Below are 115,343 nucleotides of genomic sequence, written 5' to 3'. Positions count from 1 at the left end.
ATCGAAAATCTGTCGTCGACCGAATGATCTGGGTCGCCTCTCTCTTCGCAATCGAAAGATAGATCCATGTCGCAGATCGACTTCACCAGCCCGCGCGAGGCCGCGCGCGCCTGCACCTCGCAACTGGCCGCCTTCGTCGAGGATCCGCCTTATGCACATGTCTGGAACGATCCAGCCCTTTCGAAGCGCGACCGCAGCCTGGTCACGCTCGCCGCGCTCATCACGCTCCATGCCGAACACGAGTTACCCGCGTATCTGCGGCGGGCACGGGACAATGGCGTCACTGATGCGGAACTGGCCGTGTTGATCACCCACCCGGCCTTCTACGCCGGTTTTCCCGCCGCCATCACCGCCTCGGCCGCCGCCGCCGCAACCTTGGCCTCCAAGAGCGGAGCCGATCAGTGAAGGCGATCCAGTTCAACCGGTTCGGCGATGCCCACGTCCTTCGGATGCGGGATGTGGCAGACCCGGTCCTGCGTGCCGCCGATATCCTCATCAGGGTCGCGGGCTCCGGCGTGAACCGCGCCGATATCGGCTTTCGCAACGGCCATGGTGATCTTCACTGCGTCCGCCGATCGTATCGACAAGGTCATGGTGATCGACAGCATTATCCTCTGGAAGAGGCGCCTGAAGTCCACCGTCGCATGGAAATCGGCGCCAGCTTCGGCAAGATTATCCTGCGAACGGATTGAGCGGTTGCTGTAGGGAAGGTCGTGCCTAAGGGCGTGTCCTTCCCCACAGTGCAACTTTTCACTGATCTGCGTTCCCGCATTGTCGCTGGCGTTCGCAGCACGCCCCTAGTGAAAAAAACCGACGGTCTGCACTGGAGAATTGAAAGGGAAGCGTAAGAGCGTCTCAAATGGATCGGTCTGCCGATCTATATTCCGCGTCTTGGCTAAGCCTGAAGTTTCGACTAGGGCATCCTCGATGCTCCAGTTCGCGCTGGGGCATTGCATAACTGACGCCGGTGTTCCGCAAGGAACTTAATCGGGAATACGGTGCGGGGGCCTTGCCCCTTATTCCGTGGCTGTCCCTGCAACTGTAAGCGGATAGCGCGATGCACGAGCCCATGAGGGCAGCCACTGGACAGAGCGTCCGGGAAGGCGTGCATCCCGCAACGACCCGCGAGCCAGGAGACCTGCCGGCGTTTCGGTCGCTCTTGTCCTGACCCAGGGGTTGGTCATGGCACGGTCTCTCTTCCGTCTGGGCGGCGAAGCGTGTGGCTGGGGCTGCACGGCCGCGTGGTGTCGGGCGCCTGTCGCGCCTGCCTGCCGCCTCGCGCCGACCGGCGATGCCGGCAAGCCCCGCCTGGTTGCGTCCCGGCGCGCGGAGGATTTGCCTGTGAGCCAGACCGGCGCGGGCAGGGATAGGGCGACCGCGAACCATGCGGTGGCCCACGGGCCGGCCGTTCGGGGCTGGTGTCCCGACGCCTGGCGCCCAATGGCGGCGGGCGACGGGCTGATCGTGCGCGTGAAGCCGCGCCTCGGCCGTCTTTCGGCCGACGACATGGGCGCGCTGTGCGAGGCGGCGATCGCCCATGGCAACGGCCTGATCGACATGACCCGGCGCGCGAACCTCCAGATCCGCGGCGTGCGCGACGAAAGCTGGCGCCCCTTGCTCGACCGGCTGCTCGACCTTGGCCTGGTGGACCGCGATGCCCGGCGCGAGGGCGCGCGCATGATGATGATCGCGCCGGACTGGCGCGAAGGGGACGATAGCCATCGCATCGCCAGCCAGTTGCTTGATCGCTTGGACGAACTGCCGGACTTGCCGGGCAAGATGGGCTTTGTGATCGATGCCGGCGTCGCGCCGGTCCTGTCCGATGAAGCGGGGGATTTCCGCATCGAGCGGGCGCGGGATGCTGGCCTGATCTTGCGCGCGGAGGGGCGGGCACAAGGCATGCCGGTGGATCGCGGCGGCGAAGTGGATGCGCTGCTCGCGCTCGCCCGGTGGTTCGTGGAGAGCGATGGGCCGCGCGCGGGGCGCATGGCCCGGCATGATGCCTTCTTGCCGGATTGGGCAACGGGCACGGCAGAGGCGGCGTCGCCACGCCCGCGGCTGACCCCCGGCGCATGGCATGGCGGCATGGCCTATGGTCTTCCCTTCGGCAGGATCGACGCGCGGCATCTTCTCGACGTGCCGGCGATGCGGTTGACCCCGTGGCGCATGTTGCTGGCCGAAGGGCAGCTGCCCGGCCTGTCCGCCGACGCTGTCGACCCGCTGCTCCATGTGGAAGCCTGTCCCGGCGCACCTGCCTGTCCGCAAGCGAGCGTGGAGACCCGCGACCTCGCCCGCCGGCTGGCGCCCCATGTCGCGGGCCGCCTTCATGTCTCCGGCTGCGCCAAGGGTTGCGCCTGTTCGATGCTGGCCGATGTCGTGCTGACGGGACGGGACGGGCGCTACGACCTCGCCTTCCATGCCCGCGCAGGATCGGCGCCCGTCCGTCCTGACCTCTCTGCCACCGACCTTCTTGCCCATTTCGGAGCCTGTTGATGCCCCATGATTATGAGAGGGACGGCGCGGCGATCTATCGCCAGTCCTTCGCCACCATCCGCGCCGAAGCCGACCTTGGGCGCTTTGCTGCCGAGGAAGAGCCGGTCGCCGTGCGCATGATCCATGCCGCAGGCATGGTGGACCTCGCGGCCCATATCCGCTTTTCGCCGGGCTTTGCAGCGGTGGCGCGGCAGGCCCTGGCCACAGGCGCGCCGGTGCTGTGCGATGCGCGCATGGTGTCGGAAGGGGTCACGCGGGCGCGCCTGCCCGCCGACAATGCCGTGCTCTGCACCCTGCACGACACCGCTGTGCCGGACATGGCGCGGGCGATGGGAAATACCCGGTCCGCCGCGGCGCTGGAACTGTGGCGGCCGCATCTTGCCGGGGCGCTGGTTGCCATCGGCAATGCGCCCACGGCGCTGTTCCACCTGCTCGACATGCTGGAAGATCCGGCCTGTCCACGCCCGGCGGCGATCATCGGCTGCCCGGTCGGCTTCGTCGGCGCGGCGGAATCCAAGGCCGCTTTATGGGCAGCGCAGCCGGTCCCCTGCTGCGTCGTCGACGGCCGGCTGGGCGGCAGCGCGATCACGGTCGCGGCGATCAATGCGCTGGCGAGCCGCGCGGAATGAGCGGCACCGTCTATGGCGTGGGCCTTGGCCCCGGCGCGCAGGACTTGCTGAGTGTGCGCGCTGACCGGCTGGTGCGGGGCGGACGGCATGTCGCCTATTTCCGCAAGGCCGGCCGACCGGGGCAGGCGCGCCGCATCGCGGAGGGCATGTTGCGGGACGATGCGATCGAACTGGCGATGGAATATCCGGTGACGACCGAAATTCCGCTCACCGATCCGCGCTACAATGACTGCCTTGCCGCCTTCTATGCCGACTGCACCGGCCGGCTGCTGGCGATCGCCGAGGCGGGCGCGGATGTGGTCGTATTGTGCGAGGGCGATCCCTTTTTCTACGGCTCGTTCATGCATCTGCACAGCCGGCTGTCGGGGCTGGTCCCGGTCGAAGTGGTCCCCGGCATCATGGGCATGTCGGGCGCCTGGAATGCGACCGGCCTGCCGATCACCTGGGGCGACGATGTGCTGACTGTCGCAATGGCAACCCTGCCGGAAGAGGAACTGGTTCGCCGCATTCGCGATACCGACGCGCTGGTGGTGATGAAGATTGGCCGCCACCTTGCCAAGCTGCGCCGTGCTGTGGCGGCGGCCGGGCGCAGCGATGAAGCATGGCTGGTCGAACATGCCGCCATGCCGGAACAGCGCGTGACCCGGCTGGCCGATGTCGACAGGGTGACGCCCTATTTCTCTATCCTGCTGATCCACGGCCAGGGGCGCCGGCCATGAGTCTTGCGGCGGCAGAGGGCGGCTGGATCGCGATCGCGGGGCTTGGGCCGGGGGACGAAGCGCTGGTGACGCCGGAGGTCGATGCTGCGCTGGCTGCCGCGACCGATGTGGTGGGCTATATCCCCTATGTCGTGCGGGTTGCGCCGCGCGCGGGGCTGATGCTGCATCCTTCGGACAATCGGGTGGAACTGGACCGGGCTGCCCATGCGCTGGAGCTGGCGGCGCAGGGACGGCGGGTCGTCGTCGTCTCCTCGGGCGATCCGGGCGTCTTTGCCATGGCGTCTGCGCTGTTCGAGGCGCTGGAGGCCGGGCCGGTCGGCTGGCGCGACATCGACATACGCGTGCTGCCCGGCATCACCGCGATGCTCGCGGCCGCCGCGCGGGCGGGCGCGCCGCTCGGCCATGATTTCTGTGCGATCAACCTGTCGGACAATCTCAAGCCCTGGTCCGTGATCGAAAAGCGGCTGCGGCTGGCGGCGGAGGCGGATTTCGCCATGGCCTTCTACAATCCCCGCTCGGCGTCCCGGCCGGAGGGTTTTGTCCGCACGCTGTCCCTGTTGCGCGCGCTTTGTGGCGATGCGCGGCCTATCCTCTTCGCCCGTGCCGTGACCACCGCGCAGGAGACACTGCATATCGTGTCGCTGGGGCAGGCGCGGGCGGACATGGCGGACATGCGCACCATGGTGATCGTCGGATCGAGCCGGACCCGTATCATCGAGCGGGCACGCGGGCCGATCCTCTATACGCCGCGCGGCATCCCTGACGAGGCGACCGGATGAGCGATCCAGTCGAGAATATCCTCGGGCCGGTGAAATTCCTGCCGATCCGGCACCGGGGGACGGTCGATCATCAGCACGCGCAGGCCCAGCGCGCGCGCGGCGTCCAGCTTGGCGACCGCGCCATAGCCGCCTGCATTCTTGGCGACGATCAGGTCGATGCGATGGTCCTGCAGCAGGCGGGTGTCGTCCGCCACCGTGAACGGGCCACGATCCACGATCAGGGCATGATCGGGCAGGGACGGCGCCGCGTCCGGCGCATCCACGAAGCGCAGCAGATAATGATGCTGGGGCAGGGCGGCGAAGTCCTCCACATGCATGCGCCCCAGGGCAAGCATGATCCGCTGAGGCGGGCCGTCGAGCGCGGCTACCGCCGCTGCCATGTCCGGCACCGCGGTCCAGCGATCGCCGGCGACGGGCGTCCAGGGCGCGCGGGTCAGCGCGGCATGGGCGATCCCCGCCCCATGCGCGGCCGCCACCGCATGGGCGCTCATCGTCGCGGCAAAGGGGTGGGTGGCGTCGACCAGATGGGTGATGCCTTCCGCGCGCAGATGCGCGAGCAGTCCCGCCACCCCGCCAAAGCCGCCGACCCGCACGGGCAGGGGTTGTGCCCGTGGGCTGGCGGTACGACCGGCATAGCTGAAGGTCGCGCGGATGCCGCGCGCGGCAAGCAGGACCGCCAGCGCGCTTGCCTCCGTCGTGCCGCCCAGCAGCAGGATATTCGGCATGGATGACATGAACTCTCCACCCTGGTTGACGATCGTCGGCATCGGTGAGGACGGGATGGACGGCCTATGTGCGGCAAGCCGCACGGCGCTGGCGACGGCGGCCCTGGTCATGGGGCCGGCCCGGCACCTTGCGCTGCTGGGCGGGATTAGCGCGCCGATCGTCGAATGGCCAGTGCCCTTCGCGGACGGGATCGCGCGGCTGCTGGCGCATCGTGGGCGGCCGGTGGTGGTGGTGGTGTCGGGCGACCCCTTCTGGTTCGGCGCGGGCAGCAGCATCGCGCGCCATCTGGCGGCCCATGAATGGCGCGCGCATCCCGCTCCCTCCACCTTCGGGCTGGCGGCGGCGCGGCTGGGCTGGGGGATACAGGATGTCGCGTGCCTGGGCCTGCATGCCGCGCCGCTGGAACGGCTGCGTCCGCACCTCGCGCCGGGCGCGCGGGCGCTGGTGCTGCTGCGCGACGGGGCGGCGGTGGCGGGGCTTGGCGCCTGGCTGTCGACCAGGGGATTTGGCGCGTCGCGCCTGCATGTGCTGGAAAGCCTCGGCGGCCCGCGCGAGCGGATCCGCTCGATCGAGGCCGGGGCGACGATGCCGGCCGACATCGCCCATCCCGTGGCGGTCGGGCTGGAGGTCGCCGGTGACGGTCCCGTCCTGCCGGTCGCCAGCGGTCGTCCCGACGCGATGTTCGACCATGACGGACAGATCACCAAGGCGCCGGTGCGCGCCCTGACCCTGTCGGCGCTGGCGCCCCGACCGGGGGACTATCTGTGGGACATCGGCGCCGGGTCGGGGTCGATCGCGATCGAATGGCTGCTTGCTCATCCCGCCAATCGCGCCTGCGCGGTGGAGGCCGATCCGGCCCGTGCGGATCGCGCCCGCGCCAATGCCCGTGCGCTGGGCGTGGATCGGCTGGAGCTGATGGTCGGTCGCGCGCCGGATCTGCTGCCCGATGGTCCGATGCCGCAGGCCGTCTTCATCGGTGGCGGCCTGTCGCAGGCGCTGCTGGAACGACTGGAGACGTTGCTGCCACCCGGCACGCGGCTGGTCGCCAATGCCGTGACATTGGAGTCGGAGGCGTTGCTGGCGCTCTGGCACGGGCGGCGGGGCGGCAGCCTGCTGCGCATCGAACTGGCCGACGCCGCGCCGCTCGGCAATCGCCATGGCTGGCGGTCACGCTATCCGGTGGTGCAGTGGAGCGTCACGCTATGATCGTCGCGGGCTTCGGTTTCCGTGCCGGCGCGACCACTGCGTCGCTGCGCGCGGCGCTGGCGGCGACCGGCGGCGGGCAGGACATCACCCATCTCGCCACGCCGGCGGACAAGGCGCCGGCACTGGCCGAACTGGCCGCGCAACTGGCGCTGCCGCTCATCCCCATTGCGGCAGACCGCCTCGCGTCCTTGCCCACCATCACCCGGTCGCCGGCGTCGCTGGCCGCGCGGGGCATAGGCAGCGTCGCCGAAGCCTGTGCCCTGGCCGGCGCGGGGAAAGGCGCCCGCCTGCGTGCCGCCCGCAGCCTTTCCCCCGATCGCATGGCGACCTGCGCCATCGCTCAAGGAGTATCATCATGACCGTCCATTTCATCGGCGCCGGCCCTGGCGCGCCCGACCTGCTGACCCTGCGCGGCCGCGATCTGATCGCGGCCAGCCCGATATGCCTCTATGCCGGGTCGCTGGTCCCGGCGGAGCTGCTGGGTCATTGCCCGCCCGGCGCGCGCATCGTCAACACCGCGCCCCTGGACCTGGACGCCATCATGGCGGAGATCGCCACCGCCCACGCCGCCGGGCAGGATGTGGCGCGGCTCCATTCCGGCGACCTGTCGGTCTGGTCGGCCATGGGCGAGCAGATCCGCCGCCTCCGGGCGCTGGACATTCCCTTCACCGTGACGCCCGGCGTGCCGGCCTTCGCCGCGGCTGCCGCTGCGCTGGAGGTGGAGCTGACGCTGCCCGAACTCGCCCAGTCGCTGGTCCTGACGCGCACGCCGGGCCGCGCCAGCACCATGCCGCCGGCCGAGAGCCTGACCAATTTCGCCGTAACGGGCGCGACCCTGGCCGTCCATCTGTCGATCCACAATCTGGCGCAGGTGGTGGCGGATCTCATGCCTGCCTATGGCGCGGACTGCGCGGTTGCGGTGGTGTGGCGCGCAAGCTGGCCCGACCAGCGGATCGTGCGGGCGACCCTCTCCTCGATCGAGGCGGCGGTCGCGGGCAGCATGGAACGCACTGCCCTGATCCTGGTCGGCCCGGCGCTGGACGCGGCGGATTTTGCCGAAAGCAGCCTTTATGCGCAGGGCTATGACCGGCGTTTCCGGCCCCAGCATGCCGGATCGCGCTACGCCGGGTCGTCCGAGTGACGGTGCCGGGTCTGCTCGTTTCGGCGCCCGCATCGGGCACCGGCAAGACGACCGTCACGCTTGGCCTGCTGCGGGCGTTGCGCGAGGCGGCGCTGACGGTGCAGCCGTTCAAATGCGGGCCGGACTATATCGACCCGGCCTTCCATCGCGCTGCCTGTGGCCGGCCGTCCTTCAACCTGGACAGCTGGGCGATGGACGGCGCGCTGCTCGACCGGGTGGCGGCCGAGGCGGGGGATGCAGACATGGTGCTGGCCGAAGGGGCGATGGGCCTGTTCGACGGGGTGGCGAGCCGGGGCGCTACCGGCCACGGCACCGCCGCCGACGTGGCGCGCCGCATGGGCTGGCCGGTGCTGCTGGTGCTCGACATATCCGGACAGGCGCAATCCTGTGCGGCGACGGCGCTGGGCTTCGCCCGCTTCGATCCTGATGTGACCATTGCGGGAGTCATCCTCAATCGCGTAGCCAGCCCCCGGCACGAACGGCTGGCGCGCGCGGGGCTGGCGGCGGCGGGCATCACGGTGTTCGGCGCCTTGCCCCGGCACGCCGACCTTAGCCTGCCCGAACGGCATCTGGGGTTGGTGCAGGCCGGCGAGCAGGAGGGGCTCGATCAGGCGCTGGATCGCTATGGCGCGCTGATGCGGGAGCGGATCGATCTTGCTGCGGTTCGGGATGCCGCGCGGTCGCACGGCATCAGGGCCGGCGGGCGCTTGGCCGATCCCCCGGCGCAGCGGATCGCGGTGGCGCAGGACGTGGCTTTCTCCTTCCTCTATCCGCATCTTCTGGAAGGCTGGCGACAGGCCGGGGCACAAATCATGCCCTTTTCCCCGCTGGCCGATGAGGCGCCAGCGGACGATGCCGACCTGATCTGGTTGCCGGGCGGCTATCCCGAACTGCACGCCGGGACCATCGCGGGCGCGCAGCACTTCCTGACGGGCTTGCGCCGCCATGCCGAGGATCGGCCGGTCCATGGCGAATGCGGCGGCTATATGGTGCTGGGCGATGCGCTGATTGGCCGGGACGGCACCGCCCATCGCATGGCCGGGCTGCTCGGCCTTGTCACCAGCCATGCGGATCGCCGCCTGCATCTGGGCTATCGGCGGGCGGAGCTTCTGGCGCCTGTCGCGGGACTGCGCGCCGGCACCATGCTGCGGGGCCATGAGTTCCATTATTCGACCATCGTGGCGCAGGGCGACCCGCCGCTGATGCGGGTGACCGACGCCGATGGCGCCGCCGTCGCGGAGACGGGATCGCGGCGCGGCTGGGTCAGCGGTTCCTTCTTCCACATGATTGCGAGCGCATGATGATCGACCTGGACCTCATCGGCATCGGCACCGGCAATCCCGATCATCTGACCGCCCAGGCGGTGCGGGCGATGAACAGCGCAGACCTCATCCTGCTGCCGCGCAAGGGCAACGCCAAATCCGACCTTGTCGACCTGCGCCGCACCATCTGCGCGGCCGTGCTGACGCGGGCGGTGCGCGTGGTGGAGTTCGACCTGCCCGTGCGCGATGCGCGCGGCGACTATATCGGCGGCGTCCAGGACTGGCACGATGCCATCGCGCAGGCCTGGGCCGGACAGATCGCGCGCCACCTGCCCGATGGCGGTCGCCTTGCTCTGCTCGTCTGGGGCGACCCCTCCCTTTATGACAGCAGCCTGCGTATCGCGGATCGGCTGGCGGGGAGGGGGCTGGCGATCCGGGTGAGCGTGGTGCCGGGCATTACCAGCCTGCAGGCGCTGACCGCCGCGCACGCAATCCCCCTCAACCGGCTGGGCGCGCCGGTGGTCATCACGACCGGGCGCCGGCTGCGCGACGATGGCTGGCCGGCGGACGGAGACAGCGTCGCCGTGATGCTGGACGAGGGCTGTGCCTTCGACACGCTCGATCCCGCCGGCATCCATATCTGGTGGGGGGCCTATCTCGGCATGGCGCATCAGTTGCTGGTCGAAGGGCCGCTGGCGGTCGTGCGGAGCAAGATCGCGGCGCTCCGCGCGCAGGAACGGGCACGGCATGGCTGGATCATGGACATCTATCTGATGCGCAAGGGCGCATGACTGATATCTGTTTCCAGACCGTTGGCGCTGATTGACCTTCCCGTCTATTAGAGCAGCATAGCTGCACTGACTGCGTGGCTGATCACCCAATTGGAAGGATGCTCTCTTGCTCGATGGCCCCCGCCTTGCCCCGCTGTCAGGCGCGCAGCCAGACGCTCTGGTCATATTGATCCACGGTTACGGCTCGAATGGCGAGGATCTGATCTCGCTGGCCGCGATGATGCAGCCCTCGCTGCCGTCCGCGGCATTTGTAGCGCCGAACGCGCCGTCGTCGCTCCCCCACATGGCAGCGGCCTATCAGTGGTGGCCGATCGAAACCTTCTCCATGGCCGAACGCACTGCGGGCGCGGCGGCGGCAGGGCCGGCCCTTGATGCATTTATCTCGGAGGAACTGGAGAAGGCGGGGCTGACCAGCGACCGTCTGCTACTGGTGGGATTCAGCCAGGGGACGATGATGGCGCTGCATGTCGGCCTTCGCCGGCCCTCGGCCATTGCAGGCATCGTCGGCATTTCGGGCATGCTGGTCGCGCCCGACCAGTTGGAGGCGGATATCGGCAACCGTCCTTCGGTTTTGCTTATCCACGGCACCGAAGACGAAATCGTCCCGTTCCATTCGCTGGAATTGGCATCCTCGGCACTGGCTGCCGTTGGCGTGCCCGTAGAGACCCATGCGTCGCCGGGCCTTGGCCACAGCATCGGATCGGACGGTCTGGCCGCTGCCACCGCGTTCGCACGTCGCCTCCTCCTCTGAACTCGCAGGTGAAGCCTCTCATGCCATCGGTCGTTTCCTCCCCCATGTTCGTCTTCCTGGACTTCGAGGCCTCGTCCCTCGCCAAGCTTAGCTATCCGATCGAGGTTGCCTGGGTCTTCGAGGACGGCAGGAGCGAGGCGCATCTGATCCGCCCCGCGCCGCAGTGGACGGACTGGGATGCGGAGGCCGAGGCTGTTCATCACATTTCCCGCGACATGCTGGAGCGCGATGGCACGCCGCACGATGTCGTGGCGCGACGCATGGTCGAACAACTTTCGGGCCATAGCCTCTTCGCCAGCGCGCCGTCCTGGGACGGGAAGTGGCTGAGCGCATTATTGCGTGCCGCCAAGCTTCCGCGCCACGCCTTGCGCCTTCGTGACACCGAGGAAGCTCGTGTGGAAGGCGCCAGGCGAAAGCTCGCCCCGGTCGTTCCGGCCGAGCGCCTGCACATCGAGATCGACGATCTGCTGACCCTTGTCGAGGTCGGACGCAAAGAAGGAGAACGGGTACATCGTGCGCTCGCAGATGCGCAGGAAGAGCATCGTCATTGGCTGGAGGTCGTTACCCAAGCCGAAGCCATCGCCCGGAAAGACGGGCATGACTGAAGATGCACCGAGGGAGTCCGGCGGGCGCTATCAAGCGCTGTTTGGAGCGTGCGACGATCGTCGCGACGGATGAGGACGAGGCCATCCCTCTGGTCCCAGCCACTTCGCCTAGCGACGATCTGTCCCGCGTCCGAAGCTGGGCCGTTCCGTGGCATATTTCTCTGCCTCCTCGTCCGCCCGCTTTTCCGCCGCTGCGTTTATGAAGAGCATCACCAGGTGCAGACCATTTTTCTTCGCGAGCACCTGCATCACGACTTTGGGGCTGCGCATATCTCGTGACAGGATCAGCCAGTCCCGCGCCTCGACGGCGATCCAGGCTGTGGGCTGGTCGATCTTGTCGCTCAGGACCGAAGACGGCGCCGCATCGCCCCGATGGATCGCCATCGCTGGGAATGCCCGCGATGGACGCGCATAGTGGACGACGCCATTTTTGATGAACAGGATCGCGCACGCTGAAGGCGTGACGTCGAGGTAGCGGTTCGCCGCCGCCTCGATAGTGACGCCGTAGCTGGCGGCAAGCTTGGCCACATGGGCAATGGCTGGCTTGCCGAGGCTGTCGAGCGACGCAGCCATCAGGGGCTTTGGCATCAACAGTCCGGCGGCAAAGCGATTGGCTTGCGCTTCCTGCTTGCGATGAGGTGTGTCTCGCCGGTTCTCGCTGAGGTCGCGTGCGGCACAAGGCCCGTCTTCGCGCTGGGTTCCGAGCAGAAAATGCCCCAGTTGATGCGCGATAGCAAAGCGCCGACGCGGGGAAGATAGCGCCACTGAGCACGAGATGATGCCCGTCGCACCGGCCCCATCGACCAGGAGGCTACTGCTGCCCCCTTCCTCTGCCAGGTCGCGAATATCCGTGATGCCGACGCGCCGAGCGATGTCCTCGACAGGGACAGGGGCACTGATATCGGGATGATGCTTCAGAATTGCCGCAAGCAATGTCTCTGCGGAGCCGCCGCTTACCAATTCCGTCAAAAGTAGGTCTTTCGCCATGGCGGCGTCCTAGCTTAGGGAACGGGGATAAGCGAGGTTTCGCCGTCATCCCCCAATTCGGGAAACAGCTCCTCGATCGCCGCCTTGAGATCGTTTGTTTCGGGGAGCAGCCCGAAATGCGCAAGCATCCGCTTTATCAGCTGTACGCGATAGGGACCGATGGCGGGCAAGGTCTCCAGCCCGGGCAGGTCGGGGTCTGCCAGTCGCTGCTCAAGATCTCCCAGCGTGTGAAAGCCGGCGGCGTTCAAGCGCTTTCGCAGGTCAGGAGGCAAGATGGACTGGCCAATGGACAGGTCGCGCACTGTCGCATCCGGCCTATTCTTGCGCATCCGTGTTTGCGCCGCCTTCGCCCGTTTCAGGGTGCGTCGGATCAGGGCGATCTGGCTGGCGGTGAGGCCAAGCTTCTGCCGGATCTGGGCATAGGAATGACCGGCCGTGCGTAGGTCACGCGCGTCTTCGAGATTGAGTGTTGCCTGCTCAGGCCTGCTCAACATGGATCGGACAGTCATGGTCAACGGCCGGTGGGGAACGGAATGGACAGCGTGAGTGATTCGTAAACCTATTGTAAAACAATATATTGCGGCTGAATCGGCGTGATTGATATTCGTAAATTAAATTTTGAAAATCAGATGCTTACCATGCGCTATGAGAGGGATCCATTGATCGAGCCAGAAGATGACGGCGGCGGCGATACAAAGCGTGGACATGAAGCTATGGGCGCATCGTGCCATCGCAAGCCGTTCCTGATCACGAAGGTGATGCGCTGATGATCCGACGGTCATCCACCCGTGGCATGCCGTGCGACCACGGAAAATAAGGTTCGATCCGGCGCTTTCGCACCGGCCCACACCCCCACCCGGCTGCCCGGACATACCCTGATGCGTGGCCGGGTGGGGGCCGGTGCCGCTCTTAAAAATGCGCTCTTTCGCGCATTTCAAAACAGCTTCTAAGTGGCGGCGATTTTCTAAATATCACGCAAGATGTTCTACAAGAAAATCGACGAACACGCGCAGCCGTGCCGGCACGTTGGTGCCGCCCAGGAACACGGCATGGATCGTCTCGATATCGCCGGGATTATAGTCTTCCAGTAACGGCACCAGATCGCCCGACGCCAGTTCGGGCTGGACGCTGAACCGGCCGACCCGCGTGATGCCGACGCCATCGGCCGCCAACTGTCCCAGCGTTTCGCCATTATTCGCCTCGATCATGCCGCGCACGCTCAGCGCATAATCGCGCCCGTCCTTGCGGAACGGCCAGACCGGTTCGGCCCGCCGGAAATTGAAATTCAGGCAATTGTGATCGTGCAGATCCTCCGGCACGACCGGCGTGCCATGCCGGGCAAGATAGGCGGGGGAGGCGACGATGACGCGGCCATTCTCGCCCAGCTTGCGGGCGGTCAGCGGACTGTCGGCCAGCGGCCCGAAGCGGATCGCGACATCGGCCTGCCCGCCGGCAATGTCGACCAGCCGGTCGCTCAGGCTGATGTCGACCAATATGTGCGGATAGAGCTGCGCAAATTCGCCGAGCAGCGGCACGATGCACAACCGGCCATGGGAATGAGCGGCGCTGACCCGCAGTCGCCCACGCGGCGCGCCGCGATCGGCGATCGTCTGTTCCGCCTCGTCCAGATCGGCCAGGATGCGACGCGCGCTGGCCAGATAGGCCTGGCCCTCCGCCGTCAGCGTCAGCGCGCGGGTGGAGCGCAGCAATAGTCGCACCCCCAGCCGATCCTCGATCCGGTCGACCGCGCGGCTGACGGCGGAGGGGGTGAGGCCCAGCAATCGCCCGGCGGCCGAAAAACTGCCTTCGGCCACCACGGTCGCAAAGGTTTCCAGCGCCCGTGCCCGATCGGCATGAAAGGGTATCTTTTCATCCATTGCAAAGATCCTTCGCCTTGCGGCCCTCTAAACGCCGGAAGTCCTGCCTTCCATTTATGCGTCCATCACGGAATGGAAAGGGATGATGATGGAATATCGGCAATTGGGGGCATCGGGCCTGCGCGTGCCGGCGCTCAGTTTCGGCACCGGCACCTTCGGCGGCTCAGGGCCTTTGTTCGGCGCCTGGGGCCATAGCGACGCGCAGGAGGCCCGCCGTCTGCTCGACATCTGCCTCGACGCCGGCATCACCCTGTTCGACACCGCCGACGTCTATTCGAACGGCGCATCGGAAGAGGTGCTGGGCGCGGCGATCAAGGGGCGGCGCGATCGGGTTCTGATCTCCACCAAGCTCGGCCTGCCGACCGGCGATGGTCCCAATGACTGGGGCGTGTCGCGCGACCGGCTGATCGGCGGCGTGGAAGCGGCGCTCCGGCGCCTTGGCACCGACCATATCGACCTGCTGCAACTTCACGCCTTCGACGCCTCGACCCCGGTCGAGGAACTGCTGGTGACGCTTGACGGACTGGTCCGCGCCGGCAAGCTGCGCCATGTCGGCGTGTCCAACTATCCCGGCTGGCAGCTGATGAAGGCGCTCGACGTGGCGGATCGCCATGGCTGGCCGCGCTTCGTCGCCCACCAGGTCTATTATTCGCTGATCGGCCGCGCCTATGAGGCGGAGCTGATGCCGCTCGCCGCCGACCAGGGCGTGGGGGCACTGGTGTGGAGCCCGCTCGGCTGGGGACGCCTCACCGGCAAGATCCGCCGCAGCAGCCCGATCCCGGAGGGCAGCCGCCTGCACCAGACCGCCGCCTTCGCGCCGCCGGTGGAGGACGAACATCTCTATCGCGTGGTCGATGTGCTGGACGAGATCGCGGCGGAAACCGGCAAGACCGTGCCGCAGGTCGCGCTCAACTGGCTGTTGCAGCGGCCGACCATATCGTCGGTCATCATCGGCGCGCGTAACGAGGAACAGTTGCGGCAGAATCTGGGTGCGGTCGGCTGGTCGCTGACCCTCGATCAGGTCGCCCGGCTCGACCGGGCCAGCTACCAGATGCCGGCCTATCCGCACGCCCCCTATCATCAACAGGCCGGTTTCGCCCGGCTGAACCCGCCGCTTGTCTGACGGGAGGAGCATCATGAAGATCAATCCACCGCTGCTCGCGCTGGCGGCCGGTGCCTTCGGCATCGGCGTCACCGAATTTGCGCCGATGGGCCTGTTGCCCGTCATCGCCACCGATCTGGGCGTCTCCATCCCCGCCGCCGGCCTGCTCATCAGCGCCTATGCGATCGGCGTGATGCTGGGCGCGCCGCTGATGACGCTGACCACCGGCCGGTTGCCGCGTCGCACCCTGCTGATCGGCCTGGCCGCCATCTTCACGGTCGGCAATCTGATCGCGGCGCTCTCCAGCAGCTATTCCATGCTGTTGTTCGCGCGGATCATCACCTCGCTCAACCATGGCGCCTTCTTCGGCGTCGGATCGATCGTCGCCGCCAGCCTGGTCCCGCCCCAGCGGCAGGCGGGCGCGGTCGCCGCCATGTTCATGGGACTGACCATCGCCAATGTCGTCGGCGTGCCGCTGGCGACCTGGGCGGGTGAAGTCAAGGGCTGGCGCTCGGCCTTCTGGGGCATTGCGGCGCTGGGCGTGCTCATCATCGCGGCGCTGCGCCTGACCCTGCCCGACATGCCGGCCCCGACCGAGGGCGATGCGCGTTCCGAATTGCGGGTGCTGATGCGCGGGCCGGTGCTGGCCGCACTCGGCCTCACCGTGGTCGGCGCCAGCGCGATGTTCACCGTCTTCACCTATATCACGCCGATCCTGCGCGATCAGACCCATGGCTCGATCGGCTTCGTGACCGCAATGCTGGTGCTCTATGGCGTGGGCCTTACCATCGGCAACTGGCTGGGCGGGCGCTTCGCCGACCGCTCGGTGGACAGGACGCTGATCGTGACGCTCGCTGCGCTGACGGCGATCCTCATCGCCTTCGCCTTTGCCATGCCCTTTGCCGGGCCGACGGCGGTGCTGATCTTCCTGTGGGGCATTGCCAGCTTTGCGCTGGTGCCGCCGCTGCAGGTGCGGGTGATGAGCGCCGCGGCCGACGCGCCCAACCTTGCATCTTCGATGAACATCGGCGCCTTCAACCTGGGCAATGCGATCGGCGCAGCCCTGGGCGGCGCGGTGATCGCCGCCGGCCTCAGCCTGCCGTTCGTCGCGATCGCCGGGGCATTTGCATCCGGCGCAGGTTTGCTGGCCATCCTGCTCAGCCCTCGGGCGGCTGCGGCTCGCGCGGCAAATCTGCAAAGCCTTTAGCAATGCGCGGTGGCTGAGTGGTTCGGAGCGGCAAGCCAGTCGCTCCGAACCCATATCGAAAAACAGCAAGGCGCGCGGTTTGACGCCCGAACGCGGCGCGGCTACCGCCCGCAGCTATGATCGTTCTGCTTTCTCCCGCCAAGACCCTCGACTTCGAGCGCGCCTTGCCGCCGCTTGCCGTCACGACCCCGCATTTCGCCGAGGAAGCGCACGGTCTTGCCAAATCGGCCGCCAATCTCTCGCAAAAGCGTCTCGCCGAGCTGATGCATATCTCGCCCCGCCTGGCAAAGCTCAATGCCGACCGTTTCCGCGATTTCGCCGACCTGCCCGAAAGGCAGGCGCTCTACGCCTTTGCCGGTGACGTCTATACCGGGTTCGAGGTGGATACGCTCGACGAGGCGGCCGTCGCCTTTGCGCAGGATCATGTCCGCATGCTGTCGGGCCTTTATGGCCTGCTTCGCCCCCTGGATGCCATCCGTCCCTATCGCTTGGAAATGGGCACGCGTTGGGCGCCGCGGCACAAGAAGCTGACAGACTGGTGGGGCGATCGCATCGCCGCGCTGCTGCGCGCCCAGACCGAGGAAGAAGGATCGGGGGTGGTCCTCAATCTCGCCAGCCAGGAATATTTCGCGGCCGTCGAGAACAGGCTGGAGGGGCTACGCGTGATCCATGTCGATTTCCGCGAACCGGGACCGAACGGCCCGCGGTTCGTAAGCTTCAACGCCAAAAGGGCGCGCGGCATGATGGCGCGCTGGATGTGCGAACATCATGTCGCAGATGTCGACGCGATGCAGGGTTTTGACAGCGACGGATATCGTTTCGATCCGAGCGAGAGCGACGCTGACCATTGGCGCTTCACGCGGTCATAGGCCCTGCCAAAGGGGGAGGGCCTGCGATCCTCGCCTGCGACGGTTTCGTCTTGTCTGGCACCCCCACGCAGGCCAAGTGACGCATGAGATGAAGGTAAAGCCTGGACAGGGCATGTATCGCCTGTGTGGCGATATTCATCCATCCAGCCCGCGCAGTTTCCGCAGGTCGATGCCGAGCCGGCGGACCCGATAATAGAAGGTCTTGCGCGCCAGGCCGAGACGCTCGATCGCCTGGCCCATGTCGCCGCCCGTGGCCTGGATCGCCTCGATGATCGCCATGCGCTCGAACGCATCCATGCGTGCGTCGAGCGGCAGTGTCGCGCCATCGGTGGCGGGTTCCTGTTCCAGTCCCAGCGCCAGCCGTTCGGCCAGCCGCCCCAGTTCATGGACATTGCCGGGCCAGTCATGGTCGAGCAGATGGGCCAGCACTGCCCGGCTGACCGGCGGCACCGCGCGGCGGAAGCGGCGGGCGGCGGCGTCGAGCAGATGGGCGAAGATCAGCGGAATATCCTCGCGCCGTTCGCGCAACGGCGGAATGTGCAGCCGCACCGCCGCCAGCCGATAGAGCAAGGCCGGCTGGATCGCCGCCACCTGGCCCTGCTGCGTCATGCAGCCGATCACGCGCAGATCCACCGGCTGCGGTTCGCGCGCGCCGACCGGGCGGACCAGCCGATCCTCGAGAAACTGGATCAGATGCGCCTGCAGCGCCGGCCCCGACTGGTCGACATCGTCCAGGAACAATGTGCCCTGATGCGCGCGGGCCAATCGGCCTTCGAGCGGCGCGCGCCCGGCCAGACTCTCGCCATGCAGGCTGGTCTCGGCGATCGCATCGGGCACGGCGGCGCAGGCGATGCTGACGAACTGGGCGCTGGCGCGGCGGCTGCGCTGGTGGATCATGCGCGCGACCAGTTCCTTGCCGGTGCCGGTCTCGCCGTCGACCAATATGTCGATATTGGTGTCGGCCAAGGTCGCCACCATGTCACGCAGCCGCTCGATCGCCGGGGAATGGCCGATCAGCGGGGAGGGGACGGCGGTATCGACCATCGCGCGCAGGCGGCGATTCTCGATCACCAGCAGCCTATTCTCGCTCGCCCGTGCGACCGAAGCCAGCAGGGCATCGGGATCAAAGGGCTTGGTGAGGAAGTCCCACGCGCCGGTCTTCAGCGCATCTACCGCCATCGGCACATCGCCATGGCCAGTGACCAGGATGACCGGCAGTTCCGCGTCGCGGGCGTTGAGCGCCCGGAACAGGTCGATGCCCGACATGTGCGGCATCCGCACGTCGCTGACCACCACGCCGGGAAAGTCCGCGTCGATCGCCGCCAGCGCGTCGGCGGCGCGGGCGAAGGCGCGGACATCATGGCCCGCCAGCATCAGCGTCTGCGCCATGGCGGCGCGCAGGTCATCATCATCGTCGACCAGGGCGATCGGACGCGGGGCCATGTCGGTCATGCGCGTTGCAAACTCAGCTGGAAATGGGTGCCGGCCTCGCCGGGCAGCAGGCGCAGCGACCCGCCCATATCGGCCATGATGTCGCTGGCGATGACGAGGCCGAGCCCGAGGCCCGATGGGCGGCTGGTGACGAAGGGGGTGAAGAGCTGGCCCTGCACCGATGGATCGATGCCCGGCCCATTGTCGATCACCGACAACAGCACCGTCTCCGCATCGAGCGCGACCGACAGGCGAATGGTCGGCGCCGCCACGCCCTCCAGCGCTTCGAGTGCATTTTGCAGCAGGTTGACCAGCACCTGTTCCAGCCGGATCGTGTCGGCCATGACGCGCAGCCCATCAGGCAGGTGGGGCAGGTGCAGGTCGACCCGCGCCAGTCGCGATTTCAGGATCAGCACACTGCCTTCGATCGGTCCGGCCAGCGGGATGGCGGTGATCGCGCCGGTCGCCTTGCGGGAGAAACCGCGCAGTTCGGCTGTCACCTTGCCGATCCGGTCGGTCAGCCGCTCGATCGCTGCCATATTCTCGGCCGCCGCCTCGGCATCGCCGCGCTCGATCAGCAGCCGGCCATTGGCGGCATAGCTGCGGATTGCGGCGACCGGCTGGGCGGTTTCATGGGCGATGCCGGCGGTGATCTGGCCGAGCGATGCCAGGCGATTGGCCTGGCGCAACCCTTCGCGCAGCGTGTCGGCGCGCGTCTCGCTGGCGGCGCGCTCCTCCATCTCGCGGCGAAGTTCCTGCGTGCGGGCGGTAACCATCGCCTCCAGCTCGGTCGTCCGGGCGGCGGCCATGGCGGCCCGTTCGGCGCGGCGATGGGCGCGCTCGCGCAGGATCCAGATGCCGCCCGCCAACAGCAGCAGCAGCAGCAGGGTCGCCAGCCGTACCGTGCGCACGAAGCTCTCCACGCCCTGTAGCGGGGTCAGCAGGTTGAGCTGCCAGCCCGGTTCGCCCGCCGCGACCGATTGCCACAGCAGGCGGCGGCGTGGCTCGTCCGCGGGGCTGACGATCTGCCGGCCATCGGCGTCGCCCATGCCCTTGAGCGGCACCGGCAGCAGCGATCCGCCACCGGACTGCAATTCGGCGCGGAAGCGCTGCTTGGCCTGGGCCGACAGCGGATGAATGGTGGTGAAGCGCCAGTCGGGGCGGCTGGTGATGAGGATGATGCCTTCGCGACTGGTGATGAAGGTGATTTCGCCGAGCCGCGCCCATTGCTGCTCGATCCTGTCAAATTCCAGCTTCACCACGACATAGCCGCCGCCGCGCGATCGCCGCGACAGATACATGCCGGGCCGTTCGCTGATCGTGCCGAGCGCGAATTGCGCGCCCGATCCATGGGCGGCGGCCAGCTTGAAATAATTACGGAACGAATAGTCCTGCCCGACGAAGCTGCGTTCGCTGCCCCAGTTGCTCGATGCGACGGTGCGCCCCGATGCGTCGAGGATATAGATTTGCGCCGCGCCGGTGGTGCGGGCCAGCGCCTGCAGCTTGCGGTCGAGCGCGCGCAGCGCGGCCTGCGATCCGGTGAGGCCCGCGACCAGGTCGCTGTCGTCGGACAGGGCAACAGGCAGCAACCGGAACCGCTCGATCTCGCTCTTGAGATAGGCCTGACGCAATATGGCGGCGCCGCGCATTTCCGCGCTCAGCCGGGCGATGGCATTACGCTCGGCGACCTCGCCCGACAGCCAGAGCAGGCCGCCGGCCATGCCCAGAAACAGGGCGATCCAGAATAAGCGAGTCGGGAAGCGGGCGCCGATCATACCCCAGCATATCCCGCCGTTATGCGATGTGCAAATTTCTGCACATGATGCGAATATGGTGGGCAAATATATGCACTAGCGCACTCTCTTGTTATCATTATAATCGAGTTAATATATTGAATCATAACAATATAATCTCATTCCTTCTACAATTTGTCGCGCATGGCTGACGGCTCGATACTGGTCGCCTCAATTCCCGACCCGCCCAATCAAGAAGGCGGGAAGGCTTTTGGCGAGGGCCAGAAAGATAGCTGTCATGCAGATTTCCCATTTCCCCGACACGCCGGTCGCCCGGCATCCCTGGTATCTTCATCTCTATGTGCAGGTGCTGCTGGCGATCATCGCCGGCGTGACGCTCGGCCATTTCGCGCCGCATCTGGGGGAGGCGATGAAGCCGGTCGGCGATGCCTTCATCAAGGCGGTGAAGATGGTCATCGCCCCGGTCATTTTCCTGACGATCGTCACCGGCATCGCCGGCATGCGCGACATCGCCAGCGTCGGCCGGGTCGCGGGCAAGGCCTTTGCCTATTTCCTCTTCTTCTCCACTCTGGCGCTGGTCGTCGGCATGATCGTCGCCAATGTGGTGCGACCGGGCGCGGGCCTCGACATCGATCCCGCCACGCTCGACGCCAGCAAGGTCAGCGAATTTGCGGAGAAGGCGCATGACAGCACGCTGACCGGCTTCCTGACCGGCATCATCCCCGACAGTTTCCTGTCCGCCTTCGTCAGCGGCAATATCCTTCAGGTGCTGTTCGTCGCGATCCTGTTCGGGGTCGCGCTGGCGCTGATCGGGGATCGCGGCGCGCGCGTGCTCGACCTGCTCGAAGATGTCTCGACCGCCGTGTTCAAGCTGGTCGCGATCGTCATGAAAGCGGCCCCCATCGGCGCGTTCGGCGCCATGGCCTTCACCATCGGCAAATATGGCGTCGGCACGCTCGCCAATCTCGCCTTCCTGGTCGGCACCTTCTACCTCACCTCGGCGCTGTTCGTGGTTGTGATCCTGGGACTGGTTGCCCGTGCCGCCGGTTTCTCGATATTCGGCCTGATCCGTTACCTGAAGACCGAATTGCTGCTGGTGCTGGGCACCTCCTCGTCGGAAAGCGCGCTGCCGGCCCTCATCGAGAAGATGGAGCGGGCGGGGTGCCCCAAGTCGATCGTCGGGCTGGTCGTGCCGACCGGCTACAGCTTCAACCTCGACGGCACCAATATCTACATGACGCTGGCCGCGCTGTTCATCGCGCAGGCCACCGGCGTCGACCTGTCGATCGGCGACCAGATCCTGTTGCTGGGCGTCGCCATGCTATCGTCCAAGGGCGCGGCGGGTGTGACCGGGGCGGGCTTCATCACGCTGGCGGCGACCCTCTCCATCGTCCCGTCCGTGCCTGTCGCTGGCATGGCCCTGATCCTGGGCGTCGACCGCTTCATGAGCGAATGCCGCAGCCTCACCAACTTCATCGGCAATGCGGTGGCGACGATCGTGGTGTCGCGCTGGGAAGGGAAGCTCGACCGGACGCAATTGCAGGCGGCGATGCGGGGCGAGGGCGGGGCACCATCCCCGGCCGAGCCGGCGCTCGCCAACGCCGTCCCGGCGGAATGAGGCGCAGCCACCATGGTTCGTTTGTCCTGCGCGGTCCCGCGCCACCCCATCGCCGTCTCCGCTCTCACTTTGGCCACCCTGTTCGCTCGCCCCGCATGGGCCGACGATATGCCCGCTGAGCCCGCCAGCCTCTATCCCGCCGATGCCGTCGGCGAAGGATCATTGTCGGGCGGCTACGCCCTGTCGCGCTGGGCCGAGGACTGGCGCAGCAAGGCCGATCCGCAGCAGCGCGATGACCTGTTCGATCGCCTCAAATATCTGCCGCTCGACGATGATGGCGACATCTATCTGACGCTCAGCGGTGAGGCGCGGGTGCGGGTCAATTACACGACCAACCTCAACCTGCGGAACGCCGGCAGCCAGCGGCAGGACATCAACCGGTTGGTCGGCGGCGCCGACCTGCATGTCGGGCCGCATCTGCGCTTCTATGGCGAAATCGCCCATGGCGGCATGTCCGGCGACAATATCGGCACGCCGTCGGGATCGCTGCGCAACGATCTGGTGCTGCTCCAGTCCTTCGCCGAACTGAAGGGGCGGGTTGCGGGCATGGACCTGGGCCTGCGTTATGGGCGCCAGGAATTTACCGACGGTCCCAATCTGCTGACGTCGCAGCGCGACAATAATACGATCCGCTATGCGTTGAACGGCGTGCGGGCCTGGGCACGGACGGGATCGCTGCGCATCGACGCCTTCGATTTCAAGCCGACCGCGCTGGGCAATGGCGGCATTGACGATGACAAGGTCGAGCAGGGGCGGCGCTTTTCCGGCTTCACGGCAGGCATCCGCATTCCCGAAAAGGCGCTGGGCGGGTCGGAGCTCTATCTCGATCCCTTCTTCTGGCGATTGCGCACCAGCGAAGCGCTGTGGGGCGGCGTGACCGGCCGGGTCGAGCGCTTCTATGCCGGCGCGCGCCTGTGGGGAGAAGTTGGCCCGGTCAATCTCGACTGGACCGTCAACCACCAGTTCGGCGACTTCGACGGTCGCGCCATCAGCGCCTGGCAGCTTTTTTTCAATCAGAGTTACAAGCTGCCCGGCGACCTGCCGATGGCGCCGCGCGTCGGTTTCCATGCCGATTATGCGAGCGGCGGCGGCACGTTTGAGGGCGGCACACTGAAGGCCGCCTACGCCCCCTTCGGCAACAATATCTATTACAGCTACCAGTTGTGCATGACGCCGACCAACCTCAAGACGCTGGCGCCCAGCCTGACCCTGTCGCCGCTCAAGGGGGTGAAGGCGACGATGGAATATCAGTTCGCCTGGCGCGCCGATGAAAATGATGCCGTCTATCGCGCCAACAAGTCGATCTTCGCCGGCACCCAATCGGTGCCGGGGCACAAGATCGGCGAATCGATCCGCGCCCAGATCACCTGGTCGATCACGCCGCGCTTGTCCTTTGTCGGCCGTTACGAGCATCTGGATGCAGGGCCGGTGCTCAGCCGCGCCGGCTATGGCAACAGCGATTATCTGGCCGGCTGGCTGAGCTTCCGATTCTGATGGGGTGGTGCGCATGACCTGACGGACAAGATTGGCGAACGCGCATCCGGCCGCCCGGCCCCTTTCCACGCAGATTTGGAATCCACGATCATGACATCCTCCTCCAGTCCGGCGGCACCGCGCCGCCGGCCCCTGTTCAAGAAGATCCTCCTTACCCTTGCCATCCTCCTCCTGGTGCTGGCGATCGCCGCCACCGCCTTCCTGTTCCGTCCGATGGCCTCGCCCGCCGGCAAGGCGGCCGCCAATGACCAGCCGGTCGACGTGCTGGTGATCGGCGGCGGTATCATGGGGGTGACGCTGGCCACCTATCTCCAGGAAATGGAGCCGGACTGGCGGATCGACATCTATGAGCGGATGGACAAGGTCGCGCAGGAAAGCTCCAACGGCTGGAACAATGCGGGCACCGGCCATTCGGGTTTTGCCGAGCTAAACTATACGCCGGAAAAGGACGACGGATCGATCGCGACCGAAAAGGCCGTGGACATTGCCGAGCAGTTCGAGATTTCGCGCCAGTTCTGGTCGCACGAGGTCAGGCAGGGCCGTCTGCCCAAACCGACCGACTTCATCAACCCGACGCCGCATATGAGCTTCGTCTGGGGTGACGACAATATCGCCTATCTGCACAAGCGCCGCGATGCGCTGGTCAAGAACCCGCTCTTCTACGGCATGCAATATTCGCAGGATCCGGCACAAATCCGTAGCTGGGCGCCGCTGGTGATGGAGGGGCGCGACCCCCGGCAGAAAGTGGCGGCGACGTTCATGCCGCTCGGCACCGATGTCAATTTCGGCGTCATCACGACCCAGTTGACCAACGCGCTGACCCGCAACCCCAATTTCACCCTACGGCTTGGCCATGAGGTGCGCGGCCTGCATCAGAATGCGGACAAGAGTTGGAACGTCACCGTCCATGACCTCAAGCAGAACAGCGATGCCGTGGTGAAGGCCAAGTTCGTCTTCATCGGCGCGGGCGGTGCCTCGCTCAAGCTGCTGCAGATGTCGGGCATTCCGGAATCCAAAAATTATGCCGGCTTCCCGGTCGGTGGCCAGTTCCTGGCGTTCGAGGGGCCGGCCGCGACCAGCCGCCACAATGTGAAGGTCTATGGCAAGGCGGAGGCTGGATCGCCGCCCATGTCGGTGCCGCATCTCGACGCGCGCAAGCTTGACGGCAAGTCGGTGACCCTGTTCGGTCCGTTCGCGCTCCAGAGCACGAAGTTCCTCAAAAATGGCTCGCCGCTCGATCTGTTCGCCTCCGTCTACAAGAATAATGTCGGCGGCATGATGAAGGTCGGCGCGGAAAATCTGGATCTGGTCCGCTATCTGGCGCAGCAGGCGACGCTGACCGACGCCCAGCGTCAGGCCGAACTGGTCAAATATTATCCCAACGCCAAGCGCGGCGACTGGAAGCTGATTACCGCAGGCCAGCGCGTGCAGGTGATCAAATATGATCCAAAGAAGGGCACGGTGCTGCAGTTCGGGACCGAAATCGTGACCGACAAGGACGCCAGCATTGCCGCGCTGCTGGGCGCCTCGCCCGGCGCCTCGACTTCCCCGGCGATCATGCTGGAAGTGATGCGCCGCGCCTTCCCGCAGCAGATGGCGACCAGTTGGAAGCCCAAGGTGGCGGCGATGGTGCCCTCCTATGGGCAGCAGCTCAACGCCAGCCCGGACCTCACCAACCGCATCCGTCGCATGACCAGCCAGACGCTCGGCCTGCCTTATATCGAGGTGCCGGCAACCCTGAACGGTGCGACGCCCGATGCCGGCGCCAGGGCGCCGGCGAAGCGCAACCTCAATTCGGAACAGCAGGCGCTCTGATCTTGAGCCGATCGGGATCGGCACGCCGTTCAGTCGGCACACCGATCCCGATAAGTGGCTGAGCCCCCTCTCTTATCTTTCCATACGCGGGTCGCGGCGGCGCGTTCTTGCAAATCGGCCAGTTGTGTACTAAATGGTACATAGCGCCGGAATAGCGGCGATCCGGTGACTGAGCGTCTCGCCCATTGCGGAACTTCATTCTCCGACGACCATAAGAGATGAAGGAGGTGCCGCGTGTCAGGCACGAAAATGCACGGCCAGCCGCTCGTTCGCGGTTGGCTGCTTCTGTTGGGGGCGGTGATCCTTGCCGCTGGCCTCTTTTTCGCCATCGGCGGCGGCAAGCTCGTCAGCCTGGGCGGCAGTCCCTATTTCCTGATCGCCGGCATCGCGCTGGTCCTTGCGGGCGGCCTCATCGCCCTGCGCAAGACCAGCGGTGGCCTGCTCTTCGGCGCAACCTTCCTGTTGACCATCTTCTGGGCGCTGTGGGAGGTCGGCTTCAGCTTCTGGCCGCTCATTTCCCGCCTGCTGGCAATCGGCGTCGGCGCGACCGTGGTCGCCTTGTCCTACCCGTTGCTGCGGCGCCGGGATGGTTCGGCACCCGCCTGGCGGCCGGCGCTGCTGGTGGCGGCGCTGGTCGGCCTCGGCTCGGCCGCCGGCGCGGCCGGCATGTTCATGGTCCATCCGACCGTGCCCTTCGCCGGGCAGGTGGCATCGCTGGTGCCGGTCGATCCGGCAGGCGAGCAGAAGGACTGGACCGCCTATGGCAACACGCCAGGCGGCAGCCGCTTCGTCGCGCTTGACCAGATCACCCGCGACAATGTCGACAGGTTGAAGGTCGCCTGGACCTATCGCACCGGCGACGTGGCGCAGAGCGATGGCAATGGCGCCGAGGACCAGAATACCCCGCTTCAGGTCGGCGACACGCTGTTCATCTGTACTCCGCACAACAATGTTATCGCCCTCGACGCCGATACCGGGCGCGAGAAGTGGAAGGCGCTGATCAATGCCAAGGCATCGGTCTGGATGCGCTGCCGGGGCCTTGCCTATTTCGACGCCCATGCGCCGATCCAGCAGCCCGGCCTGCCCGGTGCGACGCCGGTAACGGTGGCGACGGTGCCGACCGGCGCTGCCTGCCAGCGCCGCATCCTGATGAACACGATCAATGCCGAACTGATTGCGCTAGATGCCGACACCGGCAAATATTGCGCCGATTTCGGCACCAATGGCCGGGTCGACCTGAAGGCCGGGCTCGGCGATGCGCCCGATCCCCAATATCAGCTCACCTCCGCGCCGACGCTGGCCGGCACGACCGTCGTGGTCGGCGGCCGCGTCGCCGACAATGTCCAGGTCGACATGCCGGGCGGCGTGATGCGCGGCTTCGACGTCATCACGGGCAAGCTGCGCTGGGCCTTCGATCCGGGCAATCCGACGATCACCGGCACCCCGCCGGCGGGCAAGACCTATGCCCGCTCGACCCCCAATGTCTGGGCCGCCATGTCCTATGATCCGGCATCGAACACCGTGTTCATGCCGGTCGGCAGCGCCTCGGTCGATCTCTATGGCGTCACCCGCAGCGCGCTCGATCATACATATGGCGCGTCGATGCTGGCGCTCGACGCCACCACCGGCCGCGAAAAATGGCATTTCCAGACGGTCCATAACGACCTGTGGGACTTCGACCTGCCGATGCAGCCGAGCTTCGTCGACTTCCCCGTCGATACAGCCCGCAAGGTGCCCGCGCTCGTCTTCGGCACCAAGGCGGGGCAGGTCTATGTGCTCGACCGTGCCACCGGCAAGCCGCTCACCAACGTCAAGGAAGTGCCGGTCAAGCCGGCGAACATTCCGGGCGAGCCCTATTCGCTGACCCAGCCCAGGTCGCTGGGCATGCCGCAGATCGGCGTCGGTCCGCTGGCCGAGGCGGACATGTGGGGCGCCACTCCGTTCGACCAGCTGCTCTGCCGCATCGCCTTCAAGGGCATGCGCTATGAAGGGCTCTACACCGCGCCGGGCACCGACAAGTCGTTGAGCTTCCCCGGATCGCTGGGTGGGATGAACTGGGGCGGCATCTCGACCGACCCGACCAGCGGCACCATCTTCATCAACGACATGCGCCTTGGCCTGTGGGTGCAGATGTTCCCGCAGACGACGGCGCAAAAGGGGCAGTCGGGCAGCGCGGGCGAAGCGGTCAATACCGGCATGGGCAGCGTTCCGCTGAAGGGCACGCCCTATTCGGTGGTGAAGGACCGCTTCCTGTCGGCACTGGGCATTCCCTGCCAGGCGCCGCCTTATGGCACGCTCACTGCGATCGACCTCAAGAGTCGCGCCATCAAATGGCAGGTGCCGGTGGGCACGGTGCGCGACACCGGGCCGATGGGCATCCGCATGGGCCTGCCGATCCCGATCGGCATGCCGACGCTGGGCGGTACGCTGGCAACGCAGGGCGGCCTGGTCTTCATCGCGGGAACGCAGGACTTCTACCTGCGCGCCTTCAATGCGGCGACCGGCGCGGAAGTCTGGAAGGCCCGTCTGCCGGTCGGCAGCCAGGGCGGGCCGATGAGCTACAAGTCGCCCAAAAGCGGCAAGCAATATGTCGTCGTGACGGCGGGTGGCGCGCGCCAGTCGCCTGACCGGGGCGATTATGTGATCGCCTACACGCTGCGCTGAACCATGGGCGGAGCGGCCCGGTGCCGCTCCGCCTGTCTGTCGTCATCCATCATGTCACCGCGCGCAGCCTTGCCGCGCGGAAGGGAGGGGCTTTGGCCCACTATCTTCACCTCCATGCCCGCCTGACCCTGGCGACATTGCTGATCCTGCTGCCGGTCGCGGGTGCCCATGCGCAGGAAGTCGCGCCCGAAAAGAAGGTGTCGGCGGCCCCGCGCGAGACGCTGACCGGCGACTGGGGCGGGTTGCGCACGCGGCTGAAGCAGGCGGGCGTCACCGTGCGCGCGGACTATGTCGGCGAAGCCTTCGCTGCGGTCGATGGCGGCCAGCGGCAGGGCAGCGCCTATACCCAGCAATTGCGCGCCAGCCTCGATTTCGACATGGACCGGATCGCCGGCCTGTCCGGCGGCATCGTGCATGTCACTATCAACGATCGGCGCGGTGTCGGCCTCTCCTCCGACATCGTCGGCAATCGCCTGCCGATCCAGGAGGCGGCCGGCGGCAATTATACCCGTCTGTCGGAACTCAGCTACGAACAGAATATCGCCAATGGCCGGCTCAACCTGAGGCTGGGTTATTTCGCCATGGGCAATGATCTGGGCGGGATGATCCTGGGCTGTAATTTCGTCAATGCGGCCTTCTGCGCCCATCCGCTGTCGGAATCGGGCAATAGCGGCTGGTATAATTATCCCAATGCCCGCTGGGGCGCGGCGGTGCGCTATCGCATCCGGCCGGATCTGGCGCTGCGCACTGGCGTCTATCAGGTCAATCCCCGCCTCAACGATCCCGACAATGCCTTCCGGCCCTTTGCCGGCGGCACGACCGGCGTGCTGCTGCCGCTGGAACTGGAATATGATCCCGGCATCGCACCGGGCAGCCATGTGCTGCCGGGCCATTACAAGATCGGCGCCTATTATGACACGTCACGCGCCGCCCGGCGCGGGGAGCAGGGCATGTTGCGTGGCCGCTATGGCGTCTATGCGCTGGCGGACCAGATGATCCTGCGCGAAGGGACGGGCAATCGCGGCCTTTCCGTCTTCGCCCAGTTCACTGCCAATCCGCAGGCTTCGGCCCAGATCACCCACTGGTATGCCGCCGGTCTGGTCAAGACGGGCACCTTTGCCGGCCGGGACGCCGACAGCATCTCGATCGGTATCGTCCATGCGCAGGTCAATCCGCGACTGCGTCGCGTGGCCGCCGATGCGCAGGATATCCCCGGCGGCTATGCCGCGCTGCCGGTGGGGGAGACCGCGATCGAGATGAGCTATGGCATCCAGTTGCGCCGCTGGCTCAGCATCCGGCCGGACGTGCAATATATTCTCGATCCCGGTGCCTTTTCCTACCGCCGCACCAATGATGCGCTGGCGCTGGGCGGCCAGGTCAAGATGCAGTTCTGATCCGGTCCATGTCCTTGCCTCACCCCTCAGGGATCGGCCCGGCAGTAGCGCAGCACATTGTCGATCACCTGCGCGCGGCGCCGCTCGGCCGCCGCCTCGCTGGTCATGTCGACGCCGAAGATCGCGTGGAAACTGTGGCGGTTGGACACGAAGTAGAAGGCGAGGGCGCTGATCGTCATGTGCAGGTCGACCGCGTCCAGCCCGGCGCGGAAGCTGCCATCGGCCATGCCGCGATCGATCAGCGCCTGGGTCTTGGGCAGGACGATCTCGTTATGTCCTTCGGAAATCTCGCCGACATGCGGGCCGCCCCGGATATTCTCGTCCATCACCAGCCGCACCAGTTCGGGATGGTTGAAATGATAGTCGAAGGTAAGGGCGGTCAGCCGCTCCAACGCGGCAAGCGGCGGCAGGTCGCCCAGTTCGGCCTCCAGTTCGGCCGATCTGATGCCGCGATAGGCTTCGGTCAGGACCGCGCGATAGAGCCCGTCCTTGCTGCCGAAATGATAGTAGATCATCCGCTTGGAGGTCGCGGTGGCGGCGGCGATCTCGTCCACCCGCGCGCCGGCATAGCCTTTTTCCGCGAAATGCCGGGTGGCGATCGCGACGATGTCGCGCCGGTTGCGCTCGGTGAAATTCTGCTTGTCCACGCCTCGCTTTGCGACGCCGGGCCGCCTATTGCAATGCACAACCGGCGCGCCGCAGCGCGATCCGCCGGCGAGCCGATCGAGGAGGAATGCGCTTGATCCCCGACAAGAAGACCCAGATCGTCATCGTCGGCGGCGGTGCCGCCGGCCTCGAACTCGCGCGCAAGCTGGGCGCCCGCTATGGCCGCAAGCGGCATGACATCATCCTGATCGATCGCAACCGCACCCACATCTGGAAACCGCTGCTGCACGAGGTCGCGACCGGATCGCTCGACGCCAGTCTGGACGAGGTCGGCTATCGCAGCCACTGCCACCGCTGGGGCTATCGCTATCTCTATGGCACGCTGCAGGGCATCGACCGGGCAGCGCGGCGGGTCCATGTCGCGCCGGTGTTCGATCCCAAGGGGCGCGAGGTGGTGAGCGCCCATTCGGTCCGCTACGACTATCTGGTGCTGGCCTATGGATCGGTCACCAATGATTTCGGAACGCCGGGCGTCGCCGACAATTGCCTGTTCCTCGACAGCCGGGCGCAGGCCGACAGCTTTCGCGACCAGTTGCTCGACCATTGCCTGCGCGTGTCGCGCGCCATGTCGGCCGATCCCGCGTCGGACGCGCGGGTGCGGATCGCGATCGTCGGCGGTGGCGCCACCGGGGTCGAACTGGCGGCCGAACTCTATAATGCTGCCGATGCGCTGGGCTATTATGGGCTGGAGGTGTTCGATCGCCAGCGGCTCGACGTCACCTTGCTGGAGGCCGGGCCGCGCATCCTGCCGGCCTTGCCCGACCGGCTGGCCGACGCCGCGCGGGAGGAACTGGAGGTGTTGGGCGTCAAGGTGCGCGCCGACGTCGCCGTCACCGCCTCCACGCCGCAGGGGATGGAAACGAAGGATGGCGGCTTCATTCCCGCCGATCTTCAGGTCTGGGCCGCCGGGGTCAAGGCGGCGGCAATCCGCGATGGCCTTGATGGGCTGGAACTCTCCCGTGCCGGGCAGGTGATCGTGCGCCCGACGCTCCAGAGCCTGGCCGACGACCGCGTCTTCGCGATGGGCGATTGCGCCTCCTACACGCCACAGGGCGCCGATCGGCCGATCCCGCCGCGCGCGCAGGCCGCGCATCAGATGGCCGACACGGTGTTCGCCAATCTCGGCCGGCTGATGGCCGATCGCCCGCTCAAGACCTTTGTCTACAAGGATCATGGCTCGCTGGTGTCGCTCAGCCGCTATTCGACGGTCGGATCGCTGATGGGCAAGCTGGTCGGCGGGCGCATGGCGGTGGAGGGGCGGCTTGCCCGCTTCGTCTACATGTCGCTCTATCGCATGCATCTGCTCGCCGTTCACGGCAAGATACGCGGCCCGGCGCTGATCCTGGTCAGCCATATCAACCGCTTCGTGCGCCCGCGCCTCAAGCTGCATTGAGGCCGGGTTTCAGCTATTCCAGCCCGGCGACCAGCCCGTCGATCGCGCCCTGGAGGATGTAGCTGGCGGCGAGTTTGTCGACCAGTTCGTCGCGACGGGCGCGGCTGGCGTCGGCCTCCAGCAGGGTGCGGGTGACCGCCTGGGTCGACCAGCGCTCGTCCCAGAGCAGCACCGGCAGGCCGATGTCCGCGACATTATGGGCAAAGGCGCGACTGGCCTGGCTGCGCGGGCTGTTGGTGCCGTCGAGATTGAGCGGCAGGCCGATGACGATGCCCTTGACCTGCTGCTGCGCCATGAAGGCTTCGAGCGCCGGCTTGTCCTTGCTGAACTTGCCGCGATTGACGGTGTAGGCCGGGCTGGCGATCGACCATTCGGCATCGCACAGGGCCAGGCCGATCGTCTTGGTGCCCACATCCATGCCGATCAGGCGGCCGCCCTCGGGCAGGGCTGCGCGAAATTGCGCGCGGTCGGTCGTGACAAGTTTCATGTGTCCCCTGAACCTGATCGTTTGAGGTGGAAGCGCGTTGCGCTTCCGCCGATAACGTGAATCAGGTTCTCTTCCTTGTTTCTAGACCTTGATTCACGCTTCAAGCCGGTTCGGCTTGCAGCGATCAAGGTTTAGTGCGTCTTGGTAAAGGCCGCCAGTCGCTGGCGGGCGTCATCGCGCACATTGCCCCAGAACAGGCTGTAATCATAGACGTGATAATTATTGCCGGGCAGCGTGTACGGCCCCATGTCGACCGGCTCGCCGATCATCAGCACGCCGCTGGTGTCGCAGCGGGCAGGCACGATACCGGCGACCAGATGGGCCGGCTTGTCGGCGGCGCGGGCGTCGAGCGTGCCGATATTGGCGCTGGCGGGGGCATTGCCGTTGAAGGTGCCGGTAATCGGATTGGTGCAGAGCATGTGCGTGCCCTTGCGCGGCTGGCCATTGAGGCCCTGCTTGCGCTCGAAGCTTTCGACCACGGCGGACGGATCGGCCGGCTCGGCATAGCTTTGCCAGCTGACGATGCAGTGCGACTGGTCGCGCCTGGCGCAGGCGGGGAAGCCCAATGCGGGCAGGTCTGCCTCGACCGAGATCGGCCAGCCCACGGCATAGATGGCCGCGACCCGGTCGGCGACCGGCTTGCCCGCTACCTGTTCGCGCACCAGTTGTAGCAGGTGGCGTGACCCCTGGCTGTGGCCGGCCAGGATCAGCGGGCCGGTGGGATTGGCCTTGAGGAAGGCGGCGAAAGCCTGCACCACGTCGCGATAGGCGGCGGTGAGCGCCTGGTCGCCCTCCGCTCCGGTGGTGAGGAAGGCGCCATAATTGGCCTGGCGATAGCGCGGTGCCCAGACATTGCCGGCGGCGCTGAAGGCGCTGGCCTGGCTCAGCACGAAGCGGCGCGCGGTCGCATTGCTTTCCGCATCGTCCAGCGGCGCATTCCAATGGGCATTGCCGAGCGGTGTCACATAGCTGGTCGGATGGATGAAGAAGATGGCCGCCGTCTGTTCCAGTGGGGCGAGCTTTGCCGCGCCCTGCGGCGTCCAGAGCGCGGGATTGTCCTTGGTCAGGTCGGGGCGGGCGATCCACATTTTTGGATCGTCATAGGCGTTGGCGGGCAGGGGCTGGAGCGGCTGGAACGCCTCGCGCGGGACCATCACCGCACGGATCAGCTGACTGCCCCAGACGCGGTAGGCGAGCAGCATCGCAAGTACCAGCACGATAAGGCCAGCGACGACATAGAGGAATTTGCGGGCCACTTGCTCTCGTCTCCATCCCTGTGCGGGGATCGCCCCGCCTTCGTGCGGCCTGTCTGGCCCATGCGCAGCGGTCATGCAAGATGGGGGCATGCAAGATGGCGGATGGTGCAGCAGGACACTTGAAGCGGACTGGTGCGGGTGCTAGCGGCTTGGCCCATGTCGATAGACCTTCAGACCGTGAAAAAGATCGCCAGCCTCTCGCGCATTTCGGTGACCGACGCCGAAGCCGAAGCCATGGTGCCCGAACTCAACAATATCCTTGGCTGGGTGGAGCAGCTGGGCGAGGTGGACGTGACCGGCGTAGAGCCGATGACGGCCGTCATCCCCAACCATCAACGGCTGCGCGATGACGTCATTACGGACGGCAATGTGCGTGACAAGGTATTGGCCAACGCGCCGCAGGCCGAACATGGCTTCTTTGCGGTGCCCAAGGTGATCGAATAATGACCAATTTGACTGATCTGACGGTCGCGGAAATCCGCGACGGCTTCCGCGCGGGCGATTTTTCGGCGCGCGAAGTGGCCGAGGGCTTCAACGCCAATGTCGCTGCCGCCAAGGCGCTGAACGCCTTCATCGTAGAAACGCCCGAAAAGGCGCTGGCAGCGGCTGATGCCGCCGACAAGGCCAAGGCCACCGGCGAGACGCTGGGCGCGCTGGCCGGCGTGCCGATCGGCATGAAGGACCTGTTCTGCACCGAAGGCACGCAGACCACCGCAGCGTCGCACATGCTGGAAGGCTTCGTGCCGACCTATGAATCGACCGTGTCCGGCAAGCTGTGGGCCGCCGGCGCCGGTATGCTGGGCAAGCTCAACCTCGACCAGTTCGCCATGGGATCGTCCAACGAGACCAGCTATTATGGCAGTGTGATCTCGCCCTGGCGCCGCAATGATGGCGGTAATGCCGCGCTGGCGCCCGGTGGCTCGTCGGGTGGCTCGTCCTCGGCCATTTCCGCGCGGCTCTGCCCGGCGGCGACCGGCACCGACACCGGCGGCTCGATCCGCCAGCCCGCCGCCTTCACCGGCATCAGCGGCATCAAGCCGACCTATGGGCGCTGCTCGCGCTTCGGCATCGTCGCCTTCGCCAGTTCGCTGGACCAGGCCGGGCCGATGGCGCGCACCGTGCGCGACAATGCGATCCTGCTGGAAACCATGTCGGGCTTTGACCCCAAGGATTCGACCAGCCTCGATCTGGCCGTGCCCCAGTGGGAAGCCAATCTGTCGAGCGACCTGAAAGGCAAGAAGGTCGGTATTCCCAAGGAATATCGCCCCGATGGCCTGAACGCAGAAATCTCCGCCATGTGGGATCGCGGCATCGAATGGCTCAAGGACGCCGGCGCCGAGGTGGTGGAAGTGTCGCTGCCGCATACCCAATATGCGCTGCCGACCTATTATATCATTGCGCCGGCCGAAGCCTCGTCGAACCTCGCCCGCTATGACGGCGTGCGTTACGGCCAGCGCGACCTGCCCGATGGCGCAGGGCTGCAGGACATGTATGCCGCGACCCGCGCCGCGGGCTTTGGCCCGGAAGTGAAGCGCCGCATCATGATCGGCACCTATGTGCTGTCGGCCGGCTTCTATGACGCCTATTATACCCAGGCGCAGAAGGTGCGGGCGCTGATCGCGCGCGATTTCGAACTGGCGTTCGAGAAGTGCGACCTGCTGCTGACGCCGACAGCGCCGAGCGCGTCCTTCGCGCTGGGTGAGAAGCAGGCCGATCCGCTGGCCATGTATCTGAACGACGTCTTCACCGTGCCGGCCTCGCTGGCGGGGCTGCCGGCGATGGCGATTCCGGGCGGGCTGGATGCGGCCGGCCTGCCGATCGGCCTGCAGGTGATCGGCAAGGCGCTGGACGAGCAAACCGTGCTGAACGCCAGCCTCGCCATCGAGGAAAGGGCCGGCTTCACCGCGCGGCCGGACAAGTGGTGGTAATGGCCTGATCGAAGTGTTACCTTGGTAACACTGGAGATATGACGATGAACGCGCCGCGCAAGATCGAAACCGGAACCATGACCAGCAAGGGGCAGATACTGATCCCCAAGGCCATGCGGGACGCGGCCGGTCTTGTTCCGGGGCAGCCCTATAAGGTGCTTGTCAATGAAGCCGGGCAGGTGGTGGTCGCTCCTCTGGGTTTCAGCCCGGAAGAATCCGCCGAACGGGTACGGCGCGTGCGCGAGGCTATTAACGCAATCGCGGGAAAATATCCCAACCCGGACGGGATGAGCACGGACGAATATATGCGGGAGATACGGGGTAATTACGAGCCGTGATCCTCATCGATTCCAATGTGCTTATCGATGTTCTGGATCGAGATCCAAAATGGTTTGAATGGTCTGCCAGCAATATCGATCGAGCCGCTTTTGGTGCTTATCTGTTCGTCAACCCCGTTGTGGTTGGCGAAATGGCGTCAAGGTTTGAATTGCTGGATGATTTGCGCGTGATATTGGCTGCGATGCTCATCAGTGTCGAACCATTGATGCCGGAAAGCGCATTTCTGGCGGGGCGGGCATTTGATGTCCATCGCCGTAGAAAGCAGCCGGGCGCCGCCAAATCTATCCTGGCCGATTTCTTCATTGGCGGTCATGCCCAAGCCGCCGGCGCCACAATCCTGACGCGTGACCCGCGTTTCTACAAAAGCTATTTTCCCGGCGTGCCGTTGATCACGCCTTCAAAGGACGACTGATGACTGAATCAACCTATCGCATCCAGGGCGCAACCGGCGAGTGGGAGGTCGTGATCGGCCTGGAAGTCCATGCGCAGGTGACGTCGAACGCGAAGCTGTTTTCCGGCGCCGCGACGGCGTTCGGCGCGGAACCCAACACGCAGGTCAGCCTGATCGACGCGGCCATGCCCGGCATGCTGCCCGTGCCCAACCGCGAGTGCATCCGCCAGGCGGTGCGCACCGGCATGGCGATCGACGCGCAGATCAACAAATGGTCGCGCTTCGACCGCAAGAATTATTTCTATGCGGATCTGCCGCAGGGCTATCAGATCAGTCAGCTCTATCACCCGATCGTGGGCGAGGGGCAGATCGAGATCGTCCTGGATGAGAAGAACCCCGAGGCGAGCACCAAGGTGATCGGCGTCGAGCGCATCCATGTCGAGCAGGATGCCGGCAAGCTGATGCACGACCAGCATCCCACCAGCTCCTATGTCGACCTCAACCGGTCGGGCGTGGCGCTGATGGAAATCGTGTCGAAGCCGGACATGCGTTCGCCTGCCGAAGCAGGGGCTTATCTCTCGAAGCTGCGAACGATCCTGCGCTATGTCGGGTCATGCGACGGCAATATGGATCAGGGCTCGATGCGCGCCGACGTCAATGTCTCCGTGCGTCGTCCGGGCGAAGAGTTCGGCACCCGCACCGAGACCAAGAATGTGAACTCGGTCCGCTTCGTCATGGCCGTGGTCGAGCATGAGGCGAACCGCCAGGTCGACGTGCTGGAAGCCGGCGGCAAGATTGTGCAGGAAACGCGCCTTTACGATCCGGATCGCAACGAGACCCGCTCGATGCGGTCGAAGGAAGATGCGCACGACTATCGCTACTTCCCTGATCCCGACCTGTTGCCGCTGGAACTGGACGACGCTTTCCTGGAAGCATGCCGCCAGTCGCTGCCCGAACTGCCGGACGCGAAGCTGCGCCGCTATGCGCAGGATCTGGGCCTGTCCGCCTATAATGCCGCGACCCTGACCGCCGACGCCGACACGGCGCGCTGGTTCGAGGCGCTGCTGGCCGAAGGCGCGCGCATCCAGAAGAAGAGCGAGGGCGAGGTCGCCAAGGCATCGGCCAACTGGCTGCTGTCGGAGTTGTATGGCGCGCTCAACCGCATTGGCAAGAGCCTTGAAGAAAGCCCGGTAAGCCCCGAGGAAGGTGCTGAATTGCTGGCGCTCGTAGCCGATGGCACGATCAGCGGCACGATCGCCAAGCAGGTGTTCGAGATCATGCTGGAAACGGGCGACAAGCCGGGCAAGATCGTCGAGGAAAAGGGCCTGAAGCAGACCTCAGACACAGGCGCGATCGAAGCCGCGGTGGCCGATGTCCTCGCCAAGAATGGCGACAAGGTCGAGCAATATCGCAGCGGCAAGGAAGCCTTGTTCGGCTTCTTCGTCGGCCAGACGATGAAGGCGATGCAGGGCAAGGCCAATCCCCAGGTCGTCAACGAACTGGTGAAGAAGGCGCTCGCCGGCTGAGGCCGATTCTCCATGGCCTTTCGTGATTGAGGGGGAGCGGCCTGATGGCCGCTCCCCCTTTTCGATCAGGCCTTCTTCTTCAATGCCATGGATTTGCGGGCATTGTTGGCATATTCCTCGAAATTCTTCTTGAAGACGCCAACCAGTTCGTCCAGCGCGGCCACGGCGTCCTCGCCTTCCTTTGCGGGGAAGAGCGACAGGCCATTCCCGCCCCAGGCCTTATATTCGAAGTCGATCTTCTGGTCGTTGCCGAAGTCCCGAACCATGAACAATGTCTTGAGCGAGCGGCCATAGATCGCCGCCTTGTGATACAACACATCTGCGGTGATGAGTTCGGAGTAGCAGGCGGCGGTGGAATCGGACCGGCGCGTCTTCACCTTGTTCATGGTCTTGCGTTCAAGCGGCGCTTCATGCCGGATGATGACCGTTCCCGGCTTCAGTTCCAGCAACGTAGCCAGGTCCAGCGACTGGAGCGCATCAACCTGGCTGGGGCTGTCGAGCGCACTGGCCATCTGTGCCTTGTTGCTGGCATCCTTGCCGGCGTGCAGGGCGGCGTCGAGCAAGCCGCCGCCAAGCAGGCCGGTTGTCACGGAGGCCATGCGTTCGGCCGGCCATATGTGCAATTCGCAGGCTGGCGACGGAGCCTCGGCCGTCTGGGCCTGGGCGGCACCGGCAAGCGTCAGCGATGCCAGACCAACCCAAATGGTCTTCAACATAATCATTTCCCCCAATTGTCGTGATAAAAGCTGTTTAGTTACGTGTCCTTACCGGGCGACGCAGATATTCCCCGAATTTCTCGACATCCTGTTGGAACGCCGATTTGAGGTCCGTCAGGGCTGCATCCTCTGCCTCCGCCGTTTGCGGCGGAAACAGGGTGAGCCTGGCCATCGTCCAGGTGCCGAAGCTGCGTCTGGCGATTTGCTCCGATCCGAAATCGCGGAACCGGAACAATATCTTGAGATAGCGGCCGGTGACGACATCCTCCTGAAAGATCAGGTCGTCGATCATGAATTCGGCGTAGCAGATCGATCCGTCCGGCCGGATGCGGCCAGCGGTCGAGCGCATCGTCCGGCTGTCCAGCGATTCATCATGCAGGACCAGTCGATGGTCAGGCAGGCCAAGCCATGACGCCAGCGGTAGCGAAGCGAGCAATGTACGTTGTTCGGCCGTCGCAAGCGGATTGGCATTCATGGGCTTGTAGCCCTCGCGTCCCTGGACGGCACCATTGACGATGCCGCCATGCAACCAGCCATGATAGACCGATCCCAGCCCGCTTCCCGGCCAGACATGCAGTTCGCATGGCTGTTGACGATCTGTATCCGCCGGTGCGGTTTCGGTCTGCGCATGAGCCAGCGACATTGCTGGAAGCCATATGCCGACAAAAGTCGCGCATAGGCGAAAGATTCCCCCCATTCATCCCCCGTTTAGGCCCAAGAGCCTGATTCCCCGCTACTTATTCAGCACGGGGGGATGCTGCCCGCAAGATGTCAATGAAAGGAAGGCGAGCAGAATTTCGCAAAAAAAGGGGCGCCGCTCGGGTGAAACCCATGCGACGCCCCTCTTTTTTGCCTTGGCGTCCCTTGGGGAGGAACATCATGCCGTGGCGCAACTGGCGGACCGGGAGGGTCTGTGGGGTGTGGCCCGCCAATTCCTTATTCAGACGTCACAGGACGAAGTTAACCGTCGCCCGGAATGAGATTGCGACGTGATTTTGTTGTTCTTCCGCACCGAATTCACCGCCGACGCGGAACGTGTCGGTGCCGCCATAGAGGCGAGCCCGGCCGGTCCAGCCGCTGGTGCGCTTGTCGGCGACCAGGATGAAATCATCGCCATCCTTGAAATGGGCGACCGTGTCGCCGAGCGAGCCGCCGATCAGCTGGCGGCGACCGCCTTCCAGTTCGAACCGCGCCCAGCCATCCTCGCGATTGAGGCTGCCGAAATCATAGCCGGCGGCGATCGTGCCGTTGGCGGTCATTTCGTCGCTGGTACGGCCGTCGACCGTCAGGTTGAACGCGTCGCCACCGCCGCTTTCGCTATAGCCGCCTTCCTTCAGGCGATAATAGTCGATACCCACGCCCGGACGCAGGCTGAAGCGGTTGAACTGGAGCTGGTAGGAAGCTCCGGCCGTGGCCGAATAGAGCTTGCCCGACCAGTCGCCGGTCGCCTTGCGCACGACATCGTCCAGGGTGAAGTTGCGGGTGCCGTCAAAGTCGATATGTGCCGCCGAAACGCGCGCGAAGGCCTGGAGCGGACCCCAGCTGCCGCGCCAGTGGGCGGCCAGTTCGAACTGGTCGGAATCCGCCGAGCTGTTGGAGCTGTCGCTGGTGTCCCGGCCATGGATATAGGCGAAGGAGCCACCGAAGGCGCCAAGATCGGTCAGATATTCGACGCCGCCGCCCGCGCCCCAGCCGTTGATGTCGTAGGAGGCGGTGTCACCGATGCTCTTGGAACTGCCGAACGCCACCTGCTGCAGCCAGAAGCCGAGCTTGCCGTCCTTGGTGCGATAGATGCCGTTGGGATCGGACAGGATGCGCGCGGTCGCCCGCGAGCCGGCGGTGACGGCTTCGAAGGTGCTGCCGGAATGTTCGGGCAGCATCTGACGCAGCGCGCCGTTCAGCGTCTTGCCGTCGGTCACGTCCAGATAGGCCGACGCCATCGAGCTGTCATTGTCGAGCGCGTTGAAGATCGCCGAATAGGCCCTTGAAAGCGAACCGGTCAGGCCCAGTTCCGACGTGGTCTTCGCGGCGATCGACAGGGTCACGTCGCCAGTCGTCGTGTCACTGGCGACGCTGCCCTTGAACATATAGGGCAGCAGGGTCGCGCTATCGAGCGCCGGGGTGCCGGACAGCGAAGCGGCGCGGACGATGACATAGTCGCCTTCCGATCCGCCGACCTGGGTCAGCGCGACCTTCACCTTGGAGCCGCTGGCGAAGCTGGCGGCGCCGGCCACGTCATAGACGGTGTTGGAGCCGTCGGCGCCGTTGATGGTGACGCCCAGGGTCGAGCCCGACGACGCGCTGAGCGAGGCGAGCGCGACCGAACCGGTGTTGCTGGCAGCCAGCGTGCCGCCGTTCAGCACCAGCGCCATGTTGCCGCTGTTGCTGATCGCGCCCGTATAGCTGGACGTGCCGTTCAGCGTCATCGTGCCGCTGGCGCCGCCAAAGTCGAGCGCGCCGGTGACGCTGGCGGTATCGGCCAGGGTCAGGGTGGCGCCGGTGCCGGCATAGCTGAGATCGCCGGTCAGGGTCGAGCTGCCCGAGAGCGACAGGCTGTTATTGCCCGCGCCCAGGCTGACATCGCCCACGATCCGCCCAGCCGACACCGTCATGACGTCATTGCCCGAGCCGAGCTTGACGTCGCCGATGATGCTGGGCGCGGTCGCGGTCGAGGAGGCGAGCGCCTGGGTCAGCGTCACGCCGCTGCTGTTGGCGCTGAGGTCGATGGCGGTGTTGGTCAGGCCCCCGGTCGCCGAGATGGTGCCGGTGTTGCCGAGGCTGGAGACGGTGCCCGAGGAATCCAGGATCGCGATCGCGCGGCCCTTTTCATCATCGGCGGCGACCGCGGCGACGGTGCCGCTGACCTTGACCGAATTCACCTGTGCCCCGGCATCGATGACCAGGCCGCGCGACGTGGTGTTGGCGAGCGCGGCGCCCGAAGCGGCGACGGTGCCCGAAATCTCGATCGCGTCGCTGGTGGCGCCCGAACCCAGGCGCAGGGCGGTGGCGTTGCTGTCATAGGAGATCGCAGTGATCGATCCGGCGACCAGCACGCCCTTGGATATGTCGACATCGCCGCCCAGGCCGCCGATCACCATCGCATTGGCGTCGACGCCGTCATAAATGCCATAGCCAGCGATCGCGCCGCGCACGACCACGCCATAGCCCGAACTGTCGCCCTGAACCACGCCGATGCTGGTGTCGGCCGTGGCCGATCCGATCTGGACCGCGGCCGCCGAGCCATAGTTGATGACCGTGGCGGTGGTTTCGGTGCTGTCGAGCAGGCCGTCATCATCGATGTCGGTGTCATCGTCGTCGTCATCATCGCTGGCGGTCGGCGCAACGTCGAACACGATGCCGCCGCTGACATTGCCGGCGATGACAAGGGCGGGGCCGCCCTGCAGCAGGTCGTCGGCGTCGAGCTTGGTCACATCGCTGGGCCGGGTGGTGGAGCGATAGCCGGTGCTGACGATCGTGCCCTGGATCTTCACCGCGCCATCGACATCGCCGAGCAGGGCGACGGCGGTGCTGTTCGCGCCCTTGGTGCTGATCGCGCCGCGGATCGTGGCATTGCCGTCGATATCGTTGGCGACCACGCCATAGCTGTTGTCGCCGGTCACGGCGATCGTGCCATAGGTCGACAGATTGCCGATCAGGGTCGAGTTGACGCGGATGCCGGCGCTGTTGTTGCCTTCGATCGAGATCGTGCCGGTGGTGTCGATATTGCCGGTGTGGGCCGCGCCGGATTCGACCAGGATGCCATTGCGGTTCGTCCCTTTGGCGAACGTGCCGTCAATGTCGCCGTCACTGTCCGTGTCGGTGGCGGTATAATCCTCTGTCAGCGTGATCGTGCCGCTGTTGGTGATGTTGCCGGTGGTGCCGGCCTTGACCAGGATGCCGGTCGCGTTGTCGGCGTCGTTGATGGTCAGGCCGCCAGCATTGCTGACAGCATTGTTGCTGTCCATCGTGATCGCAGTGCCGCTGGTCAGCGTGATGCTGCCCGCCGAACTGACCGTGATCGCGTCGGCCGCGCCCGAGGCGATAGTGGAGGTCTTGACGGCGGTGGTGGTGGATGAACCGATCGTGGTTTCCGCCGCGGCGTTGGTCGCGCTTAGCGCCACCAGAACCGGGGCGATGGCCGTGCAGGCCAGCAAATGTCGCATGATATCTCCTCTGAATGCCGCGCCGTTTGATGGGCGCGTACATGCGGGAGGGACGCCGCCGCCGTGCCGGTCCCGTCAGGGAAAATGCGACGCAGGAGATTTAGAAGGCGAAATCCAGGCCGATGCGCACGGTGCGCGGACGCAGCGGCGTATAATAATCGGTGCGCAGGTCGAACGGCGTGCCGAGCGAGAAGCGATTGCCATCGCTGTCGAGGATGTTGGTCAGTGACAGCGACAGTTCGACCGGTCCGCGCGTCACGGCGGCGGACAGGGTCGTGTCGACATAATCGCCCTGTTCCCGGCCCAGTATCGGCCCGACACCCAGGCGCGACTTGCCGACATAGCGGGCCGAGGCGGACAAATGCAGGCGCATGGCGTCGCCCAGCAGTGCGCGATAGTCGGCGGCGATGCGGCCGCCCAGATTGGCGACATTGGGCAGGGTCAGCGATCGGCCATCAAAGGAAAGGGCGCGCACGAACTGGGTCGGTTGCGTCAGGCGGCTGTCATTATAGATGATCGAGCCGTCCAGCGTCAGCGGGGCGATCGGGCGGACGACGATCCGGCCCTCGACCGTATAGATGCGCCCGTCGCCGATATTGGCGGTGGTCGGCAGGCCGATGCGGTCGGTGACGTCGGCCTGGATGTCGCGCCAGTCGGTATAGGCGATATTGCCGCTGAGCGCGACCGTGTCGCGGCCCGGCACGCCCTTGCGAAAGCCCAGTTCCATGGTCGAGATGCGATCGTTGCGGAAGCTGCGCGCGCGCTGGTCATCGACCGCCAGCCCGCCGGGGCGGAAGCCCTGTTCGAACCGGGCATAAAGGGTGAGCCCCTTCACCGCGTCGCTGAGCAGCGAGAAGGAGGGGAGGAAGATGGTTTCGGAGCGATCGGCCTGCGCCTCGGCACGGGCAAGGTCGGCCACGGCTGAGAGCATCGCCACCGGATCGATCGCCTCGCCGGTGAGGCGGCTGTTGGTCAGGCGCCCGCCGACGGTGGCGACCAGCCCCTGGAGTGGTTCGAACGAGGCTTCGCCAAACAGCGTCGCTTCCTTGATCCGATTGCGCACGCCGGTCGCGGTTGCCGCCTGGCCGCGGCCATAGATGGGAACGCCGGGCAGGATCTCGATTGCCGGCGCGCTCATCGGGCCATAGCCGGTCAGCGACCGCTGGATGGTCGAGCTGCTTTCCAGATAGGAAACACCCAGCAGCCAGCCCAGGCCATTGTCGAGGTCGCGGACCAGCCGGTTCTCGGTCGAGAAAAGTTCGATCTTGTTGCGCTGGCGGAACAGGGCTGGGGCGCCGCCCGGCTGGGTCGCATCATAGCTTTCGGCCAGCACGTTGCGGACATAGCCGGTCGAGGAGACGAGGCGCAGGTCGTCCCATTGATGCTCGATCCGGGCATTGGCCAGGACATAGTCGGAATGATAGGGCTGGGCGACGCTGGACGCGCGCTCCAGGCGGCCGACGTCATGGCTGGCATATTGGGCATCGTCGCCCTCGATATGCTGGTAGGCGGTGCTGAGATCGATCGTCCAGTCGTCCGCTGGCGCGATCCGCAGCATGGCGCGGCCGCCATAGGTGCGGGTGCGATTGACGTCATCCTTGTCGCGCAGGACATCGTCGATATAGCCGCCTTCCTGCACGCCATAGCCGACGACGCGCAGCGCCACCTTTTCGGCCACGATCGGCAGGTTGAGGATGGCCGACAGGTCGCCGCCCGGATCGCCATGCTGGGTCGCCGACACGCCGGTCGAGATCTGGCCGCCGAACTGCGCGAGATTGGGGGCGTTGGGGCCGATGCGGATGATGCCGCCCAGCGAACCCGCGCCATAGAGCGTGCCCTGCGGCCCTTCCAGCACCTCCACCCCGCCGATATCATAGAGGCGCAGGTCCGGGTCGGGCGCGGCATAGTTGAGGCGCATGTCGCCCAGATATTGGCCGGTTGTCGCCTGGGTCGGCCCGGCCACGCCGGAATCGGCGATGGCGCGGATGAACAGCTTGTTGCGGCCGGCGCCGGCATGGGTGGAACTGAGGCTGGCAACGCGCGAGAGGAGGGCGGCCGTGCCCTGCGCCGCATCGGCGGTTTCGAACAGGCCGCCGGTCACGGTTTCGACCATGCCGGCATAGCGGGGCAGGGGAATGTCGCGCTTGGACGCGGTGACGATGATGTCGGCCGGCGGTTCCTGCGCAACGGGCGCTAGCTGCACGGCGGCGGCTGGCGTGGGCGATGGAGGCGAGGCGCTCTTGCGGGCGCGCACGATGCGCCAGGTACTGGCATCAATCTGCTTGGCCTTGGCGCCGCTGCCGCGCAGCAACTGGGAAAGGGCGCCCGCGGTCGACAGGCGGCCCTTGATCGCGGGGGTGGCGATGCCGGCCAGCGACTGGTCCGACATGCCGATGCTGGCGCCGGTTTGACGGCCGAGCGCCACCACCGCCTCGCCCAGGCGTCCCGGGGCGAGGTCGATCGATTGTCTGTCCGCCGCTCGCGCGGGCGATGCGGCCGCTATGGCGAAGGCGGTGACGAAAAGGACGTCAGTTCTGCGACCCATCCCCTTCCTTCAGCAGCCATCCATTCCCCTGTCGGATGGCAGACAGCCCCATCAGGGGCGCGGCAGCAGCGAAGAAGCGGGACGGATCCCGTTCCAGCCGGATCGTGCCGGTAAAGCGCATGGCGCGAGCACCGGGCGTCGCGGCCAGAGTTACGCCCAGCGAGCGGGCGATGTCCTGCGTCACGTCGCCGACGGGCGCGTTGGCGTAGATAAGCTGGCCCTGGCGCCAACTGGCGACGGCCTGCGGCGCGACGTCCATCACGCGCAGCCCTTCGGCGCCGTCGCTCAGCGCACGGCCGGCGGGCAGCGCGATGGCTTCGGCCTGCGGATTGTAGATCACCTTGCCCTCGGACACGCCGATGCGCGTCGCATCGCCGCTATGGACGATGTTGAAGACGGTGCCGGCATCCTCGAACACGGCGTCGCCGACGGTCACGCGGAACGGATTGGCGGCGTCATGGCGCACGGTGAAGGCGGCTTCGCCGGCGTCGAGCGCGGCAAAGCGCGCATTCTTGCGGTCGAGGCGCAGGCTGGTGCCGCCGTTCAGTTCGATCCTGGTGCCGTCGTCCAGTGCGATGCTGCGGGTTTCGCCGGGGCGGGTGGTGATGCTGTAGATATCGCTGCGGCTGAGCAGGCCGACCGAGACCGCGGCAACCAGCGCCGCGGCGATCGCGCCGCCGCCGATCCAGCGCAGCGGGCGACGAACGCCCGGGTCATTGGCGGCGACAGGCATGACGACGGGCTCTGCCGGAACCATGTCCGCCAGGTCCGCGTCCGCCGCCATCAGCACATCATAGGCGGCCGCGCGCTCGGGATCGCCCTCCAGCCAGATGGTGAAGGCGTCCCAGTCGTCAAATTCGGGATCGCGCGTGCGGATGACCCACCCGAGCGCCTCCTCGTTCATCATGGCCTGTGCCCTGTTCATTTCTTGCCCCTTGAAGAGCCAGACGCCGCCGATCCGCTCATTCCGTATCCAGACTTTGCTTGAGCGCAAGCATCGCGCGATAGGCCTTTTGCAGATCCTTCTCGACCGTGGTCAGGCTGACCCCCAATTCCTCCGCGATCAGCCGCTGGCCGACCCCCTCTATGCGGAAGCGGCGGAACACCAGTTCGACGCGCGGGCCAAGATCGGCCAATATGCCCCGCGCCTGTTCCAGCCGCTGATTGAGGATCATGCGTTCGTCCACCGCCAGATCGTCATTCGGGTCGGCCATCACCCCGCCGGCCCCTTCGGCCCAGTCCTGCTCGCGCCGTTCGCGCCGGGTGGCGGAGCGATAGCGGTCGAGCATGAGGTTGTTGGCCATGCGGTAGAGATAGGGCAGGGGATCGGCGACCGGTCCCAGATCCTTGGCCTCCAGCTTCATCCACATGTCCTGCAGCAGATCTTCTGCATCCTCGCCCGCACCGCGCGCGCGCAGGAAGCGCAGCAGAGCAGCGCGATTCTGGAAGAAGATAGCAGAAAGGCCCGTGGCCATGCCTGTGGTGCGTCCGGTATTGGCGATCAGGCGGGTTGCCATAGAGGCAGGGGTGGGGTCTTGGCAATGGCAAGGCACCGATGGACCGGTCATGGCCTGAAATCATTTACCTGACGCGCGGCTTGCTCTAGCCCGGTTCGCCTATGGCAGGAGCGGACATGGCGATAGCGAAGGTGACGGATGCGGCGGCGGCACAGGCGGCGGGAATGGATTCCGACCGGCTGGATGCGCTGATCGATCATCTGGACCGGACCTATGTGCAGAGCGGCAAATTGCCGCACATGCAGATGCTGGTGTCGCGCGACGAGGTGCCGTTGCTGTCGGTCAGCCGTGGGCAGGCGCGGGCGACCGGCGAGCCGTTGCAGGCCGATGCGCTGTTCCGCATCGCATCCATGACCAAGCCGGTCACCAGCGTCGCCTTCATGCGGCTAGTCGAGCAGGGCCAGGTGGCGCTGGACGATCCGGTGACCGATGTGCTGCCCGAATTTGCCGATCTGCGGGTCGGTGCGGACGGGCGTGGACGGATGACGCGCCCGATGCGGATGATCGACCTGCTGCGCCATACATCTGGCCTGACCTATGGGCTGCAACGCCAGACGCCGATCGATGCACGCTATCGCGAACTGGGACTGGACGAGTTTCAGCAGAAGCGGTCGTCGGACGCGTTCATCGCTGACCTCGCAAGCTTGCCGCTGGAGTTCTCACCGGGGGATCGGTGGAATTACGGCGTGTCCACCGATGTGCTGGGCGTGATCGTCGAGCGTCTGTCGGGGCAGGATCTGGAGCGCCATTATCGCGAGCATATCTTTGCGCCGCTTGGCATGGAGGACACATTCTTCACCATCCCGCCGGACCGGATCGACCGTCTGACCGACGCCTGGCGACTGGAGGATGACCGGCTGAAGCTCAAGGATCGCGGCGCGCGCACCAGTTGGCGGCGCAAGCTGCGCTTCCGTTCGGGCGGGGGCGGGCTGATTTCCTCCACCGCCGACTATCATCGCTTTGCCCGGATGCTGCTGCGCGGCGGCGAACTGGATGGCACGCGGCTGTTGCTGCCCGAAACGGTGGCGCAGATGCGGACCAATCATCTGCCCGGCGGCGGCGATCTTGCCAGCATGTCGCAGGCGATGTTCAGCGAAGCGGATTATGCCGGCGTCGGTTTCGGCCTGGGTTTCGCGATGACGCTGGCGAACCAGCAATTTTACTGGGGCGGGGTGTTTTCGACCTATTTCTTCATCGACCCGGTCGAGCGGCTGATCGGCCTGTTCATGACCCAGCATCTGCCGTCCAGCACCCATCCGGTGCGGGCCGAACTGCGGGCCGGGATCGGGGCGGCGATCGTCACGCGACGCCGTCAGGGCTGAGGCAGGCCAAGCCCGCAGAAAGAAGCGGGAAAAGTCCATGCTGCGCTGCAAAAAAATGGATTGGCATGGCGAAGCGCGCTGTGCCATCATCCCCCGTGACTCATAAAGGGGAACCCGGCCATGAATCTCAAGGGCGAGACGCAGCTTCCCAAGCCGGCACCCCGGCAGGTTGATCCGCAGATTCTGGCCCATGAGATTGTCGAGCGATTGACCTATCGCATCGGCAAGGATGCCAAGGCGGCCAAGCCGCATGACTGGTTGCACGCCGTCATCCTTTCGATCCGCGACCGGGTGATCGACGCATGGATCGAGTCCACCCACAAGACCTATGAGGAGCAGGGACGCCGGGTCTATTATCTGAGCCTGGAGTTCCTGATCGGCCGGCTGATGCGCGACGCGGCATCGAATATGGAAATGCTGGACGATTTGCAGGCGGCGCTCGACTCGCTCGGCGTCGACCTCGACCTGATCGCCGCGCTGGAGCCCGATGCGGCGCTGGGCAATGGTGGCCTCGGGCGCCTCGCCGCCTGCTTCATGGAGAGCATGGCGACGGTCGACATCCCGGCCTATGGCTATGGCATTCGCTATGTGAACGGCATGTTCCGGCAGGAGATCAGCGACGGCTGGCAGGTGGAACTGCCGGAAAATTGGCTGGCGCATGGCAATCCCTGGGAGTTCGAGCGGCGCGAGGCGAGTTACGAGGTCGGTTTTGGCGGGCGCGTCGATCCGGCCGAGTGCGAGGATTGTGGGCCGCACCAGATGAACTGGCGCCCGGCCGAACGGGTGATCGCCACCCCCTATGACACGCCGATCGCCGGCTGGCGCGGCAGGCGGGTCAACACGCTGCGCCTGTGGGAAGCACAGCCGATCGACCCGATCCTGCTCGACAAGTTCAATGCCGGCGACCATCTGGGTGCGCTGTCCGAAAGCAACCGGGCCGAGGCGCTGACCCGCGTCCTCTATCCCGCCGACTCTTCGCCGGCGGGGCAGGAATTGCGGCTGCGGCAGGAATATTTCTTCTCCTCCGCCTCGCTGCAGGACATCGTCCGCCGGCATATCCAATATTTCGGCAGCATCCAGACGCTGCCCGACAAGGCGGCGATCCAGCTCAACGACACCCATCCGGCGGTGGCGGTGGCGGAACTGATGCGCATCCTGCTCGACGAGCATGGGCTGGATTTCGACGAGGGCTGGGACATTACCCGCCGGACCTTCAGCTACACCAATCACACTTTGCTGCCCGAGGCGCTGGAAAGCTGGCCGGTCCCCCTGTTCGAGCGATTGCTGCCCCGGCACATGCAGATCGTCTATGCCGTCAACAGCCGGCTGCTCGCCGAGGCGCGCAAGTCGGCCCAGTTCGACGATCATGCGATCGGCACCATCTCGCTGATCGACGAGGGGGGTGAGCGGAGGGTGCGGATGGGCAACCTTGCTTTCGCTGGGTCGCACAGCGTCAATGGCGTGTCGGCGCTGCATACCGACCTGATGAAGGTCACGGTCTTTGCCGATCTGCACAAGCTCTATCCGGCGCGGATCAACAACAAGACCAATGGCGTCACCTTCCGCCGCTGGCTGATGCAGTGCAATCATGGACTGTTCGAACTGATCCGCGAGGCGATCGGCGACCGTTTCATGGACGATGCCGAGGCGCTGCGCGAGCTTGACAATTTCGCCGACGACACTGCCTTCCAGGAGCGGTTCCTGGCGGTGAAGCGCTTCAACAAGGTCGCGCTGGCCGATTTGCTGCGCAAGCGGATCAATGCGCGGATCGACGCCGACGCGCTGTTCGACATCCAGATCAAGCGCATTCATGAATATAAGCGGCAACTGCTCAACATCATCGAGGCGGTGGCGCTCTATGACCAGATCCGCTCGCATCCGGAAAAGGACTGGGTGCCACGGGTGAAGCTGTTCGGCGGCAAGGCGGCGCCCAGCTATCATAATGCCAAGCTGATCATAAAGCTGGCGGGCGATGTCGCTCGCGCGATCAATCATGATCCGTCGGTGCAAGGGCTGCTGAAGGTGCAGTTCGTGCCGAACTATAATGTCTCCATGGCCGAGATGATGATCCCGGCGGCGGACCTCAGCGAACAGATATCGACCGCCGGCATGGAAGCGTCGGGCACCGGCAACATGAAATTTGCGGTCAATGGTGCGTTGACCATCGGTACGCTGGACGGCGCCAATGTCGAAATGCGCGACCATGTCGGCGAGGACAATATCATGATCTTCGGCCTGACCGCTGCCGAGGTGAACCAGCGCCGCGCCGAGGGCTATGATCCGCGCGCGGCGATCGAGCAGAGCCGGGAACTGAGCCAGGCGCTCAATGCCATTGCCAGCGGCGTCTTTTCACCCGACGACCCCAATCGCTACAAGGATCTGATCCAGGGCATCTACGACCATGACTGGTTCATGGTGGCGGCCGATTTCGACAGCTATGCCGCTGCGCAGCGCCGGGTCGATGGCATCTGGCAGGATCAGGCATTGTGGGCGAAGAAGGCGATCCACAATGTCGCGCGCATGGGCTGGTTCTCGTCCGACCGGACGATCCGCGAATATGCCGCCGACATCTGGAAGATGGGATGATAATGATGGCCGTAGTCGGCGGAGACGGGAGATAGGAGCGTGCTGACGCCGGAGCAGATCGACCGGCTGGTCGAAGGGCGGGATGCCGATCCCTTCGCGACGCTTGGCGTGCATCCGGCCGATCCCGGCAGCGACAAGGCTGGTTTTACCACCTGCGTATTGTTGCCCGATGCCGTGGGCGTCCATGCGCAGACGCTGGATGGCAAGCCGGTCGGCGAACTGGCGCTGATCCACCCGGCCGGGCTGTTCGAGGGCAAGGTCAAGATCCGCAAGCGCCAGCCCCTGCGCTACGAGGCGCAATATGCCGATGGCGGCACCTATGCGACGATCGACCCCTATGGCTTTGGCCCGGTGCTTGGGCCGATGGACGATTATTATTTTGCCGAAGGATCGCACAAGCGCCTGTTCGAAAAGCTGGGCGCGCATCCGATGGAGCATGAGGGCGTGGCGGGCACCCATTTCGCGGTCTGGGCGCCCAATGCCCGGCGCGTGTCGGTGGTTGGCGACTTCAACCGCTGGGACGGACGGCGCGCGGCGATGCGGCACCGGCAGGATGCGGGTGTGTGGGAAATCTTCCTGCCCGAAGTCGGCATCGGCCACCCCTACAAGTTCGAGATTGTCGGGCCGGACGGCGTGGTGCTGCCGCTCAAGGCCGATCCCTTCGCCTTCCGATCGGAACTGCGCCCGTCGACCGCGTCGATCGTCAACGGCCCGCCGGCGCATGTGTGGGGCGATGCACGACACCGCGATTATTGGCAGAAGGCCGATGCGCGGCGCCAGCCCATTTCCATCTATGAGGTGCATGCCGGGTCATGGCAGCGCGACGAAAATGGCGAGTTCCTGCATTGGGATGCGCTGGCCGAGCGGCTGATCCCCTATGTCGTGGGCATGGGCTTTACCCATATCGAATTGCTGCCGATCAGCGAATTTCCCTATGACCCAAGCTGGGGCTATCAGACGCTGGGCCTCTATGCGCCGACAGCGCGTTTTGGCGATCCGGCGGGGTTCGCCCGCTTTGTCGACGGCGCGCACCGGGCTGGGATCGGCGTCCTCCTCGATTGGGTGCCGGCGCATTTCCCGACCGACGAGCATGGCCTGGCCCGGTTCGACGGCACCGCGCTTTATGAACATGCCGATCCGCGCAGGGGGTTCCAGCCGGACTGGAACACGGCGATCTATAATTTCGGCCGGCGCGAGGTGGCGGAATATCTGACCAACAACGCGCTCTTCTGGGCCGAACGCTATCATGTCGACGGGCTGCGGGTCGATGCGGTCGCCTCGATGCTCTACCTCGATTATTCGCGAAAGCCCGGCGAATGGATCCCCAACGACCATGGCGGGCGGGAGAATGTGGAGGCGGTCGCCTTCCTGCAGGGGATGAACAAGGCGCTCTATGCGGCCTCTCCCGGCGTGATGACGATCGCCGAGGAATCGACCAGCTGGCCGCAAGTGTCGGCGCCGGTGCATCAGGGCGGGCTGGGCTTCGGCTTCAAATGGAATATGGGCTTCATGCACGACACGCTGCGCTATCTGGCGCGCGAGCCGGTGCATCGTCAGCATCATCATGACGACATCACCTTCGGCCTGCTCTACGCCTTCACCGAGAATTTCGTGCTGGCGCTGAGCCATGACGAGGTGGTGCATGGCAAATCGTCGCTGCTGCACAAGATGGCGGGTGACGACTGGCAGAAATTCGCGACATTGCGGGCTTATTATGCCTTCATGTGGGGCTATCCCGGCAAGAAGCTGCTGTTCATGGGGCAGGAGTTCGCCCAGCGTGGCGAGTGGAGCGAGGGACGGGCACTCGACTGGCACTTGGTCGACCATGCCCCCCATCATGGGGTGCAGTTGCTGGTGGGCGATCTTAACCAGCTCTACCGATCGCGACCGGCGCTGCATGCGCGCGACTGCGAGGCGGAAGGGTTCGAATGGGTGCTGGTCGATGGCGCTGCGGACTCCGTCTTCGCCTGGCAACGGCGGGCGCCCGGTTTCGCGCCGATCGTCGTCATCAGCCATTTCACCCCGGTGCTGCGTCATGGCTATCGCATGCGGTTGCCGGCCGGCGGCCGCTGGCGCGAGATACTGAATACCGATGCGGGCGAATATGGCGGCAGCGGTGCCGGCAATATGGGTGTGGTCGAGGCCGATGGAGAAGGATGGGCGAACATAACCATTCCCCCCTTCGGAACCTTGATGCTGGAACTGGACTATTGATACCGACGGACGCGTGCAGGCGGTCGCGGGCACGAGAGAGGAGCCCTAATGCAACAACGCAATCAGCCGATCGCGCGCGACGCCATGGCCTATGTGCTGGCCGGCGGGCGCGGCAGTCGCCTCGCCGAGTTGACCGACCGGCGGGCCAAGCCGGCGGTGCATTTCGGCGGCAAGGCGCGGATCATCGACTTTGCGCTGTCCAACGCGCTCAACAGCGGCATTCGCCGCATCGGCGTGGCGACCCAGTATAAGGCCCATTCGCTGATCCGCCATTTGCAGCGCGGCTGGAACTTCCTGCGGCCCGAGCGCAACGAGAGCTTCGATATCCTGCCCGCCAGCCAGCGTATTTCCGAAAGCCAATGGTATGAGGGCACGGCCGACGCGGTGTTCCAGAATATCGACATCATCGAAAGCTATGCGCCGGAATATATGGTCATCCTGGCCGGCGACCATGTCTACAAGATGGACTATGAGCTGATGCTGCAGCAGCATGTCGACAGTGGCGCGGATGTCACCGTCGGCTGCCTGGAGGTGCCACGCAAGGAAGCGGTCGGCTTTGGCGTGATGCATGTCGACGAAGCCGACGTGATCACCGCCTTTGTTGAAAAGCCCAAGGATCCGCCCGCTATTCCCGGCCAGCCCGACATGGCATTGGCGTCGATGGGCATCTATGTCTTTCGCACCCGATTCCTGATCGAGCAACTGTGGCGCGACGCCGACGACAAGACCAGCAAGCGCGATTTCGGTGGCGACATCATCCCCTATATCGTCAAGCATGGGAAGGCGGTGGCGCATCGCTTTTCCAGCAGTTGCGTGCGCGCGGAAAGCGAACTGGTGCCCTATTGGCGCGATGTCGGTACGATCGACGCCTATTGGCAGGCCAATATCGACCTGACCGACGTGGTGCCGAGCCTTGACCTCTATGACCGGAGCTGGCCGCTCTGGACATATTCGGAAGTCACGCCGCCCGCCAAGTTCGTCCATAATGAGGAAGGGCGGCGCGGATCCGCGACCAGTTCGTTGGTGGCGGGCGGTTGCATCGTGTCGGGTTCCTCGCTGCATCGCAGCCTGCTTTTCTCGGGCGTGCGCACGCACAGCTTCTCTTCGGTAACGGAGAGCATCATCATGCCCGATTGCGAGATCGGGCGTGGCGCGCGGCTGCACAAATGCGTGGTCGATTCCGGTATCAGCATCCCGCCTGGCCTGATCATCGGCGAAGATCCGGCCTTCGACGCGCAGCATTTCCGTCGGAGCGACAGTGGCGTGTGCCTGGTGACGCAGCCGATGATCGATCGGCTGGTGGCCTGAAACGAAGGATGACGATGAAGCTTCTGTCGGTTGCGTCCGAAATCTATCCGTTGATCAAGACCGGGGGGCTGGCCGATGTGGTCGGCGCGCTGCCCGCTGCGCTGGCCGGCCATGATGTCGAGACCCGGACGCTGGTGCCGGGCTATCCATCTGTGCTGTCGAAGCTGGGCAAGGCCAAGGCTGTTCGGCGGTATGACGGGCTGTTCGGCGCCTCGGCGACGGTGCTGGCCGGCAAAGTCGGCGACCTTGACCTGCTGGTGCTGGATGCGCCCGATTATTTCGCGCGCGAAGGTGGTCCCTATGGCGACCATGGCGGCAATGACTGGGGCGATAACTGGCGGCGCTTTGCCGCGCTGTCGCGCGCCGGCGCGGACATTGCGGCGGAGGGGGTGAAGGGCTGGGTGCCCGATATCGTCCATGTCCATGACTGGCAGGCGGCGATGACCGCGGCCTATATGCGCTTTGGCCCGGCCCATGCCGTGCCGCGCGTCGTCACCATCCATAATCTTGCCTTTCAGGGGCGGTTCGGGCCGGAAATCTTTGCCCAGCTGGGCCTGCCGGCCGAGGCCTGGGGCATGGACGGTGTCGAATATTATGGCGGCACCGGCTTCCTCAAGGCGGGGCTGGTGTCGGCCGATGCGATCACAACGGTCAGCCCGACCTATGCCGATGAAATCCGCTCGCCGGTCCATGGCATGGGGCTGGATGGCTTGATCAATGGACGCAGTGACAAGCTGCACGGCATTTTGAACGGCGTCGATACCGACATCTGGAACCCGGCCGAGGATGCGCTGATCGCGCGGCGTTACAGTGCGCGCGGCCTTGGCGGGCGCAGCGCCAATCGCCGGGCGCTGGAAAAACGGTTCGGTTTGCAGCGCGACGATGCGCCGATCTTCGTCATCATCAGCCGCCTGACCTGGCAAAAGGGCATGGACCTGATGATGAACGCGATCGACCATCTGGTCGGGCTGGGCGCGAAGCTGGCGGTGCTGGGATCGGGCGATCATGCGCTGGAGGGCGGTTTCCTGGCCGCGGCGGACCGGCATCGCGGCCGGGTGGGCGTGCAGATCGGCTATGACGAGCCGCTGTCGCACCTGTTGCAGGCGGGCGGCGACGCGATCCTGATCCCGTCGCGGTTCGAGCCGTGCGGCCTGACCCAGCTTTATGGCCTGCGCTATGGCTGCGTGCCGGTGGTAGCGCGGGTCGGCGGCCTGGCCGACACGGTGATCGACGCCAATGAGGCGGCGGTGAGCGCGGGCGTGGCGACCGGTATCCTGTTTGCCGGCGATGATCCGCTGGCGCTGCACGGCGCGATCGCGCGGTCGGTGCGCCTGCATGGCGAGCCGGAGGCCTGGCAGGCGATGCAGCGCGCGGGGATGCGCGCCGATTTCAGCTGGACCCACAGCGCGGCGCGCTATGCGGCCCTCTATCGCAGCCTGCTGGGGCGCGAAGCCGCATGAGCGCGGGCGGGTTCGGGCCGGTGATCGATGCCGGCGGAACCCGCTTTGCCGTCTGGGCGCCGGAGGCGACGCAGCTCTGGCTCTGCCTGTTCGATCAGGACGACCGGGAAACCCGCCTGTCGATGGCGCGGGGAGAGGAGGGCGTCTGGCAGGTTCATGCGCCGGGCGTCGGTGCCGGGGCCCGCTATGGCCTGCGCGCCGATGGCCCATATGATCCCGATAGCGGCCTGTGGTTCGACCCCGACAAGCTGCTGCTCGATCCCCATGCGCCGGCGATCGACCGGGCCTTCGTCCATGATCCGATGCTGGCCGCACCGCGCGGGCAGGGGGAAGATACCGCGCCGCTGATGCCCAAAGGGGTGGTCGCCGCGCCGTTGCCGGCCGTCGCTTCGGCGGCGCCGCGCTTCCAGCCGGGTGGGCTCATCTACGAATTGCAGGTGCGCAGCTTCTCGCTGCTGCATCCTGACGTTCCTGAAGCGCTGCGGGGCACGATCGCCGCGCTGGCGCATCCGGTGGTGATCGATCATCTGCAGAAGCTGGGCGTTGGCGCGGTCGAACTGATGCCGATCAACGCGTGGATCGACGAGCGGCATTTGCCGCCGCTCGGCCTGCGCAATGCCTGGGGTTATAATCCGGTCAGCTATTTCGCGCTCGATCCGCGACTGGCGCCCGGCGGGCTTGCCGAACTGCGCGATACGGTGGCGGCGCTGCACGATGCGGGGATCGGCGTGATCCTGGACATGGTCTATAATCATGACGGCGAAAGCGACAGGCTGGGGCCGACCTTGTCGCTGCGCGGCCTCAATGCCCGCGCCTATTTCCGGCACGAGGCGGACGGGCGGCTGATCAACGATACCGGCACCGGCAACAGCGTGGATTGCAACCAGCCGATGGTGCGCCGGATGATCCTGGAATCGCTGCGCCATTTCGTGGTGCAGGCGGGGATCGACGGTTTCCGTTTCGATCTGGCGCCGGCGCTGGGGCGGTTGCCGGACGGGTTCGACCGTGATGCGCCGCTGCTAACGGAGATGCGCGCCGATCCGGTGCTGGGCGACCGCATCCTGATTGCCGAGCCATGGGATATCGGGCCGGGGGGCTATCAACTGGGCCGGTTCGGGCCGCCCTGGCTGGAATGGAATGACCGCTATCGCGACGATATGCGGCGTTTCTGGCGGGGCGACGCTGGCACGATCGGTGCCTTCGCCACGCGACTGGCGGGATCGTCGGATATTTTCGAGGGGACGACCCGCAGCGTCAATTTCCTCGCCGCCCATGACGGCTTCACTTTGGCCGACTGCACCGCTTATGCGGACAAGCATAACCTAGCCAATGGCGAGGACAATCGCGATGGCCATGGCGAGAATTTCAGCTGGAACAACGGCGTGGAGGGGGCGAGCGACGATCCGACGGTCATCGCGGCGCGGCGGCGCGACATCAAGGCGCTGCTCTCCACCCTCTTCTGCTCGCGCGGGACGATCATGCTGACGGCGGGCGACGAGTTCGGGCGCAGCCAGATGGGCAATAACAATGCCTATGCGCAGGATAATGGCATCAGCTGGATCGAATGGGACGCACGCGATCGGGAGATCGAGGCCCATGCCTTTGCGCTGGGGCAATGGCGGCGGCGTTGTGCCGAGCTGACCGACGTGGCGCTGCTGGGCGAGGGCGATGTCGTCTGGCTGGACGAGGGCGGTCAGCCTCTGAGCGTCGCCCAATGGGAGGATCCTGCGCGGCGGCGGCTGGTGCTGCATTTCCGGGCGTCGGGTCTCAGCCTGTGCATCAATGGCGCGGAGGGCGATTTTCTTTTCGATCTGCCGGATGGCCCCCTGATGGTGCCGGGGCGCAGCATGATGCCGCAACGCCGTAGCGTTATCCCGGAAGGCGCGACCGCGCCCGATTGATGCGCGGCGATCCAGCCGTCATCCTGCCCGCCGATCGGGGGCTTCCTTCGCCCGCCAAAGCATGGCTAAGCAGGGGCAAAGGGAGCAGGACGACAGATGACGGAAGCAGGATCGGCGGCAGGACCGGGAGCGGACGAGGAACGGGATCTGCTGGGCGGGCGCTGGCTGACGGGCGATACGCCCTATGGCGCGATGATCGACCGGTTGCGCGATTTCCTGGATCATGTCGCGGAGGCCAAGCTGGACGACGCTACGGCGCAGGCGCTGGACGCGGACCTGGCCGCCTGGACGCAGCGGCTGACGCCGATGGTGGCGGACGAGGCGCATCGCATGTTCGGCCGGGTGCGCGATGCGCCGGGCCATGGCCAGGTGTTCGCGCCGGCCTTCATCCCCGATAAGATGGGCGACGATTCGCTCCATGCGCGGGTAACCTTTGGCGCCTTCCATCTGGGCGCCAATTATGCTGCCCATGGCGGGGCGGTGGCTTTGCTGTTCGACGAGATATTGGGCCTGCCGGCGAATATGAGCGCGCAGCGGATGGCCCGGACCGCCTATCTGCACGTCAATTATCGCGCGATCACGCCGATCGATAAGGAATTGCAGGTCAGCGCCTGGGTGACGAAGGTCGAGGGGCGCAAGCGTTTCGTGCGCGGCGAACTGCGTGACGGCGATCTGCTGTGTGCCGACGCCGAGGGGCTGTTCATCGAATTGCTGCCGCATCAGCAATAAGGTGGGAACCATCGTGGCACTGGCCCGTTCTGTTGCATGAGGCCGCCGCACTTCCCCCCGCTCGGGCGGTCTCGCAGATCGGGCCCGTCGACATCCCCCCGTCGACGGGCCTTTCCTTTTTTCAGGCCATTTGGATCCGCGCGCCGTCCTGCGCGGCGGACTGGCGGATCGCGTCGAGTAGCGCCATCGCCGCGACACCGTCATGGAAGGTCGGGATCGGGACGCCATCGGGCATCGGCCGACCTTCGACGCCGGCGCGCAGGGCTTCGCACAGGCGGATGAAGGGGGCGAGTTCGAACAGCATCGCCGCCTTGCGCGGATCGTCGGCTTCGATCGGCGGCAGGTGGAGGTCGGCATCGACCGGCAGGTCGCGCACGCCATCCCGGTCGGCGATCTTGACCACGCCCTTGTCCGCCCAGAGCGTGCCATGGGTGCCGGCGACGCGGCTGATATTATCGGATGGACCCCAGACGCCGGCGCTGTGCTGGAGAATGCCCTGCGCGCCATTCTTCATGCGGAAGCGGACGATATAGCTGTCCTCCGCCGCGTCGGCCGGGCGATCAGACACGGTGGGCAGGGTGGCGCTGAGGCTGTCGACCTCGCCCAGCCAGACGCGCAACTGGTCGACCAGGTGAGAGCCATGGGCACCGAGCCAGCCGCCGCCCGCGCCGGTATCGAACCACCAGCGCGGCATGCGGGCGGCGGGATCGGCGACGATCGGCAGGACGCTGGACAGAGTGACATAGCGCGGATCGCCGATCAGCCCGTTGGCGATGGCGCGGCCGATCATCGCGCGATCGGGCGCCCAGCGGAACTCGTTGCCGATGAGATGGGTGACGCCGGCCTGTTCCGCTGCCGCCAGCATCGCGCGGGCTTCGGCCAGGTCGGCGGCCATCGGCTTTTCGCAAAGGATGTGACAGTCGCGCCCGATCGCGGTCAGGGCGAGCGCGGCATGGGTGGCGGGGGGCGTGGCGATCGTCACCGCGACCGCGCCGGTGCGGTCGATCGCTTCGCCCAGATCGGCGAAGATGTCAGCGATGTTGACACTATCGGCGCGGCGGCGGGTGCGGTCGGGATCGGTGCCGACGAGGCCCGCCACCTCGAACCCGGCGGCGCGCAGTGCGGGCACATGGATGCGGCAGCCAAAGCCGGTGCCGACGACGATCGCGCGGGCGGCAGGGGGCATGGATGATCCTTTCGAACTGGTCAGGTGGCGGGGACGGCGGCGAAGAAGTCGATCCCGGCCTGGGTCGGGAAAATATATTCGAGATAATGGCCAAGCTCGGGCGCATCGACGAAGCAGCTATGCATGAAGCCTATATTATGGCTGACATGGGGAACGGGCAGGCCGTCCGCTTCGGCGCGGGCGAGCAGCGCCTGCCACTGCGCGTCGTCGTGGATCAGATAGCCCAGATGATGATGGCGCATCTGGAAAGCGTCGCCGGGGGCGAGACGGTCCATATAGATGGCCGACCCCGGCCCGGAGGCGGTCAGCAATTCATACATGACCGGGCCGACCCAGGCCAGTTCGACGCGGATCTGGCCGCCCGCCGCCAGTGGCCCTTCGAGCCGGCGAAAGGCGCCGATGCCATAGCGATCGGCCAGGATCGCCTGGGCGCGGTCGATATCGTTGGTCGCATAGGCGATCTGGAAATGTTCGGCGCGCAGCACACCAGATGCCGGGTCGACAAGCGGCGATGGTCGGCGCAACAGCATAGGCGCTATCCTCTCGGCATGATCCTGTTCGCGGGATTCGGCGTGAAGATAGTATATGCTATCTTTTTGGGGCAAGGCGCGACAGCCGTGATCCCCCCGGCGATAGGGGACGATGATGATGCAGGAAATCGGTGTGGGCCTGATCGGCTATGGCCTGGGCGGACGGGCGTTCCACGCGCCCTATGTGATGGCGACGCCGGGCATGGCGCTGCGCGCCGTCGTCTCGCGCGATCCCGTGAAGGTTCATGCCGGCCTGCCGGGCATGCAGGTGGTGCCCGATGTCGATGCGCTGCTGGCGCTGCCGGGGATCGACCTGGTCATCGTGTGCAGTCCCGATGAATTGCATGCCGATCATGCGATCGCGGCGCTGCGGGCGGGCAAGCATGTGCTGGTGGACAAGCCCTTTGCCACCACGCTGGCCGATGCGCGCCGTGTGGCGGCCGAGGCGGACGCTGCGGGCAGGCTGCTGGCGATCTTCCAGAACCGGCGCTGGGACGCGGATTTCCGCACCGTGCGTCGGCTGATCGCCGAGGGGCGGCTGGGCGAGATCATCCAGTTCGAAAGCCATTTCGACCGCTGGCGACCGACCCCGGCGACGACCTGGAAGGATGCGCGCGCGGCGGGCATCTGGCAGGATCTGGGGCCGCATCTGGTCGACCAGGCGCTGTGCCTGTTCGGCAAGCCCGAAGGGGTGAGTGCGGATATTGCGGCTTTGCGCGAAGGGGCCGGATCGCCCGATTATTTCCATGTGACGCTGCGCTACCCGCGCCATCGCGTGCTGCTGCATGCGACCAAGCAGGCGGCGGCGCATGGGCTGCGCTTCGTCGTCCATGGCACGGGCGGTAGCTGGATCAAGAATGGGACCGACGGGCAGGAAGCGGCGACGGTCGCGGGCCAGCGGCCGGAAGGGGCGGACTGGGGCGTCGATCCGCAGCCGGGCCATCTGACCGATGCGGCGGGCGATAGCCATATGGTCATGAATGAACGTGGCGATTACCGGCTGTTCTGGCAGGCGCTGGCCGATGCCATCCGGGGCGAGGGCGCCAATCCGGTCCCTGCGGATGAGGCGATCGCGGTGATGGAGATATTGGAAGCAGGCTTGCGCAGCAGCGCGGAAAGGCGCGAAATCCGGCCCTGACGGGGTTGAAGATACATAATCCGGAAATATTTGGGCGAAGGGGGATTAAAGCGATCACTGAGGCGTAAGTGACGTATGAAACCCACGCCGCCCAAGGTCGTCGACCTGTTGCCCGCGCTGATGCGCTATGCCCGTCGACTGACCGGCAATGAAAGCGATGCCGAGGATCTGGTACAGGATGCGCTGGTGCGCGCCTATGCCAATGCCGACAGCTATCAGCGCGGTCGGCCACTGCGCGTCTGGCTGTTTTCCATCCTGCACAATGTCTTCATCAGCGGAACCCGCCGGGCGGCCGTGCGGGAACGGTTCCGCGCCGATGCCGTGGCGCAGGGAGAGCCGATGGCGGCACCGGCGCAGGAACAGATGGTGCGGCTGCACCAGATCGAGGCGGCGCTGACCGCCCTGCCGGAGGAGCAGCAGACCGTGCTGCACATGGTCGCGGTCGAGGGCCTGTCCTATCAGGATGCGGCCGACGCGATCGGCATTCCCATCGGCACGCTGATTTCGCGCCTGTCCCGCGCCCGCGCGAAGCTGCGGGCGCTGGAAGAAGGCGCCCCCGTCGTGCGCCCCGGCCATCTGCGTGTCGTGAGGGATTGAGCCATGGCTGAACTCATCATCACCGAATGCGAATTGCACGCTTATGTCGACGATCAGCTCGATGCCATGGGGCGGCTGGAAGTGGCCGATTATCTGGTGCGCAATCCCGATGTCGCCGCGCGTGTGCTGGCCGACCTGTCGGTGCGCGACGCGATGCGGGCGCTGGCGCAGCGCGACGAGCAGCCGGTGCAGCAACGCCTGCATGACAGCGCCCGCAAGGTGGAGAGTGCATTGCACCGCAGCCGCCTGTTTCGCCGGTTGAGCGGCGGGCTGGCGATGGCGGCGGGCATCGTCGCCGCGGTGGCGCTGGGCGTGGGCAAGCTGAACATGGGCGTCGCGCCGACGGCGCAGGCGATGCCGGTGTTCATCGAGGAAGCCCTGATGTCGCACAAGACCGCGCTGGTGCGGTCGCACATGAAGTCGCAGCCCGAAATCCCGCATTTCGACCCGGCCGATGTCCGGTCCGCCACCCATATCAACGTGCCGGTGCTGCCGGCCGGCTGGCGGGTGCTGGATGTGCAGCTCTTCCCGTCAGACTATGGGCCAAGCCTGCAACTGGTGATCGATGCGGGCGAGAAGGCGCCGGTGTCGCTGTTCGCGGCGCGGGCCGTCACCGGCCTGCCGGAAACGCCGCGCACGCAAGTCGTCGACGGCGAGACCATCGCCTACTGGGCCAGAAAAGGCACCGTCTATGTGCTGACCGGCGTGGAATCGCAGGATTTTCTTCAAAAGCACGCGGCCGATCTGGCCAATAATCAGGACGCATGAATGAGCATTGATCTCTCGCAACAGGCCGGCGCGCTGCGCCGGCGGGCAGATGTCTGCGTCATCGGCGCGGGCGCGGCCGGCATCACCACCGCGCGCCGGCTGCTGGCGGCCGGGCATCAGGTGCTGCTGCTGGAAAGCGGCGGGCTGGACTATGAGCGGGCGACCGCCGACCTCAACGCCGGCAGGAATGTCGGCCAGCCCTATTATGATCTGGACGATGCGCGGCTGCGCTTCTTTGGCGGCACGACGGCGATATGGGGCGGGCGCTGTGCCACGCTGGACCCGATCGACCTTCAGCGCCGCGACTGGGTGGCGGGATCGGGCTGGCCGCTGTCCTGGGACGAGCTACAGGATTATTATGGCCAGGCGCGCGGCCTATTCGAGATTGGCGACGAGCCGGCGAGCGCCGACGCGCTGAGCACCCATGGCGTGCCGCTGCCGGGGTTCGACAAATCGGAACTGCACATGCCGGTGTGGAATTTCGATCCGCGCTTCAACCGCTTCACCTTCGACGCGTGCCAGGACCTGCGCGACCATCCGCGCTGCGAGATCATCACCCATGCCAGCGTCACGCGGATCGTGACCAGGGATGGCGCGATCAGCCGGATCGAGGCGAAGGCGCTGGCCGGCGCGCATCTGCATGTCGAGGCGCGCGCCTTCGTGCTGGCGGCCGGCGGGATCGAGAATGCCCGGCTGCTGCTGGCGTCGAACATCGGCAATGAGCGCGATCAGGTCGGCCGCAACTTCATGGAGCATCCCCATGCGCGGGGCGGGCGGATCGTCGATGCGAAAGCCTGGCCGCTGCTCAAGGCGTTTGGTCGGCGGCACCGGATTGGCGGCCATGACATGGCGGCACTGATTACCCCGTCGGCCGATCTGCAGCGGCGCGAGGGGCTGCTCAACAGCTCGCTGACCATCGTCGGGCGGCAACCGGCGCGGGCGTCGCAATTCTGGGGCATGCGGGCCTATGGCTCGCTGAAGCACGACATGTCGCCGACGCGCAGTGGCCGGCGGATGTGGATGATGACCAAGAAGGCGGCGACCTGGGCGCAGCGCCATGTCGATCCGCTGCGCCCCTGGCTGCTGCACAAAGCGGGCAAGCTGGAGATCGCGCTGCTGGTGCGGGCCGAACAGGCGCCCAATCCCGACAGCCGGGTGTTGCTGACCAGGGAGCGCGACGCGCTGGGTGTGCCGCGCGTGGCGCTGGACTGGCGGCTGTCGGCGATCGACAAGCATAGCGTGACGGGACTCGTCGATGGCCTCGGCCGTGAACTCGAACGGCTGGACATGGGCCGGGTCGAGCGGGCCGACTGGCTGGACGAACCGGGCGCGCTGTGGCGCAACGATCCGCTCATCTCTTCCCATGCGATCGGCGGCTATCATCATATGGGCACGACCCGCATGGCGACCGATCCGCGCCAAGGCGTGGTGGATGCGGACGGGCGCGTGCATGGCCAGGCCAATCTCTATGTCGTGGGGTCGTCGGCTTTCCCGACGTCGAGCTGGGCCAATCCGACACTGACCATCGCCGCGCTGGCGCTGCGCACGGCCGATCGGCTGTCGGTCGCGCTCAACCGCCCGGTGGCGCAGCCGGTGCGGGTGCCGGGACTGGCCAAGGCGTCGTAGCACTCGCTTTGAGGTTCGCCGAACGGCGGCGATGGGTGGCTTCCTGCCATGCCCCTCCCGTAAACGGGAGGGGCAGCGAGACTTAGGCGCGCAGCGCGTTAGTCGCAGCGGGGTGGGCTTGTGCGACGTCCAGCCCACCCCCTAACCCCCTCCCGCCTGCGGGAGGGGGAACAGGTCAGCTTCTGGTCGCTTCCAGACCATCCTCCCCTTGCAGGGGAGGATTTTGCCGCCGCTCTTGGTCGTCTGTAAACCGGCCGAATTTGTCCGCGTCACCTGAGGCAGGCGCTCAGGATGCACTTGGTCGAGAAACGGCCAGCGCGGTTTTCTGGTTTCTCGACAGGCTCGAAACGAACGGATGTGGGAGCGTGCGGGCCGAGGGTGTCAGTCCACCGGGCCGTGGAATTCGGCTTCGACGATGCCGAGGTGCCAGCCGGGCGGGACGGCGTCTGCGCCGGTGTCGCCGGCCTGGCGGGCGCTGGCGAGTTCCACGACCTTGCCGAAGGCGTCCTTGTCCTGCACCGGGCCAGTCTGGCGGATGCGCAGCGTCTGGCCGGTCGTGGCGGGGAAGCGCAGCGTGGTGTAGCCAAGCTGCCGCTCGGTCTCGCCGCGCCAGACACTCTTGCCGTCGATCGTCAGTTCGAGCGGATAGGCACGCGAGCGCCAGCCGACCAGCTTCAGGTCGATTTCGCTCAGGCGCACCGGCGCGGCGAAGTGATATTCGATCCAGCCATTGTCCGGCTTGCCGTCGCTCGCCCAGCGGGTGAGTTCATTGTCGTCGACGGTGGCACCGGCATCGGCCTGTCCTGAACCGGCGCGGATATCCTGCGCGAGGAAAGTGGTGCGGTGCGGGGTGAAGCTGGACGTGACAGGCGTCGGGCCACGCACCAGGCTGCCGGGCTGGAAGGCGTCGGCGAAATCGGTGGACAGGCCATTCCTGGCAGCGGCGGGCAATCTGGTCGCGATCGACAGGCTGGCGGATCTGAGGCCCGGCGCGGTCGCGGTGAGCGATACGGTGCCCGCCTTCGTCCCGGCGCGGATCAGGACGCGGTTGACGCCGCCCTCCAGCGGCAGGTCGGGCGAGAGGATATAATTATCCTCCTCGCGCGCGGTGCCGGCATAGGAAGTGGTGCCGTCGGCGCCATGCGCCTTGGTCACGACCGCTTCGCCTTCGGTCTGGCCGGCGCGGACCTTGCCCTGGCTGTCGCCCTGGGCAATGCCGCCGCGCCAGAGCGCCGGCCCCTTGAGATCGAAATGGACCTTGCTGGCATCGACTGGCACGCGGCGGCCCTGGGCATCGACCGCCTCGACATCGACCAGCGCGATGTCGGCGCCGTCCATGACGAAGCCGCGCGGGGAGACATGGGGGGTGAGCTTCAGCGCGACCGCCGGGCCGGTGGTGGAGAGGCTATATTCCGACGTCTTGCCATCGGCGTGGGTGGCGACGGCGCGGAGCGTGCCGGGGGCGAAGGCGATATTTTTCCAGCTGAAGAGGAAGGTATCGCTGCGCTGGCCCTTGCCGAGCGAGCGGCCGTTGAGGAACAGCTCGACGCTCTGCCCATTGGACACGACGCTCATGTCCTTGACGGTGCCGGGGGCGTAGTTCCAGTGGCCGATGATGTGGGTGGCGGGGGTGACGCTGTCGACCCAGTCGTTCCACATCACCTGATGCGCGAAAAAGCCCTGTTTGGGGATGCGCACCGCGTCGACCTCGCCCGAGCGGCGGTAATTATTGTCGCCGCGATAATGGGTGTTGCTGTCCGACCAGATGATGTTGACGCCGCCCGAACTGACGCGGGTGCCGGTGCCCGGCCGCATGACATAATAGTCGTTCCAGCGCTTCACATCCTCGATGGCGTGGCTGTCCTGGTTGCGATTATAGGCGGGCGCATCCTTGTGGAAGGGCGGGGTGAAATCGTCCTGATAGGCGCGGGCGGCTTCGTCGCGGCTATATTCCATCGACCACATCGGATGTTTGGCGCTCTTGTTGATATACATCATCTCGCCGCCATATTCGGCGATGCGGCTGTCCAGCATCTCGCGCGATCCGATGGCGCGACCGCCATGGGGATCGTACAGGTCGCGGATCGCCTTCATCTCCGCCATATGGTCTTCGCTGATATTCTCGTTCCCGCTTTCGTAGAAGAGGATCGAGGGATTGTTGCGATTATAGATGATCGCGTCGCGCATCACCTCCTTGCGCTGGTCCCAGCGGCGGCCGGTCACGTCGCTTTCGGCATCGCCCGCCGGCATTGCCTGCATCAGGCCGACGCGGTCGGCGGATTCGATATCCTGTTTCGACGGGGTGACGTGCATCCAGCGCACCAGATTGCCGCCGCTCTCCACCATCAGCGCGTTGGAGAAATCGCTGATCCAGGGCGGGATGGAGGTGCCGACGGCGGGCCATTCGTTGGAGGTGCGCTGGGCATAGCCATGGACCATGATGGTGCGGCCGTTGAGGTCGACCTTGCCATCGCCAAAGCGGGTCTGGCGGAAGCCGGTCCTGGTGTCGACGCTGTCGATGACCTTGTCCTTGTCCATCAGGCTGGTCGTCACGGTGTAGAGATAGCCATAGCCCCAGCTCCAATAATGGAGGTCGGCGACCGGCGCGGCGGCGGCGAGGGTGGCACTCTGGCCGGGCGCGACCGAGGCTGCCGCGCTGTCGAAGCGGGCAATGCGGCGGCCGGCGGGATCGCGCACTTCGACGCGGAGCGACAGGGCGCGGGCGGCGGCGCTGTCGTTGCGGACCTGGGTTTCGGCATGAATATTGGCACGGCGGCCGGCGATGTCGAAGCCGTCGGCCCAGACATATTGGCCGGTCGTGCCGAGCGACGAATAGAGCGGCAGCGTCTGGTAGACTGGCCCCGTCAGGTGGAGCCGGACATTCTTGGTAATGCCGCCATAATTGACGTTGAAATTGTCATTGTTCCACTGGAAGCCGCTGCCGGTGGCGCGTTCCTTATATTTCCAGTCATTGTCGACGCGCACGGCGATGACATTGTCGCCGGGACGCAGTGCGGCGCTGATATCGGCGCCGAAGGCCATCACGCCATGTTCGGACAGCGCAACCGAGCGGCCATTGACCCAGATCTCGGCGGCCTGGCGCACGCCCTCAAATTCCAGGAAGGCCTTGCCGCGCGTTGCGCCGGCGGGGAGGGTGATATGCTTGCGATACCAGATGATGCCGGTGGACAGCGCCTTGATGTCGCGGGCGAAGGCCTGCGTCTCGTTGAAGGCGTTGGGCAGGGTGACGTTCTGCCAGCCCTTGTCGTCAAAGCCGGGCTGCTGCGCGCCGGGTTGGTCACCGGTCGTCATCAGCCAGCCGGGGTTGAGATTATAGGTGTGGCGCGGCGAGGCGGTGACGGTGGACGCGTCATGGGCGGCGGCAGGGACCGAGGGGAGGAGCGGCATCAGTGCCAGCAGGGCCAGGCCACCCCGCAACTGACGCACCCGTGCGCCGACAGCCGATTTCCGCTTCATGCCCTTGCCCTCTCTGATATTGGTCAGGCCACTTTGAGCGATGCCGGACGAAGGGTCAATAGATATCCCTAAAAATGGATATGTGATCCATATATTGGTCAGTCAGATCGGGCGGCGCATGCAATGCCACGCCGCCCGAGCCGTTGTCAGCGTTCGCCCTGCTTGCCGGCACCCAGATAGAAGCTGGTGTGCGGCGGCTGATTATAGGCGGTGTTCTGCCAGGCGACGCCAAGGCGATAGACCGGATCCTGCATCAGCGTGACGAAGCGGTGCGTGGTCGGATAGGGGGTGGTGTAGATGCGCAGTTCGCGATTGTCGGCGCTGCGCCACACCACTTCCTCGCGCCAGTCGCCGATCAGGTCCGCCTGGAGCGCCGGTGTCGCCTTGGTGCCGTTGTTGGACGACAGGCCATCGGGCGAGAGCAGGGGGATTTCCTTGCCATTTTCCCAGTCCCATTTGGAAATGGTCGTCTTGTCGAGCAGTTCGCGCAGCAGGTCGCCGTCCCACCAGATGGCGAAGTTCATCTGGCGCGGGCGCGGGCCGATCGGCTTGCCGGCGACGTCGAACAGTTCGGCCGAACTGGAGTTCCAGAACTCGGCACCCCAATGGCGCGGGTCGATATCGGCGGCGACGCCACGGCCGGTATCTTGCTGGGCCGGGGTGGTCCAGAGCGGCTGGCCGGTGCGCGCGTCGAGCAGGGCAGAGCCTAGCTGGCCGTTGCTCTTCACATCCTCGAACACGCCGAATTTTTCGATACCTGGACGGGCGGGATCGAGGTCGCCGACATGCATGGTGTCGCCATGGAAGAACGGCTGGCTCCACAGCCCCTTGCCATCGTCATCGACCGCCATCGAGCCGTAGATCACCTCGTCGCGGCCGTCGCCATCGACATCGGCGACCGAAAGCTGGTGATTGCCGCGGCCGGCATAGTCGGCCTTGCCCGGCTGGCTGCTGTCGAACAGCCAGCGCTGGGTCAGCTTGCCATCGCGCCAGTCCCAGGCGGCGATCGCGGTGCGGGCATAATAGCCCCGGCCAAAGACCATCGAGGGCAGATGGCCGTCGAGATAGGCGACGCCGGCCAGGAATCGGTCGGATCGGTTGGCATAGCCGTCGCCCCAGCTTTCGGTCAGCTGCGCGGTCGTGGGATTGCCGCCGGGATAGCGCGGCGGATCATAGGGGGCGGTGGCCAGTGCCTTGCCGGTGAGGCCGTCGAAGACAGTCAGATATTCCGGCCCCTTGACGATGCGGCCCTGCATCGGTGCGACCTTGGTGCCATCGGGCAGCACCTTGGCGCCGGTGCGGTCGCGCTGCGGCACTTCGCCATCATGGCCGCGCCAGTCGGCCCTGGCATCGCCGATCACCGTGCCGGTGCCGTCGACCGTGCCGTCGGCGGTCTTCATCGCCACTTCGGCGCGGCCGTCGCCGTCGAAGTCGAAGGCGAGGAACTGGGTATAATGGGCGCCGGCGCGGATGTTGCGGCCAAGGTCGATGCGCCACAGCCGCGTGCCGTCGAGCCGATAGGCGTCGAGGAAGACCGGCCCGCTATAGCCGGCCTGGCTATTGTCATGGCTGTTGGTCGGATCCCATTTCAGGATGATTTCATAGCGGCCGTCGCCGTCCAGGTCCGCCGCGCTCGCATCATTGGCGGTGTAGCTGAACGCCTCGCCGGCCGGCGTGACGCCGTCGGCGGGGGGCGTCAGGGGGATGGAGAGATAGGATTTGTCCCACATCATGGCGGGGGAGGGCGCGCTCCTGTCGCTGATCCGCTGCACCGCATAGCGGCTGGTCGCGCTGCCCTTTTTGTCGACGAAGGCGGTGGCTTCGCCGACGCGGCTGTCGTGGATCGGCTTGCCGTCGCGCAGCAGGCGGAAGCGGATGGTGGCGGGATCATCAGCCAGTAGACGCCATGTAATGAGCATGCCGCCATTATGCGCTGGTAGCGCTACCGCTCCCCGATCAAGTCGTTCGGCCGCTATACGGGCATTGGGACCAGTGGCCAGCGCCATAGTCGAAGACGCCAGAGCCAGCGCCAGGGTAAAGGCCCGTATAGTGGTGCGCATTTGCATCAATCTCCCCTCAGGATCACTACTGATCCAAATATTAGAATTGCATCCCACATATAGGTTCAGTAACTCTCCGTCTAGAAACTGATTCGACGACCGTGGGGAAACGGAGTCGGTCATGGGGTGTTCTGGGAGAGAGGGGATCGGCTATGCGCGAGCATACCACTGAAAGCGTGCAACATTTTTCCAACATTGCGATGGTTCGCCGGACGCTGAAGGGCGCTTCCGCCCTCGCCATGGCGGGTGTCATGCTGATGTCGGCTTCGGCTATTGCTCAGACAAATGAGGATGGCGAGAAGAAGCAGGGCGCCGCTTCGGCCGCCGATATCGTCGTCGTCGGCACCCGCGCCTCGCTCCAGTCGGCGATCAACCGCAAGAAGGCGGCCAACACCGTCGTCGACTCGATCGTGGCCGACGACATTGCCAGCTTCCCCGACAAGAATATCGGTGACTCGCTCGCCCGCATCACCGGCGTCCAGTTGAGCCGCGAATTTGGCGAGGGCAACCAGATCTCGATCCGCGGTGTCGAGCCCGACCTCAACCGCGTCGAGATCAACGGTGTCAGCCAGGTCAGCGCCACCGGCACCCGCGCCGGCGACTTCCGCGAAATCGCGGCCGAACTGGTCAAGTCGATCGACGTCTACAAGGGCTATGCCGTCGACCTGACCGAAGGCGGCATTGGGGGCACCGTGCGCGTCGAAACGCGCAAGCCGCTGGAATTGAAGGATCCGCTGATCTCGATGGTCGCGTCGGGCCAGCATCTGGACCTGACCGAAACCTGGAAGCCGCGCCTCACCTTCTTTGCCGGTGCGCCCAAATTCCTGATCGATGGCCTCGGCATCCTGGTCAACGCCACCTATAGCGACGTCGATACGCGCCAGGATTATATCAGCAACACCAACTGGTCGCGCCTCGCTGATTTCGACCATTCGACCGAGAAGACGGTCGCGAACCCGCTCTACGCCAATTATAACAGCTATGAGAGCTGCGCCGGCGTTGGCGGCGCGACCACGGCAGCAGCGACCGCGAACCGCCTGGCCTGCGAAACCCAGTTCTTCGACTGGGCGCCGACCGTGCCGCGCTATCGCCAGTGGGTGCGCAACGACAAGCGCATTTCGGGCGACGTGACGCTGCAATATCAGGTCGCACCCAATTTCCGCGCTTATGCCAATGCGCAGATCAACCTGCGTAACCAGAAGCTGCAGGACACCAACTATTCGGTCGACCTGACCCGCATCGAACGGTTCAACCTGGATCAGCAACTGGCGGCTGGCCTGAATGGCGCGACGTCGCGTCGCCGGGTGCAGCAGGGCACCTCGACCGTCAACGAGAACCATGTCGTCACCGGCCTGACCACCGCGCTCAATGCGGTGAACATCGGTACGGCTGCCAATCCCAACTGGAATGGCGCAGCGAACATCGTCGGCGTGCAACGACGCGACTTCAGCTATGATCAGGACAGCAAATATTTCTCCGGCGGTTTCACCTGGGAGCCCAATAGCCGTCTGAAGATCGACGTGATGGCGTCGCACGCGACCGCCCATACCGATCAGCAGACCAACCTCATCTCGCTGGGCACCAGCGTGTCGGGCATCTCGATCGACCGCAACAATGATCAGGGTCTGCCGGTCTTCAGCTTCCCGTCCAATTTCGACCCGTCCGATCCGGCGGTCTATGCCGACTTCACCCGCACCGGTGCCAACGGCCAGGTGCTGCCGGTCTATGGCCCCGCGCTGCAATATCGTCCCGGTGAGTTCAACAATAGCGAAGACCAGTTCAAGGTCGATGTGGACTGGGAAATCGATCACCCGATCGTCAGCAAGTTCGAATTCGGTGCGCAGGGCCGCAAGCAGAAATTCCTGAACTATGCCGGCGGCGGTTCGGTGCTGCTCGACCCCACGACCATGACCTATCAGTCGTCGGCCAACGTGTCCTACACGACCAATATCGTCGATAACCCGACCCAGGTCCGCAATGGCAACACCTGGTATATGACGCCTGCGCAATATACCGCGCTGATCGGGGCGATCGGCGGAACGACCGGTGGTGCGCCGCTATTTTCCGGCCTGAAGGGCGCGCCGTCCGGCATTCCCAGCGGCATTGCCTTCCCGAACTTCAATGCCGAGGAACTGGCGAAATTCTACGACCTGTCGGGCTTCGACCATGATCTGGTGCGCGAAGCCGATGGCTTCCCGCAGGTGCCCAGCGCCAAGGTCGACGAGACCGTCCTGTCGGGCTATGTCATGGCCGATATCGACACCGAAATCTTCGGCATGCGCCTGACCGGCAATGGCGGTGTCCGCTGGACCCACACCAAGGATACGGGGCTTGGCACCAATGTCAGCCGCGTAACCCGGTTCAATTCGACGGGCGGCACCGAGACGGTGGTGCTGGCGGCACAGGCGGTGACGATCAGCAACACCTACACCGACATCCTGCCGGCCTTCAACGCGAACCTGGAACTGGCTCGTGACCTGTTCCTGCGCGCCAACTGGGCCAAGAATCTGGCGCGCCCGCGCCCGACCGATCTGGTGCCGAACATCAACTGCCTGGATGACACCACCATCACCGGCACGGACGATACCTGCACGGCCGGCAACCCGGACCTGAAGCCCTATCGCGCCGACCAGTGGGAAGTGAACCTGGCCTGGTATCCCAATGCCGACACGATGCTGAGCCTGGGCTACTGGAAGAAATATGAGTCCAGCTTCGTCATCCCGAACGTCGTTCGCAACGGTGTCGACCTGTTCAAGGACGGCAGCAGCTATACGGTGCGTCAGCCGGTCAACGGCTTCGGCGCCCTGCTCGACGGGATCGAGGCCAATGTCCAGACGGCCTTCACCTTCCTGCCCAAGCCGTTCGACGGCTTCGGCGCCAGCGCGAACTTCAGCTATTCGCGCGCGCTTCGCACCAACCTGACCAACAGCGCGACCGGGACCGAGTTGAAGGAATATCCCGGCATGTCGAAATATACCTACAATGCCAGCGTCTTCTACGACAAGGACTGGCTGAACTTCCGGCTGAGCTACAATAAGCGGTCCAAGTGGCTGGCGACGGTGATCGACGCCAACAATGGCAACAACCCGCTCTATCGCAAGGCGGAAGGTTATCTCGACGGCAAGATCACGCTGCGCTTCCCGGAATATCATTTCAGCGTCTTCCTGGAGGCGCAGAATTTGAACAAGGAGTTCACCAAGCTCTACATCAACAAGGATATGCCGGTGGATGTGGCCTATCCGGGCCAGCGCTTCTTCGTTGGTGTTCAGGGCAAGTTCTGATCCCATCTCCCTTTGGGGAAAAGGCAAAGACGCGGTTCCGGGCATGTCCCGGGGCCGCGTTTTGCTTTGTGTGGCGGGCAGGCCGCGACAGGTTGGAATGAAGGGGGGTGACGCGCCCGCTTTCGAAAACCGCGGTGTGCGCCCCGGATCTTGGCGGCGGGCGCGTCGCCCGCTCGATATCATCCGGGCGCATCCTGTCCTGTCGTTTGTCGGCACGACAGTTGTGCGCTGCGTGCAGAAACGGCGCGGGCTGGCAGCATCGATCGGGCGACGATGCGCCGGGATCATGTCTTATCGCTATGTCTGAGGGTGGTGAGTCCAGCTGGGTTCGAACCAGCGACCTACTGATTAAAAGAGTGAAATTTGTGGCGTATCCATGTTTAAATTCAGGTACTTAGCTGCACCCTTGCTTGGTCGAGACATGAATACGCTACAATGACTTCCTTTGCCGTAAAAAGGCAATTGCACAAATCTGGACACAGTTAATCGGCGTCGAGATAGTAGCTGGACAAGCCCGCCGGATCGCCTTGCGCATAGAACGTCACCCATCCGCCAGCCTAACCCATCGTCCAGGCCATGGTCACCGGCCATGCCCATGGCGCTATCCCGGCATGCCGCATTGTCGAAGCTTTGTAGATCCCCATCGGCCATATCGCGGCGGGTGAAGGCGCTGGAGGAGCGGCTCGGCAGGATCCTGATCGTCCGGGGACAGCCCTGCACGCCACCCGCATGGGCCGGCAGGTTTGCGCCCATTTGAGACGCTCATCCACCATTTTCTCGTCTCCGCCAGCAGACATTCCGCTTTTGCGTTATTGATGTTCATGATTCGCCGGTGACCGCCGCAGTCCCTGGGCAGCGAGGATCGGTGACATGCTCGCCGATCCGTAAATCCAGTTGAGAACCCGCTTTTGCAGCTGCTCTGCCGACATGTTATCGGTCCAGCAAGTCGATGGTCGGTTTATCACAAACCGGAACCATCTTCTCCTCCGCACGCTCTCGTGTCCGGAGGTCGAACATGCCCGCACGCGCTTTTTGGCAGGGCCAGATCAAGCTGGCGCTGGTTTCCATCCCGGTAGAGATCTACCCTGCCACCAAATCGGGCGCGGCGGTCAGCTTCCGCCAAATCCATGAACCCACGGGCAAGCCCATCCATTATGACAAGGTCGTCACGGGCGTCGGCCCGGTCGATCCTGATGAGATACTCAAGGGCTTCGAGATATCGAAGGGCAACTATGTCCTGCTGGAGCAGGACGAGATCGAGGCGGTGAAGATCGAGAGCCGCAAGACGCTCGACCTCGTCCAGTTCGTGGAGGCCGATGCGATCGACGTCCTCTATTATGAAAAGCCCTACTTCGTGGTGCCCGCCGATGATCTGGCCGAGGAGGCCTATGCCGTCCTGCGCGACGCGCTGCGCCAAACAAAGAAGGTCGGCCTTGGCCAGCTGTCCGTGCGCGGGCGCGAACAGCTTGTCTCGCTCAAGCCCTGCGGGCGCGGAATGGTGCTGGAAGTGCTGCGCTACGCCGACGAGGTGACGAAGGCGCAGACCTACTTTCGTGGCCTGCCCGATGACACCGCCGACGAGGACATGCTGGACCTTGCCGTCAGCATCATCGACAAGCGCACGGCCCCCTTCAAGCCGGAGGAGTTCCACGACCGCTATGTCGATGCGCTCCATCGCCTGATCGACAAGAAGAAGAAGAAGGCAAAGGGCAAGCGCATCATCGAGGAGGTCGATGACGAGCCGGCGGGCCGCAAGGGTGGCAATGTCATCGACCTGATGGCCGCGCTCAAGAAATCGGCGGGTGAAGGCGGGCGCAAGGCACCGGCAAAGGGCAAGGCACCAGCGAAGAAGGCCGCTCCCCGGCGCAAGAGCGCCTGATCCATGGCGCCTGCCGATCTCCTTGCCCCCTATAATGCCAAGCGCGACTTCAGCCGGACGCGCGAACCCAGGGGCAAGGTTGCCAAGACCGGCGGCAGAAGCTTCGTCGTGCAGAAGCATGCGGCAACGCGCCTGCACTGGGATTTTCGGCTGGAGATCGACGGCGTCCTCAAAAGCTGGGCTGTCACCAGGGGGCCAAGCCTCGACCCGGCCGACAAGCGTCTGGCCGTGCGGACCGAGGATCATCCGCTCGACTATGGCGCGTTCGAAGGGACCATCCCCAAGGGCGAATATGGCGGCGGATCGGTCATGCTCTGGGACCGCGGCACCTGGGAACCGATCCCCGGCAAGCGTGCCGACGACCTGAAGGACGGTCATCTCCACTTCATCCTGCATGGCGAGCGGATGAAAGGCGAATGGCTGCTTGTCCGGATGAAGGGGCGCCCGGGCGAAAAGCGCGAGAACTGGCTGCTCCGCAAGGTCGAGGATAATCATGCCAGCGACAGCGAAGATCTGGTCGGTCATGCACTGACCAGCGTGCTGACCGACCGCTCAATGGCCCAGATCCAGGCGGACAGCGGCGGCACGCAGTCGCTCAAGGGCGCCAAGGGCAAGGCTTTCACCGACAAGATGCAGGCCGCAAGCTCCCATAATGCCAGGATCACGACCAGAGCGAGACGCGGCAAGAGGGAGAGTGCATCGATCCCGCGCTTCGTCAAACCGCAGCTCGCCACCCTTGTGGACGATGTGCCCACCGGCGACGACTGGCTGCACGAGATCAAATATGATGGCTATCGCGCCATGGTTGCGGTCAAGGGCTGGGCGGTGAAGCTGTTCACCCGCAATGGCCTCGACTGGACCGACAAGTTCGGGCCGCTGGTGGAAGCGATCGCCGCGCTCGATCTGCCGCCGGCCTTGATCGACGGAGAGATCGTGGCCTTCGACGAGGACGGCAATCCCAGTTTCTCCGCCCTCCAGTCTGTGCTGAAACGCGGCCATGGCGCGCAGCGGCTGGACACGCCCTTCCATCTTTTCGCCTTCGACCTGCTCGCCCTCGACGGCATCGATCTCAAGCCATTGACGACCATCGAACGCAAGGAGCGGTTGGAAGCCTTGCTGGCGGATGGGGCCCCCCCCATCCATGTCGCCGACCATCTGATCGGCTCGGGTGAGGCGCTGTTGCGGTCGATGTGCGATGCCCGGCAGGAGGGCATCATCGCCAAGCGGTCGAGCGCGCCCTATCGCAGTGGTCGAACGCGCAGTTGGGTGAAGGTGAAATGCACCCGGCGACAGGAATTCGTCGTCATCGGCTGGACGAAGAGCAAGGCCAAGGGGCGCGCCTTCTCTTCCTTGCTCCTCGCCCAGAATGAGGGACGCAAGCTCATCTACAAAGGCAAGGTCGGCACCGGGTTCGACGCGGCCAGCATGGCGGATCTGGCCGAGGCGATGGCCCCACTGGCTACCGACGCTGCACCAGCGCAGGTGCCCCAGGCGGAGGCGCGCGGTGCGCAGTGGATCAAACCCATATTGGTGGCCGAAGTCGCCTTTGCCGAATTCACTAACGATGGACGCGTCCGCCATGGCAGTTTCCTGGGCCTGCGCACTGACAAGCCGGCGAGGTCGGTGAAGCCGGAGAAGGTCGCGCCAGCGCCCCCCTCGGTCAGCCATATCAAGATCAGCAACTCTGATCGCATCCTGTTTCCCGGCAGCGGCCAGACCAAGGGCGACCTGGCTGATTATTATGCCGGCATTGCGCCCCTGATGCTGCCCTTCGCTGCAAACCGTCCGATCAGCCTCGTGCGCTGTCCGCAGGGACGGGCAAAGAAATGCTTCTTCCAGAAGCATGATAGTGGCGCTTTTGGCGAGCATGTCCGCCAGCTACCGATCCGGGAGAAGGGGGGCGGGGTGGAGGATTATATCTATGTCGAGGATAGCGATGGTCTGCTTACCTGCGTGCAGATGGGCACAATAGAATTCCATGGCTGGGCGTCACGGGCGGATGCGGTGGAAAAGCCGGACCGGATGATCTTCGATCTGGATCCGGACGAGGGCATGGACTTCGCTAGGGTCCGGCAGGCGGCTTACGATATCCGCGATCACCTTAGCGATATCGGCCTCGTCTCCTTTGCCATGCTCTCGGGCGGCAAGGGCGTGCATGTCGTGGTGCCGCTGACCCCCGGTCACGATTGGGATACCCACAAGGATTTCGCCTCCCGCTTTGCCCAGGCGCTCAGCACGGCCGAGCCCGACCGCTTCGTCGCGACCATGAGCAAGGCGAAACGCAAGGACCGCATCTTCATCGACTGGCTGCGCAATCAGCGCGGCAGTACTGCGATCCTGCCCTATTCTGCCCGTGCCCGCCCCGGCGCTCCGGTCGCGGTCCCGATCGACTGGGACGAGCTTGCCGACATGAAGGATGCGCATCCCTTCGACATCGGCGATGCTGTTATCCTCTTGAAGAGGGCGAAAGGCTTGAAGGGGTGGGGTTTCGCGGCACAGGGCCTCCCGGAAATATGACAGCGGTGGCTGCGAATGGCCAGTGGCGCCACCTCCAGTCTGGGGGGCGCCACCCAAATCTTCGCGCGCTACTCAGAACAGTTTTCGCAGCAGCCCGGCATTGGTCTTGCCAAGTTCGATGATGGCATCGCCACGCCCGCTCATGATCGCCTTGGCCATATAAAGGGTAAAACCCTTCATCTGTTCGAGCGTGACCTTGGGCGGGAGCGACAGTTCGGTTCGCGCGGTGACGGCATCCAGCAAGGCCGGGCCGGGATGCGACAGAACGTCCCGCATCGCGCTGTCGAGATCGCCGGGATCGCTCACCCTTACGCCATGGATGCCGATGCTGCGGGCCATGGCGGCAAAATCCGGATTGTCGAGCGCGACACCTGTCTCGACAAGGCCGGCCGCCTTCATTTCCATCTCGACAAAACCCAGAGTGCCGTTGTTGAAAAGGATGATTTTCACCGGAAGGTTGAGCTGCCGCAGGGTCAGTAACTCGCCCATCAGCATCGCAAGGCCGCCATCGCCCGACAATGTGACGATCTGCCGATCGGGATGGGAGACTTGCGCGCCGATGGCCTGCGGCAGCGCGTTGGCCATCGATCCATGGTTGAAGGAGCCAAGCAGCCGGCGACGGCCATTCATCTTGAGATAACGGGCCGCCCAGACCGTTGGCGTGCCGACGTCGCAGGCAAAGACCGCGTCTTCGCTTGCCTGTTCGCTCAGAACCCGAGCGACATGCTGGGGATGCAGGATCCCGCCCGGCTTGCCATCGGCAAGCTCGTCCAATCCCTCGCGCGCCCTGGCATAATTGTCTTTGGCTGAAGCAAGGAAGGCGGTGTCGCGTCCGCCTTTCAGCAAGGGGAGAAGGGCTTCGATCGTCGCACCGACATCCCCCATCAGCCCCAGATCGATCGGTGTCCTGCGTCCCAGATTTTCAGGGCGCATGTCGATCTGCGCGACCTTCGCCCTGGTCGGATAAAATTGACGATAGGGAAAATCGGTGCCCAGCATCAGCAGGAGATCGCAGGCCATCATCGCCTCATAGCCCGACGAGAAGCCGATCAGGCCGGTCATGCCCACATCATAGGGATTGGCATGTTCGACCCATTCCTTGCCGCCCAGCGCGTGAACGATGGGCGCCTGGAGCGCACCGGCAATTTGCAACAACTGGGTATGGGCATCCCTGCAGCCTCGCCCGGCAAGGATCGTGACGCGCCCAGCATCGTTGAGCAGGGTTGCAAGTTTCTCGATCTCGCCGGGCGCAGCGTGGATCAGGGGCCTGGCCGGCAGGAGGGCCTCGATTGATCGCGCGCGTTTTCCCTCGGCGGCCTCAAGCGCCACGTCGCCCGGGATCGATACGACGGCAACGCCGCGATGCCCAACCGCCGCGCGTATGGCCGTCTCGAGCGTGCGCGGCATCTGGTCAGGATCGGAAATGGTCTCGCAATAGACGCTGCAATCCCTGAACAGGGCTTCAGGCCTGGTTTCCTGAAAATAGTTGGAGCCTATCTCGGCACTGGGGATCTGGGCGGCAATGGCAAGGACGGGAACCCGGGTTCGGTGGCAATCATAAAGGCCATTGATCAGATGCATATTGCCTGGGCCACAGGACCCCGCGCAAACGGCCAGTTCGCCGGTAAGCTGGGCCTCCGCGCCGGCGGCAAATGCGCCTGCTTCCTCGTTCCGAACATGGATCCAGTCGATCTTGCCTTGACGCCGCAGGCTTTCGGTGATGCCATTGAGGCTATCGCCCACCACGCCATAAATGCGTTTCACCCCAGCCAGATGGAGCGTCTGGGTGAAGAGGTCGGAAACAGTCATTCTGGACATTGGCGAGCTCCGGGCAAGGCATCAGGATTTCGGGGCCTCTCCTGGCACGGATCGCAGCATTGGATTTCCCCGCTTCGCACCGCGCCGTCCTCTCAACACATAAACCAAGCGATCGTTGCGTGGCTCGTCGGGTGGCACCTCAAGCCCGTGTCATTCGGCCGACGGCAGACGCTTCCATCCGACATCCCTTCGGTGGGACACCAAACTATGCCGGAGTCGCGCCCTCATTCGGTAAGGTCGCTTCGCATTTGCCCATGGGCCAGGACCGCGAACAGGCCGCTGCCACCGATGATGTTGCCGATGAGCGCAGGGAAGGAGAAGCCGAACCAGGCCTGCTGGAAGCTGACCTCGCCGCTCAGCCAGAGGAAGCTGATCTGGGAAGAGCCGGTGACGACGTGCGAAAAGCCGCCAAGGCCGATGACATAGGTCAGGAGGAAGATCACCCAGAATTCGTTGCCTTTGGCATTGGGCAGGGCCCATGCAATCGCGGCCATGATGAAGCCCGCCGGAATGCCGAGCATCAGGGTTTTCGACCAGTCCTGCCATTCGAGCTTGGCGAGAATATCCAGCGCCACGATGCGCTGTTCATGCGTGATGATGATCTCACCGGCCATCAGCGCGCTTACGAGCGTGACGCCGACAAGGTTCCCCGCCAGCACGCAGGTCCAAAGGCGCGCGAGCCGGGCCAGATTGTTCAGGCTAGGACGGGTCGCGACGGGCAGAACCGCTGTGACCGTGCTTTCGGTAAAGAGCTGCAGCCGTCCCATGATCACGATCAGATATCCGACCGGATAGCCCAGCAGGTAGATGAGAGGGGCCCAGTCTGTGTCGGGCAGCCTTGCCCGCAGGAGCAGTTCGGACATTAGCGACAGGGTGATCGCGAGGCCGGCCGCCAGGCCTGAAAGCATCAGTGCCAGGCTCGGTCGATCCAGTTCTTCCTCGCCCTGGAGCCGCACGACCTCATGGACGACCTTTGCCGAACCCGTGCTGCGCTCCTCGACATGCGCGGCCTCTTCCGCGTCAAGATCGGGGTGCGGGCGATCCTTGCTTTCATTCATTTGGTCCTCTCCCCTGTCTGCCGGAATTACGCCTGCCTCGGTCGCCTCTTGCCCGTCGTTACTGGCTGGCACTGCGCATGGCCCCCAGGATGAGGTCACGGTAGCTATGCTCCCTGACGCCATGGGGCGCATCCAGCCCCATTCGCTCGAGCGCGGCCAATTCCGCTTCGTCAGGCTGACCACCGCGCAGGCCGCGGGCAACCAGAGCGGCCAGCTGGGCGGGCCTGGTCGCATAGTCTGCCAGATATTGCATCGCCGGCAGCAGCCGCTGCTCGATCTGCGTAAAGTCCGTGCCGAACGGGAAGGGCGGAAATGTCTCGGTGGGCATGACCGCGCCGATCCGCTCGGGCAGATTATCCCTGTGTGCTTCGGGAATGTCCCAGTCGGGCGCTATCTTGCCCGCGGATCGTGCCTTTTCCAGAAGTTCGCCCTGAAAGCGGCTGTCGGCGATGGCGATCAGGCGCTGGATGACCTGCTCATCGCTTTGGCCGCGCAGGTCTGCAACGCCATATTCGGTCACGACCATGTCGCGCAAATGGCGAGGGATGGTTTCATGGCCATAGCTCCAGACGATATTGGACTGGGTCTCGCCTTTGTGGCGCCGGGTGGCGGGCAGGGTGATGATCGAACGCGCGCCGTTGAGTTCGAGCGCCTGCGCCACGAAATTATACTGTCCGCCTACGCCGCTGACGACCTGGCCATCTTCAAGCCCGTCCGAGATCGTGGCGCCCAGCAGCGTGACCATCATGGCGCTGTTGACGAAGCGGGCCTTTTGCCGCGCCTTGCGCTTGGCCGCTTCGTTGCCGAACAGCGCATTGATATAGCTGATCTCGCGCATATGGATACGATCGCGCAGGCCCTCGTCCATGTCCCGCAGCGCGGCGTAGAAGCTGCGCGGGCCAACGAAGAAGCCGCCATGCACGATCGCGCCATCCGCTTCACGCTTGACGATGCCGGCCCTTATGAGATCGAGGAAACAGTCGACCAGCATCTCGGTGGGCGCATATAGGCCTTCCTCAAACGGGCCGGTTTCCCTTGGCTCGGGAGAGCCCAGCCGGTCGAGGGTTGCGCGATAGGCATCGGACCGCTCCTGCCGCAGGATCAGGCTGTGGGCGATCGCGTCGCCGATCGCGCCGATGCCGATCTGAAGCGAGCCTCCATCGGCTATCAGCGCGGCCACATGGACACCGATGGCGTGCTGGGCAGGGCTTACGGGTTGGCGTGGCGGCCCGAAGAGGGGAAAGCGTGTCTGCGCGCTGTCGAGGATGATCGCGAACCGATCGGATGGGATTTCGGCCGGCCCGCGCATGAAGGGCAACTCGTCATTGACCTGTCCGACCAAGGCAAAATCGGCCCGGCCCCGATCGCGCTCGGCAAGCAGGTCGAGGGTCATGTCGGTATTGCAGCTCAGGCTATAGCTGTCGCCCCGTCGTGCCACGATCTGCGCCACGACATTGACGCCCTGGTCGATCAGATAGCGCATCGCATGGGTATAGTTGGCCGCGATATAGTGGCGCTGTGCATCTCCAGCGCCGAGCTGGCTGCCGGCCTGGAAGAAAAATTCATTCACCTCGATATTTGCCGGCATCTCGCCCGCGCGCTGCGCCTGCGCATAGGCAAAACGCGGATATCCGCCCATTGTCCGCTCGAACACGGGGTCGAGGAAGCGACGCTCGAGATCCGTGCCGAGCGAGGGCTGCTCGAGCGTGAGCGCCGTGAAGATGCGCAGCCTGATGGCGGGATCAGCGCTGGCACGGGCGAAAAGGGCATTGACGATATGGGGCGCCTTGCCAAGGCCCAGCGGCAGGCCAAGGACGATATGCCCGTCGGTGCGAGCGATGATGCGGTCGGCTACCTCCTCTGCCGAACCAAGTTCCACAGGCTCGGTCCCGCCGGTCCTCATTGCAGCATGTCCCAGCCCGGATCGGGCCGGAACCGCTCGCCATGGGCTTCGCGCAGCCCTTCCAGCACGGCTTTGACTTTGCCAATCCCGCGTGCGCGGGCATAATGGAGCGGTCCGCCACGAAAGGGCGCAAATCCGGTGCCGAAGATCATGGCCGCGTCGATGATATCGGGATCGTCGGTTACTTTCTCGCGCAGGACCGCAACGGCCATGTTGAGCATCGGCATGATGAGTCGGTCCGCCATGTCCGGCGGCGGCGGGGCGGCGTTGCTCTTGACCGCATGGCCGTCCTTCCAGGCATATATGCCTTTCCCGGACTTCGCACCCAGCTGACCCGCCGAAACCTTGTCATGAAGCCATTGCGGGGTGGCAGGCATGGGCCAGTCCAGCTCTCGCTTCAGCATGTCGGCAACCGCAAGACCGATATCGAGGCCGACCTGATCTGCAAGTTCCAGCGGGCCCATGGGCATGCCGAAATCCATTGCGGCCCTGTCGATCGTCTCGGGCGCGATGCCCTCGTCCATCATCGTCATCGCCTCGACCAGATAGGGGGTAAGGATCCGGTTGACGATGAAGCCGGGGGCGCTGCGGGCGGGGGCCGGCAGCTTGCCGATGATGCCGACAAAGGCTCTTGCGCTGGCCTCGACCTGCGGATTGACGCCGTCATGGCTGATTACCTCCACCAGGTCGAGCCGCGACACGGGATTGAAGAAATGGATGCCGACCAGCCGTTCGGGATGGCGTAGCCCGTCGCGCAATTCCTCCAGGGGAATGGAGGAGGTGTTGGTCGCCAGGATCGCACCGTCCTTCATGCGTGGCTCGGCGCTCGCATAGAGGGTGCGCTTGAGATCGGCCTTTTCCGGGGCCGCCTCGATCAGTATGTCGGCTTTGGCGATGCCCGCACCATCCGGGTCGGGGATCAACCGATCCAGCGCATCGCGCACCTTGAGCCGATCTCCATGGGCGAGCTTTTCGTACAGTTTCGCCGCTCGGCCAAGGGCAGCGCCAATCGGCTCGGGCTTCAAGTCGGAGATGCTGGTGCGCAGGCCGCGCCACGCACACCAGGCCGCGATGTCGCCGCCCATCGCGCCCGCCCCGATGACATGGACATGGGCGATCGCCTCATTGCCCGGCCCAGCCAGTGCCTTGAGCTTCTGGCGCAGGAAAAAGGCGCGGATGAGATTTTGCGCGCTATCGCTCATCATGAGATGTGCGAAGGAAGCGATCTCCGCCTGTTTCATCGCCTCCTGGTCGCCACCATGGGTCTCCCACAGGTCGATGAGCGCATGGGGCGCGGGATAATGGGCCAAGGGTGCTCTGGCTTCCGTCCGACTGCGCATCTGCCGCGCCGTCAGATGGCGGACTGGCGCGGCGTCCTTCAGTCGATCCAGCAATGCCTGACGGCCCTGGTCCATGTTTCCATCTACCGCTGCCATGATGGCGGCGTGGACATGGCGTTCAGGGACGACCGCATCGACCAGCTCCATGTCTTTCGCGCGCCCAGCATCGATCGACTTGCCGGTCAGCATCAGTTCCATCGCCGCGATCGGATCGCATAAATGGGTAAAGCGCGCCGTGCCGCCGAGCCCTGGATGAAGGCCAAGCTGCACTTCGGGGAAGCCGAGCCTTGTCCCTTCGATGGCGATGCGCTGTTTACATGCCAGGGCGACCTCGAGGCCGCCACCCATGGCATAGCCGTGCATGACCGCAATGGTTGGAAAGGTCAGCGCTTCGAGACGGTCGACGATAGCATGTGCGGCGGCGATCCGGTCGCGCACCATCGCCTCGTCGCGCATGTCACGAAATTCGCTGATATCCGCGCCGGCGAGAAACCCCTGTTTCTTGCCTGATCGAATGACCAGCGCCCTGGGCGCCCGGTCGGCGATCATGTCGAGTATATGGTCAAGCTCCTCGAGCACGGCTTGGGACAGCAGATTGGTGTCCGTTCCCTGCTGATCGAGGATAGCCCAGCCAATGTCATGGGCGTCGCGCGTGAAGCGCCAATGATGCAGGGCCTCCGCGCGATGGGACGCGGGACCGGTCTCCAGATCGCGATCGGCAAGAAAGGACCAGACAGGATCGTTCATCATGGCCTCCTTCACAGCCGTTCGATCAACATGGAGCCGCCCTGACCGCCGCCGATACATTCGGTGGCGATGCCGCGCTTGAGCCCGAGCCGCTCCATCGCCTGGACAAGATGCAGCGCGATCCGTGTGCCGCTCGTGCCCACGGGATGCCCCAGGGAAATCGCGCCGCCATCGACATTGAGGCGCAAGGGATCGATGCGCCCGGCTGCCCCTTCAAGGCCCAATATGGTGCGACAGAATGCCTCGTCCTCCCATGCCGCAAGACATGCCAGCACCTGCGCAGCGAAGGCTTCATTCAATTCCCACAGATCGATGTCTGCCAATGCATGACCGTTGCGTTTGAGAAGTGCCGTCGAAGCGAGCACCGGACCCAGGCCCATGATGGCGGGATCAAGCGCCGACCACTGGCTGTCGACGATCCGCGCGCGGGGCATAAGGCCATGGCGTTCGACGGCCTCTTGCGAGGCGAGGATGGTCCAACAGGCGCCGTCGCTGATCTGCGAACTATTGCCCGCCGTGACCTTCCCATAAGGACGCTCGAAAACCGGCTTCAGTGTCGCGAGCTTCTCTGTACTGCTGTCGGGCCGCACGCCATCATCCCGGGAATGGACGGTTCCATCCTTGGCAAACGCGGGTACAACTTCCCCCTCCAGCCATCCCTCCGCCTGCGCCCTGGCAAGACGCTTGTGGCTTTCGACCGCATAAGCATCTGCTTCCGCCCGCGTTATGGAGAAGAGGTGCGCCAATATTTCCGCGGTCTGGCCCATGCCCAGATCGGTGATGGGATCAGTGAGGCCGCGTTCCAGCCCGATGATGGGCTTGAGGAAGTCGGGGCGAAATCCGCTGGCCGCTTTCAGCGAGGCCAGGGGGCTGCCCTTGTCGCCCTGCATCGCGGCAAACCATTCGACGGCATCCTGCCGAAACACGAGGGGGGCGTGACTGAGCGCTTCGGCACCGCCGGCCAGGATGAGGTTGCTGCCGCCATCGGCGATATAGCGGTAGGCCGTGTCCATCGACTGCATGCCCGAACCGCAATTGATTTGAACGGTAAAGGCGGTCGTCTGCGTCCCGCAGCCCAGACGCAGGGCAGCGACGCGCGCCGGATTGGCTTCATCGGCGATGACATTGACGCACCCCAATATGACCTGATCGAAATCCGTGGGGGCAAATTTCTGCCTCAGCAGGAGCGGGCGCCCACATTGCACGGCCAGGTCGACAGGCGTGAAGGGGCCGGGGCCGCCGCGCGCTTTGAGAAACGGCGTGCGGGCGCCATCGACAATATAGACCGGGCGGCTCATTCGGCGGCCTGCGCCAGATCCGATGCAGCAGCATTGCGCCGCAGCTCCTCGGGTGCAAAATCATCCACGGCGATGACGTCCGCGACCGCGCGATCGGCCTCTTCAAGCTGCGCCAGTTCTGCGCTCGACAGCAGGCCGCGCTCGCGCGCCTTGGCCCAATCCTTGATCCGCGCCTTGCGCAGCCGGTCATGGATCGGCTGGGTGTCGACCATCAGGCGAAAGGCTTCGGTCAGGCGGGCGACGGGTTCTTCCGGGCCGCCGATGAACACATTGTCGATCAGCCGTTCGCGCGCTGGGCAGGGTTCCAGGATGATCTGCGCGCACTGACGGATGGTCCGGTCGGTCGGGCCATGGCGACGGCGGCCAAAGGGGAGGATGAACAGGCGCAGCATCCAGCCCACGGGCCGCGCGGGGAAATTCTCGATGATCTCGACGAACCTTTGTTCGATCGTGGCAAAGCCGCTGTCCATGCACCAGGCGAGCAGGGGAAGGTCATCATCCTGGCGCCCTTCATCCTCCCACCGCTTGAGCGCGCCGGAAAGAAGATAGAGTTCCGACAGGATGTCGCCCAGCCGGGCAGAGAGGAGTTCCCGCCGCTTGAGCTCGCCGCCCAGGGTCAGGAAGGCAATGTCGGATATGAACGCAAAGGCTGCGGCGTAGCGGCTCATCTGGCGATAATAGCGGGTCGCGCGCCCGGCCTTGGGCGCCGGCGCAAACAGGCCGCCGGTCCAATTGCGCGCGAAGGCGCGGATCGCGGTCTTGAGCGCGTGGCCGACATGCTTCCACAGCACATCGTCGAACTGCGCCAGCGCGCGCCCGCGATTGGCATCTGCAACCGCACGGATCTCCTTGAGCAGATAGGGGTGGGAGCGGATCGCACCCTGGCCAAACACCATCAAGCTGCGGGTGAGGATATTGGCGCCCTCGACCGTGATGCCGACCGGGATCGCGCGATACTGGTTGCCGAGATAATTATTGGGTCCGTCGATTACGCCCTTGCCGCCATGCACGTCCATCGCGTCGTTGATGACGGTCCGCATGCGTTCGGTCGCGTGGAGCTTGAGGATCGAGGAAATGACGGCGGGGTGGTTCCCCTGATCGAGCCCCGCGCAGGTCAGGCGGCGCGCGCCATCGAGCAGATAGGCATTGGCCGCGATCCGCGCCAGCCGCTCCTGTATCCCCTCGAACTTGCCGATCGGCAGGTTGAACTGGGAGCGCACCCGCGCATAGGCACCGGTCGTATGGGCCGCAAAGGCGCCGGCGGCGGCAGACAGGGAGGGCAGGGAAATGCCGCGACCGGCCGCCAGCGCGCTCATCAGCATTTTCCAGCCCTGGCCGACGCGATCCGGGCCGCCGATGATGTTGTCGAGCGGGATGAACACGTCATGGCCCTCATTGGGGCCGTTCTGGAAACTTTGCATCGAGGGGATATGCCGGCGCCCGATCGACACGCCGGGCAGGTCGGTAGGCACCAGCGCGACCGTGATCCCGATCTCCTCCTGACCGCCCAGCAGATGATCGGGATCGCGCAGCTTGAAGGCGAGGCCCAGCAAGGTCGCGACCGGACCCAGGGTGATATAGCGCTTGCGCCAGTTGAGGCGGATGCCCACCACCTCCTCGCCGTCCCACTGCCCCTTGCAAATGACGCCTTCGTCGATCATCGCCGCCGCATCGGAGCCGGCTTCGGGACTGGTCAGGCCGAAAGCGGGAATTTCGCGACCATCTGCCAGCCGCGGCAGCCAGTAACGCTGCTGCTCCTTGGTCCCGAAGCGCAGGATGAGTTCGCCCGGACCCAGGCTGTTGGGAACCATGGCGGTGACGGCTGCGGACACGGATCGGGTCGCGATCTTGCGGACAATCTCGCTATGGGCGAAATTGGAAAAGCCAAGGCCGCCATGTTCCTCGGGAATGATGATGCCGAAGAATTTTTCCTGCTTGAGATAGTCCCAGGCTTCCTGCGACAGGTCGTGCGTTTCCCAGGTCATGCGCCAGTCGTCGATCATGCCGCACAGCTGTTCGACGGGGCCATTCATGAAGGCCTGCTCCGCATCGGTCAGCCGGGCGGGCGGCACGGCAAGGAGCTGATCCCAATCCGGATTGCCGGTAAAGAGGGCGGCGTCCCACCAGCTGTTGCCAGCCTCGATCGCTTCGCTCTCCGTAGCGGAAAGGGCGGGCAAGGCTGCCTCGACGAGGGAGAAGATCGGGCGGGTCAGGATTTCACGGCGGGCGTTGGCAAGCATCATCTCTGTCCTTTTTGCTTGCTCCATGAACGCGGAAGACCCCGCACATGATCCGTCGCGACAGGAAGCCTCGCCTGAAAATCGGCCGCAAAATGTCCGTCGAACCAACAGCGGGTGCGGCAGCATGCGCGATGAAGCGCTCCATGGAAAGGACGGGCCTTTGCCCGATTGATGGCCGCCCGCAATGATCAGGGCAGTTTGTCGCCAATCCACCTTGCCAGTGCGTCCATCGCGATGGATTTGCTGGCGAGTGTCATGTCGGTTACGTCAGTTTGGCGCCGACGTTGTTTGCGAACTGTTGTCGCTATTGACCTCGTCTGCGCCGGTCTTGTCAGCTCTGAAATAGCCGATCGCAACCACGATGAGCAGAACCGCAATGACGAGCGCGAGGCTTGTTACCAATATGGACCGGGTCACGGTGGTACGCGATCCGCTGCGCGCCTCGACTTTCGAGAGATGGGTCACCGTTTCGCCGTCTTCCTGTCGTTTCTCCATTTTCTCTCTCCTTGCCCTTTGCCTCATGTCAGCGACGGGTTGGGGCAATCCGCCAGACGCTGTTGGACAGGTCATCGGCGACCAGGAGCGCGCCATGGACCGGATCATAACTGACGCCCACCGGACGTCCGCGCGCATGTCCATCCTTGATGAACCCGGTCAGGAAGTCCTGGGGCTTGCCGGCGGGCCGACCATTGGCGAAGGGAATGAAGACCACCTTGTAGCCGGCCAGATCCTGCCTGTTCCAGCTGCCATGCTGCCCGACGAAGGCGCCCTGCGCATAGGCCGGGCCAAGACCGGCGCCGGTTGCAAAGCTGATACCGAGTGCCGCGACATGGGATCCCAGGGCATAATCGGGCCGGATCGCGCGTCGCACCATATCGGGCTGCTGCGGACGCACCCGCGGATCGACATTCTGTCCCCAATAGCTGTATGGCCAGCCATAGAAGGCCCCGGGGCGAACCGCAGTCATATAATCGGGCACCAGTTGCGGTCCGAGCTCATCGCGTTCGTTCACCACGGCCCAGAGCCGGCGCGTCTGCGGCTCAACTGCAAGGGCTGTCGGATTGCGGATGCCCGAGGCATAGGTGCGATGCATGCCGGACTGGCGATCAACCTCCCAGATGACGGCACGATCTTCCTCCACCGCCATGCCGCGTTCGCCGACATTGCTGTTGGAGCCGATACCGACATAGAGTTTCGATCCGTCCGGGCCAGCTGCCAGCGACTTGGTCCAGTGATGATTGATGCGCGAGGGCAATCTGGTCACTTCGACGCCCGGCGTGGTGATGCGCGTCTCGCCCTCGTGATAGGGAAAGCGCAGCAGCGCGTCCTGTGTCGCGACATAGAGCTGGCCCTCGACCAGGGCGAGGCCATAGGGCGCATTCAATCCGGTGATGAGCGCACTGCGCAATTCGGCGCGGCCATCGCCATCGGCATCGCGCAGCAGGGTGATGCGATTGCCACCCTTTACCGATGTCTTCCCCATGGCCTTGATCTGGGTCGCGATGACATCCTTGGGCCGCAGGGCAGGGGCCGATCCCCCTGACCCTTCCGCCACCAGAATGTCGCCATTGGGCAGCACCAGCATCTGGCGCGGAATGGCGAGCCCCGTGGCAAAGGCCGTCACGCTAAAGCCGGCCGGTGCCGTCGGCTTTTCATTCTCCCAGCCAGCGGGCGTCGCGATTTTCATCGGCGGCAGCAATGTCTGGCGCTGATCGGGCAGTTCCGGCCGGTCGCCGGTCTGGTCAAGGCCAGGCTGGCTACGCCCGCAGGCGGCAAGCGCCAGGAGACCGGCGCTCAGGATGAAGCCACGCACGGTCATGGCCGAACCTCCCGATAACCCGCGAAGGCCGTCCAGCCCGCGGCAAGGGCAGCCAGGCTGCTGAGGAGGGAGAGAATGAGCCCGATGGTCCCGACCGAACTCCAGCCGTCGCGGCTATGCTGGAAGGCGTTGATGAGCCCGCAGGCCCACATCAGCGCCAATAGCAGCAGATAAAGGCCATGCTGTCGGCGTGCCGGCCCTTTGGCGCGCGCCAGCGCGATCAAAGCCCATAGCAGTACCAGGCCGCCGCCGATCAGTGCGCCGGTGATCAGCCAGGCCGAAAAATTGCTCCACTGGATTTCCGCGCTGTTGAGATAGGTGATGTCCGACAGCAGGGCAGCGGGAAAGAGGGCGACCGGCCAGGCGAGCAGCAGGCCGTGAAGCGGATGGAGCAGGGGCCGGGTGCGCGGCGGGGCGCTGGGCAAGACAGGTCTCCTTGTCGAAGCAAGAACGATCCCTCGCCAATGCGCCGGCTGGCTTTTGGTTTCGCCGACACCAGCAATTCATCCACTTGTTGCGAAACAGAAATGTTTGAACCGGATGCCGCTTCGCGTGTTGGCACGAAAGACGCTGCACATAGGATGCGGCGCAAAAGGGGTGACGCGGGCGCAATGCGCAATCCATGGCTCTGGACCATTTCGCTGCTCGGCCTTGGCGCCTGCAATGCGCATCAGTCGGCCCTCCATGTCTTCGGCGCCGAAGCACGGCAGGTGCGCGAGATGGCGATCCTGTTGACCATCGGTGCGGCGATCATCGTGACGGTCATGGTCCTCATCTATGTTCGCGCGCTTCGCGCTCCGGAAGGGGCGCTCAGCCATCATGGCGGCATGCGGATCATCCTGTGGCTGGGCGCCATCGGCCCGGCCCTGATCCTTGGCGCGCTGCTTCTCTACGCTTTGCCTGCCATGCGCCCGCGCGACACGGCGCCTGGCGACCTCACCATTCGGGTCGAGGGCGAGCAATTCTGGTGGCGGGTCGCTTATGGGGCGTCACGCGCCGGGCCTGGACTTGTTTCTGCCAATGAGATCCGCCTTCCCGTGGGGCGGACGGTGATCCTTGAACTCGGCGCGCAGGACGTGATCCACAGTTTCTGGATTCCCGGTCTTGCCGGCAAGATGGACATGATCCCCGGACGGACCAACAGGCTGGTCGTGCGCGCCGAAAAGGCCGGCCGCTTCCGGGGCGTTTGCGCGGAGTTTTGCGGCCTGTCGCACGCGCTGATGGCCTTCGACGTGATCGCCATGAACCCAGCGGATTTCGACGCATGGCTGGCGGGCGCGCGCGGCGCCGGCAAGGGCCTGGTCCCATCGAGGGGCCAGTCCCTCTTCGATGCGCATGGCTGCGGCGCCTGCCATGCCATCCGGGGAACCGCGCATCATGCGGCAATCGGGCCTGACCTTAGCCGTTTCGGGCAAAGGCGGACGCTGGGGGCCGGGATATTGCCACCGACCACCGCCAATATCGCCGCCTTCATCCGTGCGCCCCAGATCGCAAAGCCAGGCGCGCGCATGCCCGCCTATCCCCAGCTGTCCGAGCAGGAGGCCATTGCCATTGCCCATTATCTCGAGGGGCTGAAATGAGCCTCCATGATCAGGATGACCCAGCGCTCCGCGCGGCGCAGGAAGAAAGGCTGCGCGCGGTATGGGCACCGCCCAGGGGAATCTTCCTGCGCTGGACCGACTGCAACAATAATCGCGTTGGCGTCTGGTATGTGCTGACCGCCTTCGGCTTCATGCTCTTTGCCGGCGTGCTCGCGCTCATCATGCGCACCCAGCTTGCCGTGCCCGACAATGATCTGGTGGGGCCTGGTACCTTCAACCAGCTCTTCACCCTGCACGGCTCGATGATGATGTTTCTCTTCGCCGTGCCGATGTTCGAGGCGGTGTCGATCATCCTGCTGCCGCAATTGCTGGGCGCGCGCGACCTGCCGTTTCCTCGCCTGTCGGCCTTTGGCTACTGGTCCTTCCTGATCGGCGGGCTGTTCGTCGGGGGATCGATCTTCTTCAATGCCGCCCCTGACGGCGGCTGGTTCATGTATCCTCCGCTGACCACCCGGACCGATCTGTCGGGGCTCGGAGCCGATATCTGGATGCTCGGCCTTTCCTTCATCGAGGTGTCGTCGGTCGCCGCCGCAGTCGAACTGATCGTCGGCGTGCTCAAATGTCGACCGCCGGGCATGCGGCTCAATCTCATGCCGCTATATGCCTGGTACATACTGGTCGTGGCGGTGATGATCCTCTTTGCCTTTCCGCCGCTCATCGCCGGCGACATATTGTTCGAAATGGAAAGGCTGCTCGACTGGCCCTTCTTCGATGCGCGCCGGGGCGGGGATCCGCTCCTGTGGCAGCATCTGTTCTGGATCTTCGGTCATCCCGAAGTCTACATCATATTCCTGCCCTCGATCGCGCTGTTCGCGATGCTGGTGCCGACCTTCGCCAACCGCCATCTGCTGGGCTATCCGTGGATCGTGCTGGCAGCTGTGGGCACCGCATTCCTGTCCTTCGGCCTGTGGGTCCACCACATGTTCACCACCGGGTTGCCGAAGATCAGCCTCGCCTTCTTCTCGGCTGCCTCCGAAGCCGTGGCCATTCCGACCGGCGTCCAGATCTTCGTGTTCATAGCGACGCTGTGGGCTGGGCGGGTCACCTGGTCCACACCCCTACTCTATGCGACCGGCAGCCTCGCCATTTTCGTGATCGGTGGTCTTACCGGCGTGATGGTGGCAGTGGCACCGTTCGATTGGCAGGCGCATGACAGCTATTTCGTCGTCGCCCATCTCCATTATGTGCTGATCGGCGGCACGCTGATGCCGCTATTTGCCGGCCTTTATTATTATTGGCCTTTGGTGACGGGCAAGAAGCTGTCCGACCGGCTTGGCCGGGTCGCTTTCTGGATGCTGTTCGTCGGTGCCAACCTGACCTTCTTCCCGATGCATCTTTCCGGGCTGATGGGCATGCCGCGCCGCGTCTTCACCTATCCTGCCGAACTGGGGCTGGGCGGGCTCAACATGGCTTCCACCCTAGGGGCCTGGCTGTTTGCCGCGGGGGTGGCGGTGATATGCGTCGATCTTAGCCTCTCGCCGCGCCGTGTTCGGGCCGTCCGCAATCCCTGGAATGCGGGCACGCTGGAGTGGCTCGCCCATCCCGAGGACGAGGACTGGGGCATAAGGTCGGTGCCGTTGATCGAGAGCCGCTATCCAATCTGGGACCAGACAGATTTCGTGCGCGAGGTGGATGAGGGCCGCTTCTTCCTGCCCGATGCACAGGAAGGGCGACGCGAGACGATCGTCACGAGCGTCCTTGATGCCCGGCCACTGGCAGTGATCCGTCTGGGAACCCCGAGCATCAAGCCCATGCTGACGGCGGTCGCGCTCGGCGGGGTCTTCATCCTCACCACCTATCATCTCTACTGGGCCGCGCTCGTCAGTGGCGTTGCCACACTTGCTCTGGCGCTGTGGTGGCTCTGGACCGGGACAGCCGAAATTCCCGAAAAGCCCTGCAAGCCGATCGGCCACGGCCTTGAACTGCCGCTCTATCTCTCCGGGCCCTCGGCGCCAGGCTGGTGGGCAATGTTCATCACGATGATGGCCGATGCGACGGCTTTTTCCGGGCTCGTCTTCGGCTATTTCTTCTTTTGGACCCGCCATGCGGATTTCCCGCCGGTCGCTCTGGCGGACGGACCCGGCATGGCCTGGCCCATGCTCGCATTGTTCTTGGGCATCGCAAGCTGGCTGTTGACGCTTGGCGCGCGCGAAGTGCATGCCCGCAAGCATGTCGGCATGGCACGGCTCTGCCTCATGATCGCGCTGGTGCTCAGCCTTGCCGGGATCGGGGCGGGGCTTGCCGGCCCCTGGACGCATGGCATGGACCCGCAGGCGCACAGCTATCCTGCAATCGTGTGGACGCTCGCGATCTGGGCCGCGGCCCATGCGGGCGTTGCCGCCATCATGCAGGGCTATGCACTCGCGCGCAGTCTCGCCGGGCGCATGGACCCGGAGCATGACGCGGATCTACGCAACGTCACCGTCAACATGCATTTCTATGCGCTGACCGCGATCGTCACCTATGCGACGATCGGCCTGTTCCCGCAGGTCACATGAGCGAGCGAGGCAAATGGCATGAGCGGCTCAAGGTCACGCTCTGGACGCTCATCATTCCACCAGCGATCTGGGCGGGGCATTTTCTCGCCTCCTATCTCTGGGCGGCCATCTCCTGTGCCAAGGCCGGGCGCTTTGCCAGTTTTCCGCTGCTGTTCGTCATCGGCACGATGCTTGCGCTGCTGATGATCGGGCTTTCGGGATGGATCGCTTGGGCGCAGGCACGCCTGCCGGGCAACCCGCCTCCCCATGAGGATTCTACCCGGATCGACCGGCTACGTTTCCTCGCCAAGTCCACCTTGCTCCTGGCAGGGCTGAGTTTCGTCGGCGTGCTGTTCGCTGCACTTCCGGTCATATTCCTGCGGGATTGCCGATGAAGCGCGCTTCACTTTGTGTCGGCATGGCGCTGGTACCGACAGGGTGGCTATTGGCCGTGCTGCCACTTGGCATGACTGGCCATATGGCAGGCCATATGATTGCCGTGGCGATTGCAGCGCCTTTTCTTGCCCTTGGCCTGTCGCAAGGGCGGCTTGATCCTGCGCGTCTCTGGCCCGCCCTCACAAGCCCGATGGCGATGATGCTGGTGGAACTTGTCACGGTCTGGCTCTGGCACCTGCCGGCCCTTCGCGCGGCGACAATGACCTCCTTTCCATTGCTCGCGCTCGAGCAGCTCTGTTTCCTTGGAGCAGGTCTGCTGCTCTGGTCATCGGTGCTCCGCGCCGAGCATCGGGCCGCTGGCATCGGTGCCCTGGTGCTGACATCGATGCACATGACGTTGCTTGGTGTCCTGATCGGCCTGGCGCCACGGCCTCTCTACGCGGCGGCTGATCGTCATCATCTGGCCGGCATGGCCCCGCTGATCGACCAGCAACTGGGCGGTGTCCTCATGCTGCTGGTCGGCGGGGCCAGCTATTTCATCGGTGGTCTTGTCCTGTTGGCGAGCCTCCTTCGCCAGAGGGGGGCGGCATGATCATTCGCATCAGCTTGAGGCGCGCAATCGTAGCCTTGCTTGGACTTGCGAGTCTCTGCATGCTGTTCGTCTGGTCCGGGGCCATGCAGATTTCCGCGTCGTCGGGCCATTGGCGTATTACCGACTGGTTCCTTCACTGGACGATGCGCAATTCCGTGCGGACTCATGCCTGGCTGGACTCACCACCCGATCCGCTCGACGATGAGGGCCTGGTCAGTGCAGCGGGGCATTTTCGTCAGGCCTGCCAGGTCTGTCATGGCGCGCCGGGTGTGCGTCCATCACCCGTGATGCAGCAGGCAACCCCGCCGGCGCCAGATCTCGCCCGGACGGCAGGGGAATGGCGGGATCGCGAATTGTTCTGGATCATCCGGCATGGCGTCAAATTCACCGGCATGCCGGCCTGGGCGGCGGCTGATCGACCGGACGAGGTGAGGCGCATGACCGCTTTCGTCCGGCGCTTACCGCATATGACGGCGGCGCAATATCAAGCGCTGACCCAGGCTGGCGAGGAGAGACGTCTGCCCGGCGTTGCTCCGGTAACCTTGTCGGCATGCACAAGCTGCCATGGGGTCGATGGTCGGGGGAGGGGGCAATCCGATATTCCGGTCCTGGCTGGGCAGAGCGCGGCCTATCTGGTCGCCAGCATGCGCCAATATGTGTCGGGGCAGCGCACCAGTGCAGTCATGCAGACGGCGCTGGCAACGACCAGGCGCGAGGACATGGCGAGGCTCGCGACCTATTTTTCCGCGATGCCCGGGCTGGCGAATATTGCGACCTCGCCCAGTTCTCCGGGACTGGATCGTTTTGGCCAGCCCTTGCCGGCCTGCAGCAATTGTCATGCAGTCGGCAAGGCGGCGCCCATTCTTGCCGGGCAGAAGCCAGGCTATCTCGCTGCGCGCCTGCGGCTTTGGCAGCAAGACGGGAATGTCATCGACGCGCGCCTGCCGCCGGACACTATGGCGATGATAGCAAGACGGATCCCGGTCGATCAGATCGATGAACTGGCACGGACGGTGGCGCAGCCCGGGTCGGACTAAGGGGCTATCGTCCGGTCAGGCGTGCATGTTGACCCAGATGAAAGCCAGGATGGCTGCAACGATGAATGCGAAGACGAGGTAGAGCGCAAGGCGACTGGTGGCCTTGCGGGCAGGACGTTCCTTGTGATGGGGCATTGGGATCCTTTCGTGGCGATCTCCTCCTCTCAACGCGTGTAAGCGTCCGTGGTGCCCGGTAATGCGCGCCCTGATCATTGATGGCGATTTTATTGCCTTTGTGCCTCTGGGCGATGAGCGATGGCGCGATTGCCATTTGGTGCCTTGAGGCCGAAAATGAGCTTCCCGCGGCCAAATGTCTCTGATCTTGAATTGGCAGTCCTGATTCCCGAATTGATGATTTCACTTCTTTCCCTCTTTCGAAGTAAAGCCCCCCTGAAGCTGACCCCGACGCAGAGATTTATTGCGATGGGGATTTTCGCCTGATCCAGAAAGATTCCGCAACATATGGAGTGCTGATCCAAGATTTGGGCATGTCTGCAATTCCACTGTGTAACATGTCCGAATTTTTTGATTTCTTTTCCGAAGAACTGTCCTTTCCAGAGCGAACGGGATTGACCGGGCACTCAGGATGAGCGATTTCCCTTACGGCAAGCGTCAAAAGGCCGCTGCTGGAGAGGATGCCCCATGAAACATGAGCCCCATCTGCGTGGCAGTGTTTTTCATCGCCTGTTGCGCGCCCGCTTGTCGGAAACATATCATCCGACGCAGGCTGACATAGAGGCTGTCGCCTGCAAGATATGGCAGGATGGATTTTCATCTATGGAGGGTCGTCCCTGGCATGATCTCGTGCCGGGCAGCGATGACCATTGCAGGATGATCGGGGCAGCACGCATGGCGCTTGGCGTGTAGATCCGGCCCCACCTCCGGGCTGCCGATCCCTGGTCGATGTCATGCATTTGTCTGTGATGGGCAATGTCGCTGATGCATGTCGGATGTAAGGCTGGTTGAGGCTTCATCCCTGCAGAGATGAACTGGTTGGGCATTCGCTCGTTATGGGGAGAGGAGTTTTCCCATGCGTGCGGACTTCGACATCGTGACGGATCGGACAAATAATTTGGTGAAGGTCAAGCTTTCGGGCTTCTTCACGGTCAAGGATGTCGCCCGCTTTTCCATCGCCTATCGAGACGCATTGCGTCATGTCGCCAATCATGGGCATGTGACCCTGGCCGATATACGCGACATGGCGATCCAGGCGCAGGAGATCGTGGCGGCCTTTTCGGACTTCATGGCGTCCCCGGCAATCCGGTCACGAAAACTGGCTTTTGTCTGCGGCTCCACTCTTGCCCGATTGCAGGCGCAGCGCCTGACGGCACGAGACAATGTTCAATTTTTTCAATCCGCCTTGCTGGCGGAGACTTGGCTGCTCGAATGAAGCCCTGATGTCTGCTTTCCTCGCGGCAGACGACCTTGTCAAAGGCACCAGTTCAATCCAGCCTGAAGCCCATGGCCCTGCCAATCCTGCGCCAGGAAGCCCTGATAGGCGAGACGGATGTCAATTCGATCGGCTATCGCCGCATGAATGCCGATATCACCTGCCAGGCTGTCACGCGCGAACGGCAGGCCAGCGACATAGAATGTCTGTCCGACAAGCCTCGCCTCGATGACGGGGCGCATCTCCACGGATCAGGCAAGCCAGGCTGCCGGTGTCGTCAATGCGGCTCGGTTCCAGGTTTGTCCACCGATCCTTGACGGAACGGATGCAATGTCCGCCGGTTACCCTTTCCTATGCTGACGATGATCCCATCATGACCAGTGATCCGGCCGCCTTCGACCCGCCGCCAGAGGCGAGGCAATTCTATGCCGATAGCCTCGCAGAGCTGGTGGCTTCGGGTATCCCCTTCATGCTCTCGGGTACCTATGCATTGGGCTGTCATACCGGGATCGCGCGTCCCACAAAGGATCTTGATGTCTTCTGCAAGGCGGGCGATGCGCCGCGAATCCTGGCCCATTTCCGCCATCTGGGCCATGAAGTGGAATTTGAGGACGAGCGCTGGATCGGAAAGGTCTGGAAAGACGGCAATTTCTTCGACGTCATCTACAATATCTCTTCGGCCAGCCTGCCGGTGACGGAAGAATGGTTCCGCGACGAATTCTACGCCGAAGTCTACGGGACCCGCGTCCGCATCACCCCGCCCACCGAATTCATCCTGTCCAAGCTCTTCATCCAGGATCGCTATCGCTATGATGGCGCAGATGTCGCGCACATGATCCTCAAGCAGCATGAGACCATCGACTGGCAGCGCATGCTGGACGCGATGGAACTGCATTGGGAACTGCTGCTGATCCATCTGCTCCACTTCCGCTTCGTCTACCCGACCGAACGACACTGCATCCCGCTCTGGCTGTTCGAGGAACTGCTTGGTCGACTGGAAACCCGGGCGGAGCTTCCGGTCCCCAAGATCCGCGTCTGCCGTGGACGATTGCTCTCACCACGCGATTATCTGGTCGACATCACCGAATGGGGATTTGCCGATGTCGTGGGCAAAGGACTGGAGGAAAGCCATGACCGAAACAAATGACACAGTCCCGCCAGGAAAGCTTACCGTGGCCGCGATCGGCGATCTGCATGTGAGCGAGACGTCGGAACATCGATATCGCGAGATGTTCGCGGAAATTTCGGACAAGGCAGATATTCTCGCGCTCTGCGGGGATCTGACCAATTTCGGCAAGACGCGCGAGGCGGAGATTTTGGCAGAAGATCTGCATGCCTGCACGATCCCCACCGTCGCCGTACTTGGAAACCATGACCATGAATGTGGTCAGCCCGAGGAAGTGGTCCGCATCCTTCACAGCGCCGGGGTCACGGTCCTTGATGAACAGGCCGTGGAAATCAAAGGTGTCGGGTTCGCCGGGGTCAAGGGGTTCGTCGGCGGGTTCGGCCGCGGCGAACTGGGGGCATTTGGCGAACCGGCAATCAAGGGATTTGTCGAAGAGTCGATCAATGAGGCGCGCAAGCTGGAAAATGCGCTGCGCACGCTGAGGACAGACCGCGTCGTGGCGGTGCTGCACTATTCCCCCATCTCTGAAACGGTCATGGGCGAGCCGCCCGAGATATTTCCATTTCTCGGTTCCTCCAGGCTCGCGGACGCCATCGACCGGTTCGACAATGTCCGCTTTGCTGTGCATGGACATGCGCATCGTGGCGCATTTGAAGGGAAGACCCCCCGTGGCATACCTGTCTATAATTGCGCACAATTTGTCGTTTCAGAACAATTTGGTCGGCCCTACGCCCTGATCGCGGTCTAGCGCCGATCGAACGAGCGTCCTGAAGATGCGATGCCATTGTCATAAGATCAGGGCGCCATCTTGTTTCCGGGAATTCCTGGTCGCGCGTGTCGGTCAACCAGCAGCTTGCGCTCTGGCCGACAGGGGCGTGTCTTCCTGCCTGCCAATCATGGCGGTCGCCTCCGCTATCCTCGATTGGACCTCGATTGGCGACGCATGGATCTTTTGCGCTGCCGGACGTTATCCATCAGCAACAATCCGGTAGGATCGCATGGCGCAACCCACGACAGGCCTGAGTGAAGGGCGTAATCTGCGTAGCGGCAGCGTCCCCTGGCGTGAGGCGGACTGGACGCTGCCGCCTGCCGGAGGCCTGTCGCGGGACGCCGTCGATATCGCCATCATCGGCACCGGTATCATGGGCGCAATTCTGGCCGAGCGGCTGAGCGCGGGTGGGCGGCGCGTTGCGCTCCTGGATCGGCGGCCGCCTGGTTGTGGCAGCACCGCCGCATCAACCGCGCAGCTCATGTGGACGATGGATGTGCCGATGCTGACCTTGGCCGGCCATATCGGGGAAACGGAGGCGGCGCGACGCTGGACCAGGGTGCTGGGCGCCGTGCGCGATCTGTCGGAGCGCATCGAGGCAATGGGGCTGAGCGCCCTCAAGCAGGACTGTCCCACACTCTATCTCACTGGCGGACTGCTCGATGATGAAGCCCTCGCGGCTGAGGCCGCCATGCATCGTCGCCATGGCCTGCCATCGCAATGGCTTGATGGAAATCAGGTACGCGAGCGCTTCGGCATAGCGCCGCGTGCCGCAATCCTCTCGGACGGTGGTTTCACGGTCGATCCGGTCCGATTATGTCACGCGCTGATAGAGCTGGCCGTATCGCGCGGTGCTGCTCTTGCATGGCCCGTGAATGTCATCGGCCTGCACCCGGATGGGGACAGGGTCCATATCGAGATGGAGGGTGGAGACAGCCTGCATGCGGGCGAGGTGATCCTTGCCACCGGCTATGAGCGGCCCTCATTATTCCTGCCGTCGGCCTTCTCGCTCTTGACCAGCTTTGCCATGGCGACGCCGCCGGGCATGGCACCGCTTTGGAAGGGCAATGCCATGATCTGGGAAGCGAGCGATCCCTATCTCTATCTGCGCACCGACGAGTCTGGCCGAATCATTGCAGGCGGTGAAGATATCGAGGAGGCAGATGCCGACACACGCGACGCCCTGATATCGCAAAAGGCCGGGGTGATTGCCGCCAAGCTCGAAACGCTGCTCGGCGCGCCGGTGACGATCGATCGCCAATGGGCTGCCACCTTTGGCGCTTCGCCCGACGGGTTGCCGGCGATCGGCGCGACATCGCTTATGCCCCATGTCTGGCTTGCAGCAGGCTATGGCGGCAATGGTATCGCCTTTGCCTCGCTCGCAGCCCAGATGCTCGAGCGCGAATTGGCGGGAGAAGCCGATCCGGATCGGGATGCATTTGATCCCTATCGGTTTGACAGCAATGCCGGGCAAAGGGCGGCCGACCGATGAGGGGCGTGATCGTCCTGGCCATGCTGCTGCTTGCCGCATGTGACATGTTGCCACGCGATCCGGCCGGCACATCCAATCGCATCGCGCACAAGCGAACCTTCACGGTGGCGCTGGCCGATCCTGCCATTGACGCGGCGCCGGAAGTCCAAAGGCTGGTCCATGAAATCGAGCGACGAACCGGGGCGAAAGCGCATTGGCGGTCAGGTGCAGGCGAGGGGCTCTTCCAGCAGCTTGACGATGGCACGCTCGACCTGGTGATCGGGCGTTTCCTGGCCGAAAGCCCCTGGGCAATGGACGTGGCCTTTGGCCCGCCCCTCTCGAAGACCGGCACGAAGGCGGCACCACTCGAGCTCAAGGCGGCGATGCGCAATGGCGAGAACCGGTGGATCATGACAGTCGAGCGCGCCAGCCGCGCCATTTCGCAGGAGGCGCGCGAAGAATGAGCGAGACAAGCCTTCCCGACGAACTGCGTGAGCCCATGGCACGGGCGGTGCGCTTGGAATATTGGAACATCTTCTGGACGCTCACCATCATCGTGACGATGGGGCTGGTGCTTGGCCAGAGCCAGACGATGAAGACCGCCTGGATCGAGGACACGCTGGGGCTCGTTCCGCCTGTCATGTTCCTGATCGCCGCCCATATGGAACGCCACGCCCATCGCTCGCGCCGCTTTCCCTTCGGGTTCGAGCGCGTCAATGGTCTAGGATTTTTCGTCGCAGCGGTTGCGCTGACGGCAGTTGGCGCGCTGCTGCTCTACAATGCGCTGATCGCGCTGGGCGCGGCGGAACATGCAAGCGTCGGCTCGATCGTCATTCTGGGCCAGGATATCTGGCTAGGCTGGCTGATGATCGCCGCTCAGATCTATTCGCTCATTCCGCCACTCTTCATCGGCCGGAAGGAACTGCCGCTGGCGCAGGCGCTCAACGACAAGCTTCTGCATACCGATGCGCTCATGAACAAGGCGAACTGGCTGACCGGGGCGGCCGGGCTCGCGGGCATCATTGGGCTGGGGCTTGGCTGGTGGTGGGCCGACTCGGTGGCGGCTGCCATCATTTCGCTCGACGTCCTCAATGACGGGATCAAGGCGCTGCGATCGTCCACGGCCGAACTGGTCGATGGCGCGCCCAGGGCGCTTTCGAGCACGGATCTTTCGGAGGATGCGCAAAGCCTGTGCGATCGGCTCAAGGCGGAATTTCCCGGTGCCACGATACGCCTGCGCGAGACCGGCCGGCTCATCCGGGCGGAAGTCCATGACACGCATCCCCCGGCGCAATGCCGTCATCCGCGATATTACTGGCCGGAAGGGGAAGACAAAGCGTGGCGGCTGGCCCAGGTGAGCTTCATCCCGCCCGTCGAGGGCAAGCGAGGGAACTAGAACGGTGGCTTCTGCTGTACGGCATCCGCCTGTTTTTCCGGCCGGATGTAGATGGAGGTCAGATCGGGCACGCAGGCCTTCATCTCGCGCTCAATGTCCTCGATCAGGCGCTCTGCGTCTCCCATCGGCAGATCATCGACGAAATCGGCACTGATAGCCACGAACACTGCATCGGGCGCGGTATGGAGCGTGCGGACATGATTGACCGCGCTGATCTGTGGCCGCTTTTCCAGAATGGCCCATAACGCCGAAATGATCGCCGGATCGGCGCTTTCGCCGATCAGCAGCCCCTTGGCTTCGCGCGCGAGCAAAATCGCCACCCCGGCCAGGATGAGACCGATGGCAATCGATGCGAAACCGTCGATCCGTGGGTCGGCATAATGATGGCTGGCCCAGACCCCGATGCCCGCAATGCCAAGGCCGATCAGCGCTGCGCTATCCTCGAACAGGACGATGAAACCGGCCGGATCCTTCGATCGGCGGATCGATTGCCACCAGCTGCTTGAGCCCCTCTTGCCGTTGAACTCGCGCACCGCAATGGCCCAGCTGGTTCCTTCGAGCAGGACAGCGACCGCCAGCACCACATAATTGATCGTGGGATCGCGCAACGGCTCAGGCTCGGCAATATGCAGCCATCCCTCATAGATCGAGACGCCAGCGCCGACGGCAAAGATCAGGATGGCGACGACGAAAGCCCAGAAATAGAGTTCGCGGCCATAGCCGAAGGGGTGGGTGGCGTCGGCCGGGCGCCTGGCCTTTGCCTGGCCATAGAGCAGCAGGACCTGGTTGCCGCTGTCGACCAGCGAGTGGACCCCCTCGGTCAGCATGGACGAAGAGCCGCTGATCGCTGCCGCCACGAATTTGGCGATGGCGATCCCGACATTGGCCAAGAGGGCGCCATAGAGGACGATATTCTCGCGGAACCTGCGCGGCAGATCTGCCATGGGGCTCAACCGGGATAGGGGCTGGAGTGCAGCAGGCCGGCCAGATGCGCTGCATTGCCCGCGACCATCTTCGCCGTCTTCGTCACCATCTCCGGCGTCTCGTCGAGATCCTTGAAATCGACCGACCCCATCGCTTCGCCGACCCAATAGCAGGCGGCAACAGCGGGGATCGTCCAGCCCACATCGTTCAATGCCTGGAACAATTGGGCGCTGGCAAAATGAGCGCCATCCTCATTGCCCACGATCGCCGCGACGACAACCTTGCCATAGCTTGGCATCCGGCCCTCATCATCGGTCTCGGAGAGAAAGGCATCCATCCGCTCCAGCACCCGTTTGGCGATGCTGCTGATCTGTCCCATCCAGATCGGTCCGCCAAAGATCAGAATGTCGTGCGCGAGGATCTTCTCGCGCAGTCCCGGCCAGGCATCGCCATCCCCTTCGTTGGAGGTGACGCCTGGCTTGATGTCGAGAGCTGCAACCCGGACCGTCTCGCTGACTGTCACATCATATTGACTGAAGGCTTCCGCCAGCACGGCGATCATCGCGTCGGTCGAACTCTCCGCGCCCCTGCCTACCTTGAGCGTGCAGTTAAGCGCCAGCGCTTTGAGCGGCATGGTTCATCTCCTCGAGAGGCCTGAATGGGGCGTGGACAAGGTCTGGATGCTCGCTGGATGCGACCATCCGTTTCTCGCACGGAGAACTCCCGGGCGCGCAAAGGGTTCTTTGGAGCAAAGGAGATTATGCGATGAGCGATACCACCCCTATGATCCATGAGGATGCGCTGCCGGGCCATGAGAGCAGGCTGAGTCCGAAGCCGCAATGGCAGCCCCGTTATCAGGGCTCGGGCCGGCTTGCGGGGAAGGTCGCGATCATCACCGGCGCCGACAGCGGGATCGGGCGCGCGGTAGCGGCGCTCTATGCGCGCGAAGGCGCTGACATCGCGATCGTCTATCTGCTGGAAGACGAGGATGCCGCGGAAACGAAACGCATCGTGGAAGGGGAGGGGCAACGGGCGATCATGATCCGGGGGGACATTGGCGCGCGTGCCTTTGGCGACGAGATTGTCGCCCGCACCCTGGAGGCGTTCGGCAAGATCGACATCGTCGTCAACAATGCCGGTGAACAGCATCCCGACAAGGATGTCACCGACATCAGCGAGGATCAGCTTCGCCGCACCTTCCAGACCAATATCTTCGGCATGTTCTTCCTGGTCCAGGCGGCGCGACCGCATTTGAAAAGCGGGGCAGCCATCGTCAACTGCACAAGCGTGACCATGTATCAGGGCAGTTCGGAACTGCTGGACTATAGCGCGACCAAGGGCGCCATTACCGCCTTTACCCGCTCCCTGTCGGAAAATCTGGTCGGCGAGGGCATTCGCGTGAACGCCGTCGCGCCCGGGCCGATCTGGACGCCGCTCAATCCTTGTGGCGGCGCGAGCCCGGAGAAGCTCGAACATTTTGGCGAAAGCACGCCGATGGGGCGGCCAGGCCAGCCCAACGAGGTCGCGCCGGCCTTCCTGTTCCTCGCCTGCGAGGATGCCAGCTATATGTCGGGTCAGGTTCTTCACCCCAATGGCGGGACGATCGTGAACGGGTGACCGGGGTGGAGCGAAGCGGCCTGGACGGGGTCACCATCCTCTCCGTGGCAAAGGATGTGCCCAGCTCTGCGATCAGGCGGCGTTGCTTTTTGGGAACAGATACACTGGCGGAACGTTCTCTTGACCAGTTATGGAAGGACGCAGCATGCAGAATGACATATTGGCCTCGACTGAAATGCCGCGTCTTTCGGACACGGATTTCAAGGCACAGCTTGCTGCCGTCCTTCCCCAGCTCCGTGCTTTTGCAAGGAGCCTGGCGGGTAATCGGGATACGGCGGATGATCTCGTACAGGAGACGATGCTCAAGGTTTGGCGCGCGCGTGAACGCTATGTCGCCGGCACCAATTTCCGGGCCTGGGCCTTCGTTATCCTGCGCAACCATTTTCTGAGCGAAATGCGGCGCAAGCGGTTCGTCGGTGAATGGGACGATCTCGTCGCTGATCGCGTCCTTGCAGCGCCGGCTGACCAGGAAAAGAGCGTCGAGCTGCGCGACATGATGCGCGCATTGATGCAATTGCCGGTGCCGCAGCGAGAGGCGCTGATCCTGGTGGGCGCGGGCGGCATATCCTATGAGGAGACGGCCGAGATTATTGGGGTTGCTGTCGGGACGATCAAGAGCCGCGTCGCAAGAGCGCGGGTCGCGCTTGAAGCCCTGCTCAATGGCGGCAGCCTTGAAAGCAATCGGGCTGACGTCAGCACACAGGACAATGTCGTGGTGAGCATCTTCGATTATCTGGAATCGATCCGTGCGCAGCATGGGCTCGCCGCGAAGCCGTTCGACATCTCCCAACTGGCGAATGCTGCCTGATTTTCCTTCTGGGAAGCCTGCCGGTCACTCCTTGTCGGCCGGTAGAGGTGTGGGCAGGCCATGGTCTTGTGTCGCCTCGACGAGGTCGAGCCACCGAATAGGCTTGGCAATGACGGGTGGACCAGGGTCTGCAATCCTCGCCTGTTCCGGGGTGCCAGTGATATAAACTACCGGAATATCGCCAAGGCGCGAACGGATCGCCTTTACCGCCCCTGGCCCGCTTCCCTCCGGCAGATTGACATCAGACGCGATGAGGTCGGGCTTGTGATCGAGCGCCTCGCGGACAGCCTCGGCCTGGGTAGCCGCTACAGCGCAACTGTCGGCGCCCAGTTCTTCCAGAAACATCTGGAGATGCATGGCGAGGATCGCTTCGTCTTCTATGATCAGGATATGCATCGGCCATCTCCTTCTCTCCCCCGAGACGAATGGTACCGTCTAATACATGGTTCCGTGAGTTCCCTTCACGCGGGACGAGCGGGGTGGTGGCTACGTCGGCAGGAGGCGTTTCCTACCAATGACGAACCCGGCCGGTATCGACATGCACGAAATTGCTTTCGGGATAATAGCCTACGCCGCCTGCGCGCAGCGACAGGGCAGCCTTGTGGAGGTTGGCGAGGCGGACATTTTTGAGCCTTATGTCGACGGCCTTGCCAAGCATATGCTGGCTCTTGGAGGCAACGCCCGATGAGCTGCGATACAGCCTGCCATTGGTCCTGCGCGAGCGATAGCCCGAAATCAGGGTAAAATAGGCGCGCTTGTCGGCGCCGGTCGCTGCCTGGAGATGGACGAGTGCATCGAGCAGGCTCGTATCCATCTTGATCGTCTCGCCCGTACGCCAGTCGCGCATGAAATGATTGAGCTCGGCGATGCCGTCCCGGCGGAAACGCCCGCCGGAAAAATAGCAGATGTCGATATGCTCGGAATTATGCAGGTTGCGAAAGGCAAGCCGTCTTTCCGGAATGGCTGCCCAGGCGGCGGCTGGGAACAACTGTGCCATGCCGCAGGCCGCGGTGCCAAACAGCACCGACCGTCGATCGAATATCATAAATGTCGTTGGTCCCGAACATGTTTCAGGGAGATAAAGGCCGCTCGCAAGCGTTGCCTATGTTCCTGCCATATAAGGTGATTCTGGCGACGTGAAAAGATCGGTTCCATGGCAATTTCGGATTCTGGCCTCGGTTGGTCTCATTTTTGCGGCGTCCGTCCAGGCCGCCGCACCTGCCAGGGATCAGACGGGCGCTGCGGCCAGCCTTCCGGCAGGCATCGACCCGGCCATATTCCAGGCCCAGGTTCAGCTTGACCGAGCGGGCTTTGCGCCGGGCATCATCGATGGAAAACATGGCCGCTTCTTCGTAGCCGCCCTCAAGGCCTTTCAGGAGGCACGGGGCCTCGAACAAAGCGGCGTGCTGGATGCCGCGAGCCGCAAGGCACTGGCGAGCGAGCGGGCGCCGACGCTCATTCGCATGGTTCTAAGAGCGGAAGCGCTGGAAGCATCTTTCACGCCCGACATTCCCTCAAGGATCGTCGATCAGGCCTCGCTTCCCTTTCTTGGTTATCGCGACCTGCTCGAGAAGCTGTCCGAACGTTTCCACACAAGCAGCGATACCCTCCTGCAGCTCAATCCTGGTCTCAAGACTCCGAGGGCGGGTATGGAATTGCTGCTGCCGGGACTTATCCCCTCTGACCGGGCCTATGATCCGGGCCTCCCGGGCCAGTGGCGGGACATGCTGTCGGATCTCAATATAAGTGCGAGCCAGCCCCGCGCAGCCAGGATCATCGTCAGCAAATCGCAAAGCGTGCTCAGGGTCCATGACGCACAAGGTCGGCTCATTGCGCAATTTCCCGCGACGACAGGCAGCGACCATGATCCGTTGCCGCTGGGAAAGTGGACGATCCGGACAACCGCCTTCATGCCCACCTATCATTATAACCCCGATCTCTTCTGGGACGCGGACAGCAGCGACCAGAAGGCGCAGCTGAGCGCAGGGCCCAACAATCCCGTGGGGGTCGTCTGGATCGATCTCGACAAGCCCCATTATGGCATCCACGGAACCCCCGAACCCAGCCTGATCGGCCGTTCGCAAAGTCATGGCTGCATTCGCCTGAGCAATTGGGACGCAGCCCGTCTCGCCCAGATGCTGCAGGCCGACACGCCCGCCGAATTTGTCGCCTGAGGGGCGTTGTCGTGCCTGTGGCGTCCGATCAATGGCAAGGCCGCGCCGATGCGCCGGAGCCTCGACCAGGGTCGCGCGTTGCAGGAAAGAACTTGTAAGGAGAAATGCGTGCCCAAGTCTCTTGTCGCCCTTCCGATGGTCGCCATCGCCCTGACCCTGGCGGCCTGCGGCAGCCAGTCGGGCAGCGGAAACCGGGCCGACACGGCGTCGGCGCAGCGGCAAGCGCAGTGGAACGAGGACGCAGTCCATGATCTCAAGCAGGCCATTGACAGTCGCGCCGTGCATGGCCTCGACCATCTCTCCTTCGCCGTTGAAGGAGAGCCAGGAACAGGCGCCGGTCAGGACGCGCTTACCCGTAGCGCCCTGCGCTATGCCAGGGCGCTGGCTGGCGGCGCGAGCGACCCCAAAAAGCTCTATGAGGTCTACACACTGGGCGCGCCCAAGCCGGATCTCGAACGCGGGCTGAAAGACGCACTGGCATCGGGCAAGCTGCGCGGCTGGCTCGATGGCCTTGCGCCGCAGGAGGAAGACTATCGCAATCTTTCCCGGGCCTATCTGGCGCTTGGGAAGCAGCGAAGCGATACCGCAAAACCCATCCCGGACGCAGGAAAGCCGATCGATCCTGGAACATCCGACAGCCGCATGCCCGCGATCGAACGGCAGCTGGTCGCGTCCGGTTATCTGGATCGGGCTGGCAATGCCGGCGATCGCTACGCCGAGCCGCTGGTGCGCGCCGTCAAGCATATGCAGGTCGATTATGGCATCAAGCCCGACGGCGTGATCGGCGAAAAGGCCCTTGAAATCCTCAACCTGTCGGATGCCGATCGGGCGCGGGAAATCGCCGTTGCCATGGAGCGGATGCGGTGGCTTGACCGGGCGCCGCCCGGAACGCGGATCGACGTCAACCTCGCCGCCGCGCGCCTCACTTATTGGCGCGACGGGAAGATTGCCGACACCCGCAAGGTGGTGGTGGGCGAACCGGACACCGAAACGCCCCAGTTGGGGTCGCCCATCTATCGGCTGGTCGCCAATCCGACCTGGACGGTTCCTCGATCGATCCAGAACAAGGAGATTGCAGGCAAGGGCGCCGGCTACATGAAGCGCAACAACATGGTCTGGAAGGATGGCTGGATCGTGCAGCAGCCCGGCCCCAGAAACTCGCTGGGGATGGTCAAGTTCGACATGAAGAACGACCATGAAATCTATCTTCATGATACGCCGGCCAAGCAGTTGTTCGCCGAGGTTCAGCGCCAGCGCAGCCATGGCTGTGTCCGGGTCGAGGATGCGGTGGGTTTTGCCGAGAAGATCGCCCGGGACGAAGGCATTCTGGATCAATGGAACAAGGCGCGCGCGAGCGGTAAGGAAGGCTTTGTCGAACTGCCGCGGGAAATCCCGGTTCGCCTGTTCTATTCGACGATATTGTTCGATGATCAAGGGGCGCCCGTAATCCGGGCAGATCCTTATGGCTGGAATGATCGAGTGGCAGAGGCGCTTGGCTTTGGCCAGCGGCAGGGCTCCCGCCTTCGGGCCGGCGGCGATGATGTCGGACCCTGATGGGCTGCCGCGGCGGACGCGCGCAGACCGTGGGCGGCCTGTGCCCGGGGCGTGGCGGCAGCGGGCTGACAATGCGCTAGGGCTGCCCCACGCGGACCGAGGCAAGGCCCAGCCAGGTCGCCATGATGCTGAGCTCTTCGAGCAGGGCGTCATGAGCGTCCGGAGGGGCATCGGGCTCCAGATGCACCGAACGCGCGAGCAGTACCGAGGCCGCCCGATCCGCCTTCAGATCGACGCGGGCAACCAGGCGGTCGCCCAGGAGGAACGGCAATACATAATAGCCATATGTCCGTTTTTCGGCAGGCACATATATCTCGATGCGATAGCGCAAGCCGAACAAATGCTCAGTCCGGTCGCGTTCCCAGATGAGCGGGTCGAACGGCGCCAGCAGCGCTCGCGCATCGATGCGACGGGGCTGCCTCGCCTCGCGGTGGAGCCAGGCATGTCGCCATCCTTCCACTGCGACCGGGATCAATATGCCTTCCTGCGCCAGTTCCTCTATCGCGGCGCGCGCCTGTGCAGGGGGCTGGCGAAAATAGTCGCGCAGCTGCCTTTCAGTCGCGATGCCATGGGATCGCGCAGCCCGTTCGATCAAGGCCCGATGCGCGTCCGGCGCCGCGGGGGTCGGGATGGCCAATATGTCAGGTGGCAGGACATGGTCGGGCACATCATATACCCGCTCGAAACTGCCGCGCCGTGTTGCCGTCGTGATGTGCCCGGCCCAGAAGAGCCATTCCAATGCGCGCTTGGTATCGCTCCATTCCCACCAGCCCGACTGCCCCCTGTGGGTTTCGAAGTCCGATGTCGCCATCGCGCCTTCCGATCGGATGCGCGCCAGGAGCGCCATGGCTTGGGCGCGGCGTTCGGTGGCGAAGGGGCGCATGCCGGTCCATCCGGTTTCGCCGCGATCCGCGCTCTCCATCCGCCAGCGCAGCAAAGGTTGCAGGTCGAACGGCAGCAGCGAGGCTTCGTGCGCCCAATATTCAAATAGCCGGCGCTGGCGCCTTGGTCCCCAGGCAAGTCGATCAAGATCGCTGCGGTCATAGGCCCCCAGCCGCGAAAATGCCGGGAGATAATGTGCCCGCGCCAGGACATTGACGCTGTCGATCTGATGCAGTTGCACGCGCTCGACCGTGCGGCGCAGATGGCTGATGCCGGCTGTTCCGGGGCGAGGGGCGGCAAAACCCTGGGCGGCCAGCGCAATACGTCGCGCCAGCGGCAGTCCGATCATTTCCGTTTTCATCGCTGTTCAGGCTACGAAGGCAGACCGGATATTCGCAAGATATTTTCTGTCATTTCAGACTGTCACGTGTCCGACTGTCAAAATCAGTGCCTGCACGCTTTTCATTCGTGCTTCAGGGTTGCGGCTCTTCGCCCCCGCCCAGGCTCGAGATTTCGGCACGCTGATCCGGACCGTGCGGTCATGCGCCATCCGCCGATGCCGGGCGCCTTCGATTTCGATCATCACCCGCGCACCGGTGTTGGCGCATTGCTCACTGGCCCGTCCGGCAATAGCTGGACGGGTCATTTTTTGGCGGGCGACGGCAGACTAAGTCGTATCTTCTGCCTGCTGAAATTCACTAGGTTGTTGATTTCCACTGAGAAGCGGCCCGGGCGGGGCGTAAATTTCCGCTGAGAATTGAATCTAAGAGGCACCAGCCAGAAATTTGTCGTTATGCTTGGCTTGGCTTGCCTATGCTCAGTTCATGCACGAGCCATCATCGAAGGGGGCGCGCAAAACGGCCCCGCAGTCATCGTCTTCTGTAAAAAAACTTTGGGTACTTCGGGAGCTGGGCGGCTGGGAGTCCGAGGTTTTGGTCAGGCGATATGCCCAAATGTCAGTGCAACATCTCAGGCCATATTCCGACCTTCTGATTTTTGGCGACACAAAGCCCAAGGGTTATGTGTCTGAAAAGTCTGAGGTGCCAGCGCACACTTTTGTACACGGTCAGAGCCGACCGCACCTCGATCTTGTAAGGTGAAGTGCGTTAAGTATCTGATTGCAGGTTAAAAATGGTGAGTCCAGCTGGGTTCGAACCAGCGACCTACTGATTAAAAGTCAGTTGCTCTACCGACTGAGCTATGGACCCCCTGTCGAGACCGCTCGCACTAGTGGCGCGCGCGCGGCTGGTCAACCTCTTGTGGCACGATGATAGGTCGCTTTTCGCAAAAGCGCGTGCAGATGCCGCACGCTCTGCCCGGAAGGCGGGGATTTCCAGTCGGGCGCAATGGCGCAGAGCGGGCGCAGGACGAAGTCGCGCTGGGTGAAGGCGGGGTGGGGGATGAGGAGGTCGCGGCTGCGCCAGCGCCCGCCCGACCAGAGGATGATGTCGATGTCGAGCCGGCGTGCCCCCCATCGCTGGAAGCGGCGACGGCCGAGCCCGGTCTCGATTCCCTGCAGCGCGGCCAGCATGGCGGACGGGGGCAGGGCGCTGTCGACCAGCAGCGCGGCATTGGCGAAGCGGCGGCGCGAGGGGCCGAGCGGCGGCGTCTCGATCGTCGACGACAGCGCGACGACATCGCCCAGCGCGCCGATCCGACGCACCGCCTCGGCCAGCAGGCGCGGCGGCGTCAGCCGGGCCGAGAGCGGCCGGTTCGACCCGATCGAGAGCGCATAGAGGTGGCGGCTTGTGTCCGGCATGGTGCAGCGCCTATCTGAGCGCCATGATCCTGCAAAGCCCCCATCATAGCCCGCTGGCATCCAGCGAACCGCCCCGCGACTGTCCGCTCTGCCCGCGCCTGGTCGCGCTGCGCGCGGAATGCCGGGCGGAACATCCCGACTGGTGGAACGCGCCGGTGCCCGCCTTTGGCGATCCGATGGCGCGGATCGGCATCATCGGCCTGGCGCCGGGCAAGCAGGGCGCGAACCGCACCGGGCGGCCCTTCACCGGCGATGTCGCGGGCGAGCTGTTCTTCGCGACGCTCAAGAAATTCGGCCTGGCGCAGGGCAATTATGAAGCGCGGGTCGATGACGGGCTGGAGCTACGCGACGCGATCATCATCAATTCGGTCCGCTGTCTGCCGCCGCAGAACAAGCCGGTGCCGGCTGAAGTCCATGCCTGCCGCCCCTTCCTGGCCGATGGCGTGGCGCAACTGCCGCGCGCGCAGACCTTCGTCGCGCTGGGCGAGATCGCGCATCAGTCGGCGGTGAAGGTGCTTGGCGGCAAGCTGCCCAAGGCCCGTTTTGCGCATGGCGCGGAGCATCGCATGCCGGACGGGCGGATGCTGATCGATAGCTATCATTGTTCGCGCTACAACCAGAATACCAACCGGCTGACGGCGGAGATGTTCGAGGCGGTGTTCGCGCGGGCAGTGGAACTGGCGGGGCTGACGTCCGCCAATTAGGCCCGGTGCGGGCCGAACAGGATGATGCCGGCGCCGACGAGGCTGAGCGTCACGCCGGCCATGTCCCATCGGTCCGGCCGCACGCCCTCCACCAGCCAGAGCCAGAGCAGCGCCGAACTGATATAGACGCCGCCATAGGCCGCATAGGCGCGGCCGGCGGCGGCCGCATCGACCAAAGTCAGCAGCCAGGCGAAGAGCAGCAGCGACCCCGTGCCGGGGATCAGCCACAACATCGACTTGTCCATCCGCAGCCAGGCCCAGAAGGCGAAGCAGCCGGCGATTTCGGCCAGGGCGGCGGCGATATAGACCAGGATCGAGGGCATCAGCCGATCCTGGTCCGGGTAGCGGACACTATCAGATATCCTGCGCGATACGGCCGTACAGTTCGGGGCGGCGATCGCGGAAAAAGCCCATGCCGGCGCGGTGGATCTTCGCCTTGGCGAGGTCCAGCGTGGCGACCAGTGCGCCATTGTCCTTCGCGTCAGCATCAGCGAGATAATCGCCCCATTCGTCGCTGATGAAGCTGTGGCCATAGAATTTCTGGCCTTCTTCCTCGCCGATGCGGTTGGCGGCGATCACCGGCATGCAGTTGCTGACCGCATGGCCGATCATCGCGCGGCGCCACATGCGGCTGGTGTCCAGATCCGCATCATAGGGTTCGGAGCCGATCGCGGTGGGATAGAACAGCATTTCCGCGCCCATCAGCGCCATGCAGCGCGCGGTTTCGGGATACCATTGGTCCCAGCAGATGCCGACGCCGATGGTGCCATATTTGGTCGGCCACACCTTGAAGCCGGTGTTGCCGGGACGGAAATAATATTTTTCCTCATAACCCGGTCCGTCGGGAATGTGGCTCTTGCGATAGACGCCCATGATCTCGCCTTCGTCGTCGATCATGGCCAGCGAGTTGTAATAATGATGGCCGTCGCGTTCGAAATAGCTGGTCGGGATATAGACGCCCAGATCCTTGGCCAGCTTGCGCATTTCCTGCACGGCGGGGTGCTGCTCGGTCGGCTGGGCGCGGTCGAACAGGGCTTCGTCCTCTTGCCGGCAGAAATAATGGCCCTCGAACAGTTCGGGCGGCAGGATGATCTTCGCCCCGCGGATTGCGGCCTTGCGCACATGATCGGCGACCATGGCGATATTGTCGGCCATGTCGTCCGAAAAGGCGAGCTGCAGGGCGGCGACGGTCACGCGGGTCATTCATCACTCCATGATGGGTTCGCCGCGCGATATAGGGGCTATGGCGCCGCCGCGCTACCGGGAAGCGCCTACAGCAAGGAAGCCGATTGCTTGAGCACCATGGCGCACATCTTGCCCTTGGCATCGCCCTTCAGGCTGTCGAGCGAGATGTCCTTCTTGCCGGCATGGATGATGCCGGTCTCGCCAGACTTGAATGCACCCGAGCCCTTCACGCCCGGTTTCTTGTTCAGCTTGTCCAGCATGGCATTGGCACTCGTCGCGTCAACGAGCCGGTTCTTGACGCAATAGCCCAGCACGCCGGCGGCATTGTCGGCGCCCATGCCGATGATGCTGGGCAATTGAGCGGTGCCGGCGCTGGTGGCCAGCAGGATCAGTGAAGTGGCAAGGATCGGACGAAACATGGGGCAATGCTCCTGATGCCGGGCGATGCTGCGTCGCCCGGCCCGGAAATTGCGCCCGCATGAGCATCCCCGCAACGGGGGACTAACCCTTAGACCAGCGAGGGCATCTGCTGGCTGCAGCAATGGAAGCTGCCGCCGCCCGACAGGATCGCGTCGCTGCGCAGGCCAACGATCCGACGCTCCGGGAAGAAGGGGGCGAAGGCGTCGAGCGCCGCCTGGTCATTGGGCTGGCCATAGATGGGGACGATGACGGCGGCATTGCCGACATAGAAATTCATGTAGCTGGCCGGGATCGCCTCGCCATCCACCAGCACCAGGCCGGGCGAGGGAATGTCGACCACCTCGACGCCATGCGCCTTGGCGCGGGCACGGGCGTCGGCATAGATCGCCGTGTTGGGATCGTCCGGCGTGGTCGCGATCGGCAGCGCCAGCTTGCCCGGCGCGACGAAGCGGGCGAGATTGTCGACATGGCCGTCGGTATGGTCATTGAGCAGGCCATCGCCCAGCCACAACATGTCGGACAGGCCGAGCGCGCCGGCCAGCAGCGTCTCGATCTTGCCGCGATCGAGGTCCGGGTTGCGATTGGGGTTGAGCAGGCATTGTTCGGTCGTCACGAACAGGCCGGTGCCGTCGGTGTCGATCGCGCCGCCCTCGAACACCCAGTTCTGGGTCGAGGTCGCCATACCGGTGGTCGCGGCCAGGCGCGCGCCGATATCCTCGTCGCCGGGCATCTGATATTTGCCGCCCCAGCCGTTGAAGCCGAAATCGACCAGTGCGCGTTCCCCCGTGACCCCGTTCAGCACGGCGATCGGCGCGGTGTCGCGCAGCCATACGTCGCCCAGCCTGTGGACGGCGATGGTGACACCCGGTGCCACCAGGGCACGCGCAGCGTCGGCATCCGCCTCATTGGCGACGACCAGCCGCACCTCTTCGCCCTTGCCATCGGCATGGAGCGCGCTGGCGAAATCGGCGATCTGGCGGCGCGCGCCGTCAAAGGCGCCGGGCCATTCTTCCGGGTTGGTCGGGAAGCCGATCCAGGTCCAGTCGTGCGGCGCCCATTCGGCAGGCATGCGAAAAGTCATAGATTTGTCCTTGCCCGGCGCGCTGGCCGGTCCGAGATAGCGGGAGAGATGTTGCGCGCTCCATAGCGCAGGGTCGCGGGTCTGGACAGAGGGTGTAGCGGGTGAAGAAGAGCGTATCGATCATGCTGGCGGCGCTGATGCTGGGCGCGGCACCGCTGGCGCAGGCGGCGGACCTGCCCGAATGGCTGACCGGCGAATGGCAGCAGGAACGGGGCGACCGCTGGACCGAGGAACTCTGGTCGCTGCCGCGCGGCGGGGTGATGATCGGCATGGGCCGCACCGGTCGCGGCGAAAGCCTGCAAAGCTGGGAGGTGATGCGGATCGTGCGGGCGGCGGATGGAACGCTGACGCTGCACGCCGCGCCGGAGGGCGGCAAGGAGACGGTCTTCCCCGTGCTGGAACAGGGCGTGCGCGACATCAGCTTCGCCAATCCCGACCATGATTATCCCCAGCGCATCCGCTACTGGCGCGAAGGCCGCCTGCTGATGGCCGAAACCGCGATGATGGACGGCAGCAACGCCCAGAACTGGACCTATGCCCCGGCGGGGCAGTGAGGGGGCGGGAGCGACCAGAAATAGTCATTTACAGCACTTGCGCCTTCGACGGGAAGGATACACTCAGCGGCAACGTTAATGGATTACAGGGCGTGCATGAGCCGGATTGTTAAGTTCGTACTCGGAGTGGTCGCTGTTGGAGTAGCCATCGTCGGACTGGGAATCTTGTTTCTCAGGATGGATTACGAATTTCATAAGACGTCTTGCACCAAATTGTCGGATGCTGAAGCGCTTTCTACTCTGCGGAACGCCTTCGATTCATCTTTGGAACGGTCACGGCCTGAAGATTCTGAGAGGCTGTGTCAGAACGCTGACGTAACGGTGGACGGCCGAGTTTCGATATGATTCCGAGGGGTTGCGACACCAACTTTGGAAACCATCAT

At 64.6% G+C, this 115,343-nt stretch carries 100 protein-coding genes, 1 tRNA gene and 1 riboswitch; of the genes, 59 read left to right on the top strand and 42 right to left on the bottom strand.

The annotated features are described in order from the left end of the window. Positions 1–66: 66 nt before the first annotated feature. Positions 67–405, top strand: a complete 339-nt coding sequence (locus GGQ90_RS18800) for a carboxymuconolactone decarboxylase family protein (protein WP_188083503.1) — start codon at positions 67–69, stop codon at positions 403–405. Here the strand turns inward: GGQ90_RS18800 and GGQ90_RS18795 are convergent. Continuing rightward, on the bottom strand, positions 399–608 hold the full coding sequence (locus GGQ90_RS18795) for a hypothetical protein (RefSeq protein WP_188083502.1): 210 nt from the start codon (positions 606–608) through the stop codon (positions 399–401). The genes GGQ90_RS18800 and GGQ90_RS18795 overlap by 7 nt on opposite strands. Before the next feature lie 340 nt (positions 609–948). Beyond that, a riboswitch (cobalamin riboswitch) is annotated at positions 949–1,160 on the top strand. Positions 1,161–1,440: 280 nt separating this feature from the next. Between GGQ90_RS18795 and GGQ90_RS18790 the strand changes: the two genes are divergently transcribed. From GGQ90_RS18790 to cobJ, 4 genes are read left to right on the top strand one after another with little or no spacing between them, the layout of a single operon-like run. After that, on the top strand, positions 1,441–2,493 hold the full coding sequence (locus tag GGQ90_RS18790) for a cobalamin biosynthesis protein CobG (RefSeq protein WP_188083535.1): 1,053 nt from the start codon (positions 1,441–1,443) through the stop codon (positions 2,491–2,493). Then, positions 2,493–3,122 carry a precorrin-8X methylmutase gene (locus tag GGQ90_RS18785; RefSeq protein ID WP_188083501.1) on the top strand — a complete coding sequence of 210 codons (630 nt, stop codon included), beginning with the start codon at positions 2,493–2,495 and terminating at the stop codon, positions 3,120–3,122. Before GGQ90_RS18790 ends, GGQ90_RS18785 begins: the two co-directional genes overlap by 1 nt. Then, the gene (gene cobI / locus GGQ90_RS18780) at positions 3,119–3,841 is read left to right on the top strand and encodes a precorrin-2 C(20)-methyltransferase (RefSeq protein WP_188083500.1); all 723 of its coding nucleotides are present in this window, start codon (positions 3,119–3,121) and stop codon (positions 3,839–3,841) included. The genes GGQ90_RS18785 and cobI overlap by 4 nt, the downstream gene beginning before the upstream one ends. Continuing rightward, on the top strand, positions 3,838–4,620 hold the full coding sequence (cobJ, locus tag GGQ90_RS18775; RefSeq protein ID WP_188083499.1) for a precorrin-3B C(17)-methyltransferase: 783 nt from the start codon (positions 3,838–3,840) through the stop codon (positions 4,618–4,620). The genes cobI and cobJ overlap by 4 nt, the downstream gene beginning before the upstream one ends. Here cobJ and GGQ90_RS18770 read toward each other — a convergent pair. Continuing rightward, positions 4,581–5,345 carry a cobalt-precorrin-6A reductase gene (locus GGQ90_RS18770; protein WP_188083534.1) on the bottom strand — a complete coding sequence of 255 codons (765 nt, stop codon included), beginning with the start codon at positions 5,343–5,345 and terminating at the stop codon, positions 4,581–4,583. The two genes, cobJ and GGQ90_RS18770, sit on opposite strands and share 40 nt — an antisense overlap. Here GGQ90_RS18770 and cbiE point away from each other — a divergent pair. The 7 genes from cbiE (at position 5,344) to GGQ90_RS18735 (ending at position 11,102) form a co-directional block, all read left to right on the top strand. Next, a complete protein-coding gene (gene cbiE / locus GGQ90_RS18765) occupies positions 5,344–6,552 on the top strand; it encodes a precorrin-6y C5,15-methyltransferase (decarboxylating) subunit CbiE (RefSeq protein ID WP_188083498.1) in 1,209 nt (402 codons plus the stop codon). The genes GGQ90_RS18770 and cbiE overlap by 2 nt on opposite strands. Next, positions 6,549–6,911 (top strand): cobalamin biosynthesis protein, encoded by a 363-nt coding sequence (locus GGQ90_RS18760; RefSeq protein ID WP_188083497.1) that lies wholly within the window; start codon positions 6,549–6,551, stop codon positions 6,909–6,911. The genes cbiE and GGQ90_RS18760 overlap by 4 nt, the downstream gene beginning before the upstream one ends. Beyond that, positions 6,908–7,693, top strand: a complete 786-nt coding sequence (gene cobM / locus GGQ90_RS18755) for a precorrin-4 C(11)-methyltransferase (RefSeq protein WP_188083496.1) — start codon at positions 6,908–6,910, stop codon at positions 7,691–7,693. Before GGQ90_RS18760 ends, cobM begins: the two co-directional genes overlap by 4 nt. Continuing rightward, on the top strand, positions 7,690–8,994 hold the full coding sequence (locus GGQ90_RS18750; protein ID WP_188083495.1) for a cobyrinic acid a,c-diamide synthase CobB: 1,305 nt from the start codon (positions 7,690–7,692) through the stop codon (positions 8,992–8,994). Before cobM ends, GGQ90_RS18750 begins: the two co-directional genes overlap by 4 nt. After that, on the top strand, positions 8,994–9,746 hold the full coding sequence (gene cobF / locus GGQ90_RS18745; RefSeq protein WP_188083533.1) for a precorrin-6A synthase (deacetylating): 753 nt from the start codon (positions 8,994–8,996) through the stop codon (positions 9,744–9,746). Before GGQ90_RS18750 ends, cobF begins: the two co-directional genes overlap by 1 nt. 106 nt (positions 9,747–9,852) lie before the next feature. After that, positions 9,853–10,497, top strand: a complete 645-nt coding sequence (locus GGQ90_RS18740) for an alpha/beta hydrolase (protein ID WP_188083494.1) — start codon at positions 9,853–9,855, stop codon at positions 10,495–10,497. A gap of 44 nt (positions 10,498–10,541) precedes the next feature. Then, on the top strand, positions 10,542–11,102 hold the full coding sequence (locus GGQ90_RS18735) for a 3'-5' exonuclease (protein ID WP_188083532.1): 561 nt from the start codon (positions 10,542–10,544) through the stop codon (positions 11,100–11,102). A gap of 108 nt (positions 11,103–11,210) precedes the next feature. On the opposite strand, the gene GGQ90_RS18730 is transcribed toward GGQ90_RS18735, so the two are convergent. Together GGQ90_RS18730 and GGQ90_RS18725 are read right to left on the bottom strand one after the other, a co-directional pair. Then, on the bottom strand, positions 11,211–12,089 hold the full coding sequence (locus GGQ90_RS18730; RefSeq protein ID WP_188083493.1) for an ImmA/IrrE family metallo-endopeptidase: 879 nt from the start codon (positions 12,087–12,089) through the stop codon (positions 11,211–11,213). 14 nt (positions 12,090–12,103) lie between these two features. After that, positions 12,104–12,604: a hypothetical protein gene (locus GGQ90_RS18725; RefSeq protein ID WP_223178333.1), complete on the bottom strand. Its 501-nt coding sequence runs from the start codon at positions 12,602–12,604 to the stop codon at positions 12,104–12,106. A gap of 78 nt (positions 12,605–12,682) precedes the next feature. Here GGQ90_RS18725 and GGQ90_RS30015 point away from each other — a divergent pair, with 78 nt between their 5' ends. Then, positions 12,683–12,856 carry a hypothetical protein gene (locus tag GGQ90_RS30015; RefSeq protein ID WP_380766028.1) on the top strand — a complete coding sequence of 58 codons (174 nt, stop codon included), beginning with the start codon at positions 12,683–12,685 and terminating at the stop codon, positions 12,854–12,856. A 204-nt stretch (positions 12,857–13,060) separates the two neighbouring features. On the opposite strand, the gene GGQ90_RS18715 is transcribed toward GGQ90_RS30015, so the two are convergent. Further along, positions 13,061–13,966 (bottom strand): LysR family transcriptional regulator, encoded by a 906-nt coding sequence (locus tag GGQ90_RS18715; protein WP_188083491.1) that lies wholly within the window; start codon positions 13,964–13,966, stop codon positions 13,061–13,063. A gap of 88 nt (positions 13,967–14,054) precedes the next feature. Between GGQ90_RS18715 and GGQ90_RS18710 the strand changes: the two genes are divergently transcribed. The 3 genes from GGQ90_RS18710 (at position 14,055) to yaaA (ending at position 17,144) form a co-directional block, all read left to right on the top strand. Beyond that, positions 14,055–15,089, top strand: coding sequence for an aldo/keto reductase (locus tag GGQ90_RS18710; RefSeq protein WP_188083531.1), 1,035 nt, complete (start codon positions 14,055–14,057; stop codon positions 15,087–15,089). Between the two features lie 13 nt (positions 15,090–15,102). Then, a complete protein-coding gene (locus GGQ90_RS18705) occupies positions 15,103–16,275 on the top strand; it encodes an MFS transporter (RefSeq protein WP_188083490.1) in 1,173 nt (390 codons plus the stop codon). Positions 16,276–16,391: 116 nt separating this feature from the next. Beyond that, a complete protein-coding gene (gene yaaA, locus GGQ90_RS18700) occupies positions 16,392–17,144 on the top strand; it encodes a peroxide stress protein YaaA (RefSeq protein WP_188083489.1) in 753 nt (250 codons plus the stop codon). Positions 17,145–17,279: 135 nt separating this feature from the next. Here yaaA and GGQ90_RS18695 read toward each other — a convergent pair whose 3' ends face one another. Together GGQ90_RS18695 and GGQ90_RS18690 are read right to left on the bottom strand one after the other, a co-directional pair. After that, on the bottom strand, positions 17,280–18,596 hold the full coding sequence (locus GGQ90_RS18695; protein ID WP_188083488.1) for a sigma-54-dependent transcriptional regulator: 1,317 nt from the start codon (positions 18,594–18,596) through the stop codon (positions 17,280–17,282). Next, a complete protein-coding gene (locus GGQ90_RS18690; protein WP_188083487.1) occupies positions 18,593–20,350 on the bottom strand; it encodes a sensor histidine kinase in 1,758 nt (585 codons plus the stop codon). The genes GGQ90_RS18695 and GGQ90_RS18690 overlap by 4 nt, the downstream gene beginning before the upstream one ends. Positions 20,351–20,606: 256 nt before the next feature. On the opposite strand from GGQ90_RS18690, the gene GGQ90_RS18685 reads away from it, so the two are divergent. From GGQ90_RS18685 to GGQ90_RS18665, 5 genes are all read left to right on the top strand, one after another. After that, positions 20,607–21,947, top strand: a complete 1,341-nt coding sequence (locus GGQ90_RS18685; RefSeq protein WP_188083486.1) for a dicarboxylate/amino acid:cation symporter — start codon at positions 20,607–20,609, stop codon at positions 21,945–21,947. Positions 21,948–21,959: 12 nt separating this feature from the next. After that, a complete protein-coding gene (locus GGQ90_RS18680) occupies positions 21,960–23,441 on the top strand; it encodes an alginate export family protein (RefSeq protein ID WP_188083485.1) in 1,482 nt (493 codons plus the stop codon). Between the two features lie 90 nt (positions 23,442–23,531). After that, entirely contained in the window at positions 23,532–25,256 is a 1,725-nt protein-coding gene (gene mqo, locus GGQ90_RS18675; protein ID WP_223178332.1) for a malate dehydrogenase (quinone), read from the top strand. A 249-nt stretch (positions 25,257–25,505) separates the two neighbouring features. Beyond that, positions 25,506–27,920, top strand: a complete 2,415-nt coding sequence (locus GGQ90_RS18670) for a membrane-bound PQQ-dependent dehydrogenase, glucose/quinate/shikimate family (protein WP_188083529.1) — start codon at positions 25,506–25,508, stop codon at positions 27,918–27,920. A gap of 92 nt (positions 27,921–28,012) precedes the next feature. Next, positions 28,013–29,314, top strand: coding sequence for a carbohydrate porin (locus tag GGQ90_RS18665; protein ID WP_188083528.1), 1,302 nt, complete (start codon positions 28,013–28,015; stop codon positions 29,312–29,314). A gap of 26 nt (positions 29,315–29,340) precedes the next feature. On the opposite strand, the gene GGQ90_RS18660 is transcribed toward GGQ90_RS18665, so the two are convergent. After that, positions 29,341–29,961: a TetR family transcriptional regulator gene (locus GGQ90_RS18660; protein WP_188083484.1), complete on the bottom strand. Its 621-nt coding sequence runs from the start codon at positions 29,959–29,961 to the stop codon at positions 29,341–29,343. Positions 29,962–30,047: 86 nt separating this feature from the next. Between GGQ90_RS18660 and GGQ90_RS18655 the strand changes: the two genes are divergently transcribed. Continuing rightward, positions 30,048–31,373 (top strand): NAD(P)/FAD-dependent oxidoreductase, encoded by a 1,326-nt coding sequence (locus tag GGQ90_RS18655; RefSeq protein WP_188083483.1) that lies wholly within the window; start codon positions 30,048–30,050, stop codon positions 31,371–31,373. 13 nt (positions 31,374–31,386) lie between these two features. Here GGQ90_RS18655 and ruvX read toward each other — a convergent pair whose 3' ends face one another. Further along, positions 31,387–31,860 carry a Holliday junction resolvase RuvX gene (gene ruvX, locus GGQ90_RS18650; protein WP_188083482.1) on the bottom strand — a complete coding sequence of 158 codons (474 nt, stop codon included), beginning with the start codon at positions 31,858–31,860 and terminating at the stop codon, positions 31,387–31,389. Between the two features lie 131 nt (positions 31,861–31,991). Then, positions 31,992–33,116, bottom strand: a complete 1,125-nt coding sequence (locus GGQ90_RS18645) for a DUF3089 domain-containing protein (protein WP_188083481.1) — start codon at positions 33,114–33,116, stop codon at positions 31,992–31,994. Positions 33,117–33,272: 156 nt separating this feature from the next. Between GGQ90_RS18645 and gatC the strand changes: the two genes are divergently transcribed. From gatC to gatB, 5 genes are read left to right on the top strand one after another with little or no spacing between them, the layout of a single operon-like run. Further along, positions 33,273–33,560 carry an Asp-tRNA(Asn)/Glu-tRNA(Gln) amidotransferase subunit GatC gene (gene gatC / locus GGQ90_RS18640; protein WP_188083480.1) on the top strand — a complete coding sequence of 96 codons (288 nt, stop codon included), beginning with the start codon at positions 33,273–33,275 and terminating at the stop codon, positions 33,558–33,560. Continuing rightward, positions 33,560–35,044 (top strand): Asp-tRNA(Asn)/Glu-tRNA(Gln) amidotransferase subunit GatA, encoded by a 1,485-nt coding sequence (gatA, locus tag GGQ90_RS18635; RefSeq protein WP_188083479.1) that lies wholly within the window; start codon positions 33,560–33,562, stop codon positions 35,042–35,044. Before gatC ends, gatA begins: the two co-directional genes overlap by 1 nt. Positions 35,045–35,088: 44 nt before the next feature. After that, positions 35,089–35,382, top strand: coding sequence for an AbrB/MazE/SpoVT family DNA-binding domain-containing protein (locus GGQ90_RS18630; RefSeq protein ID WP_188083478.1), 294 nt, complete (start codon positions 35,089–35,091; stop codon positions 35,380–35,382). Next, positions 35,379–35,795, top strand: coding sequence for a PIN domain-containing protein (locus tag GGQ90_RS18625; RefSeq protein WP_188083477.1), 417 nt, complete (start codon positions 35,379–35,381; stop codon positions 35,793–35,795). Before GGQ90_RS18630 ends, GGQ90_RS18625 begins: the two co-directional genes overlap by 4 nt. Further along, a complete protein-coding gene (gene gatB, locus GGQ90_RS18620; RefSeq protein WP_188083476.1) occupies positions 35,795–37,300 on the top strand; it encodes an Asp-tRNA(Asn)/Glu-tRNA(Gln) amidotransferase subunit GatB in 1,506 nt (501 codons plus the stop codon). Before GGQ90_RS18625 ends, gatB begins: the two co-directional genes overlap by 1 nt. 65 nt (positions 37,301–37,365) lie before the next feature. On the opposite strand, the gene GGQ90_RS18615 is transcribed toward gatB, so the two are convergent. The 6 genes from GGQ90_RS18615 to GGQ90_RS18590 all read right to left on the bottom strand — a co-directional run bounded on the left by GGQ90_RS18615 (position 37,366) and on the right by GGQ90_RS18590 (position 46,199). After that, positions 37,366–38,016, bottom strand: a complete 651-nt coding sequence (locus GGQ90_RS18615) for a hypothetical protein (protein ID WP_188083475.1) — start codon at positions 38,014–38,016, stop codon at positions 37,366–37,368. 34 nt (positions 38,017–38,050) lie between these two features. Further along, complete coding sequence (locus GGQ90_RS18610) at positions 38,051–38,659, bottom strand: hypothetical protein (protein WP_188083474.1); 609 nt, start codon at positions 38,657–38,659, stop codon at positions 38,051–38,053. A gap of 304 nt (positions 38,660–38,963) precedes the next feature. Continuing rightward, positions 38,964–42,179 carry an autotransporter domain-containing protein gene (locus GGQ90_RS18605; RefSeq protein ID WP_188083473.1) on the bottom strand — a complete coding sequence of 1,072 codons (3,216 nt, stop codon included), beginning with the start codon at positions 42,177–42,179 and terminating at the stop codon, positions 38,964–38,966. A gap of 100 nt (positions 42,180–42,279) precedes the next feature. Continuing rightward, positions 42,280–44,724 (bottom strand): TonB-dependent receptor, encoded by a 2,445-nt coding sequence (locus tag GGQ90_RS18600; protein ID WP_188083472.1) that lies wholly within the window; start codon positions 44,722–44,724, stop codon positions 42,280–42,282. Next, complete coding sequence (locus GGQ90_RS18595) at positions 44,708–45,631, bottom strand: FecR family protein (RefSeq protein ID WP_188083527.1); 924 nt, start codon at positions 45,629–45,631, stop codon at positions 44,708–44,710. Before GGQ90_RS18595 ends, GGQ90_RS18600 begins: the two co-directional genes overlap by 17 nt. 55 nt (positions 45,632–45,686) lie before the next feature. After that, the gene (locus GGQ90_RS18590) at positions 45,687–46,199 is read right to left on the bottom strand and encodes an RNA polymerase sigma factor (protein WP_029547652.1); all 513 of its coding nucleotides are present in this window, start codon (positions 46,197–46,199) and stop codon (positions 45,687–45,689) included. Positions 46,200–46,357: 158 nt separating this feature from the next. Here GGQ90_RS18590 and GGQ90_RS18585 point away from each other — a divergent pair, with 158 nt between their 5' ends. From GGQ90_RS18585 to GGQ90_RS18555, 7 genes are all read left to right on the top strand, one after another. Beyond that, on the top strand, positions 46,358–47,563 hold the full coding sequence (locus GGQ90_RS18585; protein WP_188083471.1) for a serine hydrolase domain-containing protein: 1,206 nt from the start codon (positions 46,358–46,360) through the stop codon (positions 47,561–47,563). Between the two features lie 120 nt (positions 47,564–47,683). Continuing rightward, the gene (locus GGQ90_RS18580; protein WP_188083470.1) at positions 47,684–50,149 is read left to right on the top strand and encodes a glycogen/starch/alpha-glucan phosphorylase; all 2,466 of its coding nucleotides are present in this window, start codon (positions 47,684–47,686) and stop codon (positions 50,147–50,149) included. A gap of 39 nt (positions 50,150–50,188) precedes the next feature. Beyond that, positions 50,189–52,363 carry a 1,4-alpha-glucan branching protein GlgB gene (gene glgB / locus GGQ90_RS18575; RefSeq protein ID WP_188083469.1) on the top strand — a complete coding sequence of 725 codons (2,175 nt, stop codon included), beginning with the start codon at positions 50,189–50,191 and terminating at the stop codon, positions 52,361–52,363. 48 nt (positions 52,364–52,411) lie between these two features. After that, a complete protein-coding gene (gene glgC, locus GGQ90_RS18570; RefSeq protein ID WP_188083468.1) occupies positions 52,412–53,671 on the top strand; it encodes a glucose-1-phosphate adenylyltransferase in 1,260 nt (419 codons plus the stop codon). An 8-nt stretch (positions 53,672–53,679) separates the two neighbouring features. Then, positions 53,680–55,131: a glycogen synthase GlgA gene (gene glgA / locus GGQ90_RS18565; RefSeq protein ID WP_188083467.1), complete on the top strand. Its 1,452-nt coding sequence runs from the start codon at positions 53,680–53,682 to the stop codon at positions 55,129–55,131. Then, positions 55,128–57,032, top strand: a complete 1,905-nt coding sequence (gene glgX, locus GGQ90_RS18560) for a glycogen debranching protein GlgX (RefSeq protein WP_188083466.1) — start codon at positions 55,128–55,130, stop codon at positions 57,030–57,032. The genes glgA and glgX overlap by 4 nt, the downstream gene beginning before the upstream one ends. 96 nt (positions 57,033–57,128) lie before the next feature. Then, positions 57,129–57,761 (top strand): PaaI family thioesterase, encoded by a 633-nt coding sequence (locus tag GGQ90_RS18555; RefSeq protein WP_188083465.1) that lies wholly within the window; start codon positions 57,129–57,131, stop codon positions 57,759–57,761. Between the two features lie 121 nt (positions 57,762–57,882). Here the strand turns inward: GGQ90_RS18555 and GGQ90_RS18550 are convergent, their stop codons facing one another. Further along, positions 57,883–58,947 (bottom strand): Gfo/Idh/MocA family protein, encoded by a 1,065-nt coding sequence (locus GGQ90_RS18550; protein WP_188083464.1) that lies wholly within the window; start codon positions 58,945–58,947, stop codon positions 57,883–57,885. Positions 58,948–58,967: 20 nt separating this feature from the next. Continuing rightward, entirely contained in the window at positions 58,968–59,477 is a 510-nt protein-coding gene (locus tag GGQ90_RS18545; RefSeq protein WP_188083463.1) for a VOC family protein, read from the bottom strand. Positions 59,478–59,592: 115 nt separating this feature from the next. On the opposite strand from GGQ90_RS18545, the gene GGQ90_RS18540 reads away from it, so the two are divergent. The 4 genes from GGQ90_RS18540 to GGQ90_RS18525 all read left to right on the top strand — a co-directional run bounded on the left by GGQ90_RS18540 (position 59,593) and on the right by GGQ90_RS18525 (position 63,606). Further along, positions 59,593–60,615, top strand: coding sequence for an oxidoreductase (locus tag GGQ90_RS18540; RefSeq protein ID WP_246428314.1), 1,023 nt, complete (start codon positions 59,593–59,595; stop codon positions 60,613–60,615). Positions 60,616–60,690: 75 nt separating this feature from the next. Next, positions 60,691–61,212 (top strand): sigma-70 family RNA polymerase sigma factor, encoded by a 522-nt coding sequence (locus GGQ90_RS18535; protein ID WP_188083461.1) that lies wholly within the window; start codon positions 60,691–60,693, stop codon positions 61,210–61,212. A 3-nt stretch (positions 61,213–61,215) separates the two neighbouring features. Beyond that, on the top strand, positions 61,216–61,980 hold the full coding sequence (locus GGQ90_RS18530) for an anti-sigma factor family protein (protein WP_188083460.1): 765 nt from the start codon (positions 61,216–61,218) through the stop codon (positions 61,978–61,980). After that, the gene (locus GGQ90_RS18525) at positions 61,981–63,606 is read left to right on the top strand and encodes an FAD-dependent oxidoreductase (RefSeq protein WP_188083459.1); all 1,626 of its coding nucleotides are present in this window, start codon (positions 61,981–61,983) and stop codon (positions 63,604–63,606) included. 381 nt (positions 63,607–63,987) lie between these two features. On the opposite strand, the gene GGQ90_RS18520 is transcribed toward GGQ90_RS18525, so the two are convergent. Then, positions 63,988–67,083: a DUF4982 domain-containing protein gene (locus GGQ90_RS18520; RefSeq protein WP_188083458.1), complete on the bottom strand. Its 3,096-nt coding sequence runs from the start codon at positions 67,081–67,083 to the stop codon at positions 63,988–63,990. A gap of 146 nt (positions 67,084–67,229) precedes the next feature. Beyond that, positions 67,230–69,149 carry a rhamnogalacturonan lyase gene (locus GGQ90_RS18515; RefSeq protein WP_223178331.1) on the bottom strand — a complete coding sequence of 640 codons (1,920 nt, stop codon included), beginning with the start codon at positions 69,147–69,149 and terminating at the stop codon, positions 67,230–67,232. A gap of 146 nt (positions 69,150–69,295) precedes the next feature. On the opposite strand from GGQ90_RS18515, the gene GGQ90_RS18510 reads away from it, so the two are divergent. The 4 genes from GGQ90_RS18510 to ligD all read left to right on the top strand — a co-directional run bounded on the left by GGQ90_RS18510 (position 69,296) and on the right by ligD (position 76,820). Beyond that, entirely contained in the window at positions 69,296–72,424 is a 3,129-nt protein-coding gene (locus GGQ90_RS18510) for a TonB-dependent receptor (RefSeq protein WP_188083457.1), read from the top strand. Positions 72,425–73,013: 589 nt separating this feature from the next. Next, positions 73,014–73,181, top strand: coding sequence for a LysR family transcriptional regulator (locus GGQ90_RS18505; protein WP_343053892.1), 168 nt, complete (start codon positions 73,014–73,016; stop codon positions 73,179–73,181). A gap of 258 nt (positions 73,182–73,439) precedes the next feature. Then, positions 73,440–74,303: a non-homologous end joining protein Ku gene (gene ku, locus GGQ90_RS18500; RefSeq protein WP_188083456.1), complete on the top strand. Its 864-nt coding sequence runs from the start codon at positions 73,440–73,442 to the stop codon at positions 74,301–74,303. Positions 74,304–74,306: 3 nt separating this feature from the next. After that, positions 74,307–76,820 carry a DNA ligase D gene (gene ligD / locus GGQ90_RS18495; RefSeq protein ID WP_188083455.1) on the top strand — a complete coding sequence of 838 codons (2,514 nt, stop codon included), beginning with the start codon at positions 74,307–74,309 and terminating at the stop codon, positions 76,818–76,820. Positions 76,821–76,892: 72 nt separating this feature from the next. Here the strand turns inward: ligD and poxB are convergent, their stop codons facing one another. The 9 genes from poxB to GGQ90_RS18450 all read right to left on the bottom strand — a co-directional run bounded on the left by poxB (position 76,893) and on the right by GGQ90_RS18450 (position 89,468). Further along, positions 76,893–78,638, bottom strand: a complete 1,746-nt coding sequence (gene poxB, locus GGQ90_RS18490; RefSeq protein ID WP_188083454.1) for a ubiquinone-dependent pyruvate dehydrogenase — start codon at positions 78,636–78,638, stop codon at positions 76,893–76,895. A 224-nt stretch (positions 78,639–78,862) separates the two neighbouring features. Beyond that, entirely contained in the window at positions 78,863–79,696 is an 834-nt protein-coding gene (locus tag GGQ90_RS18485) for a formate/nitrite transporter family protein (RefSeq protein ID WP_188083453.1), read from the bottom strand. 58 nt (positions 79,697–79,754) lie between these two features. Beyond that, positions 79,755–81,599, bottom strand: a complete 1,845-nt coding sequence (locus GGQ90_RS18480; RefSeq protein ID WP_188083452.1) for an acetyl-CoA hydrolase/transferase C-terminal domain-containing protein — start codon at positions 81,597–81,599, stop codon at positions 79,755–79,757. Beyond that, entirely contained in the window at positions 81,596–83,686 is a 2,091-nt protein-coding gene (locus GGQ90_RS18475) for a 3-hydroxyacyl-CoA dehydrogenase NAD-binding domain-containing protein (protein ID WP_188083525.1), read from the bottom strand. The genes GGQ90_RS18480 and GGQ90_RS18475 overlap by 4 nt, the downstream gene beginning before the upstream one ends. 11 nt (positions 83,687–83,697) lie before the next feature. Further along, positions 83,698–84,984, bottom strand: a complete 1,287-nt coding sequence (locus GGQ90_RS18470; protein ID WP_188083451.1) for an acetyl-CoA C-acetyltransferase — start codon at positions 84,982–84,984, stop codon at positions 83,698–83,700. Further along, a complete protein-coding gene (locus GGQ90_RS18465; RefSeq protein ID WP_223178330.1) occupies positions 84,981–87,227 on the bottom strand; it encodes an acyl-CoA dehydrogenase in 2,247 nt (748 codons plus the stop codon). Before GGQ90_RS18465 ends, GGQ90_RS18470 begins: the two co-directional genes overlap by 4 nt. A 264-nt stretch (positions 87,228–87,491) precedes the next feature. Beyond that, positions 87,492–87,719 carry a hypothetical protein gene (locus tag GGQ90_RS18460; protein WP_188083450.1) on the bottom strand — a complete coding sequence of 76 codons (228 nt, stop codon included), beginning with the start codon at positions 87,717–87,719 and terminating at the stop codon, positions 87,492–87,494. Between the two features lie 28 nt (positions 87,720–87,747). After that, positions 87,748–89,043: a PQQ-dependent sugar dehydrogenase gene (locus GGQ90_RS18455; RefSeq protein WP_188083449.1), complete on the bottom strand. Its 1,296-nt coding sequence runs from the start codon at positions 89,041–89,043 to the stop codon at positions 87,748–87,750. Beyond that, complete coding sequence (locus tag GGQ90_RS18450) at positions 89,040–89,468, bottom strand: DUF2231 domain-containing protein (protein WP_188083448.1); 429 nt, start codon at positions 89,466–89,468, stop codon at positions 89,040–89,042. The genes GGQ90_RS18455 and GGQ90_RS18450 overlap by 4 nt, the downstream gene beginning before the upstream one ends. 186 nt (positions 89,469–89,654) lie before the next feature. Between GGQ90_RS18450 and GGQ90_RS18445 the strand changes: the two genes are divergently transcribed. The 6 genes from GGQ90_RS18445 to GGQ90_RS18420 all read left to right on the top strand — a co-directional run bounded on the left by GGQ90_RS18445 (position 89,655) and on the right by GGQ90_RS18420 (position 96,536). Next, entirely contained in the window at positions 89,655–90,623 is a 969-nt protein-coding gene (locus GGQ90_RS18445) for a cytochrome c oxidase subunit II (RefSeq protein WP_188083447.1), read from the top strand. Then, the gene (locus tag GGQ90_RS18440) at positions 90,620–93,142 is read left to right on the top strand and encodes a cbb3-type cytochrome c oxidase subunit I (RefSeq protein ID WP_188083446.1); all 2,523 of its coding nucleotides are present in this window, start codon (positions 90,620–90,622) and stop codon (positions 93,140–93,142) included. The genes GGQ90_RS18445 and GGQ90_RS18440 overlap by 4 nt, the downstream gene beginning before the upstream one ends. Beyond that, on the top strand, positions 93,139–93,516 hold the full coding sequence (locus tag GGQ90_RS18435; protein ID WP_188083445.1) for a hypothetical protein: 378 nt from the start codon (positions 93,139–93,141) through the stop codon (positions 93,514–93,516). The genes GGQ90_RS18440 and GGQ90_RS18435 overlap by 4 nt, the downstream gene beginning before the upstream one ends. Continuing rightward, positions 93,513–94,109, top strand: a complete 597-nt coding sequence (locus GGQ90_RS18430; RefSeq protein WP_188083523.1) for a cytochrome c oxidase assembly protein — start codon at positions 93,513–93,515, stop codon at positions 94,107–94,109. The genes GGQ90_RS18435 and GGQ90_RS18430 overlap by 4 nt, the downstream gene beginning before the upstream one ends. Then, positions 94,106–95,146, top strand: a complete 1,041-nt coding sequence (locus GGQ90_RS18425; protein ID WP_188083444.1) for a c-type cytochrome — start codon at positions 94,106–94,108, stop codon at positions 95,144–95,146. Before GGQ90_RS18430 ends, GGQ90_RS18425 begins: the two co-directional genes overlap by 4 nt. A gap of 1,030 nt (positions 95,147–96,176) precedes the next feature. Next, positions 96,177–96,536 carry a hypothetical protein gene (locus GGQ90_RS18420; RefSeq protein ID WP_188083443.1) on the top strand — a complete coding sequence of 120 codons (360 nt, stop codon included), beginning with the start codon at positions 96,177–96,179 and terminating at the stop codon, positions 96,534–96,536. A gap of 38 nt (positions 96,537–96,574) precedes the next feature. On the opposite strand, the gene GGQ90_RS18415 is transcribed toward GGQ90_RS18420, so the two are convergent. Further along, a complete protein-coding gene (locus GGQ90_RS18415) occupies positions 96,575–96,784 on the bottom strand; it encodes a hypothetical protein (RefSeq protein ID WP_188083442.1) in 210 nt (69 codons plus the stop codon). Between the two features lie 125 nt (positions 96,785–96,909). Between GGQ90_RS18415 and GGQ90_RS18410 the strand changes: the two genes are divergently transcribed. The 5 genes from GGQ90_RS18410 to GGQ90_RS18390 all read left to right on the top strand — a co-directional run bounded on the left by GGQ90_RS18410 (position 96,910) and on the right by GGQ90_RS18390 (position 101,298). After that, positions 96,910–97,683, top strand: a complete 774-nt coding sequence (locus GGQ90_RS18410) for a nucleotidyltransferase family protein (protein ID WP_188083441.1) — start codon at positions 96,910–96,912, stop codon at positions 97,681–97,683. Continuing rightward, positions 97,667–98,410 (top strand): metallophosphoesterase family protein, encoded by a 744-nt coding sequence (locus GGQ90_RS18405; RefSeq protein ID WP_137405864.1) that lies wholly within the window; start codon positions 97,667–97,669, stop codon positions 98,408–98,410. The genes GGQ90_RS18410 and GGQ90_RS18405 overlap by 17 nt, the downstream gene beginning before the upstream one ends. Positions 98,411–98,660: 250 nt before the next feature. Beyond that, entirely contained in the window at positions 98,661–99,923 is a 1,263-nt protein-coding gene (locus GGQ90_RS18400; RefSeq protein ID WP_188083440.1) for an NAD(P)/FAD-dependent oxidoreductase, read from the top strand. Further along, positions 99,920–100,366 (top strand): hypothetical protein, encoded by a 447-nt coding sequence (locus GGQ90_RS18395; RefSeq protein ID WP_188083439.1) that lies wholly within the window; start codon positions 99,920–99,922, stop codon positions 100,364–100,366. The genes GGQ90_RS18400 and GGQ90_RS18395 overlap by 4 nt, the downstream gene beginning before the upstream one ends. After that, positions 100,363–101,298, top strand: coding sequence for a cation efflux transmembrane domain-containing protein (locus GGQ90_RS18390; RefSeq protein ID WP_188083438.1), 936 nt, complete (start codon positions 100,363–100,365; stop codon positions 101,296–101,298). Before GGQ90_RS18395 ends, GGQ90_RS18390 begins: the two co-directional genes overlap by 4 nt. Here GGQ90_RS18390 and GGQ90_RS18385 read toward each other — a convergent pair. Then, positions 101,295–102,242 carry a cation diffusion facilitator family transporter gene (locus GGQ90_RS18385; RefSeq protein WP_188083437.1) on the bottom strand — a complete coding sequence of 316 codons (948 nt, stop codon included), beginning with the start codon at positions 102,240–102,242 and terminating at the stop codon, positions 101,295–101,297. The genes GGQ90_RS18390 and GGQ90_RS18385 overlap by 4 nt on opposite strands. 5 nt (positions 102,243–102,247) lie before the next feature. Further along, positions 102,248–102,856 carry a flavodoxin family protein gene (locus tag GGQ90_RS18380; protein WP_188083436.1) on the bottom strand — a complete coding sequence of 203 codons (609 nt, stop codon included), beginning with the start codon at positions 102,854–102,856 and terminating at the stop codon, positions 102,248–102,250. 131 nt (positions 102,857–102,987) lie between these two features. Between GGQ90_RS18380 and GGQ90_RS18375 the strand changes: the two genes are divergently transcribed. Both GGQ90_RS18375 and GGQ90_RS18370 read left to right on the top strand, forming a co-directional pair. Continuing rightward, positions 102,988–103,839: an SDR family oxidoreductase gene (locus tag GGQ90_RS18375; protein ID WP_188083435.1), complete on the top strand. Its 852-nt coding sequence runs from the start codon at positions 102,988–102,990 to the stop codon at positions 103,837–103,839. 145 nt (positions 103,840–103,984) lie between these two features. Continuing rightward, entirely contained in the window at positions 103,985–104,647 is a 663-nt protein-coding gene (locus GGQ90_RS18370; protein ID WP_188083434.1) for a sigma-70 family RNA polymerase sigma factor, read from the top strand. 24 nt (positions 104,648–104,671) lie between these two features. Here the strand turns inward: GGQ90_RS18370 and GGQ90_RS18365 are convergent, their stop codons facing one another. Both GGQ90_RS18365 and mepK read right to left on the bottom strand, forming a co-directional pair. Then, on the bottom strand, positions 104,672–105,043 hold the full coding sequence (locus GGQ90_RS18365; RefSeq protein ID WP_188083433.1) for a response regulator: 372 nt from the start codon (positions 105,041–105,043) through the stop codon (positions 104,672–104,674). Positions 105,044–105,155: 112 nt separating this feature from the next. Beyond that, positions 105,156–105,692, bottom strand: a complete 537-nt coding sequence (gene mepK / locus GGQ90_RS18360) for a peptidoglycan L,D-endopeptidase MepK (RefSeq protein ID WP_188083432.1) — start codon at positions 105,690–105,692, stop codon at positions 105,156–105,158. Between the two features lie 124 nt (positions 105,693–105,816). Between mepK and GGQ90_RS18355 the strand changes: the two genes are divergently transcribed. Both GGQ90_RS18355 and GGQ90_RS18350 read left to right on the top strand, forming a co-directional pair. Next, on the top strand, positions 105,817–106,821 hold the full coding sequence (locus GGQ90_RS18355) for a L,D-transpeptidase family protein (protein ID WP_188083522.1): 1,005 nt from the start codon (positions 105,817–105,819) through the stop codon (positions 106,819–106,821). 108 nt (positions 106,822–106,929) lie between these two features. Next, positions 106,930–108,375: a L,D-transpeptidase family protein gene (locus tag GGQ90_RS18350; protein WP_188083431.1), complete on the top strand. Its 1,446-nt coding sequence runs from the start codon at positions 106,930–106,932 to the stop codon at positions 108,373–108,375. A 76-nt stretch (positions 108,376–108,451) separates the two neighbouring features. Here the strand turns inward: GGQ90_RS18350 and GGQ90_RS18345 are convergent, their stop codons facing one another. The 4 genes from GGQ90_RS18345 to folK form a co-directional block, all read right to left on the bottom strand. Beyond that, complete coding sequence (locus tag GGQ90_RS18345; protein WP_188083430.1) at positions 108,452–109,606, bottom strand: winged helix-turn-helix domain-containing protein; 1,155 nt, start codon at positions 109,604–109,606, stop codon at positions 108,452–108,454. A 66-nt stretch (positions 109,607–109,672) separates the two neighbouring features. After that, positions 109,673–109,903: a hypothetical protein gene (locus GGQ90_RS18340; RefSeq protein ID WP_223178329.1), complete on the bottom strand. Its 231-nt coding sequence runs from the start codon at positions 109,901–109,903 to the stop codon at positions 109,673–109,675. A gap of 486 nt (positions 109,904–110,389) precedes the next feature. Next, positions 110,390–110,465 (bottom strand) — tRNA-Lys (locus GGQ90_RS18335). 41 nt (positions 110,466–110,506) lie between these two features. Next, positions 110,507–111,016 (bottom strand): 2-amino-4-hydroxy-6-hydroxymethyldihydropteridine diphosphokinase, encoded by a 510-nt coding sequence (gene folK / locus GGQ90_RS18330; RefSeq protein ID WP_188083428.1) that lies wholly within the window; start codon positions 111,014–111,016, stop codon positions 110,507–110,509. Positions 111,017–111,039: 23 nt separating this feature from the next. Here folK and GGQ90_RS18325 point away from each other — a divergent pair, with 23 nt between their 5' ends. Then, positions 111,040–111,720: a uracil-DNA glycosylase gene (locus tag GGQ90_RS18325; RefSeq protein WP_188083427.1), complete on the top strand. Its 681-nt coding sequence runs from the start codon at positions 111,040–111,042 to the stop codon at positions 111,718–111,720. Here the strand turns inward: GGQ90_RS18325 and GGQ90_RS18320 are convergent. From GGQ90_RS18320 to GGQ90_RS18305, 4 genes are all read right to left on the bottom strand, one after another. Next, entirely contained in the window at positions 111,717–112,043 is a 327-nt protein-coding gene (locus GGQ90_RS18320) for a YnfA family protein (protein WP_188083426.1), read from the bottom strand. The two genes, GGQ90_RS18325 and GGQ90_RS18320, sit on opposite strands and share 4 nt — an antisense overlap. 31 nt (positions 112,044–112,074) lie before the next feature. Then, the gene (gene aguB, locus GGQ90_RS18315) at positions 112,075–112,923 is read right to left on the bottom strand and encodes an N-carbamoylputrescine amidase (RefSeq protein ID WP_188083425.1); all 849 of its coding nucleotides are present in this window, start codon (positions 112,921–112,923) and stop codon (positions 112,075–112,077) included. Between the two features lie 68 nt (positions 112,924–112,991). Next, positions 112,992–113,324: a DUF2501 domain-containing protein gene (locus tag GGQ90_RS18310; RefSeq protein WP_188083424.1), complete on the bottom strand. Its 333-nt coding sequence runs from the start codon at positions 113,322–113,324 to the stop codon at positions 112,992–112,994. A gap of 89 nt (positions 113,325–113,413) precedes the next feature. Continuing rightward, entirely contained in the window at positions 113,414–114,406 is a 993-nt protein-coding gene (locus GGQ90_RS18305; protein WP_188083423.1) for an agmatine deiminase family protein, read from the bottom strand. 101 nt (positions 114,407–114,507) lie between these two features. Here GGQ90_RS18305 and GGQ90_RS18300 point away from each other — a divergent pair, with 101 nt between their 5' ends. After that, a complete protein-coding gene (locus GGQ90_RS18300; protein WP_188083422.1) occupies positions 114,508–114,960 on the top strand; it encodes a DUF6265 family protein in 453 nt (150 codons plus the stop codon). Positions 114,961–115,343: the final 383 nt, after the last annotated feature.

The organism is Sphingobium scionense, assembly GCF_014197035.1.
In the GTDB taxonomy this organism is placed as follows: Bacteria; Pseudomonadota; Alphaproteobacteria; order Sphingomonadales; family Sphingomonadaceae; genus Sphingobium; species Sphingobium scionense.
The sequence above is the reverse complement of the archived record's forward strand: the minus strand, read 5'-3'. Positions and strand labels throughout refer to the sequence as shown.

Coding starts and splice junctions, on each gene's coding strand:
- GGQ90_RS18800 (WP_188083503.1), top strand. CDS start 67: ATGTCGCAGATCGACTTCACCAGCCCGCGCGAGGCCGCGCGCGCCTGC.
- GGQ90_RS18795 (WP_188083502.1), bottom strand. CDS start 608: ATGCTGTCGATCACCATGACCTTGTCGATACGATCGGCGGACGCAGTG.
- GGQ90_RS18790 (WP_188083535.1), top strand. CDS start 1,441: ATGGCGGCGGGCGACGGGCTGATCGTGCGCGTGAAGCCGCGCCTCGGC.
- GGQ90_RS18785 (WP_188083501.1), top strand. CDS start 2,493: ATGCCCCATGATTATGAGAGGGACGGCGCGGCGATCTATCGCCAGTCC.
- cobI (WP_188083500.1), top strand. CDS start 3,119: ATGAGCGGCACCGTCTATGGCGTGGGCCTTGGCCCCGGCGCGCAGGAC.
- cobJ (WP_188083499.1), top strand. CDS start 3,838: ATGAGTCTTGCGGCGGCAGAGGGCGGCTGGATCGCGATCGCGGGGCTT.
- cbiE (WP_188083498.1), top strand. CDS start 5,344: ATGGATGACATGAACTCTCCACCCTGGTTGACGATCGTCGGCATCGGT.
- GGQ90_RS18770 (WP_188083534.1), bottom strand. CDS start 5,345: ATGCCGAATATCCTGCTGCTGGGCGGCACGACGGAGGCAAGCGCGCTG.
- GGQ90_RS18760 (WP_188083497.1), top strand. CDS start 6,549: ATGATCGTCGCGGGCTTCGGTTTCCGTGCCGGCGCGACCACTGCGTCG.
- cobM (WP_188083496.1), top strand. CDS start 6,908: ATGACCGTCCATTTCATCGGCGCCGGCCCTGGCGCGCCCGACCTGCTG.
- cobF (WP_188083533.1), top strand. CDS start 8,994: ATGATCGACCTGGACCTCATCGGCATCGGCACCGGCAATCCCGATCAT.
- GGQ90_RS18735 (WP_188083532.1), top strand. CDS start 10,542: ATGTTCGTCTTCCTGGACTTCGAGGCCTCGTCCCTCGCCAAGCTTAGC.
- GGQ90_RS18730 (WP_188083493.1), bottom strand. CDS start 12,089: ATGGCGAAAGACCTACTTTTGACGGAATTGGTAAGCGGCGGCTCCGCA.
- GGQ90_RS18715 (WP_188083491.1), bottom strand. CDS start 13,966: ATGGATGAAAAGATACCCTTTCATGCCGATCGGGCACGGGCGCTGGAA.
- GGQ90_RS18710 (WP_188083531.1), top strand. CDS start 14,055: ATGGAATATCGGCAATTGGGGGCATCGGGCCTGCGCGTGCCGGCGCTC.
- GGQ90_RS18705 (WP_188083490.1), top strand. CDS start 15,103: ATGAAGATCAATCCACCGCTGCTCGCGCTGGCGGCCGGTGCCTTCGGC.
- yaaA (WP_188083489.1), top strand. CDS start 16,392: ATGATCGTTCTGCTTTCTCCCGCCAAGACCCTCGACTTCGAGCGCGCC.
- GGQ90_RS18695 (WP_188083488.1), bottom strand. CDS start 18,596: ATGACCGACATGGCCCCGCGTCCGATCGCCCTGGTCGACGATGATGAT.
- GGQ90_RS18690 (WP_188083487.1), bottom strand. CDS start 20,350: ATGATCGGCGCCCGCTTCCCGACTCGCTTATTCTGGATCGCCCTGTTT.
- GGQ90_RS18685 (WP_188083486.1), top strand. CDS start 20,607: ATGCAGATTTCCCATTTCCCCGACACGCCGGTCGCCCGGCATCCCTGG.
- GGQ90_RS18680 (WP_188083485.1), top strand. CDS start 21,960: ATGGTTCGTTTGTCCTGCGCGGTCCCGCGCCACCCCATCGCCGTCTCC.
- mqo (WP_223178332.1), top strand. CDS start 23,532: ATGACATCCTCCTCCAGTCCGGCGGCACCGCGCCGCCGGCCCCTGTTC.
- GGQ90_RS18670 (WP_188083529.1), top strand. CDS start 25,506: ATGCACGGCCAGCCGCTCGTTCGCGGTTGGCTGCTTCTGTTGGGGGCG.
- GGQ90_RS18655 (WP_188083483.1), top strand. CDS start 30,048: ATGCGCTTGATCCCCGACAAGAAGACCCAGATCGTCATCGTCGGCGGC.
- ruvX (WP_188083482.1), bottom strand. CDS start 31,860: ATGAAACTTGTCACGACCGACCGCGCGCAATTTCGCGCAGCCCTGCCC.
- gatC (WP_188083480.1), top strand. CDS start 33,273: ATGTCGATAGACCTTCAGACCGTGAAAAAGATCGCCAGCCTCTCGCGC.
- gatA (WP_188083479.1), top strand. CDS start 33,560: ATGACCAATTTGACTGATCTGACGGTCGCGGAAATCCGCGACGGCTTC.
- GGQ90_RS18630 (WP_188083478.1), top strand. CDS start 35,089: ATGAACGCGCCGCGCAAGATCGAAACCGGAACCATGACCAGCAAGGGG.
- gatB (WP_188083476.1), top strand. CDS start 35,795: ATGACTGAATCAACCTATCGCATCCAGGGCGCAACCGGCGAGTGGGAG.
- GGQ90_RS18615 (WP_188083475.1), bottom strand. CDS start 38,016: ATGTTGAAGACCATTTGGGTTGGTCTGGCATCGCTGACGCTTGCCGGT.
- GGQ90_RS18610 (WP_188083474.1), bottom strand. CDS start 38,659: ATGTCGCTGGCTCATGCGCAGACCGAAACCGCACCGGCGGATACAGAT.
- GGQ90_RS18605 (WP_188083473.1), bottom strand. CDS start 42,179: ATGCGACATTTGCTGGCCTGCACGGCCATCGCCCCGGTTCTGGTGGCG.
- GGQ90_RS18600 (WP_188083472.1), bottom strand. CDS start 44,724: ATGGGTCGCAGAACTGACGTCCTTTTCGTCACCGCCTTCGCCATAGCG.
- GGQ90_RS18595 (WP_188083527.1), bottom strand. CDS start 45,631: ATGATGAACGAGGAGGCGCTCGGGTGGGTCATCCGCACGCGCGATCCC.
- GGQ90_RS18590 (WP_029547652.1), bottom strand. CDS start 46,199: ATGGCCACGGGCCTTTCTGCTATCTTCTTCCAGAATCGCGCTGCTCTG.
- GGQ90_RS18585 (WP_188083471.1), top strand. CDS start 46,358: ATGGCGATAGCGAAGGTGACGGATGCGGCGGCGGCACAGGCGGCGGGA.
- GGQ90_RS18580 (WP_188083470.1), top strand. CDS start 47,684: ATGAATCTCAAGGGCGAGACGCAGCTTCCCAAGCCGGCACCCCGGCAG.
- glgC (WP_188083468.1), top strand. CDS start 52,412: ATGCAACAACGCAATCAGCCGATCGCGCGCGACGCCATGGCCTATGTG.
- glgA (WP_188083467.1), top strand. CDS start 53,680: ATGACGATGAAGCTTCTGTCGGTTGCGTCCGAAATCTATCCGTTGATC.
- glgX (WP_188083466.1), top strand. CDS start 55,128: ATGAGCGCGGGCGGGTTCGGGCCGGTGATCGATGCCGGCGGAACCCGC.
- GGQ90_RS18555 (WP_188083465.1), top strand. CDS start 57,129: ATGACGGAAGCAGGATCGGCGGCAGGACCGGGAGCGGACGAGGAACGG.
- GGQ90_RS18550 (WP_188083464.1), bottom strand. CDS start 58,947: ATGCCCCCTGCCGCCCGCGCGATCGTCGTCGGCACCGGCTTTGGCTGC.
- GGQ90_RS18545 (WP_188083463.1), bottom strand. CDS start 59,477: ATGCTGTTGCGCCGACCATCGCCGCTTGTCGACCCGGCATCTGGTGTG.
- GGQ90_RS18540 (WP_246428314.1), top strand. CDS start 59,593: ATGATGCAGGAAATCGGTGTGGGCCTGATCGGCTATGGCCTGGGCGGA.
- GGQ90_RS18535 (WP_188083461.1), top strand. CDS start 60,691: ATGAAACCCACGCCGCCCAAGGTCGTCGACCTGTTGCCCGCGCTGATG.
- GGQ90_RS18530 (WP_188083460.1), top strand. CDS start 61,216: ATGGCTGAACTCATCATCACCGAATGCGAATTGCACGCTTATGTCGAC.
- GGQ90_RS18525 (WP_188083459.1), top strand. CDS start 61,981: ATGAGCATTGATCTCTCGCAACAGGCCGGCGCGCTGCGCCGGCGGGCA.
- GGQ90_RS18520 (WP_188083458.1), bottom strand. CDS start 67,083: ATGAAGCGGAAATCGGCTGTCGGCGCACGGGTGCGTCAGTTGCGGGGT.
- GGQ90_RS18515 (WP_223178331.1), bottom strand. CDS start 69,149: ATGCAAATGCGCACCACTATACGGGCCTTTACCCTGGCGCTGGCTCTG.
- GGQ90_RS18510 (WP_188083457.1), top strand. CDS start 69,296: ATGCGCGAGCATACCACTGAAAGCGTGCAACATTTTTCCAACATTGCG.
- GGQ90_RS18505 (WP_343053892.1), top strand. CDS start 73,014: ATGCCCATGGCGCTATCCCGGCATGCCGCATTGTCGAAGCTTTGTAGA.
- ku (WP_188083456.1), top strand. CDS start 73,440: ATGCCCGCACGCGCTTTTTGGCAGGGCCAGATCAAGCTGGCGCTGGTT.
- ligD (WP_188083455.1), top strand. CDS start 74,307: ATGGCGCCTGCCGATCTCCTTGCCCCCTATAATGCCAAGCGCGACTTC.
- poxB (WP_188083454.1), bottom strand. CDS start 78,638: ATGTCCAGAATGACTGTTTCCGACCTCTTCACCCAGACGCTCCATCTG.
- GGQ90_RS18485 (WP_188083453.1), bottom strand. CDS start 79,696: ATGAATGAAAGCAAGGATCGCCCGCACCCCGATCTTGACGCGGAAGAG.
- GGQ90_RS18480 (WP_188083452.1), bottom strand. CDS start 81,599: ATGAGGACCGGCGGGACCGAGCCTGTGGAACTTGGTTCGGCAGAGGAG.
- GGQ90_RS18475 (WP_188083525.1), bottom strand. CDS start 83,686: ATGAACGATCCTGTCTGGTCCTTTCTTGCCGATCGCGATCTGGAGACC.
- GGQ90_RS18470 (WP_188083451.1), bottom strand. CDS start 84,984: ATGAGCCGCCCGGTCTATATTGTCGATGGCGCCCGCACGCCGTTTCTC.
- GGQ90_RS18465 (WP_223178330.1), bottom strand. CDS start 87,227: ATGATGCTTGCCAACGCCCGCCGTGAAATCCTGACCCGCCCGATCTTC.
- GGQ90_RS18460 (WP_188083450.1), bottom strand. CDS start 87,719: ATGGAGAAACGACAGGAAGACGGCGAAACGGTGACCCATCTCTCGAAA.
- GGQ90_RS18455 (WP_188083449.1), bottom strand. CDS start 89,043: ATGACCGTGCGTGGCTTCATCCTGAGCGCCGGTCTCCTGGCGCTTGCC.
- GGQ90_RS18445 (WP_188083447.1), top strand. CDS start 89,655: ATGCGCAATCCATGGCTCTGGACCATTTCGCTGCTCGGCCTTGGCGCC.
- GGQ90_RS18440 (WP_188083446.1), top strand. CDS start 90,620: ATGAGCCTCCATGATCAGGATGACCCAGCGCTCCGCGCGGCGCAGGAA.
- GGQ90_RS18435 (WP_188083445.1), top strand. CDS start 93,139: ATGAGCGAGCGAGGCAAATGGCATGAGCGGCTCAAGGTCACGCTCTGG.
- GGQ90_RS18430 (WP_188083523.1), top strand. CDS start 93,513: ATGAAGCGCGCTTCACTTTGTGTCGGCATGGCGCTGGTACCGACAGGG.
- GGQ90_RS18425 (WP_188083444.1), top strand. CDS start 94,106: ATGATCATTCGCATCAGCTTGAGGCGCGCAATCGTAGCCTTGCTTGGA.
- GGQ90_RS18420 (WP_188083443.1), top strand. CDS start 96,177: ATGCGTGCGGACTTCGACATCGTGACGGATCGGACAAATAATTTGGTG.
- GGQ90_RS18410 (WP_188083441.1), top strand. CDS start 96,910: ATGACCAGTGATCCGGCCGCCTTCGACCCGCCGCCAGAGGCGAGGCAA.
- GGQ90_RS18405 (WP_137405864.1), top strand. CDS start 97,667: ATGACCGAAACAAATGACACAGTCCCGCCAGGAAAGCTTACCGTGGCC.
- GGQ90_RS18400 (WP_188083440.1), top strand. CDS start 98,661: ATGGCGCAACCCACGACAGGCCTGAGTGAAGGGCGTAATCTGCGTAGC.
- GGQ90_RS18395 (WP_188083439.1), top strand. CDS start 99,920: ATGAGGGGCGTGATCGTCCTGGCCATGCTGCTGCTTGCCGCATGTGAC.
- GGQ90_RS18390 (WP_188083438.1), top strand. CDS start 100,363: ATGAGCGAGACAAGCCTTCCCGACGAACTGCGTGAGCCCATGGCACGG.
- GGQ90_RS18385 (WP_188083437.1), bottom strand. CDS start 102,242: ATGGCAGATCTGCCGCGCAGGTTCCGCGAGAATATCGTCCTCTATGGC.
- GGQ90_RS18380 (WP_188083436.1), bottom strand. CDS start 102,856: ATGCCGCTCAAAGCGCTGGCGCTTAACTGCACGCTCAAGGTAGGCAGG.
- GGQ90_RS18375 (WP_188083435.1), top strand. CDS start 102,988: ATGAGCGATACCACCCCTATGATCCATGAGGATGCGCTGCCGGGCCAT.
- GGQ90_RS18370 (WP_188083434.1), top strand. CDS start 103,985: ATGCAGAATGACATATTGGCCTCGACTGAAATGCCGCGTCTTTCGGAC.
- GGQ90_RS18365 (WP_188083433.1), bottom strand. CDS start 105,043: ATGCATATCCTGATCATAGAAGACGAAGCGATCCTCGCCATGCATCTC.
- mepK (WP_188083432.1), bottom strand. CDS start 105,692: ATGATATTCGATCGACGGTCGGTGCTGTTTGGCACCGCGGCCTGCGGC.
- GGQ90_RS18345 (WP_188083430.1), bottom strand. CDS start 109,606: ATGATCGGACTGCCGCTGGCGCGACGTATTGCGCTGGCCGCCCAGGGT.
- GGQ90_RS18340 (WP_223178329.1), bottom strand. CDS start 109,903: ATGACCCGTCCAGCTATTGCCGGACGGGCCAGTGAGCAATGCGCCAAC.
- folK (WP_188083428.1), bottom strand. CDS start 111,016: ATGCCGGACACAAGCCGCCACCTCTATGCGCTCTCGATCGGGTCGAAC.
- GGQ90_RS18325 (WP_188083427.1), top strand. CDS start 111,040: ATGATCCTGCAAAGCCCCCATCATAGCCCGCTGGCATCCAGCGAACCG.
- GGQ90_RS18320 (WP_188083426.1), bottom strand. CDS start 112,043: ATGCCCTCGATCCTGGTCTATATCGCCGCCGCCCTGGCCGAAATCGCC.
- aguB (WP_188083425.1), bottom strand. CDS start 112,923: ATGACCCGCGTGACCGTCGCCGCCCTGCAGCTCGCCTTTTCGGACGAC.
- GGQ90_RS18310 (WP_188083424.1), bottom strand. CDS start 113,324: ATGTTTCGTCCGATCCTTGCCACTTCACTGATCCTGCTGGCCACCAGC.
- GGQ90_RS18305 (WP_188083423.1), bottom strand. CDS start 114,406: ATGACTTTTCGCATGCCTGCCGAATGGGCGCCGCACGACTGGACCTGG.